General features: G+C 70.6%; 113 protein-coding genes (1 of these 113 running past the window's edge). 62 read left to right on the top strand and 51 right to left on the bottom strand.

Annotation, left to right across the window (positions count from 1 at the left end; all coding sequences use genetic code 11):
- The 4 genes in view from EL493_RS20530 to EL493_RS20515 are tightly spaced (at most 28 nt apart) and all read right to left on the bottom strand, a layout consistent with a single transcriptional unit that may run on beyond the window.
- On the bottom strand, positions 1–367 hold the 5' portion of the coding sequence (locus tag EL493_RS20530; protein ID WP_019047202.1) for a carboxymuconolactone decarboxylase family protein. Its footprint begins 20 nt before the window's first position; 367 of the gene's 387 nt are visible here — the first part of the coding sequence; its start codon is at positions 365–367; its stop codon lies beyond the left edge, outside the window.
- Positions 367–1,260: an NAD(P)-dependent oxidoreductase gene (locus tag EL493_RS20525; RefSeq protein ID WP_019047201.1), complete on the bottom strand. Its 894-nt coding sequence runs from the start codon at positions 1,258–1,260 to the stop codon at positions 367–369. Before EL493_RS20525 ends, EL493_RS20530 begins: the two co-directional genes overlap by 1 nt.
- Positions 1,257–2,006 carry an SDR family oxidoreductase gene (locus EL493_RS20520; protein WP_019047200.1) on the bottom strand — a complete coding sequence of 250 codons (750 nt, stop codon included), beginning with the start codon at positions 2,004–2,006 and terminating at the stop codon, positions 1,257–1,259. The genes EL493_RS20525 and EL493_RS20520 overlap by 4 nt, the downstream gene beginning before the upstream one ends.
- A 28-nt stretch (positions 2,007–2,034) precedes the next feature.
- On the bottom strand, positions 2,035–3,507 hold the full coding sequence (locus EL493_RS20515) for an aldehyde dehydrogenase (protein WP_022566858.1): 1,473 nt from the start codon (positions 3,505–3,507) through the stop codon (positions 2,035–2,037).
- Positions 3,508–3,660: 153 nt separating this feature from the next.
- Here EL493_RS20515 and EL493_RS20510 point away from each other — a divergent pair, with 153 nt between their 5' ends.
- On the top strand, positions 3,661–3,807 hold the full coding sequence (locus tag EL493_RS20510; RefSeq protein ID WP_019047198.1) for a hypothetical protein: 147 nt from the start codon (positions 3,661–3,663) through the stop codon (positions 3,805–3,807).
- 30 nt (positions 3,808–3,837) lie between these two features.
- Here EL493_RS20510 and EL493_RS20505 read toward each other — a convergent pair whose 3' ends face one another.
- Positions 3,838–4,854, bottom strand: a complete 1,017-nt coding sequence (locus EL493_RS20505) for a glutathione S-transferase family protein (protein WP_019047197.1) — start codon at positions 4,852–4,854, stop codon at positions 3,838–3,840.
- A gap of 109 nt (positions 4,855–4,963) precedes the next feature.
- Here EL493_RS20505 and EL493_RS20500 point away from each other — a divergent pair, with 109 nt between their 5' ends.
- Both EL493_RS20500 and katG read left to right on the top strand, forming a co-directional pair.
- Positions 4,964–5,443: a Fur family transcriptional regulator gene (locus tag EL493_RS20500; protein ID WP_019047196.1), complete on the top strand. Its 480-nt coding sequence runs from the start codon at positions 4,964–4,966 to the stop codon at positions 5,441–5,443.
- A complete protein-coding gene (gene katG, locus EL493_RS20495; protein ID WP_019047195.1) occupies positions 5,440–7,653 on the top strand; it encodes a catalase/peroxidase HPI in 2,214 nt (737 codons plus the stop codon). The genes EL493_RS20500 and katG overlap by 4 nt, the downstream gene beginning before the upstream one ends.
- A 45-nt stretch (positions 7,654–7,698) precedes the next feature.
- On the opposite strand, the gene EL493_RS20490 is transcribed toward katG, so the two are convergent.
- Together EL493_RS20490 and EL493_RS20485 are read right to left on the bottom strand one after the other, a co-directional pair.
- A complete protein-coding gene (locus EL493_RS20490) occupies positions 7,699–8,262 on the bottom strand; it encodes an HAD domain-containing protein (protein WP_022566859.1) in 564 nt (187 codons plus the stop codon).
- A gap of 103 nt (positions 8,263–8,365) precedes the next feature.
- Complete coding sequence (locus EL493_RS20485; RefSeq protein WP_019047193.1) at positions 8,366–8,734, bottom strand: VOC family protein; 369 nt, start codon at positions 8,732–8,734, stop codon at positions 8,366–8,368.
- Between the two features lie 62 nt (positions 8,735–8,796).
- Between EL493_RS20485 and EL493_RS20480 the strand changes: the two genes are divergently transcribed.
- Complete coding sequence (locus EL493_RS20480; protein ID WP_022566860.1) at positions 8,797–9,246, top strand: MarR family winged helix-turn-helix transcriptional regulator; 450 nt, start codon at positions 8,797–8,799, stop codon at positions 9,244–9,246.
- A 93-nt stretch (positions 9,247–9,339) separates the two neighbouring features.
- Complete coding sequence (locus EL493_RS33215; RefSeq protein WP_022566861.1) at positions 9,340–9,819, top strand: hypothetical protein; 480 nt, start codon at positions 9,340–9,342, stop codon at positions 9,817–9,819.
- A gap of 18 nt (positions 9,820–9,837) precedes the next feature.
- On the opposite strand, the gene EL493_RS20470 is transcribed toward EL493_RS33215, so the two are convergent.
- Entirely contained in the window at positions 9,838–10,767 is a 930-nt protein-coding gene (locus tag EL493_RS20470; protein ID WP_019047190.1) for a fatty acid desaturase, read from the bottom strand.
- A gap of 183 nt (positions 10,768–10,950) precedes the next feature.
- Here EL493_RS20470 and EL493_RS20465 point away from each other — a divergent pair, with 183 nt between their 5' ends.
- A complete protein-coding gene (locus EL493_RS20465; RefSeq protein ID WP_022566862.1) occupies positions 10,951–11,880 on the top strand; it encodes an alpha/beta fold hydrolase in 930 nt (309 codons plus the stop codon).
- Between the two features lie 9 nt (positions 11,881–11,889).
- On the opposite strand, the gene EL493_RS20460 is transcribed toward EL493_RS20465, so the two are convergent.
- Complete coding sequence (locus tag EL493_RS20460; RefSeq protein ID WP_232017244.1) at positions 11,890–12,678, bottom strand: GTP pyrophosphokinase; 789 nt, start codon at positions 12,676–12,678, stop codon at positions 11,890–11,892.
- Positions 12,679–12,893: 215 nt separating this feature from the next.
- Between EL493_RS20460 and EL493_RS20455 the strand changes: the two genes are divergently transcribed.
- Positions 12,894–13,439 carry a dihydrofolate reductase family protein gene (locus EL493_RS20455; RefSeq protein ID WP_019047187.1) on the top strand — a complete coding sequence of 182 codons (546 nt, stop codon included), beginning with the start codon at positions 12,894–12,896 and terminating at the stop codon, positions 13,437–13,439.
- Positions 13,440–13,463: 24 nt separating this feature from the next.
- Here EL493_RS20455 and EL493_RS20450 read toward each other — a convergent pair whose 3' ends face one another.
- Positions 13,464–14,132, bottom strand: coding sequence for a response regulator transcription factor (locus EL493_RS20450; protein ID WP_019047186.1), 669 nt, complete (start codon positions 14,130–14,132; stop codon positions 13,464–13,466).
- A complete protein-coding gene (locus EL493_RS20445) occupies positions 14,129–15,349 on the bottom strand; it encodes a sensor histidine kinase (protein WP_030202224.1) in 1,221 nt (406 codons plus the stop codon). Before EL493_RS20445 ends, EL493_RS20450 begins: the two co-directional genes overlap by 4 nt.
- 163 nt (positions 15,350–15,512) lie before the next feature.
- Here EL493_RS20445 and EL493_RS20440 point away from each other — a divergent pair, with 163 nt between their 5' ends.
- The 6 genes from EL493_RS20440 to EL493_RS20415 all read left to right on the top strand — a co-directional run bounded on the left by EL493_RS20440 (position 15,513) and on the right by EL493_RS20415 (position 21,542).
- Positions 15,513–15,911 carry a DUF6220 domain-containing protein gene (locus tag EL493_RS20440; protein ID WP_019047184.1) on the top strand — a complete coding sequence of 133 codons (399 nt, stop codon included), beginning with the start codon at positions 15,513–15,515 and terminating at the stop codon, positions 15,909–15,911.
- Positions 15,908–17,806: a multicopper oxidase family protein gene (locus tag EL493_RS20435; protein WP_019047183.1), complete on the top strand. Its 1,899-nt coding sequence runs from the start codon at positions 15,908–15,910 to the stop codon at positions 17,804–17,806. The genes EL493_RS20440 and EL493_RS20435 overlap by 4 nt, the downstream gene beginning before the upstream one ends.
- A 30-nt stretch (positions 17,807–17,836) precedes the next feature.
- The gene (locus EL493_RS20430) at positions 17,837–18,985 is read left to right on the top strand and encodes an alpha/beta fold hydrolase (RefSeq protein WP_019047182.1); all 1,149 of its coding nucleotides are present in this window, start codon (positions 17,837–17,839) and stop codon (positions 18,983–18,985) included.
- Between the two features lie 60 nt (positions 18,986–19,045).
- Positions 19,046–19,594 (top strand): GNAT family N-acetyltransferase, encoded by a 549-nt coding sequence (locus EL493_RS20425; protein ID WP_019047181.1) that lies wholly within the window; start codon positions 19,046–19,048, stop codon positions 19,592–19,594.
- A complete protein-coding gene (locus EL493_RS20420) occupies positions 19,591–20,205 on the top strand; it encodes a class I SAM-dependent methyltransferase (RefSeq protein WP_019047180.1) in 615 nt (204 codons plus the stop codon). Before EL493_RS20425 ends, EL493_RS20420 begins: the two co-directional genes overlap by 4 nt.
- Positions 20,206–20,339: 134 nt before the next feature.
- Positions 20,340–21,542 (top strand): glycoside hydrolase family 76 protein, encoded by a 1,203-nt coding sequence (locus EL493_RS20415; protein WP_019047179.1) that lies wholly within the window; start codon positions 20,340–20,342, stop codon positions 21,540–21,542.
- Between the two features lie 3 nt (positions 21,543–21,545).
- On the opposite strand, the gene EL493_RS20410 is transcribed toward EL493_RS20415, so the two are convergent.
- Positions 21,546–22,016, bottom strand: a complete 471-nt coding sequence (locus EL493_RS20410) for a hypothetical protein (RefSeq protein ID WP_019047178.1) — start codon at positions 22,014–22,016, stop codon at positions 21,546–21,548.
- A gap of 168 nt (positions 22,017–22,184) precedes the next feature.
- Between EL493_RS20410 and EL493_RS20405 the strand changes: the two genes are divergently transcribed.
- Positions 22,185–22,352, top strand: a complete 168-nt coding sequence (locus EL493_RS20405; protein WP_019047177.1) for a DUF4236 domain-containing protein — start codon at positions 22,185–22,187, stop codon at positions 22,350–22,352.
- 19 nt (positions 22,353–22,371) lie between these two features.
- Here the strand turns inward: EL493_RS20405 and EL493_RS20400 are convergent, their stop codons facing one another.
- Positions 22,372–23,085 (bottom strand): DUF6183 family protein, encoded by a 714-nt coding sequence (locus EL493_RS20400; protein WP_232017337.1) that lies wholly within the window; start codon positions 23,083–23,085, stop codon positions 22,372–22,374.
- A 102-nt stretch (positions 23,086–23,187) separates the two neighbouring features.
- On the opposite strand from EL493_RS20400, the gene EL493_RS33605 reads away from it, so the two are divergent.
- Positions 23,188–23,322, top strand: a complete 135-nt coding sequence (locus tag EL493_RS33605; RefSeq protein WP_267890424.1) for a hypothetical protein — start codon at positions 23,188–23,190, stop codon at positions 23,320–23,322.
- 211 nt (positions 23,323–23,533) lie between these two features.
- Here the strand turns inward: EL493_RS33605 and EL493_RS20395 are convergent, their stop codons facing one another.
- Positions 23,534–23,929, bottom strand: a complete 396-nt coding sequence (locus EL493_RS20395) for a hypothetical protein (RefSeq protein WP_019047174.1) — start codon at positions 23,927–23,929, stop codon at positions 23,534–23,536.
- Between the two features lie 57 nt (positions 23,930–23,986).
- On the opposite strand from EL493_RS20395, the gene EL493_RS20390 reads away from it, so the two are divergent.
- From EL493_RS20390 to EL493_RS20375, 4 genes are all read left to right on the top strand, one after another.
- Positions 23,987–24,460 (top strand): MarR family winged helix-turn-helix transcriptional regulator, encoded by a 474-nt coding sequence (locus tag EL493_RS20390; protein WP_022566865.1) that lies wholly within the window; start codon positions 23,987–23,989, stop codon positions 24,458–24,460.
- 39 nt (positions 24,461–24,499) lie between these two features.
- Positions 24,500–25,087 carry a hypothetical protein gene (locus EL493_RS20385; RefSeq protein WP_019047172.1) on the top strand — a complete coding sequence of 196 codons (588 nt, stop codon included), beginning with the start codon at positions 24,500–24,502 and terminating at the stop codon, positions 25,085–25,087.
- Positions 25,084–26,358, top strand: a complete 1,275-nt coding sequence (locus tag EL493_RS20380; RefSeq protein ID WP_019047171.1) for an MFS transporter — start codon at positions 25,084–25,086, stop codon at positions 26,356–26,358. The genes EL493_RS20385 and EL493_RS20380 overlap by 4 nt, the downstream gene beginning before the upstream one ends.
- Before the next feature lie 97 nt (positions 26,359–26,455).
- Positions 26,456–26,986 carry a VOC family protein gene (locus EL493_RS20375; protein ID WP_019047170.1) on the top strand — a complete coding sequence of 177 codons (531 nt, stop codon included), beginning with the start codon at positions 26,456–26,458 and terminating at the stop codon, positions 26,984–26,986.
- Positions 26,987–27,023: 37 nt separating this feature from the next.
- On the opposite strand, the gene EL493_RS20370 is transcribed toward EL493_RS20375, so the two are convergent.
- Positions 27,024–27,821 (bottom strand): SAM-dependent methyltransferase, encoded by a 798-nt coding sequence (locus EL493_RS20370; protein ID WP_019047169.1) that lies wholly within the window; start codon positions 27,819–27,821, stop codon positions 27,024–27,026.
- Between the two features lie 284 nt (positions 27,822–28,105).
- On the opposite strand from EL493_RS20370, the gene EL493_RS20365 reads away from it, so the two are divergent.
- Complete coding sequence (locus EL493_RS20365) at positions 28,106–29,185, top strand: MBL fold metallo-hydrolase (RefSeq protein WP_022566866.1); 1,080 nt, start codon at positions 28,106–28,108, stop codon at positions 29,183–29,185.
- Positions 29,186–29,565: 380 nt separating this feature from the next.
- On the opposite strand, the gene EL493_RS20360 is transcribed toward EL493_RS20365, so the two are convergent.
- The 3 genes from EL493_RS20360 to EL493_RS20350 form a co-directional block, all read right to left on the bottom strand.
- Positions 29,566–29,793 carry a hypothetical protein gene (locus EL493_RS20360; RefSeq protein WP_019047167.1) on the bottom strand — a complete coding sequence of 76 codons (228 nt, stop codon included), beginning with the start codon at positions 29,791–29,793 and terminating at the stop codon, positions 29,566–29,568.
- Positions 29,794–30,210: 417 nt separating this feature from the next.
- A complete protein-coding gene (locus EL493_RS20355) occupies positions 30,211–30,966 on the bottom strand; it encodes a class I SAM-dependent methyltransferase (protein ID WP_019047166.1) in 756 nt (251 codons plus the stop codon).
- Between the two features lie 157 nt (positions 30,967–31,123).
- A complete protein-coding gene (locus EL493_RS20350; protein WP_022566868.1) occupies positions 31,124–31,294 on the bottom strand; it encodes a hypothetical protein in 171 nt (56 codons plus the stop codon).
- 23 nt (positions 31,295–31,317) lie between these two features.
- Here EL493_RS20350 and EL493_RS20345 point away from each other — a divergent pair, with 23 nt between their 5' ends.
- Positions 31,318–31,620: a hypothetical protein gene (locus tag EL493_RS20345; RefSeq protein WP_019047165.1), complete on the top strand. Its 303-nt coding sequence runs from the start codon at positions 31,318–31,320 to the stop codon at positions 31,618–31,620.
- A 134-nt stretch (positions 31,621–31,754) separates the two neighbouring features.
- Here EL493_RS20345 and EL493_RS20340 read toward each other — a convergent pair whose 3' ends face one another.
- Positions 31,755–33,029, bottom strand: coding sequence for a metal-dependent hydrolase family protein (locus EL493_RS20340; protein ID WP_019047164.1), 1,275 nt, complete (start codon positions 33,027–33,029; stop codon positions 31,755–31,757).
- A gap of 205 nt (positions 33,030–33,234) precedes the next feature.
- Between EL493_RS20340 and EL493_RS20335 the strand changes: the two genes are divergently transcribed.
- Both EL493_RS20335 and EL493_RS20330 read left to right on the top strand, forming a co-directional pair.
- Positions 33,235–33,831 (top strand): TetR/AcrR family transcriptional regulator, encoded by a 597-nt coding sequence (locus EL493_RS20335; RefSeq protein ID WP_019047163.1) that lies wholly within the window; start codon positions 33,235–33,237, stop codon positions 33,829–33,831.
- Positions 33,828–35,375, top strand: coding sequence for an MFS transporter (locus tag EL493_RS20330; protein WP_019047162.1), 1,548 nt, complete (start codon positions 33,828–33,830; stop codon positions 35,373–35,375). Before EL493_RS20335 ends, EL493_RS20330 begins: the two co-directional genes overlap by 4 nt.
- 3 nt (positions 35,376–35,378) lie before the next feature.
- Here EL493_RS20330 and EL493_RS20325 read toward each other — a convergent pair whose 3' ends face one another.
- Positions 35,379–36,524 (bottom strand): AI-2E family transporter, encoded by a 1,146-nt coding sequence (locus EL493_RS20325; protein WP_022566869.1) that lies wholly within the window; start codon positions 36,522–36,524, stop codon positions 35,379–35,381.
- A 120-nt stretch (positions 36,525–36,644) separates the two neighbouring features.
- Between EL493_RS20325 and EL493_RS20320 the strand changes: the two genes are divergently transcribed.
- On the top strand, positions 36,645–37,295 hold the full coding sequence (locus EL493_RS20320) for a hypothetical protein (protein WP_019047160.1): 651 nt from the start codon (positions 36,645–36,647) through the stop codon (positions 37,293–37,295).
- Here EL493_RS20320 and EL493_RS20315 read toward each other — a convergent pair.
- On the bottom strand, positions 37,292–38,929 hold the full coding sequence (locus tag EL493_RS20315; RefSeq protein WP_019047159.1) for an FAD-dependent monooxygenase: 1,638 nt from the start codon (positions 38,927–38,929) through the stop codon (positions 37,292–37,294). The two genes, EL493_RS20320 and EL493_RS20315, sit on opposite strands and share 4 nt — an antisense overlap.
- Positions 38,930–39,071: 142 nt before the next feature.
- Between EL493_RS20315 and EL493_RS20310 the strand changes: the two genes are divergently transcribed.
- The gene (locus tag EL493_RS20310) at positions 39,072–40,694 is read left to right on the top strand and encodes an FAD-binding protein (RefSeq protein WP_051719497.1); all 1,623 of its coding nucleotides are present in this window, start codon (positions 39,072–39,074) and stop codon (positions 40,692–40,694) included.
- A 43-nt stretch (positions 40,695–40,737) separates the two neighbouring features.
- On the opposite strand, the gene EL493_RS20305 is transcribed toward EL493_RS20310, so the two are convergent.
- On the bottom strand, positions 40,738–42,282 hold the full coding sequence (locus tag EL493_RS20305; RefSeq protein ID WP_022566871.1) for an acyl-CoA carboxylase subunit beta: 1,545 nt from the start codon (positions 42,280–42,282) through the stop codon (positions 40,738–40,740).
- Positions 42,283–42,586: 304 nt separating this feature from the next.
- Here EL493_RS20305 and EL493_RS20300 point away from each other — a divergent pair, with 304 nt between their 5' ends.
- Positions 42,587–43,057: a DUF4383 domain-containing protein gene (locus EL493_RS20300; RefSeq protein ID WP_030202212.1), complete on the top strand. Its 471-nt coding sequence runs from the start codon at positions 42,587–42,589 to the stop codon at positions 43,055–43,057.
- A 199-nt stretch (positions 43,058–43,256) separates the two neighbouring features.
- Here EL493_RS20300 and EL493_RS20295 read toward each other — a convergent pair whose 3' ends face one another.
- Genes EL493_RS20295 through EL493_RS20255 form a run of 9 tightly spaced genes read right to left on the bottom strand, consistent with a single transcriptional unit; the run spans position 43,257 to position 54,941 of the window.
- Positions 43,257–43,925, bottom strand: coding sequence for a DNA alkylation repair protein (locus tag EL493_RS20295; protein ID WP_019047155.1), 669 nt, complete (start codon positions 43,923–43,925; stop codon positions 43,257–43,259).
- Between the two features lie 38 nt (positions 43,926–43,963).
- Positions 43,964–46,435: an aminopeptidase N gene (pepN, locus tag EL493_RS20290; protein ID WP_019047154.1), complete on the bottom strand. Its 2,472-nt coding sequence runs from the start codon at positions 46,433–46,435 to the stop codon at positions 43,964–43,966.
- Positions 46,436–46,470: 35 nt separating this feature from the next.
- Positions 46,471–48,246: a fatty acid--CoA ligase FadD11 gene (gene fadD11, locus EL493_RS20285; RefSeq protein WP_019047153.1), complete on the bottom strand. Its 1,776-nt coding sequence runs from the start codon at positions 48,244–48,246 to the stop codon at positions 46,471–46,473.
- Positions 48,243–49,193 carry an alpha/beta hydrolase gene (locus EL493_RS20280; RefSeq protein WP_019047152.1) on the bottom strand — a complete coding sequence of 317 codons (951 nt, stop codon included), beginning with the start codon at positions 49,191–49,193 and terminating at the stop codon, positions 48,243–48,245. Before EL493_RS20280 ends, fadD11 begins: the two co-directional genes overlap by 4 nt.
- On the bottom strand, positions 49,190–50,062 hold the full coding sequence (locus EL493_RS20275) for a short-chain dehydrogenase/reductase (RefSeq protein ID WP_019047151.1): 873 nt from the start codon (positions 50,060–50,062) through the stop codon (positions 49,190–49,192). Before EL493_RS20275 ends, EL493_RS20280 begins: the two co-directional genes overlap by 4 nt.
- Positions 50,062–51,519, bottom strand: a complete 1,458-nt coding sequence (locus EL493_RS20270) for a flavin-containing monooxygenase (protein ID WP_019047150.1) — start codon at positions 51,517–51,519, stop codon at positions 50,062–50,064. Before EL493_RS20270 ends, EL493_RS20275 begins: the two co-directional genes overlap by 1 nt.
- Before the next feature lie 3 nt (positions 51,520–51,522).
- Positions 51,523–53,010 (bottom strand): aldehyde dehydrogenase family protein, encoded by a 1,488-nt coding sequence (locus tag EL493_RS20265; protein WP_019047149.1) that lies wholly within the window; start codon positions 53,008–53,010, stop codon positions 51,523–51,525.
- Between the two features lie 21 nt (positions 53,011–53,031).
- Positions 53,032–54,063, bottom strand: a complete 1,032-nt coding sequence (locus EL493_RS20260) for a PDR/VanB family oxidoreductase (protein WP_019047148.1) — start codon at positions 54,061–54,063, stop codon at positions 53,032–53,034.
- The gene (locus tag EL493_RS20255; RefSeq protein WP_022566874.1) at positions 54,060–54,941 is read right to left on the bottom strand and encodes a metal-dependent hydrolase; all 882 of its coding nucleotides are present in this window, start codon (positions 54,939–54,941) and stop codon (positions 54,060–54,062) included. The genes EL493_RS20260 and EL493_RS20255 overlap by 4 nt, the downstream gene beginning before the upstream one ends.
- A 98-nt stretch (positions 54,942–55,039) precedes the next feature.
- Between EL493_RS20255 and EL493_RS20250 the strand changes: the two genes are divergently transcribed.
- Positions 55,040–55,648 carry a TetR/AcrR family transcriptional regulator gene (locus EL493_RS20250; protein ID WP_126405799.1) on the top strand — a complete coding sequence of 203 codons (609 nt, stop codon included), beginning with the start codon at positions 55,040–55,042 and terminating at the stop codon, positions 55,646–55,648.
- A 23-nt stretch (positions 55,649–55,671) separates the two neighbouring features.
- On the opposite strand, the gene EL493_RS20245 is transcribed toward EL493_RS20250, so the two are convergent.
- Positions 55,672–56,829, bottom strand: coding sequence for an acyl-CoA dehydrogenase family protein (locus tag EL493_RS20245; protein ID WP_019047145.1), 1,158 nt, complete (start codon positions 56,827–56,829; stop codon positions 55,672–55,674).
- A gap of 186 nt (positions 56,830–57,015) precedes the next feature.
- Between EL493_RS20245 and EL493_RS20240 the strand changes: the two genes are divergently transcribed.
- Genes EL493_RS20240 through EL493_RS20200 form a run of 9 tightly spaced genes read left to right on the top strand, consistent with a single transcriptional unit; the run spans position 57,016 to position 66,984 of the window.
- Complete coding sequence (locus tag EL493_RS20240) at positions 57,016–58,515, top strand: CoA-acylating methylmalonate-semialdehyde dehydrogenase (protein ID WP_019047144.1); 1,500 nt, start codon at positions 57,016–57,018, stop codon at positions 58,513–58,515.
- Positions 58,516–58,521: 6 nt separating this feature from the next.
- On the top strand, positions 58,522–59,661 hold the full coding sequence (locus tag EL493_RS20235; protein ID WP_019047143.1) for an acyl-CoA dehydrogenase family protein: 1,140 nt from the start codon (positions 58,522–58,524) through the stop codon (positions 59,659–59,661).
- Positions 59,658–60,728 (top strand): enoyl-CoA hydratase/isomerase family protein, encoded by a 1,071-nt coding sequence (locus tag EL493_RS20230; protein WP_019047142.1) that lies wholly within the window; start codon positions 59,658–59,660, stop codon positions 60,726–60,728. Before EL493_RS20235 ends, EL493_RS20230 begins: the two co-directional genes overlap by 4 nt.
- Entirely contained in the window at positions 60,725–61,618 is an 894-nt protein-coding gene (gene mmsB, locus EL493_RS20225; protein ID WP_019047141.1) for a 3-hydroxyisobutyrate dehydrogenase, read from the top strand. Before EL493_RS20230 ends, mmsB begins: the two co-directional genes overlap by 4 nt.
- Positions 61,615–62,391 carry an enoyl-CoA hydratase gene (locus EL493_RS20220; protein WP_019047140.1) on the top strand — a complete coding sequence of 259 codons (777 nt, stop codon included), beginning with the start codon at positions 61,615–61,617 and terminating at the stop codon, positions 62,389–62,391. The genes mmsB and EL493_RS20220 overlap by 4 nt, the downstream gene beginning before the upstream one ends.
- Positions 62,392–62,419: 28 nt before the next feature.
- Entirely contained in the window at positions 62,420–63,631 is a 1,212-nt protein-coding gene (locus EL493_RS20215; protein WP_019047139.1) for an acetyl-CoA C-acetyltransferase, read from the top strand.
- Positions 63,632–63,656: 25 nt separating this feature from the next.
- Positions 63,657–65,822, top strand: a complete 2,166-nt coding sequence (locus tag EL493_RS20210; protein ID WP_019047138.1) for a 3-hydroxyacyl-CoA dehydrogenase NAD-binding domain-containing protein — start codon at positions 63,657–63,659, stop codon at positions 65,820–65,822.
- Positions 65,823–65,826: 4 nt separating this feature from the next.
- Positions 65,827–66,459 (top strand): TetR/AcrR family transcriptional regulator, encoded by a 633-nt coding sequence (locus EL493_RS20205; protein ID WP_019047137.1) that lies wholly within the window; start codon positions 65,827–65,829, stop codon positions 66,457–66,459.
- Between the two features lie 27 nt (positions 66,460–66,486).
- The gene (locus EL493_RS20200) at positions 66,487–66,984 is read left to right on the top strand and encodes an SRPBCC family protein (RefSeq protein WP_019047136.1); all 498 of its coding nucleotides are present in this window, start codon (positions 66,487–66,489) and stop codon (positions 66,982–66,984) included.
- Between the two features lie 284 nt (positions 66,985–67,268).
- On the opposite strand, the gene EL493_RS20195 is transcribed toward EL493_RS20200, so the two are convergent.
- Together EL493_RS20195 and EL493_RS20190 are read right to left on the bottom strand one after the other, a co-directional pair.
- Entirely contained in the window at positions 67,269–67,799 is a 531-nt protein-coding gene (locus tag EL493_RS20195; RefSeq protein ID WP_019047135.1) for a DUF488 domain-containing protein, read from the bottom strand.
- A 10-nt stretch (positions 67,800–67,809) separates the two neighbouring features.
- Complete coding sequence (locus tag EL493_RS20190; RefSeq protein WP_030202207.1) at positions 67,810–68,568, bottom strand: uracil-DNA glycosylase; 759 nt, start codon at positions 68,566–68,568, stop codon at positions 67,810–67,812.
- Positions 68,569–68,647: 79 nt separating this feature from the next.
- Here EL493_RS20190 and EL493_RS20185 point away from each other — a divergent pair, with 79 nt between their 5' ends.
- Together EL493_RS20185 and car are read left to right on the top strand one after the other, a co-directional pair.
- Complete coding sequence (locus EL493_RS20185) at positions 68,648–70,177, top strand: carboxylesterase/lipase family protein (protein ID WP_019047133.1); 1,530 nt, start codon at positions 68,648–68,650, stop codon at positions 70,175–70,177.
- Entirely contained in the window at positions 70,174–73,656 is a 3,483-nt protein-coding gene (gene car / locus EL493_RS20180; RefSeq protein WP_019047132.1) for a carboxylic acid reductase, read from the top strand. The genes EL493_RS20185 and car overlap by 4 nt, the downstream gene beginning before the upstream one ends.
- A gap of 4 nt (positions 73,657–73,660) precedes the next feature.
- Here the strand turns inward: car and EL493_RS20175 are convergent, their stop codons facing one another.
- Together EL493_RS20175 and EL493_RS20170 are read right to left on the bottom strand one after the other, a co-directional pair.
- Positions 73,661–74,260, bottom strand: coding sequence for a TetR/AcrR family transcriptional regulator (locus EL493_RS20175; RefSeq protein ID WP_019047131.1), 600 nt, complete (start codon positions 74,258–74,260; stop codon positions 73,661–73,663).
- 46 nt (positions 74,261–74,306) lie between these two features.
- A complete protein-coding gene (locus EL493_RS20170) occupies positions 74,307–75,707 on the bottom strand; it encodes an NAD(P)/FAD-dependent oxidoreductase (protein WP_126405797.1) in 1,401 nt (466 codons plus the stop codon).
- A 200-nt stretch (positions 75,708–75,907) separates the two neighbouring features.
- Here EL493_RS20170 and EL493_RS20165 point away from each other — a divergent pair, with 200 nt between their 5' ends.
- Positions 75,908–76,546 carry a TetR/AcrR family transcriptional regulator gene (locus EL493_RS20165; protein WP_022566877.1) on the top strand — a complete coding sequence of 213 codons (639 nt, stop codon included), beginning with the start codon at positions 75,908–75,910 and terminating at the stop codon, positions 76,544–76,546.
- 13 nt (positions 76,547–76,559) lie between these two features.
- On the opposite strand, the gene EL493_RS20160 is transcribed toward EL493_RS20165, so the two are convergent.
- The gene (locus tag EL493_RS20160) at positions 76,560–77,483 is read right to left on the bottom strand and encodes an oxygenase MpaB family protein (protein WP_019047128.1); all 924 of its coding nucleotides are present in this window, start codon (positions 77,481–77,483) and stop codon (positions 76,560–76,562) included.
- Positions 77,484–77,598: 115 nt separating this feature from the next.
- Between EL493_RS20160 and EL493_RS20155 the strand changes: the two genes are divergently transcribed.
- Positions 77,599–78,276 carry a TetR/AcrR family transcriptional regulator gene (locus EL493_RS20155; RefSeq protein ID WP_019047127.1) on the top strand — a complete coding sequence of 226 codons (678 nt, stop codon included), beginning with the start codon at positions 77,599–77,601 and terminating at the stop codon, positions 78,274–78,276.
- Here the strand turns inward: EL493_RS20155 and EL493_RS20150 are convergent.
- Positions 78,273–78,872: a GDSL-type esterase/lipase family protein gene (locus tag EL493_RS20150; protein ID WP_019047126.1), complete on the bottom strand. Its 600-nt coding sequence runs from the start codon at positions 78,870–78,872 to the stop codon at positions 78,273–78,275. The two genes, EL493_RS20155 and EL493_RS20150, sit on opposite strands and share 4 nt — an antisense overlap.
- Before the next feature lie 36 nt (positions 78,873–78,908).
- The gene (locus EL493_RS20145) at positions 78,909–79,472 is read right to left on the bottom strand and encodes a TetR/AcrR family transcriptional regulator (RefSeq protein WP_019047125.1); all 564 of its coding nucleotides are present in this window, start codon (positions 79,470–79,472) and stop codon (positions 78,909–78,911) included.
- 92 nt (positions 79,473–79,564) lie between these two features.
- Here EL493_RS20145 and EL493_RS20140 point away from each other — a divergent pair, with 92 nt between their 5' ends.
- Genes EL493_RS20140 through EL493_RS20130 form a run of 3 tightly spaced genes read left to right on the top strand, consistent with a single transcriptional unit; the run spans position 79,565 to position 81,781 of the window.
- Positions 79,565–80,035, top strand: coding sequence for a DUF4334 domain-containing protein (locus EL493_RS20140; RefSeq protein ID WP_019047124.1), 471 nt, complete (start codon positions 79,565–79,567; stop codon positions 80,033–80,035).
- Positions 80,035–81,123: an NAD(P)-dependent alcohol dehydrogenase gene (locus EL493_RS20135; RefSeq protein ID WP_019047123.1), complete on the top strand. Its 1,089-nt coding sequence runs from the start codon at positions 80,035–80,037 to the stop codon at positions 81,121–81,123. The genes EL493_RS20140 and EL493_RS20135 overlap by 1 nt, the downstream gene beginning before the upstream one ends.
- A gap of 19 nt (positions 81,124–81,142) precedes the next feature.
- Positions 81,143–81,781 (top strand): TetR/AcrR family transcriptional regulator, encoded by a 639-nt coding sequence (locus tag EL493_RS20130; protein WP_019047122.1) that lies wholly within the window; start codon positions 81,143–81,145, stop codon positions 81,779–81,781.
- A gap of 6 nt (positions 81,782–81,787) precedes the next feature.
- Here the strand turns inward: EL493_RS20130 and EL493_RS20125 are convergent, their stop codons facing one another.
- The gene (locus tag EL493_RS20125; RefSeq protein WP_019047121.1) at positions 81,788–82,447 is read right to left on the bottom strand and encodes a TetR/AcrR family transcriptional regulator; all 660 of its coding nucleotides are present in this window, start codon (positions 82,445–82,447) and stop codon (positions 81,788–81,790) included.
- A gap of 154 nt (positions 82,448–82,601) precedes the next feature.
- On the opposite strand from EL493_RS20125, the gene EL493_RS20120 reads away from it, so the two are divergent.
- The 5 genes from EL493_RS20120 (at position 82,602) to EL493_RS20100 (ending at position 87,443) form a co-directional block, all read left to right on the top strand.
- Entirely contained in the window at positions 82,602–83,402 is an 801-nt protein-coding gene (locus tag EL493_RS20120; protein WP_019047120.1) for an alpha/beta fold hydrolase, read from the top strand.
- A complete protein-coding gene (locus EL493_RS20115) occupies positions 83,399–84,847 on the top strand; it encodes a flavin-containing monooxygenase (RefSeq protein ID WP_019047119.1) in 1,449 nt (482 codons plus the stop codon). Before EL493_RS20120 ends, EL493_RS20115 begins: the two co-directional genes overlap by 4 nt.
- Positions 84,844–86,508, top strand: a complete 1,665-nt coding sequence (locus tag EL493_RS20110) for a GMC oxidoreductase (RefSeq protein WP_019047118.1) — start codon at positions 84,844–84,846, stop codon at positions 86,506–86,508. The genes EL493_RS20115 and EL493_RS20110 overlap by 4 nt, the downstream gene beginning before the upstream one ends.
- 20 nt (positions 86,509–86,528) lie before the next feature.
- Entirely contained in the window at positions 86,529–87,062 is a 534-nt protein-coding gene (locus tag EL493_RS20105) for a DUF4334 domain-containing protein (protein ID WP_019047117.1), read from the top strand.
- Positions 87,063–87,140: 78 nt separating this feature from the next.
- Positions 87,141–87,443 (top strand): NfeD family protein, encoded by a 303-nt coding sequence (locus tag EL493_RS20100; protein WP_019047116.1) that lies wholly within the window; start codon positions 87,141–87,143, stop codon positions 87,441–87,443.
- 55 nt (positions 87,444–87,498) lie between these two features.
- Here the strand turns inward: EL493_RS20100 and EL493_RS20095 are convergent, their stop codons facing one another.
- Positions 87,499–88,146: a TetR/AcrR family transcriptional regulator gene (locus EL493_RS20095; protein ID WP_019047115.1), complete on the bottom strand. Its 648-nt coding sequence runs from the start codon at positions 88,144–88,146 to the stop codon at positions 87,499–87,501.
- 88 nt (positions 88,147–88,234) lie between these two features.
- Here EL493_RS20095 and EL493_RS20090 point away from each other — a divergent pair, with 88 nt between their 5' ends.
- From EL493_RS20090 to EL493_RS20080, 3 genes are all read left to right on the top strand, one after another.
- Positions 88,235–88,612 carry a nitroreductase family deazaflavin-dependent oxidoreductase gene (locus EL493_RS20090; RefSeq protein WP_019047114.1) on the top strand — a complete coding sequence of 126 codons (378 nt, stop codon included), beginning with the start codon at positions 88,235–88,237 and terminating at the stop codon, positions 88,610–88,612.
- Between the two features lie 37 nt (positions 88,613–88,649).
- Positions 88,650–88,853, top strand: a complete 204-nt coding sequence (locus tag EL493_RS20085) for a hypothetical protein (RefSeq protein ID WP_126405792.1) — start codon at positions 88,650–88,652, stop codon at positions 88,851–88,853.
- Between the two features lie 93 nt (positions 88,854–88,946).
- A complete protein-coding gene (locus tag EL493_RS20080) occupies positions 88,947–90,437 on the top strand; it encodes a hypothetical protein (protein ID WP_126405790.1) in 1,491 nt (496 codons plus the stop codon).
- Between the two features lie 85 nt (positions 90,438–90,522).
- Here EL493_RS20080 and EL493_RS20075 read toward each other — a convergent pair whose 3' ends face one another.
- Entirely contained in the window at positions 90,523–91,248 is a 726-nt protein-coding gene (locus EL493_RS20075) for an SIR2 family NAD-dependent protein deacylase (RefSeq protein ID WP_022566879.1), read from the bottom strand.
- Positions 91,249–91,365: 117 nt separating this feature from the next.
- Here EL493_RS20075 and EL493_RS20070 point away from each other — a divergent pair, with 117 nt between their 5' ends.
- On the top strand, positions 91,366–92,106 hold the full coding sequence (locus tag EL493_RS20070; protein WP_019047110.1) for an SCO6745 family protein: 741 nt from the start codon (positions 91,366–91,368) through the stop codon (positions 92,104–92,106).
- Here EL493_RS20070 and ppk2 read toward each other — a convergent pair.
- Positions 92,103–93,023, bottom strand: a complete 921-nt coding sequence (gene ppk2 / locus EL493_RS20065) for a polyphosphate kinase 2 (RefSeq protein WP_081723219.1) — start codon at positions 93,021–93,023, stop codon at positions 92,103–92,105. The genes EL493_RS20070 and ppk2 overlap by 4 nt on opposite strands.
- Positions 93,024–93,218: 195 nt before the next feature.
- Here ppk2 and EL493_RS20060 point away from each other — a divergent pair, with 195 nt between their 5' ends.
- Entirely contained in the window at positions 93,219–94,697 is a 1,479-nt protein-coding gene (locus tag EL493_RS20060) for a sugar porter family MFS transporter (protein WP_036835921.1), read from the top strand.
- 3 nt (positions 94,698–94,700) lie between these two features.
- Here EL493_RS20060 and EL493_RS20055 read toward each other — a convergent pair whose 3' ends face one another.
- Positions 94,701–95,645, bottom strand: a complete 945-nt coding sequence (locus EL493_RS20055) for an AraC family transcriptional regulator (RefSeq protein ID WP_022566881.1) — start codon at positions 95,643–95,645, stop codon at positions 94,701–94,703.
- Positions 95,646–95,954: 309 nt separating this feature from the next.
- Between EL493_RS20055 and EL493_RS20050 the strand changes: the two genes are divergently transcribed.
- From EL493_RS20050 to EL493_RS20035, 4 genes are all read left to right on the top strand, one after another.
- Positions 95,955–97,175, top strand: a complete 1,221-nt coding sequence (locus EL493_RS20050) for a hypothetical protein (protein ID WP_019047106.1) — start codon at positions 95,955–95,957, stop codon at positions 97,173–97,175.
- Between the two features lie 37 nt (positions 97,176–97,212).
- Complete coding sequence (locus EL493_RS20045; RefSeq protein WP_019047105.1) at positions 97,213–98,307, top strand: metallophosphoesterase; 1,095 nt, start codon at positions 97,213–97,215, stop codon at positions 98,305–98,307.
- A gap of 44 nt (positions 98,308–98,351) precedes the next feature.
- The gene (locus tag EL493_RS20040) at positions 98,352–98,963 is read left to right on the top strand and encodes a class I SAM-dependent methyltransferase (RefSeq protein ID WP_019047104.1); all 612 of its coding nucleotides are present in this window, start codon (positions 98,352–98,354) and stop codon (positions 98,961–98,963) included.
- A 65-nt stretch (positions 98,964–99,028) separates the two neighbouring features.
- Entirely contained in the window at positions 99,029–99,541 is a 513-nt protein-coding gene (locus EL493_RS20035; RefSeq protein ID WP_019047103.1) for an OsmC family protein, read from the top strand.
- Here EL493_RS20035 and EL493_RS20030 read toward each other — a convergent pair.
- The 5 genes from EL493_RS20030 to EL493_RS20010 are packed head-to-tail and all read right to left on the bottom strand — an operon-like array spanning position 99,445 to position 104,598.
- Positions 99,445–100,377 carry an STM4011 family radical SAM protein gene (locus EL493_RS20030; RefSeq protein WP_019047102.1) on the bottom strand — a complete coding sequence of 311 codons (933 nt, stop codon included), beginning with the start codon at positions 100,375–100,377 and terminating at the stop codon, positions 99,445–99,447. The two genes, EL493_RS20035 and EL493_RS20030, sit on opposite strands and share 97 nt — an antisense overlap.
- A 2-nt stretch (positions 100,378–100,379) precedes the next feature.
- The gene (locus EL493_RS20025; protein WP_019047101.1) at positions 100,380–101,717 is read right to left on the bottom strand and encodes an STM4012 family radical SAM protein; all 1,338 of its coding nucleotides are present in this window, start codon (positions 101,715–101,717) and stop codon (positions 100,380–100,382) included.
- On the bottom strand, positions 101,714–102,544 hold the full coding sequence (locus EL493_RS20020; protein ID WP_022566882.1) for an STM4013/SEN3800 family hydrolase: 831 nt from the start codon (positions 102,542–102,544) through the stop codon (positions 101,714–101,716). The genes EL493_RS20025 and EL493_RS20020 overlap by 4 nt, the downstream gene beginning before the upstream one ends.
- Complete coding sequence (locus EL493_RS20015) at positions 102,541–103,611, bottom strand: STM4014 family protein (protein ID WP_019047099.1); 1,071 nt, start codon at positions 103,609–103,611, stop codon at positions 102,541–102,543. The genes EL493_RS20020 and EL493_RS20015 overlap by 4 nt, the downstream gene beginning before the upstream one ends.
- Before the next feature lie 6 nt (positions 103,612–103,617).
- Entirely contained in the window at positions 103,618–104,598 is a 981-nt protein-coding gene (locus EL493_RS20010; RefSeq protein ID WP_019047098.1) for an STM4015 family protein, read from the bottom strand.
- 152 nt (positions 104,599–104,750) lie between these two features.
- On the opposite strand from EL493_RS20010, the gene EL493_RS20005 reads away from it, so the two are divergent.
- Together EL493_RS20005 and EL493_RS20000 are read left to right on the top strand one after the other, a co-directional pair.
- The gene (locus tag EL493_RS20005; protein WP_022566883.1) at positions 104,751–105,077 is read left to right on the top strand and encodes a hypothetical protein; all 327 of its coding nucleotides are present in this window, start codon (positions 104,751–104,753) and stop codon (positions 105,075–105,077) included.
- Positions 105,077–106,087: a DUF6745 domain-containing protein gene (locus EL493_RS20000; RefSeq protein WP_030202190.1), complete on the top strand. Its 1,011-nt coding sequence runs from the start codon at positions 105,077–105,079 to the stop codon at positions 106,085–106,087. Before EL493_RS20005 ends, EL493_RS20000 begins: the two co-directional genes overlap by 1 nt.
- Here EL493_RS20000 and EL493_RS19995 read toward each other — a convergent pair whose 3' ends face one another.
- Positions 106,088–106,942, bottom strand: a complete 855-nt coding sequence (locus tag EL493_RS19995) for an alpha/beta fold hydrolase (protein ID WP_019047095.1) — start codon at positions 106,940–106,942, stop codon at positions 106,088–106,090.
- A gap of 57 nt (positions 106,943–106,999) precedes the next feature.
- On the opposite strand from EL493_RS19995, the gene EL493_RS19990 reads away from it, so the two are divergent.
- A complete protein-coding gene (locus EL493_RS19990) occupies positions 107,000–107,605 on the top strand; it encodes a TetR/AcrR family transcriptional regulator (protein WP_019047094.1) in 606 nt (201 codons plus the stop codon).
- Here the strand turns inward: EL493_RS19990 and EL493_RS19985 are convergent.
- Complete coding sequence (locus tag EL493_RS19985) at positions 107,602–108,558, bottom strand: endonuclease/exonuclease/phosphatase family protein (protein WP_022566885.1); 957 nt, start codon at positions 108,556–108,558, stop codon at positions 107,602–107,604. The genes EL493_RS19990 and EL493_RS19985 overlap by 4 nt on opposite strands.
- A 194-nt stretch (positions 108,559–108,752) precedes the next feature.
- Here EL493_RS19985 and EL493_RS19980 point away from each other — a divergent pair, with 194 nt between their 5' ends.
- Both EL493_RS19980 and EL493_RS19975 read left to right on the top strand, forming a co-directional pair.
- Positions 108,753–110,066, top strand: coding sequence for a M20/M25/M40 family metallo-hydrolase (locus EL493_RS19980; protein WP_019047092.1), 1,314 nt, complete (start codon positions 108,753–108,755; stop codon positions 110,064–110,066).
- Between the two features lie 27 nt (positions 110,067–110,093).
- The gene (locus EL493_RS19975) at positions 110,094–110,621 is read left to right on the top strand and encodes a YbhB/YbcL family Raf kinase inhibitor-like protein (RefSeq protein ID WP_019047091.1); all 528 of its coding nucleotides are present in this window, start codon (positions 110,094–110,096) and stop codon (positions 110,619–110,621) included.
- Positions 110,622–110,661 lie beyond the last annotated feature (40 nt).

Raw genomic sequence — 110,661 nt, 5'->3', positions numbered from 1 at the left:
GCGGCCCGCCTTCCTCGCCGAGCCGCCGCACGACCGTGCCGATCGCGGTCTCGAGCCGGGTTCCGTTGGGCCAGCCCACGTAGTGGCACAGGAACAGCGCGATCTCGTGCAGCTGTTCCTCGGTGAACTCCTCGTTGTGCAGCGCGCCCTGGATCTGGATCTCGGCGGTCTCCATCCGGCCCTGCGCCGTGAGCGCGCCCAGCAGCAGCAGGCGCCGGTCCCGGTCGCTCAGACCAGGCCTGGACCAGATCTCGGCGAAGAGATGGTCGACGGTGGTGGCGAAGTGCGCGGAGTCGATCTCCGGCGGCTGCCAGCCGTAGACCTCTTTCATCCGGGCCAGGCCCCGGGCGCGGGCGTCGTCGGTCATCAGTGGCTCCTGTCGGTGTCGGCCGCGACGGTCACGGCGGCATGCGCGAGTCCCAGACCCGCGGCGAGATGTTCGGAACTGAGCTGGGCCAGGGGCAGATCCACCCCGAGCCGCTCGCCCAGGGCCAGCGCGAGCGCGAGATCCTTCTCGCCGAGGTCACGCACATGGGACATGATCGGCAGCCACGGATCGTCGAGCTCGAGTTGCGCGGTGCTCGCGCGCCAGAGGATGGCGCCCGGGCCGCCGGTGACGCCGTCGGAATGCCGGACCACCTCGCCCAGCCGCCGCAGATCCAGGCCCGCGCTCTCGGCCAGCCGCGCGGCCTCGGTCGCGGCGGTGAAGGCCACGAAATGCAACAGGTTGCGCGCCAGCTTCATTCGCGTGCCCGACCCCACCGGCCCGGCGTGCACCACCAGATCGGCCCAGCGGGCGAACGGCGCGCCGACGGCGGCGAAGGCGGTCTCGCTGCCACCGACCATGACGGCGAGGCGCCCCTGTTTCGCACCGGGCGCCCCGCCGCTGACCGGCGCGTCGACCAGATCGACACCGTGCGCGCGACATTCGGCCGCCAGCTCGACGGCGGTGCTGTCGGCGATGGTGGAGTGCACGGCGATCACCGTGCCCGGACGCGCGGTGCGCAGGATGCCGTCGGGGCCGGTGACGACCTCGCGCACCTGCACGTCGTCGAGGACGGTGATCGAGATGACCGTCGCCTCGGCCGCCACCGCCGCCGGGGTGGCGGCCACCGCGGCCCCGGCCTCGGCGAACGTCGCGGTGGCGGCGGGACGCGCGTCGCAGACCACCAGCCCGCCGGGCCAGTCGATCAGCCGCTCGGCCATCGGCGCGCCCATATTGCCCAGGCCGATGTAGCCCAGGCGGATCGGAGTGCTCATGACCGGAACACCTGCCCGCCGTCGATATTGAAGATCTGCCCGGTGACCCAGGCCGCCTCGTCGGACAGCAGGTACAGGCAGGCCCCGACGAGATCCTGCGGGGTGCCCATCCGCTTGAGCGGCAGCCGGTTCACCATGTCGGCGACGATGCTCGGCGGGGTGACCGACTTGGTGGCGTCGGTGTCGATCGGGCCGGGCGCGATGGCATTGATCCGGATGTTGGAGCCGCCGAGTTCGAAGGAGAGCTGCTGGGTCAGCCCGTTGATGCCGACCTTGGCCAGGCCGTAGAAGCCCGAGTACACCCAGGCCGCGGTGGAGGACTGATTGACGATGGAACCGCCGCTCTTGGCCATCACCGGCCACACCGCGCGGGTGACGTTGAGCGCGCCGTCGAGATTCACGCTCATGAAGTGCTTGTAGTAGTCCCACGGCACGGTGAGCAGCAGGTCCAGTTTCATGGTGCCGTAGATGGCGGCGTTGTTCACCAGATGGTCGATGCCGCCGAAGGTTTCGGTGGTGAAGGCGGCGAGCGCGAGGGCGGATTCGGGCTGGGCGACGTCGACCTCGTGGAAGACGGCGGTGCCGCCCGCCTCGGTGATCTCCTTCGCCACCGCGGTGCCGGCCTCGATATTGAGGTCGGCGACGACGACGCGCGCGCCCTCGGCGGCGAGCGCCTTGGCATAGGCGGCGCCGATGCCCTGGGCCGCGCCGGTGACGACGGCGGTGCGGTCGGTGAATCGGGTCATGTCGAGAACTCCTCGGAAATAGGGATGATCAGGCCGGGTAGGCGACGAGCTTGGTCTCGAGGTACTCCTCGAACCCGGCCACGCCCATCTCGCGGCCGATGCCGGACTGCTTGTAGCCGCCGAACGGAGCGTCGACCGAGTACCAGGTGCCGCCGTTGACCGACAGGGTGCCGGTGCGGATGCCGGAGACGACCTTGTCGACCCGGTCGGGATCGCTGCCCCAGACCGAGCCCGACAGCCCGTAGGGCGAGTTGTTGGCGACGCGGATGGCGTCGTCATCGTCGTCGTAGGGGAGCACCACCAGGACCGGCCCGAAGATCTCCTCCTGCGCGACCACCGAATCGGGGGACAGTCCGGTGATGAGGGTCGGTTCGACGAACCAGCCCGCCTCGCGCTCGGCGGGGCGACCGCCGCCGACGACGATGGTGCCGCCCTCGCTGCGGGCCAGGTCGAGGTAGCCCTCGACGCGCTCACGCTGGCGGGACGAGATCAGCGGTCCGCAGACGGTGCCCGCGTTGTCCGGATCGCCCGGCCGGATCCCGGCCAGTGCTCTGGCGGTGATCGCCACGGCCTCGTCGTACTTCGCTCGCGGTACGAGCAGGCGGGTGGAGAGCGCACAGCCCTGACCGGCGTGCACGCACACCGCGAACGCCGCCATTCCGCACGCCGTGCGCAGGTCGGCGTCGTCGAGCACCACGAACGCCGACTTGCCGCCGAGCTCGAGGAACACCTTCTTCACCGTGGCCGCCGCGGCGGCCATCACCGACTTGCCGGTGCGGGTGGAACCGGTGAACGACACCAGATCGACCCGCGGATCCTCGGTGAGCTGGGCGCCGAGCAGATGATCGGAGGAGGTCACCACATTGAGGACACCGGCCGGGATGTCGGTGTGCTCGGCGGCCAGAATACCGAAAGCCGCTGCACACCAAGGGGTATCGGGCGCCGGTTTGAGCACGACGGTGTTGCCCGCGGCCAGTGCCGGTCCGATCTTGGCCAGGTTGATCTGATGCGGGAAGTTCCACGGCGTGATCGCGCCGACCACGCCGACGGCTTCGCGCCGCAGCTGCCGGGCCGTGCGCATCCCGAGTGGTTCGGCGACGGGCAGGTCGGTTCGCCACGCGTAGCTCTCGGCCAGGTCGGCGAACCAGCCCAGATCGTGGACGGGGCCCTCCAGATGCGGGCCGGAGGTGAGCATGCGTGGCGCGCCCGCCTCGGCGATGGTGATCGCGCGCAACTGTTCGATGTGGTCGAGCGCGGCGTCGCGCAGCTGCCGGATACAGCGCGCCCGCAACGCCGGGTCCGTGGACCAGCCGGTCTCGTCGAAAGCCGTGCGCGCCGCGGCGATCGCCGCCGACATGTCGTCGGCGGTGGCATCGGCGGCGGCGCCGAGGCGCGCGCCGGTCGCCGGGTCGACCGTGTCGAACACGCCCGCGGACCCGGGGACCAGCTTTCCGTCGATGAGCAAGGGGGTGCCGTCACTGGGCCGCAAGTCGCTCGCCACCGTGTCTCCTTAGATGTCTGGACAGGTGTCTGGACTATATTTCACCGGTGTGCGGATCGGCAAGGCTCCGTTCCGGACAGGTGTCCATGGCGGCGGGGTAGGGTGGCCGGAGTCGATGTCGGCCGACCCGGCCGACGGGAGAGGACAGGCCTGATGAAGACCAAGTTGCGTTGCCCCTGTGGGGAATTGATCACCGGCACGGACGAGGACGACCTGGTGACCCGCACCCAGGCCCACCTCGCCGAGTTCCATCAGGGACACGACTACAGCCGCGACGAGATCCTGCTCTTCGCGTATTAGTCCTCGAACGGCAGCGAGGTGAGTCCCGGGTCAGCCGATCGGGGGGACCTGTTCGGCGGGCAGCGGGGGAGCGGGTGGGGTGCCGTCGCCGAACGGCCTGCCGCCCAGCTCTTCCCGGTGATGCGGAGTGAGCCAGTTCGACAGCTCGGGACCGGCCGGCACGATGCCGGTGGGATTGATGTCGCGGTGCACCACGTAGTAGTGCTCCTTGATCTGGCCGAAATCGATGGTGTCACCGAAGCCGGGGGTCTGGAACAGGTCGCGGGCGTAGGCCCACAGCACCGGCATCTCGCTGAGTTTGGCGCGGTTGCACTTGAAGTGACCGTGGTAGACCGGGTCGAACCGGGCCAGGGTGGTGAACAGGCGGACGTCGGCTTCGGTGATGGTGTCGCCGACGAGATAGCGCTGCGCCATCAGGCGCTCGGTGAGCCGGTCCAGCGCCGCGAACAGGCGGGTATAGGCGGCGTCGTAGGCGTCCTGGGCGCCGGCGAAACCGCAGCGGTAGACGCCGTTGTTGATGTCACGGAAGACTTCGCGGTTGACCTCGTCGATCTCCGCGCGCAGGTGCTCCGGATACAGCTGTGGGGCGCCGGGCCGGTGGTACGCGGTCCACTCGGTCGAGAAATCGAGGGTGATCTGCGCGTAGTCGTTGGTGACCACCTGTCCGGTCGGCACATCGACCACCGCGGGCACGGTGATGCCGCGCGGATATTCGGGATCGCGCGCCAGGTAGGCGTCCCGCAAGCGGTGGATGCCCAGGACCGGGTCCACCTCGCCGGGGTCGAGGTCGAAGGTCCAGCTGAGCTTGTCGTGCGTGGGCCCGCACAGCCCCAGCGACAGCACCGGCTCCAGCCCGAGCAGCCGCCGCACGATCAGCGTGCGGTTGGCCCACGGGCAGGCGCGGGCGGCGACGAGCCGGTAGCGATCGGGCTCGACGGGATAACCGTCACGCCCGTCGGCCGTGATCCGGGTGGTGATGTAGTTGGTGTCGCGGCGGAACTCGCCCGGCTCGACGTAACTGCCCGCACTCGACTCGGCTTCGCTCACTTGCCCAGTCTCGCAGATCCGCCGCGCGAATCCGGTCCGTGCGGCCGCGAATTTGCCCGTAGTCGCCCAAATGCTTGACTGATTCCAGAAACCGGAGAACACTGCGAGCGTGCCCACGGACACGGAATTCCAGCAGCTGCTGCGGGGAGTTTCGCTGCGCGTGACCGCCCCGCGAGTCGCGGTGCTGGCCGCCGTGCACGAGCACCCGCACGCCGATACCGATTCCATCATCCGTGCCGTGCGTTCCCGCCTGTCGGTGGTGTCGCACCAGGCCGTCTACGACTCGTTGCGCACGCTCACCGCCGCCGGCCTGCTCCGCTGCATCCAGCCGCGCGGCCTGGTGGCCCGCTACGAGTCGCGTGTCGGCGACAACCATCACCACCTGATCTGCCGGGCCTGCGGGGTGATCGCCGATGTCGACTGCGAGATCGGCGCCGCGCCCTGCCTGACGCCCGCCCAGGACCACGGCTTCGTCGTCGACGAGGCCGAGGTCGTCTATTGGGGCCTGTGCCCCGCCTGCGCCGCCACGCAGGTCACCGAATCCGATTCCACCCAGCCCGCCCGTTCCGTCCAGGAAGGAATATCGTGACCTCCGAGAGCCGCGACACCCACAGCACCAGCGAGAGCGAGAACCCGGCGATCCCGTCGCCGACCCCCGACACCGACCACCGGCCGCGCTCCAACAAGGACTGGTGGCCCGAGCAGATCGACGTCTCGGTCCTGCACGCGCACTCGTCCAAGTCCAACCCGCTCGGCGAAACCTTCGACTACGCCCAGGAATTCGCCACCCTCGACGTCGACGCGCTGAAAGCCGACGTCGCCGCGGTACTCACCGACTCGCAGGACTGGTGGCCGGCCGACTACGGCAACTACGGCGGCTTGTTCATCCGCATGAGCTGGCACGCCGCGGGCACCTACCGCATCGCCGACGGACGCGGTGGCGGCGGTCAGGGCGCGCAGCGCTTCGCCCCGCTCAACAGCTGGCCCGACAACGCCAACCTCGACAAGGCCCGCCGGCTGCTGTGGCCGGTGAAGCAGAAGTACGGTAACGCCATCTCCTGGGCCGACCTGCTGGTCTTCGCCGGGAACGTGGCCCTCGAGTCGATGGGCTTCCAGACCTTCGGGTTCGGCTTCGGCCGCCCGGACGTGTGGGAGCCGGAGGAGATCTTCTGGGGTCCGGAGGACACCTGGCTCGGCGACGAACGCTACAGCGGCGACCGCCAGCTGTCCGGCCCGCTGGGCGCGGTCCAGATGGGCCTGATCTACGTGAACCCGGAGGGCCCCAACGGCACTCCCGACCCGGTGGCCGCGGCCCGCGACATCCGCGAGACGTTCGGCCGCATGGCGATGAACGACGAGGAGACCGCCGCCCTGATCGTCGGCGGGCACAGCTTCGGCAAGACCCACGGCGCGGGCAACGCCGACCTGGTCGGCCCCGAGCCCGAGGCCGCCCCGCTCGAGCAGCAGGGTCTCGGCTGGAAGAGCGCCTACGGCACCGGCAAGGGCAAGGACGCCATCACCAGCGGCCTCGAGGTCGTCTGGACGGCCACCCCCACCCAGTGGAGCAACGGCTTCCTGCAGAACCTGTACGGCTTCGAGTGGGAGCTCACCAAGAGCCCCGCGGGCGCGTGGCAGTGGAAGCCGAAAGACGGTGCGGGCGAAGGCCTCATCCCCGATCCCTTCGGCGGGCCCGGCCGCACGCCGACCATGCTCACCACCGACCTGTCGCTGCGCGAGGACCCCATCTACGGCGAGATCACCCGCCGCTGGCTGGACCACCCCGAGGAACTGGCCGAGGCCTTCGCCAAGGCCTGGTACAAGCTGCTGCACCGCGACATGGGCCCGATCAGCCGCTACCTGGGTCCCTGGGTCCCCGAACCGCAGCTGTGGCAGGACCCGGTGCCCGCCGTCGACCACCCGCTGATCGACGACCAGGACATCGCCGCGCTGAAGAACACCGTCCTCGACTCGGGCCTGTCGGTCTCGCAGCTGGTGAAGACCGCGTGGGCCTCGGCGGCCAGCTTCCGCAGCACCGACAAGCGCGGCGGCGCCAACGGTGCCCGCATCCGGCTCGCGCCCCAGCGCGACTGGGAGATCAACGAGCCGGCCGAACTGGCCCAGGTGCTGCCGGTGCTCGAGCGGATCCAGTCCGACTTCAACGCCTCGGCCGCGGGCGGCAAGAAGGTGTCGCTGGCCGATGTGATCGTGCTGGCCGGCTCCGCCGCGATCGAGAAGGCCGCCGCGGACGCCGGTTACAAGGTCACGGTGCCCTTCGCGCCGGGCCGGACCGACGCCTCGCAGGAGAACACCGATGTGGAGTCGTTCGCGGTGCTCGAACCGCGCGCCGACGGTTTCCGCAACTACGTGCGTCCCGGTGAGAAGGCGCCGCTGGAGCGGCTGCTGCTGGACCGCGCCTACATGCTCGACGTCACCGCGCCGCAGCTGACGGTGCTGGTCGGCGGTCTGCGCGCGCTCGGCGCCAACTACGGCGGCAGCGCGCACGGCGTGTTCACCGACCGGCCGGGCGTGCTGACGAACGACTTCTTCGTCAATCTGCTCGACCAGAACACCGAGTGGAAGGCATCGGAGTCGGCGGAGAACGTCTTCGACGGCGTCGACCGCCGCACCGGCGAGCCGAAGTGGACGGCCACGGCCAACGACCTGCTCTTCGGGTCGCACTCGGTGCTGCGCGCGGTGGCAGAGGTCTACGGCCAGCGAGACGCCGGCGAGAAGTTCGTCAACGACTTCGTCGCCGCGTGGGTGAAGGTCGTCGACAACGACCGGTTCGACCTGCGCTGATCCCCGACGTGTCCCGGCCGGCCCGCCCGGCCGGGACACGGTCGATCACCCGTCGCCGGACTCGATGCGCCTGCGCTGCCGCGCCCACGCCGTGAGTGCGGCGAAATCGCTGTCCCGCAATCCTTTCGCCGGTTCCACGTGGTGCAGCAGGGCGGCCCCGCCGTGGTGTCGATGCACGAATCGGCGGTCGCCCAGGGTGATCTCGTCGTCGACCCACGCCCACGAGCGGCCCGCCGCGTGCCGCACCAGTTCCGCTGTCTTCCAGCATGTTCCGTCGGAGCTCTCGCGTCGGGTCGAGGTCCATTCCACGACCGGCAGCTCGGGAAGACCCAGTACGGGCCCGATGTGGGTGTTCGCGTCGTGTTCCCAGGTGGTGGCCCACCACAGGTCGAAATACTCGGCCAGGGCCAGCAGTGCGGGTCCATGGGCCGGATTCAGCCACACCCGCAGCGGACGGGTCCGGTGCGGGGGCGTGTCCCGGTGCTGCGCGAGCCATGACGGTGGCGTCATCCGATGGGTGTGGTACCCGGCCGGGCGCCGCTCCGGCTTCGCCGCGAACGGGTTGAGCGGGCCGTCGACATCGAGATAGAGCAGCGGTCTCGCGGGCATCGTTTCCTGTCGCGGGTCGTCGTCGACGGGCGTTCCGCCGCAGCCGAATCGAGCGGCCACCCGCCATTGTGCCGTGCTCACGCTCGTGTCCGAGATCGGTGCGTCACGCGCGGTCGTGGAGAGTGATCTCGTAGCCGTCCGGGTCGGCGAAAGTGAACGTCCGGCCGAAGGGACCGTCGATCGGCGCGGCGACGATGGGGTGACCGTCGGCGGCGAGCGCGTCGTGGATCGCCTGGACGTCGGTGGCGTGCAGCCAGATCGCGGCGCCGATGCCGGGCCGGGCGGCGGAGGCGAGATCGGTGCCGGGGACGAGGTCGCGCAGTGCGAACGCGATCGGTTTCGTCTCGAACACGACGGCGTGCGGCGGCCCGGCCTGCGCGCGGACCAGGCCGAGGTACCGCTCGTAGAACGCGCGCGAAGCGTCGAGGTCGCGCGTCTGAAGGGAAATGAAATCGGGTCCCGTGACGGGCATGATGAGGCTCCTTTTGGTGTGTCAGGTTTCTGACACGATCCACGGTATGTCAGAATACTGACATGAGTCAAGACGGTGCGAGCGTCGACCTCGAGACGTCGCTGGGCTACCTGCTGAAAGAGGCATCGAGCGCCCTACGCGTGGCGATGGAGGAGGTGCTGCGCCCACTCGGCATGAGCATCACGCACTACTCGTGCCTCGAACTGCTGTCCCAGCGACCGGGCCTGTCGAACTCCGAGCTCGCCCGCGGCGCGTTCGTCACCCGCCAGACGATGAACGTGCTGCTGCAGACCCTGGAGCGGGACGGCTACGTCACCAGGGCCGCCGCGCCACCCGTCGGCAAGGCCCTCCCCACCCAGCTCACCCCCAGCGGCCGCCGCAGCCTCGAGCAGGCCACCGCGGCGGTCCGCTCCGTCGAACTGCGCATGCTCTCCGGCCTGACCGAACCCGAACGATCGACCGCCTCCCACCTCCTGCGGACCATGATCGAGTCCCTGCGTGCCGGCGCCTAGCCGGCTCCGCGGCGAAAGCCCGGTGGTGGGATCTGTGACAGATGCGGTGTCGGGGGTATGCGCGTCCTATCCGACACGGTAGGAGGAGGCACGATGACGACTCGACGTAGGCGCGTGGCCGCGGTGGCGGCCCTGATCGGGCTGGCGGGCGCGGGGGCCACCGGCACCGCGGCGGCGGAACCGGCCGCGGTCACCATCAACGGGGACATGCAGGTCGCGAACATGAGCGTGCTGCATATCGAGGCCCAGGGACAGGGCGACGGGCCCGCCACCGGAACCTATACCGCAATGGGACGATTCGGGCAGATGCCGCTGCCGGTGAAGGTCACCGGCCCGGTCACGTGTCTGCGCGTGAACGGGAACACGGTGTCGCTGGTGTACCCGATCACCACCGCCGAACCCGTGATGGTCTTCGCCCCCGACGCGATGGCCATCCAGATCACCGTCACCAAGGGGGAGAACGGCGCGCCGAACATGATCGGGTACGGCACGCCGATGCCGACCGACATGCTGCGCGACTGTCAGCCCGGCCCCACGCCGCTGATGTTCGCCGGAACGATCGATATCACCTAGGTTCGCGACGCGGCCCGGTCAGCGGAGGCGGATCGGCCCGCGGAACTGCCGGGCCACCGCGGCGAACCAGTCGCGGTGGTACCGGCCGCCTTCGGCCAGGAAGCGTTCGCGCAGCTCGTACCAGCGCAGGCCGGGGTGCCGATGATGCACCTCGTGCAATGTGAAATTCAGTGCGAACATCTCCAGGGCGCGGGCCAGGCGCAGATTCATCGCGTCCCGTGGCGCGTCCAGCGCGGTGCCGTAGTGGTAGGCGTTGTCGGCCAGCGACACGATCAGCGCGCGGCCGCCGAGCGCGGCCAGCAGCATCCAGGCGTGCGCCCCGTAGGCGACGAACGCGGCCGCGTGGACGAAGACGATCGCGGCGGCATCGGTGCGGAACCGGCCGAGCACCGTGGGCTCGGCGACCCGGTCCAGCAGTAGCCCGCCGACCGAATCGGGCGCCTCCGCCCGACGGCCCAGCGCCCGGATGGCCCGTCCCGGCAACGGCGCGAGCAGCAGCGCGATCACCTCGAGCAGGTACAACCCGCCGAGCAGTGTCAGATAGAACCGTGGCGCGGCGGCGAGCCAGGTGGTCCGCGCCGGATCGTAGATCTCGGTGCGTTCGCGGACGCGGTTGTAGCGATGGTGCAGCAGATGCCCGGCTTTCAGCATCGCGAACGGTGATCCGTACAGCACCGCCAGCGCGCGGCCCGTGCGGTCGTTGCGCGTCCGGTCCCGCAGCAATGATCCGTGGATGGCCTCGTGGATCAGCGACCAGAACGGTGTGGTGGTCAGCGTCAGCGGCACCAGCAGCCAGCCCCAGGCGGGGTCGCGGGTGACCAGGAGCGGGACCACGAACAGCTGGCTCACCCCGACCGTCACCGCGAGCGCGACCAGACCGATGTTCAGCAGGTCGTCGCCGGTGGATCTCGGGGTGCGGGCGGGGCCCGGGATGCGGGTGTCGGTCATGGTGCAGCGTCGCTCCGGGTCGATCAGGCAACTCCGTGCCGATCGTGTCACCGCCGGGCGGCGGGCGCGGGTCCGCGAGGTGCCGTGGAGGTGGTTCTTCGGTGAACTGGGTCACCGGCCGTCACGTCGGGGGCAGGTGTCTCGTCTCCAGGGTGACGTCGCACCGAATCAGGAGGCCCAGAAGTGAGATCCCGTAGATTGTTCCGCCCCGCGCTCGTGCTCGCCGGCGTGTTGTTCGCCGCCCTGCCCGCGGTGACCGCACCCGTGGCACACGCGCAGGAGGGAGAGAACTCGGCGTACCTCGCGCGCGTCGAATCCCGCTATGCCGACACCGATCTGGCGCGGTTCCACTACACGCGAACCGGGTCGGGGTCGCCGATCGTGCTGATCGCCGGTGGAGGGCTGTGGGGGTACTCGTGGCGCGATGTCGTGCCGGAATTGGCCGCCGAGCACACGGTCTACGCCGTCGACCTGCCCAGCCAGGGGTTCACCGAACTGCGGCGCGACGGTTTCGCCTACGACCTGCCCGCGATGGCGGAGGCGATCGCCACCTTCCTCGACGCCGTCGACCTGCCACGGGCCTCGATCGTGGGCCACTCGTGGGGTGGGGCCTGGAGCCTGTCCTTCGCCGAGCAGTACCCGGACCGGGTCGACAAGCTCGCGCTGCTCGACGCCCCCGGCCTCGATGCCGAAAAGGCGCCGGTCACACCGCTGTTCACCACCCCGGTGCTCGGTGAGCTCACCACCGCCCTCACCGATCGCGCGTTCTACGCCGACAGCCTGCGCGGCACCTTCCACCATCGCGAGCTGGTCACCGACGCGGTGATCGACGAGTTCTACGGCCCCTTCGCCCGCCCGGCCAACCGCGCCGGTTTCCTGTCGCTGTGGCGCAACCTGGACTACCACAGCACCGACGCGGGCCTCGCCCGGATCACCGCGCCCACCTTGATCCTGTGGGGCGCCCAGGACACCTGGCTGCCGTCGTCCCAGGCCCACGAACTGGCCCGCCGCATCCCCGCCGCCGCGGCCACCGTCGTGCCGGACTGCGGCCACGCCCTCCACGAGGACTGCCCCGAACAGGTCAACCCGCTGCTGGCCGGCTTCCTGCGCTGATCGCCCGGGTCAGAGCGGGAGATCGCCCGGGCGCAGGTGGGTGGTGCCGTCGGTGGCGAGGTTGTTGTAGAGAACGCTGAAATCGATCGGGCCTGCCGTGGTCTTCTCGGCGGGGGTGCCGCGGTCTACCTGACGGTGCAGCGCTTCCATCTTCTCGTCGAGCTGGGTCGCGACCTCGGCGGCCTGGGCCAGGTCGCTGCGCAGGTTCGGGGGGACCTCGCCGCGGTACTTGTAGTAGATCTTGTGCTCGAGGCTGGCCCAGAAATCCATCGCGATGGTGCGGATCTGGATCTCCACCGGGATCCGCTCGGTGCGATCGGAACGGAACACCGGGATCGACACGATCAGGTGCAGGCTCTGGTAACCGTTGGGCTTGCGATAGGTGATGTAGTCGCGTTCCTCGAGGACGGTGATGTCCTCCTGCGAGGCGAGCATGTCCTTGATCGTGTCGATGTCGGAGATGAAGCTGCACACCACCCGCACGCCGGCGATGTCGAGCACGTTCTCCCGGATCGAGGTCAGGTTCATCGCGTAGTTCTTGCGCCGGACCTTCTCGAGCACACTCTCGGGCGACTTCAGCCGCGAGCGCACGTGCTCGATGGGGTTGTACTCGTGCGTGTTGTTGAAGTCCTCACGCAGGATGTTGATCTTGGTCGTGACCTCGTCGATCGCGAACTTGTAGCCGAGCATGAAGTCGACGAACTGCTTCCTGAGCAGCCGGAGGTCCTCGACATCGATCGGTTCCCCGTCGTCGGGCATGTCGATGTCGGTCGTCTCGTCCAGCTGCCAATGTCTCATCGAGTCCATTGTGCCTGCTCGCGCGCGGGCACTCCGCCCGGTGTGGTGCCCGGCACTCCGGCGGCGCCGGTTCCCGGCTCCCGTGTCCCGCGGTCGCGCGCGTCCCCCGGGAAGTTCCGGCTGTGTTTCGGCCAAGGCACCGTAAACAATCCGTAAGCCCGCCCGGGCACAGTTCTCTCATCGCTCGAACACACCGACCGGACCAGGAGAAGACCATGGGCAAGCTGATCGAATCCACCTTCGTCACCCTCGACGGCACCATCGACGCGCCGCACAAGTGGAGCGCGCCGTACTGGGACGACGAACACGCCGCCTACGCCTCAGAGCTGCTGTCCGGCGCCGACGCCCTGCTGCTCGGCCGCGAGACCTACGAGAGCTTCGCGCAGGTGTGGCCCACCCGTCCCGCCGGTGACCCCTACACCGACCGCATCAACGCCCTGCCGAAGTACGTCGCGTCGACCACCCTGGACCAGGCGGACCTGACCTGGAATGCCGAGCTGCTCGACGCCGACCCCGTCGAGTCGGTGCGCACCCTCAAGGCGAAGACGGAGGGCAATCTGCTGAAGTTCGGCACGGGCTCGTTCTCCCAGACCCTGCTGGACAACGGCGTGGTCGACGAGTACCACTTCTGGATCTTCCCCGTCATCGCCGGGCAGGGCGAGCGGCTCTTCGACGGCAGGACCGACACGACGCACCTGCGGCTGCTCGGCACCACCCGCTTCGCCTCCGGCATCGTGGTGCACCGCCTGGCGCCCCGCTGACGGCCCCCACCACCGGCGGCGCAACTATTCGTCGACGGTGGTGAGACCGGTCTGGTAGGCGATGACGACCAGCTGCGCCCGGTCCCGCGCGCCGAGCTTGCTCATCGCCCGCCCGACATGGGTGCGGGCGGTGGCCGGACTCAGGAACAGGGCGGCACCGATCTCGTCGTTGCTCATCCCGCGCCCGACCAGGCCCAGCACCTCCCGTTCGCGCTCGGTGAGCACCGACAGCCGCTCGGCCGCCGACTCGGCGATCCGGCGCCGGCCGGCGAACTGGCCGATGAGCCTGCGGGTGATGCGGGGCGCGAGCAGGGCGTCGCCGTCGGCGATCACCCGGATGGCGTGCAGCAGCTCGGCCGGTCCGGCGTCCTTGAGCAGGAATCCGCTCGCCCCGGCTGCCAAGGCGTCGAAGACGTTCTCGTCGGTGTCGTAGGTGGTCAGAATCAGGACCCTGACCTGCTCGAGGCCCGCGGTGCCCGCGATCCGGGCGGTGGCGCGGATGCCGTCCAGGCGCGGCATCCGGATATCCATCAGCACCACGTCGGGGCGGGAGGCGCGGGCGAGTTCGCAGGCTTCGATCCCGTCGGTGGCCTCGCCGACGACGCTGATGTCGTCCTCGAGGTCGAGCAGGACCTTGAATCCCGATCGCACCAGGCGTTCGTCGTCGGCGAGCAGCACTGTGATCGGTGTCACGCGAGCGCTCCGACCGGTTCCAGCGGCAGCTGGGCGAGCACCTCGAACCCGCCCTCCGGCCGCGGCGTCGCGGTGAGATCACCGCCGAGCAGCCGGCAGCGTTCACGCATGCCCGCGATGCCGCGCCCGGTGCCCGCCGCTTCCGGAACCCGGGTCGGCGCCGTGCCGTCACCGCCGTCGTCGCGGACGAGGATGCGCACCAGGTGATCACCCGGCGCTACCGACACGGTGACCGCGGTGGGACCGACATGACGGATGACGTTGGTGATCGACTCCTGCACGATCCGGTAGGCGGCCCCCTCGATCGCGCTCGGCAGCGGGGTGTCGCGACCGGGGAGTTCGGCGGTGATCCGCAGTCCCGCGTCCCTGGCCATACCGAGGACATCGTCGAGCTGGGCGAGGCCCGGGCTGGGTTCGCGGCGGTCGTCGCCCCGCAGCACGCCGAGGATCGCCCGCATCTCCCGCAGGGCACGAGAACTGGTCTGCTCGATGATGCGCAGCGTCTCGCGGGCCTGATCGGGGCGTTTGTCCAGGACGTGCGCGGTGACCCCGGCCTGCACGTTGATGATCGTGATGGCGTGGGCGACGGTGTCGTGCACCTCGCGCGCGATCCGCAGCCGTTCGGCGTCGACCCGGGCGCGGGCCTCCTCGTCGCGGAGCCGTTCGGCGGTCACGGCCCGCAGGTGGGCGTCGTCGGCGATGATCCGCCTGGACCGGACCGACATGCCCAGGGTGATGCTCAGGACGGTCGCCCCGATCCGGAAGAACACCCACCCGATGGCGGCGCTGGGCGTGACATCGGCCGCCGCGATCAGCCAGGCGAGTGCCAGCACCGCCGTCCCGGCACCCGCCACCACCACCGGACGGCGCCCGGTGCCGTGCGCGGCGAGCGTATAGGTGGCGACGAACAGGGCGAGGCAGGACAGCCGGTCGGGAAATCCGAGCCCGAAGTAGAGCACGGTGAGCGCCCCGGTGGCGACGAAGACCAGCACGGGGGCGCGGCGCCGGAACACCAGCAGCGCGCCGCCGAGCGCCAGCAGTACGTACGCGGTGTGGCCGTAATCGGTGATCGGTCGCGTCACCGGCTCCGCGCCCAGCGGGATGCCCGCGCTCTGCACCTGCACGCCGATGACGAACAGCGCCAGCACCAGGTCCGGAAACCAGGCAGGCCGCCGTGCCAGCCATGCGCGCACTCGTGGCTCCTCGGACCGTCCCATGCCGTGATCGTAAGGGAGAGAAGGTGCTTGCGCGTGCGCGCGGACGCGCGCCGGACTACCCGGCCCGACGTAGGACGCGCGGCCCCGGCTACGTCGATCCGCGTAGCAGGTCACCGCGGCTGCCGGACGCGGAGAACCCCTGTTCGGCGCGACGATTCGTGGCATGAAGAAACTCGTCACCGTCCTGGCCGCGGTGCTGACGGTCACCGTCGTCGTCCAGTTCTTCCTCGCCGCGATGGGCGCGTTCGACAGCGCGCCGGCCGAGGAGGCGTTCGCGCCGCACCGGGCGCTGGGGAACGTCATCCTGCTGCTCGCGCTGGTCGTCGCGCTCGTCGCGGCGGTGGCACGCATGCCCGCCCGCGTAGCGGGGACCGCGGGTCTGGTGGCCGCGCTGGTGTTGCTGCAGTCGGTGATCAAGGAAGTCGCCGGTGCGGTCGGAGACGACTCCGGTGCGCTGCTGTTCGGGGTGCACGGTGTGAACGGCATGCTCATCGTGGGAACGGTCGGCGCGCTCCTGCGGCAGGCGCGCGAACAGTCCGCGGCGCCGCGTCCGGTGTCATGAGTACCGCGGCGTGGGTCGTGCTCGACCACGCGGTGACCGTCGCGGGCGCCCTGGCGTGGTTCGGTGCCGCCGGTCTCGTGGCGCGGCGGTCCGCTCGGCTGATCGGCGCGCTGCTGAGTGTCGCTGTGGCGCTGACGATTGTCCGGGCGGTCCCGGTGGCGGTCCTGGCGGGCCGAGGATGGTGGTTCGTCCAGGAGAAGGTCTGGTTCGGGCTGCCGGTCACCGGCGTCGCCGCCGTGGTCGCGGTGGTGGTCGCGGGCCGCGGCGCGGGCCTGGCGCAGGCCGCGACGGTGACCGCCCTGTCGACCGCCGGGTACGCGGCGGTGGCGAGCTTCGTCCTGTCGTTCCTGATCGGCTACCCGCTGACCCCGGCGGCCGCGCTCGGCGCGCTCGCGGTGATCGGCACGGCCGCGCTGCTGACTCGGCGGGTCCTGACGGAACCCGTTGTCCCCGAGCGGGAGCCGGCCGACCGGCCGGAGACCGGCACCCGGCCTGACGGCATGCCCCGGCGACGAGCGCTCGGCCTGGCCGGCGCGGTCACCGTGCTGAGCGCCGCGGGCGGCGGCATCGGACTGTCGCTACGTCGCGACGCGACCGGAACCGAACAGGCCGGTGGGCCGGTGGTGTCGGTGCAGACACTGCGCGGGCCCGAGACACCCGCGGCCGGGGGAGTGACGCGCAGGCACGTCCGCACCGCACGCACGGCCACCGTGCGCGTGGGCGCGGACGATGTCGCGGCCTGGACCTTCGACGGGACGGTCCCCGGCCCGGCGATCGTGGCGCGGCAGGGTGACCTCGTCGAGGTCGAGCTGGTGAACCACGACATCGACGCGGGGGTGACGCTGCACTGGCACGGCTACGACGTGCCCTGCGCCGAGGACGGCGCCGCGGGGGTGACCCAGGACGCGGTGCCGGTCGGCGGCAGCCACGTCTACCGTTTCCGCGCCGACCAGGCCGGAACCTACTGGTACCACACCCATCACGCCTCCCACCCCGGTGTGCGACGCGGCCTCTACGGCCATCTGATCGTCACGCCGCGTGAGACACCGACGGGCACACGCGATCTGACGATGTCGGTGCACACCTTCGACGGGCACGCGCCGTTGCTCGACGGCGGTGGCGACCACGACGTGCCCGCGGGCACCGTGACGCGGCTGCGGCTGATCAACACCGATTCCGGCTCCCACCGATTCGCCCTCGCCGGCACCGACTTCCGCGTCGTGGCCGTCGACGGACGCGATCTCGACGGGCCCGCACCCGTCGGCCGCGTCCAGCTGCGCGTGCCCGCCGGCGGTCGCCACGACCTCGAGTTCACGATGCCCGCCGCCGGCGTGATCGTGCTGCTGAACGGCGACACCGCGGCGCGGCTCGGCCCCGAGAAGAGTCATCCGGCAGCTGGATCCGAAATCCGGAACTGGCCAGACCTCGACCTGCTGACCTACGGCGCCGCGCGACCCGTGCGGTTGCCCGCCCCCGATCGGCGGTTCACCCTGGTGCTCGATCGCGGGATCGCCCGGGTGAACGGGACACCGTCGTACGCGCACACCGTCAACGGGCGCGCCCACCCCGCCATCCCCGACCAGGTGGTGCGCGCGGGCGACATCGTCCACTGCACCGTGGTCAACCGCAGCCTCGACACCCACCCCTGGCACCTGCACGGCCATCCCGTCCTCATCCTGTCCCGCGACGGCAGGCCCGCACAGGGCAGCCCGCTGTGGGTCGACTCCCTCGACGTGCGGCCCGGCGAGGTCTGGGAGATCGCCTTCCGCGCCACCAACCCCGGCATCTGGATGAACCACTGCCACAACCTGCCCCACGCCGAGAAGGGAATGATGCTGCTCCTCCGCTACACCGGATTCGGCACACCCTTCGGCGGCGCCCACGCCCACCACTGACCTCGCCACCCGCCCCCGAAAGGAACCATCATGCGATACCTGGTCTCGGCCACACTGTTCGTCCTGCTCGCGGCCGCGTCGACCGGCTCGGCCACCGCCGCGCCGCCGGCCGGAGGCGGGGCGGGCGGCGTCGTCTCCTCCCGCGCGCTGACCGGCCCGGAGCTGATTCCCGGCGCCGCCACCGGATTCCGCGTCGTCTACCGGACCACCGGACAGAACGGCGAACCACAGGTCAGCGGTGCGAGTGTCTTCGTGCCCGCCGGGGAGCCACCGGCGGGCGGCAGGCCCGTGGTGTCGTGGGCGCACGGCACCAGCGGCATGACCGAGGGCTGCGCGCCCAATCTCACCGGCGGCATCGCCGACACCTTCGACGAGACCCCGCACCTGAGGGCCTATCTGGACCAGGGCTACGCGGTCGCCGCCACCGACTACATCGGCCTCGGCGGGCCGGGCACCTACGAATACCTCGCGTGGCGAGCGGCGGGTCACGCCGTGCTCGACGCCGTGCGCGCGGCAGGCGCCGTCGATCCGACCCTGTCCCGATCCTTCGTCGCCGCGGGTCATTCCATCGGCGGCCAGGCCGCGCTGGCCGCCGCGCACCTGTGGGCCGGCTACGCCGCCGAGCTCGACCTGCGCGGCACCCTCGCCTACGCCCCGACCAGCAATGTCGTCGAGGCGATCACCGCGCTGGGTCGGCCCGGCACCCCGGTCATGCCCGGCCTCGACGGCCTGCACGCCCGGCTGGTGATGATCCTGGCCGGACTCGACCACGCCCGGCCCGACGTGCACGTCACCGACTACCTGAGCGTGCACGGCCGGGAGATGCTCGCGGTCGCCCGAGCCGGCGAGCGGTGCCTCGGCGCCCTCGAAGAAGCTGTCGCGGGCCGTGCCGTCGGTGACCTGTTCACGCGGCCCCTCGCCGACCAGCCGCTGGCGGGGGCACTGTCGGACTACCTGACCGTCCCCACCACCGACCACCGGCGACCCGTCCTGCTGCTCCAGGGCGAAGCCGACACCGTGCAGCCCGCGCCGACCACGATCCTGCTCCAGCAGCAACTCGCACAGTCCGGAGCTGTCAGCAGACTGACCCTGTATCCCGGGGCCGACCACTTCAGCCTGCTGCTCGCCTCGGCGGCCGACGAGCGTGATTTCCTGACCCAGGTTCTCCCGGCACACTGAACGCGACGACCGGCCGAAAATCGATCGCTCGCGCGGACCGCCGGTGCCTAGGGTGAGGTCATGACCATCAGGACTGGAGTTCCCGACGACGCCGACGCGATCGCCGCACTGCACACCGCGAGCTGGCGCACCGCGTACCGGGGGCTCTTGCCCGCCGACTACCTGGCCGGGCCGGTCGCCGAGGACCACCGGGCCCGGTGGGCCGAACTGCTGGGACAGCCCACCGAGGGCTCGGTGATGTTCGTCGCCGACGGTGCCGACGGGCCCGACGGCTTCGTGTATCTGACACCCGCCGCGGACGGCCGGACCCTGCTGGACAACCTGCACGTCCGGCCCGACGGCAAACGCCGAGGACGCGGCACCGCGCTGTTGGGGCGGGCCCTCGAGTGGTCGCGGCAGCGGCGTCCGGGCCGGGACCTGTATCTCGAGGTGCTGGCGGGCAATACCGCCGCGATCGCGTTCTACGAGCGCAACGGCGGCCTGCGCACGCGGGCGAAGACCTCGGTATTCCCGCAGGGCTTCGAGGTGCCCGAGTTCGAATACGTCTGGCCCGGTTCGGTAGCCCTTACAGTCGGGGGAGTGTCCGGGAGCGACGAGGAGGAAGCATGAGCGAGCGCACGCCCAGCCGATGGGAGGAGCTCACCGCCGCCGACCCGGCGCATTCCACCTGGTACATCGAGCGATTCCGCACTCTGGCCGCGAGCGGGGAGGACATCGTCGGCGAGGCCCGGCTGGTGGACGCCATGCTCGGCCGCGGCAGCCGCGTCCTCGACGCCGGGTGCGGCGCGGGCCGGACCGCAGGCTACCTCTCCGCCGCCGGGCACACGGTCGTCGGTGTCGACGTCGACCCGGTACTGATCGAGGCGGCTCGCGCCGACTACCCGGGACCCACCTGGCTGGTCGGTGATCTCGCCGAACTGGATCTGCCCGCGCGCGGTGTCGACGCCGGCTTCGACGTCGTCGTGTGCGCGGGCAATGTGATGACCTTCCTGGCGCCGTCCACCCGGCGTGCGGTATTGACCGGATTCGCCCGCCACCTCGCCCCCGCCGGGCGCGCGATCATCGGCTTCGGCGCCGACCGCGGCTACGCGTTCCCGGAGTTCCTCGCCGACGCCGACGCCGCCGGTCTCCGCGTGGACCTGCTGCTGTCCACGTGGGACCTGCGTCCCTTCACCGAGGACGCGGACTTCCTGGTCGCGGTCTTCTCGCGCGCCGACTGAACCGATCGGCACCCAGGTTCCGTAACGTTCGCGTGGGCCACCGGAACTGTTCAAGTACCGGCCACCCCGGCACGAGGCGCCGTCGATACCGTTCCCGCTCCACGGTGTCGTCCAGAGAAGAGGAGCTCGCGCGGATGGATCGCCGGAATCGGGGGATCAGCCGACGGCGAGCACTGTTCGCGGGCGCGGCCGTCGGGCTCTCGGTGCTGGCACAACCCACCGACGCAGGCCTCATCACCCGCGCGGTCACCACCGGCCCCGCCCAGCCCGCGCAGCGCGCCGACCTGGCCGAACGGGCGATCGTCGAACGGCACCTGCGCACGCTGTGGGGACTGCCGCACCGACAGCTGGGCGCGCTGGTGTGGCCGGGCACGGTGGCGGAACAGTCGCTGACCCGCTGGTGCTACTGGTGGCAGGCGCATCTGCTCGACTGCGCGGTCGACGCCGCGGCCCGCGCGCCCACCGCCGAACGGATCGACCGGGTCGTCGCCATCGCCCGCGGCATCCGCACCCGCAACCTGACCGGCTGGACCAACCGGTACTACGACGACATGGCCTGGCTGGCGCTGACCCTCGAACGCGCCGACCGGCTGCTCGGCATCCGGTTCGGCACCGCGATCACCGACCTACGCGACGCCCTGCTCGAGGGCTGGAACCCGGACCTCGGCGCGGTGCCGTGGCGGTCCGGGGACAGCTACTACAACACCCCGGCCGTCGGTCCCACCGGCATCGCGCTGGCCCGGCTCGGCGACCTCACCCGGGCCGGACAGCTCGCCGAGTTCCTGCGCACCCGCCTGTACGATCCCGCGACCGGTCTCACCCTCGACGGCGTCCACGAACCCGACGGGCGAGTCGACCACACCGTGCACACCTACTGCCAGGGTCTGGCCATCGGATTGGAAACCGAATTGGCCCTGCGGACCGGCGAATCCACCCACCGCGACCGGGCGGCCGCCCTCATCGCCGCGGCCGAGGACCGGCTCACCAGCGACGGGGTGATCATCGCGGCCGCCGGTGACGATTCGGGGCTGTTCATGGGAATCCTCGCCCGCTACCTCGCCGAAGCGGCCCTCGCCCTGGGCGACGCCACCGCCGCGCGGATCGTGCGCACCTCCGCGCGCGCGGCCTGGGACCATCGGGCCGAAGTGGACGGGCTCCCGCTCTTCGGCGCCGACTGGACCCGCCCGGTCGCGGTCCGGGACTGCCCGGGCAATTTCCTGCTGTTCGCGAAGCCGTCCACCGCCGAGGCCGCGAACCTCGACCGCGATCTCTCGGTCCAGCTCAGCGGATGGCTGCTCCTGGAAGCCGACTACCGGCTCACCGCCGCGGGCTGGTGAGGCTCACGGCATCTCGACGGTCTCGGCGCGGGCGATCTCGGCGACGGCTCGCCCGATCGCGTCGGTGACGGGCACCCGGGTGCGGGTGGCGAGGTGGTCGATCAGCAGGATCGCGGCACCTTGCAGGCCGGTCGGCGGGTGGTGCGGATCGGACTCGTCGATTCCCAGCGCCCCGGTGAGCGCGCCGACCACGGCGGTCGCGTCGAGCCGCGTCTGCCAGGCGGCCGCCCCGCGCACCACGGCGTTCAGGACATCGCGCACATCGTCACCGGTCAGACCGTCCGGATGCGCGGTCTCCAGCAGTTCGCGCACCACGGCCGCCAGCACCGCGTCCACCTGGTCGGACGGCAACTGGGCGAGCTCGGCGACCGTCTCGTCGAAGACCGGTGCGTCGGTGGCGCGTGCGGCGGCGACCGCGGCCTCGACGGTGCTCGCGATCGCACGGGCCGGCGCGGGCCAGTCGGTCGGCCACATGGGACGGTCCTCCTCCGGATCGGTGCGGCGCCCCGCGCGGATCGCGCGACAGCAGCTGTCAGGGTAGCGAGCGGGTATGACAGGGCGATCGGCCCGGTCCCGGCGGCGCTGAAAGGCGTGCGGCCCAACCCGATCGGCTATCCTGGGGGCGATTCAGGGAGGCGCGCAATGCCCATCAGGTTCCGCCAGGTCAAGTCCATCGGCCCGCTCAAACTCAACTTCACCCAGTCCGGGCTGTCCTCCTGGAGCATCAAGATCGGCCCGTGGAGCTGGAACTCGCGGAGCCGGAAGAACAGCGTCGACCTGCCGGGTCCGCTGAGCTGGCGCCAGCGCTGAGCGCGGCGTCCGCCCTCGCCTAGTCGGTGTCGGTGACGGCGAGGACCGACAGTCCCGGTTCGGGCGTCAGGACGAGAATCGCGAAATCCCAGGCGATGTGCTCGAACCACGCGGTATCGGCCTCGAACAGGAACCAGTGCGAATCCTCGGCCCGTCGACGGATGTCGTCGACGGAGTCGAATTCCGTGGCGCCACACAACCCGCCGAGTGAACGCCAGGCGGCGAGACGGCCGTAGGCGCCGCCGGTGCCGGAGTTGTAGGCGCCGCCGTTGGCCGCGGCGGCGAACAGTCGCGACCACACCCGCCCGGGCGTCGACGGGGTGACGACGAGGTCGGTCGCCGACGGGTGGCGTGCGCGCAAACACTCGAGCGGCAGTGTCTCGAGCAGGACCGCGGCGGTCGCGGGATCCGGGAAACTGCTGAGTGCGAAGGTGCGGCACTCGGTTCGGCCGTTGGACTCTCGCCGCCAATTCTCGACCGCCTGCTCGATCTGTTCCACCACGGCGGGATGGGTGGTCTCGGTGGCGCGAGGAATGGCCAGCCGAGTGTGCCTGCGCAGCGCGGGGGTGTCGTCGATGGTGAACGGCAGGGCGACCGACGACCCGGTCTTGCCGTACCGGCGCAGGGCCAGGCTCTGCTCGAAGCCGGTGCGTTCCAGGGGCAATCCGCGCAGCGGATGCCGGGACCAGTGCGCGGAGGCCGCCCACCGCCGCAGGACCGCGTGATCGTCCAGCGGGACGTCGCGCAGGACGAGTTCGTGGAGCAGACAGGCCCGTAGCTCCTCCGCGATCGGGCCGGCCAGCCGGCTTGCGCGAAGGCGGTCACCACGTCCTCGATGTCCAGCGTCTCCGCGAGCCGGGCCGCGATGCGCCGGGCGCGACCGTGCGGCGGCCGAAGCGCGGCGATCACCCGCAACGCCGCGGGGATCCGGTCCGGCGCCGAAGCCGCGAGCAGGCAACGCAGGCTGTAGTCCGCGAGGTACTCACCGTTGTTCCCGGTCGGAACGACGGCTTGGGCGAGCGCCACCACGAACTCCAGATCGCCTACCGCGACCCGATCCTCGATCAGCGCGTTGGGTGCGCGAAAGTCCGTGAGCTGGGGGAGTTCCCGGACCAGCCGGTCGATCTCGGCATGCACGAGCCCAGCGTACGCAGCGCGCCGTCCGGGAACCCGCGGCCGAGCTAGGCTGCCGCCCGCCGGGTGGATCCGCGCAGCCCGAGCACGACCAGCCCGGCCAGCAGGACGACGGCGAGGGTGTCGAACACGGTGCTGAACAGCGGCGCGTCCGAACGGGTCACCGGATCCGTCAGGGTGAGTACCAGATTCGTGGACTTGGTGGTGATCGCGGCCAGCGCGACGGGCACCCGGGCCCAGGGCGCGAACGCGGCCCACACCAGCGCGGCGCCGAGCACCAGTTGCAGGACACCACGATGTCGCAGCAGGGCTGCCTCCATGGGAGTCAGCTGGGTGAGTCCGTAGTACTCCAGCGCCACCGGGGTGACCAGGGCGAGGACGGGAGTCATGGTGATCACGCCCAGGACGACCAGGGCGATCTTGATGACCTTCTCGGCGGGCACGGCAAGCTCCATTCATCAGCAGTGCTGACGATCAGCGTACGTGATTAGGATGGGTGGATGCGAGAGTCGAATCCGGTGGAGCGGATCACCCAGGCGCCCGCCTTCCTGTTGTTCCGTGTCGGTGACGCCGCGCGCGACGCGGTCGAACGGTCGCTGGAGCGGCACGGGCTGCGCGGCAAGGATTTCCGGGTCCTGGCCTACGCGGGCACCGGCACGTTCGCCCAGCAGGATCTGTGCCGCGAGACCGGGCTGGACCGGACGACCATGGTCGCGGTGATCGACCGGCTGGAGCGGCTCGGACTGGCCGTGCGCGAGCGTGGCACGGACCGGCGCCGGCAGGTGGTGGTCCCGACCGAGGCGGGACGACGGGTTCTCGGCACCGCGCTCACCGAACTCGAACAGGTGCAGGAGGAATTCCTCGCCGTCCTGACCCCGACCGCCCGGCGCGGGCTGCACTCGGCGCTGACCCGGTTGTTCGCCGTCCACGACCCGTCCTGCGCACCGGACGGTACCGACCCGGTCGACCGGTGACGGCGCGCGGATGTCGGCCGTCCCTTCTACACTCCCCGCGTGACGCTCACCCTCGCCGACCTCGTCGGCTACACCGATCGTGATCTGGACGCCGATCTCGCCCGCTGGTTCGGCGACGCGGAGCCTGTCGTCGTGCCCGCCGGGACACGGCCGGTGGCACCGTTTCTCGCCCGCCTCACCCCGGCCGACGCGACGGCACTGGCCGCGCTCGACCGGCGGGTCCGCTCCGGCACGCTGCCGCAGTTCCTCGACATCTTCGACTGGTCGTACGCCTTCGACTTCGCCGGCAACGACTGCGGCCTGCTGGACGCGGACTACACCACCGAACTGACCGACGAGGACGTGTTCACCATCGGCGCCGACGGCGGCGGCAACCTCTACACCGTCCTCACCAACGGGCAGGTCGCGGTGTGGTTCCACGAGGAGGAAGTACTCGAGGGCGGCACCCGCTTCGACAATCTCGATGTGTTCCTGTGGTCGTACGTTCGTTACGGGGCGGTGCGGGCGGGCAAGCTCGCGCTCGCCGACGTCGAAGCCGACTTCCGGGCGCTCGGTCAGGACGGTGCCCTCACGCCCGGCCTCGGGCTGCTCAGCGGCATGGCGTCCGCCGCGACAACCGGCCCGTGAGCGCCACCACCCGCCCGGCGGTGCTCACGGCGGGCACACTGGCCCTGTTGTCGTCGCTGTACTTCGCCCAGGGGCTGCCGTTCGGCTTCTTCACCCAGGCCCTGCCGGTGGTACTGCGCGAATCGGGGTACTCGCTGGTGGCGATCAGCGCCTCCGGGGTGCTGTTCCTGCCGTGGGCGCTGAAGTTCCTGTGGGCGCCGTATGTCGACCGGTACGGCACGCGCCGCACCTGGCTGCTGGTGCTGCAGCTGGCCGCGGCCGCGGTCGCCGCGGTCCTGGCCTGTCTCGACCTGTCGTCCTCGCTGCGCTGGCTGTTCGCCGGGATCGTGGTGGTGAACCTGCTCTCGGCGACCCAGGACGTGGCCACCGACGGACTCGCGGTCCGGCTGCTCGGCCCGCGGGAGCGGGGGCTGGGCAACGGGATTCAGGTCGGCGCGTATCGCATCGGCATGATCGTCGGTGGTGGCGTGCTGCTGTGGCTGTTCGCCGTCTCCGGCTGGCGGCTGCTGTTCCTGGCCATGGCGGCGCTGATCCTGCTGACCACGGTGCCCGTGTGGCTGCTGCGCGAACCGGTCGCCGACCGCCCGCCACGCCCGCATCCGCTGCGCATGCTCGGCGCCTGGTCGGTCCGGCTGCGACGGCCCGGCGTCCTGGCGTTCATCGTGTTGATCGGCGCGTTCAAGTTCGGTGACTCGATGGCGGCCGCGCTCACCGGCCCGTTCCTGTCCGACGCGGGCCTGGATCTGGGGCAGATCGCGCTGATCAAGGGCGTGCTGTCCTCGGCAGGGGCGCTGGTGGGCGCGGCCGCCGGTGGCTGGCTCGCCTACCGGTTCGGGCGCAGGCGCGCGCTGCTGATCGGCGGTGTCACCCAAACCGCGAGCATCGCCCTGTATCTGGTCGCGGCGCTCGGTCTCGGCGGGTTCGAGCTGCTGGTCGCGGCGAGCCTGGCCGAGCACGTCTTCGGCGGGGCCGCGACCGTCGCCGTCTTCGCGCTCATGATGGATGCCGCCGAATCCGAGCACGCGGGCAGCGATTACACCCTGCTGGCCTGTGCCATCGTCGTCGTCCAGGGCGTCGCCGGGATGGCCGCGGGGGTCGTCGGCGAGCTGGCCGGGTATCCGGCGCTGTTCGCCACCGGTTTCGTGCTCTCCGGACTCGGGTGCGCCGCATTGGTTCTCGGGCTCGGCAGGGGCCTGGGTCCGGCGAGTCTGCACGCCGACGCCGCCGATCGCGACACCGAGCCGGCCGACGGCGTGCACGTGGCGTCCTAGCACAGCGTCCCGCTCGGTGGTCACCGATGCTCCGCGCCCGTCGGGTCCGTGAGACCGTGACGGGTCGGGGTGTCGTCGAGCGAGGAGGTCGCCGCGGATGCGGGGCATCAATCACATCGTGCTGTTCGTCGCGGATCTGCCGCGCAGTATCGCCTTCTACGAGGACGTACTCGGATTCGAACGATTGGCGGAAGGCTTCCCCGGCGGGGCGTTCCTGCGGCACCCGGGCTCGGCCAACGACCACGACCTGGGCCTGTTCCAGGCGCGTACGCAGGCCGGGCCGTCCGGCTCGGTCGGGCTCTATCACGTGGCCTGGGAGGTCGACACCCTGTCCGAACTCGCCGCGGTGCGCGAGCGGCTGACGGCGGCGGGCGCGCTCACCGGCGCGAGCGATCACGGCTCCACCAAAGCCCTCTACGCCCGGGACCCCGACGGCATCGAGTTCGAGGTGTGCTGGCTGGTCCCCGACGAGCACGTCGTGGACGCGCTCGCGCCCGGCACCGCGCTCACCGGCCCACTGGACATCGCCGCCGAGGTCGCGCGCTACGGGGCGGACACCGCGGGGGGACCGCGCACGGATCCGCAGGTGTGGGTCCGTGTCGCGGCGCGCCGGGCGGGTCAGGCCTGAGCACCGGCAGGCCGAGACGGCCTGCCGGTGCCGGCGATCAGGGCTTGCGGGCCACGGCGCCGTACGCGGAGATCGGCTGTGCCGCGCCGACCTCGACTGCCTCGGTCCGCCACTGGGTGATGCTGGTGAAACCGGGCTCCACCAGCTCCAGCCCGTCGAACACGGCCCGGATCTGGGCCTGCGGCCGCGGAATGTACGGCGTACCACCGGTGCCGGTGTAGTTCTCGCACAGCGTGACGTAGGCCTGGCTGTCGTCGGTGCCGTCCCACATGATCAGGTAGCTGCCCGAGGGCACCTCGCCGATCACGGTCCGCACGATCCGCAGCAGGTCCTCGTAGGTCCGGGCATGCCCCAGCACGCCCATGAACATCACGGCGATCGGCTCGTTGAAGTTGAGCACGTTGCGGGCGTCGGCGACGATCCGCTCGGGCTCGTGGAAGTCGGCGTCGATGTAGGTGGTGACGCCCTCGGGGGTGGTGCTGGTCAGCAACGCGCGGGCATGGGTGAGTACCAGCGGGTCGTTGTCGACGTACACGATGCGCGCGTCGGGCGTGACACCCTGGGCGACCTCGTGGGTGTTCTGCATGGTCGGCAGCCCGGTGCCGATGTCGAGGAACTGGCGGATGCCGCGTTCGCGAGCCAGGTACCGCACCGCGCGGATGAGGAACTGCCGCGACTGCACGGCCATGGTCGCGATCTCGGGGTCGACGGCCAGGCCGGCGTCACCGGCGACCTTGTCGATCTCGTAGTGGTCCTTGCCGCCCATCCAGTAGTTCCAGATGCGGGCGGAATGGGGGATGTCTGTCCGGATCACCGGGGTGTGCACGTCGGCCACGGGCCTTGCTCCTCTGCAGAATCGACAGTAACGGCCACCGAGGCTGAAGCGGCCGTCAGCGGCACAACATCTGATCGGTTGCGACAGTACAAGATTCATCCGGTTCGGGGTTCCCTATCGCGGGGGTGCGCGGATCCTGCCAGGCCGGAGCCGCCACGAGCGGCCCAGCTACTCGATGGCAAAACGTATCGGATTCATGGATGAATCTGATTTACTGCTCGAATGATCCGATCCGACATCGGTGTGGACCGGACGAAAAATTGGCCAGGGCGGAGGAATATCCGGTGATCAGCAGAAGAACCGCGCTCGTCGCGGGATTGGGTGCGGGGGCTGTCGTCGCCGCCGGTGGCCGCGCGGGAGCCGGGCCCGCGGACGCCGCCCTGATCGCGGCCCGCAGCAGGTTCTTCGGCGCCGAGAACGTCGATCAGGCGAGTGGGGCGACCCGACCGGATCGGGTGATCGTGTCATGGTTCGGCTGCACCAGCTTCGCCGTCTCGCTCGGCGGTACGGTCGTGCTGCTCGATGCCTGGGTGCCGCGCGGTGCCAGCTCGGGATACGTCCCGACCTCGCGAGAGGAGGTCGCGGCCCTGCGCCCGGTCGCCATCCTCATCGGCCACGGCCATTTCGACCACGCCGCCGATGCGGGATTCCTCGCCCGGGAATCCGGGGCGATGGTCTACGGCACCGCCGAACATTGCCGAGCGATCCGCGCCCAGGCCGCCGGCAGCGAGATCGCCTGTGCCGAACTCGGTTCGGCGCAATCGCCGACCGGTGAGAGTTACGAGCGAACCCTCGACGGCACGGTATCGATGACCGTGGTGCGCCACCTGCATTCGACCATGACCGCACCCGATCGGAGCCAGGCCGGTTCCGCGCCGTTCTTCCCGATCCCGGACCTGTCCGGGATCGCGCAGCATCCGCCGACCCCGGCCGACCTGTGCGACACGGTCGCGCACCTCGGCGACGAGGAGGGCGGCAGCCTGCTGTACCAGCTGCGCATCCGCGATTTCGCCCTGACCTGGCACGACACCAGCGGTCCACTCGCCGACCGCGCACCGCACGTCCTCGAACACCTCGCCGCCCTGCCACCCACCGACCTGCACCTCGGCGCGATCCAGGGCTTCAACCAGCTCACCAACGGCCTCCGCGACCCGCGCACCTACGTCGAAGCCCTGCGCCCGCGGATCTTCGCACCGAGCCACCACGACAACTGGCTCCCGGTCCTCACCACGCCAGGCGACCGCTACACCGCCGCCCTCTCCGCCGAACTCGACCGCATCCCCGCCACCGCCCGCCCGGAACTGATCATGCTCCGCGACCCGGACAACTACCTGAACCCCGCCCGGCTCACCTTCCCGATCTGAGTCGCGGTGCGTCATGAAGTCGACTTCAATGAATGCACCGAAGGACTGCCCCAAACGTGCGGACCACTCAGCCGGGCCGCTGCTCGCCGTCCGCGACGAAGTCGGTGACCGTGGCGCCGGCTGCAACGGCCTGGATCGAGACGATGCCCTTCTTCGCCGCTTCTTGGACTCTAGGTCTGCGAAGCCGCGATGAGCTCGCCGTTGCCGGCCTCGACGCGCCCCCGCGAACCGACTCCTGTCACGCGACGTCGCGTGGAGTGCCGCCGCCACGCTTCGGTCGCGGGGGTGTCGTCGCCGGAGCGTGCGATACCTGCCCGGCGGCGTCGTTGGGAGTGCTGATCGGGCCGTGCGCGGTCGCGACTCCGCGCCGTGGCCGGTGATCAGAGGTCGGCGATGTAGCGGTGGTGCAGGCCTTCGGTCTCGCTCAGGGTTTCCGCGACAGCTCCCAGCCGCAGCTGGTTCTGTGGCGAGAGCCCGGCCGCGGTGACCAGCAGCGCGCGCAAGCGCCGATCGCGCAGGCGCACCACCAGGTGATCGTCGGCGGCGGGCAGCCCTGGCGCTGCCGCGGCGAACGGCACGGTGTTCGCGGTGCGGAACAGGTGCTCCATGAAGGTCTCCGAATCGGTAGCCGGGCCGGGGCGAAAGTCCGGATCGGCTGCCCCTCGTGATGAGCCGGGGATTCCCGTTCCTGCGTGCCTGAATCACCCCCGGGGCCGAAAATCTGGCGATGAACGCGGTGATCGATTGGGCCACAAGGTATTACGTGCTGCGCCTACGAGGGGCTGGGAACCAGGGTGGCCGGGCCTCGAGCCGGGCGGTGGATGAACTGAGTCGAGCCGCCGACTGCCGATTGTCGGAGTCGTGTTCAGTGCGATCTGCGGATTCGGCTGTGTGGCTGAACGGGACTATCGATCATCGGCGTGTCTGGTACTCGTCGGCAGTACCGTTAATTCAAGACCAGCGGCGTTGTAGGGCGTTCGGCGTGATCGATGTGCTGCTTCGTCGGTGGCGCGGGTCGCAATCGTTCAGTCTGTCTGCAGGACGAAAAACAGGAAACCCAAGAAGCTTTCGCCGATCACTTCACGGAACACCTCCGGAAACAGATCGCGGGCCGCAGGCGCCGGCGGCGGCTCGCTGATGACACTGATGCGAAAACCCGACGCGGTGAAAGCATCGGTCATCGCGTGCAGCGGCCGGTCCCAGAAACGCAACCGGGCGGACTGCCCGCCCATGGTCCACTCTTCGATCCGCTCGCGGGTCTGGAAGTAGTCGGTCTTCTCCCCAGCCGAGCGTTCGGTTAGCCAGATGGCGAAAGGATGCTCGACCGAGACGATGAGCCGACCGCCGGGCTCGAGGACGCGTCGCAACTCGGTCAGTGTCGGTCCCCAGTCTCGCAGGTAGTGCAGCACCAGGGATGCGACGACGTCGTCGCATGCGCCGTCGGGAAACGGAAGCGGATTCGCGAGGTCGGCGATTCGCAGGTCCGCGTTGGTGCCCAGTCGGCGTCGTGCTATCTCCAGCATTCCGGCACTCGCGTCGATGCCGGTCACCATGGCACCCCGATCGCGCAGTTCAGCGAAGAGAGCACCTGATCCGCACCCGGCGTCGAGGATCCGCCGCCCGCTCACGTCCCCGGCGAGATCCAGCACCGCGGGCCGCTCGTAGTAAGCGTTCAGCAGGCTGGTCTCGTTCTCCGCGGTATACCCCTCGGCAATGCTGTCGTAGTCGTACGCCTGGGCGGGATCGGCAGGAAGCGCGGTGCCTTCCGGAACGGGAGTCATGCGGCCCATCCTGGCACGCCCGCACATGCCTTCGATGTAATGCCTTGTCAGACAATCATTCTGACTACTCGACGATCGTCCACTATGGACTGGGCCCGCAGACCTGCCGGGCACCCGAGCCTGTGCTCGGCACCAATGCGGTGCCGAGACTGGGCCATCAGGTCCAGCTGACTGGCCCCGGATTCCCCGAGGTGGTCAGGCTGGAATGGCGCAGTTCGTGCAGGTCCCATCCGGTACCGGGCCTCTCGAGCGCGGTGGCGGCGTGCAGGTCACGGGCCTGGTCGTAGGACAGCAGGGCCAGCCCGGCGTCGGGGCAGCGGCGCACCATGACCGACGGCGCACTGCGGGTCCATGGGCGGATCGTCGCCTGGTCTGCTGACGATCGCGACAGTCGTTCTCGTCGAGATGGTGAACCGGCCGGGTGTACCGCGATGGAGCCCTGTTCTCTTGTACGGCAGCTTCATCGCGCCCGGCGCAGCGGCGGTCGCGCTGTCAGCGGCAGGTTTGCTCCCGGCCCAGCGGACGGGAGCCAGAACCTGGCTCTCCGCGACGGCGTTTCGGCTTTTGCTCGGCTTCGCGCGATCGGCGCGCTCGGCGCGCTCGGCGATCGTTCTCATGCTGTGGCGCAGGGCCGAAGTTCTGTCGTCGTTCTGACCGGAAGTCCCGGCGCCGCGGTATTGGGCTCACCACTGTCGGGCGAGATGGTGTGCCTGTTCTGCCAACGCGTCCGACTGCGGGCCGATGGCTGCTGCGGCGGAAACATGCGGGACTTCGGTCTGGCTACGTGCTCACCGCGGCCCTGTTGGGGCTGACGAATCGGGTTCGCTTTCGGGGCGCCGGTAGACGGTGCCCTCCTTCATGACGAAATCGACTCTGCCGGTGACCTGGATGTCGGTGAACGGGTCGCCCGGCATGGCGATGATGTCGGCGATCTTGCCGGCGGCGAGGACACCCAGGTCGTCGAGCTGGAGCAGGCGGGCGGCGACGCTGGTGGCGGCGCGCAGCGCGCGGACCGGGGTGATCCCGTTGGCGACCAGCTCCGGGAACTCCTTCCAGTTCTCGGCGTGCGGGAACATGCCCGCGTCGGTGCCGAAGGCGATCTCGACCGCGCTGTTCGCCACGTGCTCGGCGCCATCGAGGATCTGCTTCTGGTAGCGCTGGAACTTGCGGCGCTTGTAGACGGGTTTGCCCGCCCAGTAGGCGTCGTCGCCGGCGCGGCGAGCGTCGTCGAGCATCGTGAACTGGGTCGGGATGAGGAACACGCCCTTGTCCGCCATCATCGTCAGCGTGTCCTTGGTGGCGAGGTTGCCGTGGTCGATGCTGCGGACACCGGCGCGGACCGCGCGGCGCACCCCTTCGTCGCCGTAGCAGTGCGGGGTGGCCGGTCGGCCCAGGTCGCGGGCGGTGGCGACGAGGGTGTCCATCTCCTCCTGCGAATAGGTGGTGTCGGCCGGATCGTCGGAGGGGCTGGAGAAGCCGCCGGTGGCGCCGAACTTGATCCAGTCCGCGCCGCCGCGGATCTCCTGGCGCACCCGGGTGCGGATCTCGTCGGGGCCGTCGGCCGCGGCCAGTTCGAGCGGGGACGGTAGCTGCTGGAACTGGGGCGCGAGGGCGGAGCAGAAGTCGCCGTGCCCGCCGCGCGCGGAGATCATGTGCGGCGCCACGAGCATGCGGGGACCGGGCACGATGCCCGCGGCGATGGCATCGCGCAGATCGATCACACCGAAGAACGGGTCGGTGCTCATCAGATCACGCACCGTGGTGAACCCGTTGCGCAGCATGGTCCGCACGATCGGCAGGGACCGCAGCACATTGCCCGCCGGGGACAGGACCAGCGTGCTGACGAGGTCGGGGGTGATCGAGACGTGGGTGTGGCAGTCCATGAAGCCCGGGGTGACCGTGTGCCCGGACAGATCGATCACCTCGGTGTCCGGTGTGGGCGGGATCTGCTCGGCCACCCGGCTGATGCGGTCGCCGGACACCAGGATGTCGCGCACGCCGGCGGGGGTGTCGGCGAGGCCGTCCCAGACCGTCGCACCGGTGAGCAGGATCGTCGTCGCCATCGCAGCCTCTGTTCTCGTAACCGGTCGGAACGGGTCGAGTGATGCACCAGCTGGCCTGATTGAACCACGCGACCTGCGGGTTTCCACCGTCAACGCGCAGAAGAAGGGTGCGGTCGGGGGCACCCCGACCGCACCTGGCTAGCTTGTGTACAGATGTACATGTACATTTGTACACGAACTTGCCGCACCGATCCGGAGGACATCGATGAGTTCCGACACCCCCGCGAAAGCACCGGTCGCGCCGCGCCGGCGTGACCCCGAGGCCCGTCGCCGGGCGATCGTCGCGGCGGCGAGCGAACTGCTGGTGGAAGGGGGCGGCGACCTCACCCACCGCCGGGTCGCCGACCGCGCCGCCGTGCCGCTGGGCGCGACCACCTACTACTTCAGCTCGCTGGACGAACTGCGCGAGGAAGCGCTGGCGCTGCTCGGCCGCGAACTCGAGGACGCACTCGTCGAGTTCCGGCGTGATGTGACCGCGAGCGCGGGAAACCCGGTCCCCATCGCGGAATTCACGCACGCCTACCTGAGTGACCGGCACCGGGTCGGCGTCGACACCGCGCTCTACCTGGAAGCCCTGCGCCAGCCGCATCTGCGTGAACTGGCGGTGCGCTGGTTCGACGGCGTGGTCGAGACGCTGTCGGCGTGGACCGATCCCGCGTGCGCCCGCTCGGTGGCGGTGTACATGGACGGCGCGGCACTGCATGCCATGTTGCACGACGAGCCACTCGACCTCGACACCATCACCCGCGCGGTCGTCGCGCTGATGCCACCACGCGCGAGCACCACCGAGGAGAACGCATGAGCACCCTCCGCGACGAGGCGGTCCCCGCGTCCGCCGGGCTGAGCGCGCGGCGCCGCTGGTCGGCGCTGGCCGTGCTGTCGATGGCATTGACGGTGATCGCCGTCGACATGACGATCCTCAATGTCGCGCTGCCGCACATCGCCGCCGACCTGGCGCCGACCGCCACCCAGCAGCTGTGGATCGTCGACGTCTACTCCCTGATCCTGGCCGGGCTGCTCGTCCCGATGAGCGCACTGGCCGACCGCTTCGGGCGCAAACGCATGCTGCTCGCCGGATTCGCCGTCTTCGGCGGCGTCTCGCTGGCGGTGCTGCTCGTGCACACACCGGCCGCGCTCATCGCCCTGCGCGCGCTGCTCGGTGTCGGCGGCGCCATGGTGATGCCGACGACGCTGTCGATGCTGCGGGTGATCTTCACCGATCCGAAGGAACGCGCCACCGCCCTGGGGGTGTGGGCCGCGGTCTCCGCGGTCGGCATGGCGGTGGGGCCGGTCGTGGGCGGGCTGCTACTCGAACACATCTCGTGGCACTCGGCCTTCCTCGTCAACGTGCCGCTGATGGCGGTCGCGGTGGTGGCCGGGCTGCTGATCCTGCCGGAGTACCGCAGTCCCCACCCGCCGCCGTTCGATCTCGCCGCCACGCTCGCCTCGATCGTGGGCATGGTCGGCTTGGTCTGGTCGATCAAGCACTTCGCCGAGAAGGGCTTCGACGACCCCACGGCCTGGGCCGTGCTCGCCGCCGCCGGGCTGGTCCTGGCCTGGTTCGTCCGGCGCTGCCTGCGCAGCCCGGCGCCGATCCTGGATCTGGGGCTGTTCCGGCGCGCGCCGTTCACCGGCGGGATTCTCGCGGCGCTGGCGTCGATGTTCGCGATGGGCGCGCTGTTGCTGCTGGTCGCCCAGTGGTTGCAGCTGGTGCAGGGACGCTCGCCGTTGCAGGCCGGAGTCGCGTTGCTGCCCGCCGCGATCGCCATGATGGTGGTGTCGCCGGTGGCGCCCGCGCTGGCGCAGCGCCTCGGTGCGCGCAACGTGCTCGGCGGGGGATTGGCCGTCGCGGGGATCGGTTTCCTGATCATCGTCCTGGCGCCGGAACCGCTGTCGTATCCCTGGGTCGCGGTGGCTCTGGCGCTGCTCGGCGGCGGCGGCAGCTCACTGGCCGTCGGGTCGGCGATCATCATGGCGGGCACCCCGCAGGAGAAGGCGGGCAATGCCGCCGCCCTGGAGGAAACCTCCTACGAACTGGGCAGTGTGCTCGGCGTGGCCGTGCTGGGCAGTGTGGCTTCGGCGAGCTATGGCGCGCACCTGGCCGAGGGATCCGCGCTGACCGGGCTCGGAGCGGAACAGGCGCACGCGGCTCGCGAGTCGCTGGCCGGAGCGATGGAGATCGCCGCGCAGACCGGGTCGGCCGAGCTCGCCGCGCGGGCCGGGGACGCGTTCGTCGACTCGCTCACCCGGACCGGGCTGGTCGGGTTCGTCGTCATGCTCGTCGCGGCGACGGTGGCCACGGTGCTGATCCCGCGCGATCTGACGATCACCGGGCGCGAACACTGACCGTCAGTCCTCGGCGGGCGGGCTCGCGGTCCGGCTCCGGCGGGCGGTCGTCTGATCGATGCGCGGATCCTCGACCACCGCATAGTGTTTCAGGTATTGCGACAGGAACGCCTGCACGGTCGCGGTGGCCGGGATGGCCAGCAGCGCGCCGACCGGGCCGAGCAGCGCACCGCCGGCCAGCACCGCCAGCAGGGCGATCGCGGCGTTCACGTCGACGGTGCGCGCGGTGATCCGCGGTTGCAGGACGTAATCCTGGAACCACTGGTACACCACGGCGAACAGCAGAATCCACGCGGCGTCCATCGGATCGACCGTGAGCGCGACGAACACCGGCAGGATCGCCGCGAGATAGGTACCGAAGGTCGGGATGAACGACGCGATCACCCCGAACCACACACCCAGCGCGACCGGATTGGGCAGGCCGAGGATCGCCAGGAACACCCCGTGCACGACCGCGGAGACGATCGCCAGCAGCACCCGCGAGTACAGGTAGCCGCCGGTCTTGTCGATCGCCAGATCCCAGGCGTGCAGGAAGGTCTGCTGACGCGCCGGGGGCAGCAGTGTGCAGACGGTCCGGCGGACCTTCGGGCCGCCGACGGTGAGATAGATGCTGAAGATCGCGATGGACAGCACCTGCGCCAAGCCGCCGAGCACCGTCGTCGACACGCCCCACGCGCTGTCGGCGGCGGTGCGGGCGTAGCCCTCGATGAGACTGGACTCGCGCAGCAGCCGCTGGCTGAGGTCGTCCATGGTGAAGTGCTGTCCGAAGGTGCGATTCACCCGATCGATGCCCTCGTCGAGCAGGCGTGGGGTCTCGCGGGCGAGATTCGTGGTGGTCTCCACCAGCAGGGTCACCAGGGCGGCGAGGAACGCCAGCACACAGGCGAAGGTGCCGAGGAACACGAGCGCGACGGCCAGTCCGCGCGGCACCCGGCGGCGCACCAGCACCGCGACGGCGGGCTCCATCGCCAAGGCCACGAAGAACGACACCAGCAGGATGATCAGGATCCCGATCAGCCGGTGGAAGGCCCAGTCGGCGAGCAGGAACAGGCCGAAGAACACCAGGCCCAGCACCATGGCCTTGGGTAGCCACGGTGGCATCCGGGTCCGCGCGCCCGACGGTGGAGCCGTGTCGTTGGAGTCGTCCACGGATCCCAGTGTCGCCCCGGTACGGCCCGGAATCCGGTACCGACGCGGCCGAACACATCGCCCGGCTCACGCGTGGAACAGGGGGTGCGGGTGTCGGTGGGGGCTGTTACGTTGCGGCCCATGACAACCGACGTTCTGCACGGCGCCGCCCTGACCAGACGGGTCATCGACGCCGTGCGGCCGACACCCGACCGGCCGATGTACGAGCCGGTCGCCTGGGTCGGCCACGCCCCGTGGGTGGACGGCGCGGCGAGCCCGATGCCCCAGGATGTGCTGACCACCGCGGTCTTTCCGTCGGGGCGCCCGCTCTCGCCCGCACTCCGGGAATGGTTCGCCTTCGACACCTCGCTGTTCGCGCGGCACGGATGGTTCACCCCCGACGGCGCTTTCGCGCCGCGAAGCCTGGACCAGCTGGTGGCCGACGAGTTCGGCGCCCCGTGGGGCGAGGCCTTCGCGCCGCTGGCCGAGCGCTTCGCCGAATGCTTCCTGCTGCCGGGCGGTTCCGACTCGCGGCGGGTGCTGGCGGTGGGCGAACCGGACTCGGCGGGCGAATACCCGGTGCTGGCCCTCGATATCGACGACATGCCGTTCGTGGGACTGATGTACCCGGGGTTCGACGTCTACGTCGCGGAAGCGGCGGGACTGGTGCGGTGCGAGTTCGACACCTACACCGCCCTCGCCACGGACCCGGTCTACGGCCCACGCCTGCGCGAGCACGCCGCGCACCGGTTCGCGGGCGACCTGTGCGACGAGTATCCGTTCGGCGGCTAGCGGGTGCCCACCGGCTCGAGCGCGAAGGTCGCGGCGAGGTGGCGGGTGAGATCCTCGGATGACGCGGGCACCGCGGCGTAGCCCAGGTATCCGTCGGGCCGGACCACGAAGACGCTGCCGGGCACCGGCCGGTAGCGGCGGGTGAAATCGCCGTCCCGGTCCCGGATCACGGGCACGACGGCCGTGGCGAGTTCGGCATCGGGTGCGGTGACGAGGTACGCGTCGAGTCCGCCGTCCGTCGCGTCGCGGAGATCCTCGACCATGCCCTCGAAGTCGTCGACCGCGTCGGCGTCCCACGCACGGTCGGCATAGGCGAGCAGCGTGTGGTGGCGGCCGGGTAAGAGGGTGAACAGCCGGAAGGCGCCGGTGACGGCGTCGCGGGTCAGGCCGGTCGCGTCCGGCGCGCGGGATCCCGCGGCGGGGGAGGGCCAGTCGGCCGGCGACGCGGTCACCAGCGGACTGTCCCGGTAGTCGATGAGCAGCTGGGCTTCCCGCCGCATCACCTGGTCGCGATCGGTCTCGCCGGCGCCGATGCCCTGCTGGGCGTGGCGCACCGTGCGGTCGACGACCTCCTCACCGACCGGCCTGCGTTCGGCGTCATAGCTGGCGAGCAGCCCCGGCGCCCCGCCACCGGCGACGGCCAGCGCGAGCTTCCACGCCAGATTGTGGGCGTCCTGGATGCCGGTGTTCATGCCCTGCGCGCCGGTGGGCGGATGGATATGGGCCGCGTCGCCGGCGACGAAGACCCGGCCGCGCCCGTAGGAGTCGACGATGCGATGACTGATCCGGAAGGTCGACGACCAGCGCAGGTGCGAGGCCGTCACGGGTTCGGGCGACAACCGGTCCAGCACGGCCTGGATGTCGGCCAGATCCGGGCCGGGTCCCGCGCCGATGCCGTGCTCCACCGCCTCCGAGCCCGCGACGCCGACCTCGCGGTCGGTGGGCACCCGCATGGAGACGCGGTAGCGGTTGCGGCCGGGTAGCGGGATGCACACCAGGGCGTCGTCGGTGACCCCGTCGGTCTGGTGGATCGCGCGCACGCCGTAGCCACGCGGTTGCGACCAGTCCAGTTCCACATCGCCGAGCATGTACTGCTCCGGGAACGCCGCGCCCTCGAAAGTCAGGCCCAGCGCCTTGCGGACGGTGCTGTGGGCGCCGTCGCAGCCCACCAGGAACCGCGCGCGGACCGTGTGCTCGCCGTGGGCGTCGGACAGTACGGCCTCGACCCCGCTGCCGTCCTGGCTGAAGCCGACCAGTTCGACACCCCGCTCCACGCGGATTCCCGTGGCCGCCAAGCGCTCCCACAGGATCCGCTCGGTCGCGTACTGCGGAATGCCGACGAACCCGAACGGCACATCGGGCGGCAACGTCAGATCCGTCGTGCCCGTCTCGGTGCCGTTGGTGTAGAGGTACTGACCGCGCAGCTGGATTCCGGCGTCCAGGATCTCCCGCAGCACGCCCATCTGCTCGAAAACCTCCAGCGTCCGGGGCTGGATCCCGACCGCCTTGGCGTAGTGGGTCGGCGCGGGGAGCGCGTCCACCAGGCGGCAGCGCACGCCGTGTCGGACCAATTCGACAGCCGCCGCCGATCCCACCGGACCGGCGCCGACGATGAGAACCTCCGTGTCGATCACCAGGCATCACCTCGTGCTGGACGGCGTCAGGGTCGTTTGCTGATCGTACGCCGGGAGCCGCATCGCGACCATGGTCCGCGCCGGGCCGGTGATCCGCCGCCCACATTTCTAGAACACGTTATAGTCGCGGGAGGTGGACCCGATGTCGCGTCCACGCAGGAAGGTGGTCGAGGTGCGGGCCTGGGACAGTTCAGCCGATGTGGTGGTCGTGGGGTACGGGGGAGCGGGGGTCGCGGCGGCATTGGCCGCGCGCGAGGCCGGGGCCGAGGTGCTGGCGCTCGACCGGTACCTGGGTGGCGGCGCGACCGCGCTGTCGGGCGGCATCGTCTACGCGGGCGGCGGCACCGCGGTGCAGCGCGCGGCCGGTGTCGACGACGACGTCGAGAACATGCTGGCCTACCTCGAAGCCGAGGTCGGCGACGCGGTGAGCGCGGAAACCCTGCGCCGGTTCTGCACCGAATCCCCGGCCATGATCGACTGGCTGACCGATCACGGCGTGCCGTTCCAGGCCTCGCTGTGCCCGTACAAGACGTCGTATCCGACCGACGACTACTACCTGTACTACTCGGGCAGCGAGAACTCCGGTGGGTACCGGGATCTCGCGAAGCCACGCCAGCGCGGCCATCGCGCCCACGGGCCCGGTGTCTCGGGGAAGGCGCTGTTCGGTCCGCTGGCCGAGTCGGCCGCCGCCCGCGGCGTGCGGGTGCGGACCGGTACCCGGGTGACACGGCTCGTCGTCGAGGACGGGCGGGTGGCCGGTGTCGAGGCGGTCACCATCGATCACGCGCCCGCCGGGGTGCGGCGCCGGTTCGCCCGGCTCGCCAAGATCTCCGCGAAACCCGGTGTGTACCACCCCGGTCTGCGGCGTGCGGTGCAGAAGCTGCTGGATCGCATCGAACGCAATCACGGCCTGCCGGTGCGAATCCGGGCCGAGACCGGCGTGATCCTCACGACCGGCGGTTTCATCGCCAACGAACTGATGGTCGGCCTGCACGCCCCGGACTACCCCTGGGCGCAGGGGCTGCCGCTGGGCACCGCGGGCGACGACGGCAGCGGCATCATCCTGGCGCGGGAACTCGGCGCCGCCACCGGCAAGATGGACGCTCTTTCCACCTGGCGGTTCATCGCGCCGCCCAGCAGCATGTTCGGCGCGATCGCGGTGAACGAGCTGGGGCAGCGCATGATCGACGAATCCCGCTACGGCGCCGCGCTGGGCGCCGCCATCGCGACGGCACCGCACCATCGGGCCTGGCTGCTGGTCGACGCCGACCTGGAAGCCGAGGCCAGAGCCCAGCTGGGCCCGCAATCGGTGTGGTTCCAGCGCATGCAGACCGAACGGCTGCTGCGGATGGGGCGCACCGCGGGCCCGACCGTGGAGGCCGTCGCTGCCCGCGCCGGCATCGACGCGGCCGCCCTGCGCGCCACCGTCGACGAGCACAACCGAGCCATCGAGGACGGCCGTCCCGACCCCTTCGGCAAGCCCGCCGACATCCGCCGCCCGCTGCGGAAGGGACCGTTCGCGCTGCTCGACATCTCCTTCAGCGCGCGGCTGACCTACCCGATGCCCATGCTCACCCTCGGCGGCCTGCTGGTCGACGAGGACACCGGCGCCGTACGCACCGAGGACGGCGGCGTGATCCCCGGCCTGTTCGCCGCGGGCCGCACCGCGGTCGGGGTCTGCTCGAACTCCTACGTCAGCGGCCTGTCGCTGGCCGACTGCGTGTTCTCCGGCCGGCGCGCCGGAACCCACAGCGCCAAAGGCTGAACCGGCGCGGGCGGGCGCGTGATCCGCACCCGCCCGCGCACGATCACAGCGGCAGCAGGTGGTGCTTGCGCGGGTAGCGCACGACCTGCTTGTCGCGCAGCAGGTGCAGGGCCCGGCGGATCTCGAGGCGGGTCGACGACGGTTCGATGACCCGGTCGATGTAGCCGCGCTCGGCCGCGATCCACGGGGTGGCGATGGTCGCGTTGTAGAAGTCGATCATCTGCTGCCGGATCGCGCCGCGCTGCTCCTCGGGGGTGGCCTCGAGGACCTTGCGCTGGGTCAGGCCGACCGCGCTCTCCGCACCCATCACCGCGATGCGCGCGGTGGGCCAGGCCAGGTAGGCGTCGCAGCCCAGCGCCTTGGCGCCCATCACGGCCCAGCCGCCGCCGTAGGCCTTGCGGATCACCACGGTCACCTTGGGGACGGTGGCCTCCACGTAGGCGAACAGGAACCGGCCGCCGCGCTTGATCACGCCCGCCTTCTCCTGCTCGACGCCGGGCAGGAAGCCCGGAGTGTCCACGACCAGCACCAGCGGGATCTCGAAGGCGTTGCAGATGTGGATTAAGTGCGCGGCCTTGTCGCTGGCCTTGGCGTCCAGGGCGCCGGCCAGCACCGTCGGCTGGTTGGCGACCACGCCGACCGGCCTGCCGTCGACGCGGGCGAAGCCGGTGATCAGGTTCTCGGTGGCCGCGGCGCCGATCTCGTGGAACTCGCCGTCGTCGAAGATGCGCAGCAGCACGTCGTGCATGTCGTAGACCATGTTGTCCGAATCCGGGACCAGCTTGTCCAGCATCAGGTCGGACTCGGTGAGCTCCGGCTCCAGGCCGGGGTTCACGATCGGGGGCAGCTCGGTGGAGCTCGACGGCAGGTAGCTCAGGTAGTTGCGGACCCAGGCGAAGGCCGCCGGCTCGTCCTTGGCGACGTGGTGGATGTTGCCGTAGGCGGCCTGGTTGTAGACACCGCCCAGCTCCTCCATGTCGACCTTCTCACCGATCGCGTCCTCGATGATCTTGGGGCCGGTGACGAACATGTGCGCGCTCTCGGTGGCCACCACCACGTCGGTGCAGATCGGCTGGTACACCGCGCCCGCCGCGCAGTTGCCCAGGATCAGCGACACCATCGGCACCGCGCCCGAGAGCGGTTCCATCATGGTGGCCAGCTCGCCGTACCAGCGCAGCGAGGACACCGCCTCCTGCACGCGGGCGCCGCCCGAGTCGTTGATGCCGACCAGCGGGCAGCCCATCTTGCCCGCCAGGGCCATGATCGCGGCGACCTTGCGGCCGAACATCTCGCCGATGGTGCCGCCGTAGACCGTCTGGTCGTGCGAGAACACCGCCACCGGCCTGCCGTCGACCAGACCGTGTCCGGTGACGACGCCGTCGCCGTAGAGGGAGTTCTTGTCGGTGGGGTTGCGTACCAGGGCGCCGATCTCGACGAAGGTGCCCGGATCCATCAGCATGTTGATGCGGTCGCGGGCCGAGGGAATGCCCTTGCGTGCTCGCTTGGCGGCTCCCGCCTCTCCGGCCGGTTCCTGCGCGAGTACCAGTTTCTCTCGCAGGTCGGCAAGCTTTTCGGCAGTAGCACTCATCAATAACATCCAGTTTGTCGCAGTGGAACGCCGACACCGCGTCCGGTGGGCCGTAGCAACACTACCGCTGCCCCCGTCCCCCCGCCCTCACACGGGTTTGTGACCCCTCACCAACTCCCGCCCCGCCCATCGGAACCGGTGGTTGCCGTCCGGGTGACAGGCTCCGCGGCGCCTGTCGAGAGTGTCGAAACAGCCTGGTCGGGGCTGTTTGCCCGGGGCAGCATCGGGCATGTGCCGGTTGTCCGCGAAAACGGATGGTCGCCGGGGGTTCGGTGGCTGTCCCTGAGGGTGAGAGGACAGTGCCATGTCGACTCGTGTGACTGGTAGTGGAACCGCTCGGTCGCCGGTGCAGATCGGCGCCCTGGTGGTGGGATTTACATTTCTTCTGGTGGGTGTGCTCGGATTCATTCCCGGGATCACCACCGACTACAGCAGTCTGGAATGGGCGGGGCATCACTCGCAGGCGCAGCTGTTCGGGATCTTCACGGTGTCGGTGCTGCACAACATCGTGCATCTACTCTTCGGGTTCGCCGGAATCCTGGCCGCGGCCGCCGCGGCGTCCGCGCGGACGTTCCTGATCGGCGGTGGGCTGATCTATCTTGCGCTGTGGCTGTACGGGCTGTTCGTCGACGAGCACAGCGACGCCAACTTCGTCCCGCTCAACGATGCGGACAACTGGCTGCACCTCGGCCTCGGCCTGGGCATGATCGTGCTGGGACTGGCGCTGCCGCGCACCCTGCCGACGGAGCGGCCGATCACCGGAAGGACACAGTGATCGGTGCCCGCGCCTCCGCTCGCATCCCCTCTCACCTTCTCCGCCTTTCCCCGGTGTCGCGAACGCGGCACCGGGAGGGTCGTCGGTGGCCCGGGATCGGCCCGGCGTGGGGGACGTCGGTCGCGTACCCGGGATGACTCACCGCAAACCGGCACCGATGATCAGAGGTCGGGCGATCACCGCTCGACCGCTCGGCCGCCTAGCCCTGGCGGCGGACCATCTCCGCGATCCAGCTCGGCGCGAACGGCGACGTGCAGTTCGGCGGCGTCGGATAGTCCGCGAGCACCTGGAGCCGCTCGCCGATCTCGATCGCGCGGGCGCGCAGGCCGGGGTGGTGGATGCCGATGGTCGCCAGGCACTCGTTCATCGACCACTGCAGCCGGTCCGGCGCGTCCTTCATGTGCGCGTCGACCAGATCGAGCAACCCGGCCAGGTCCAGCCCGTCCGGGTTCTTCGCCACCCGGGCGCTGGTCAGTACCCAGCCCGCGCTCGCGACGACGGGGTCGTTGTCGGCGAACCAGGCCACGCGCAGCTCCTCGACGTGCGGGCTCTTCTTCACGACATAGCTGATCAGCCAGTCCTGGACTTTCGGCACCCTGGCATCGCGCAGCATGGCGTCCAGCTCGGCGGCGGTGTAGGCCTTGGGCTTGCCGATCAGGATCGCCACCAGGCGGGCGGCGGTGTCGCCGGTGGCCCAGAGCGCACCCGCCAGTTCGTGGTGGGTTTTCCGCCGCTTGGCCACTGCGCGCAGCTGGGTGAGGTTCACGGCGTGGTCGTCGCCGTGCCGCTCGTTCACCGCGCGGATCCTCGGATCCTCGAGGGCGGCCAGTTCAGCCAGAACCGCACGCACTGCGGCATCGGTCGCCATAGGGGTCTCCTGTCGTCCGCTGTCGAGGGTACGACCCGCTATCCGGCGCGCACGCGCAGGTCGCGGGCCAGATGGTCACGCTGTTCGAGTACCAGGCGGCGCAGTGCCCCCGGCGCGTCCGCGTTGTCGGCGAGCCAGGTGTCCACGGCATCGAGGGAATCGGCCGCGGGGAACAGCCCGAGCACCAGCCGCCGGGCGATCTCGATGCTGCGCTCGTCCCAGATCGTGCGCAGGTTCGCGAAATAGTCGGTGTCGTAGCGGGCGATCAGGTCGCGGCGGTGCCCGGCCCGGAAGCCGTCGACGACGGCGTCGAGGTGATCGTTGGTGAGCGTGGTGTCCCCGAGCGCGGCCGCCAGCGCGGCCGCCTTCACCTCGGGCTCCGGCCGCGCGGCCAGCGCGCGGCGGTGCGCCGTTCGCCCGGAGGCGGTGTCGTCGCCGGCGAGCTCGATATCGAGGTCGACAGCCGTGGCGGCGCCGGTCGCGGCGAGTGCGGTCCACAGGGCCCAGCGCAGATCGGGGTCGAGGGACAGCCCGTCGGGGGCCGCGATGTCGCCCGTGAGGATCCCCCTGATCTCACTGGCCCGGCTCCCGTCGATACCGGCCGCGGCGGCGGTCGCCCGCGCGAACGCCAGCTGGGTGCCCGACTTCGGTTCCGCCGAATGCAGAGTGGCCCAGCAGGATTCGAGCCAGTCACGCTGCCACCGCAGTCGGGCGTCCTCGGGCAGATAGTGGCCGATGGCGTAGGACGCGTTCGCAAGGACGGCCGCGAGCAGGGCCGTGTTCGATTCGGTGGGCGCGAAGTCCCGCGCCATCCGCAGGTAGCGGTCGACCGCGAGTTCACCGTCGCGGGTGGCGTTCCACAGTGCCGACCAGATGAGTCCGCGTGCCAGCGGGTCGGTGACCCGGTCCAGCGAGTGTTCCACCGTGGTCAGCGATTCGGCGTCCAGGCGGACCTTCGCGTAGGTGAGGTCGCCGTCGTTGAGCAGGCGCAGCGGCGCGGGCGCGAGGTCGACCGGTGTCCGGTCGGCGACGATATCGAGTTCCACCCGGTCCCGGCGGACCAGATCGCCCGCGGCGTCGAAGTCGTAGAGCCCCACGGCGAGCCGGTGCGGACGCGGATCGGTCTGCGTGATCGCGCCGTCGGCCAGGGTCAGCGTCGACATGCCGGAGGTCTGCAACCAGGACCGCGCCCACACCGTCAGATCGCGCCCGGAGGCGGCCGACAGCTCGGTGAGCAGATCGGCCAGCGTCGTGTTGCCGAACGCGTGGGTGCGGAAGTAGCGGCGCGCGCCGGTGAAGAACGCGTCCCGGCCGACGTAGGCGACCAGTTGCTTGAGCACGCTGGCGCCCTTGGCGTAGGTGATGCCGTCGAAGTTCAGTTTGGCGGCTTCCAGATCCGGGATGTCGGCGACGATCGGGTGCGTGGTCGGCAGCTGGTCCTGTGCGTACGCCCACGCCTTGCGGCGATTCGCGAACGCCACCCAGGCGTCGGTCCACTCGGTGGCCTCCGCGCTCGCCAGCGCGCCCATGAAATCGGCGAAGGACTCCTTGAGCCACAGGTCGTCCCACCACACCATGGTGACCAGGTCGCCGAACCACATGTGCGCCATCTCGTGCAGAATCGTGTTCGCGCGGCCCTCGTACTGCGCGGCGGTGGCCGCGCCGCGGAACACGTACGCCTCGGTGAAGGTGACCAGGCCGGGGTTCTCCATCGCGCCGAGGTTGTATTCCGGCACGAACACCTGGTCGTACTTGCCCCACGGGTACGGGTAGTCGAACTGTTCGGCGAAGAAGTCCATGCCCTGCTTCGTCACCTCGAGGATGGTGTCGGCGTCCAGGTGGCCGGCCAGCGACGCCCGGCAGAGCACGCCCAGGGGCACCGTGAGTTCGCCTCGGGTCCACGAGGATTCGACGCGGTGGTAGGGGCCCGCCGCCAGTGCGGTGATGTAGGTGGAGATCGGCAGCGTGGGGGAGAACGTGACGCGCGCGTGGTCCTCGTCGCGCTCGACCGCCTGGGCGGGCCGGTTGGACAGCACCTCCCAGCCCGCGGGCGCGGTCACCTCGAAGGTGAAGGGCGCCTTGAGATCCGGCTGTTCGAAGCAGGCGAAGACGCGGCGCGCGTCGGCGGGTTCGTACTGGGTGTACAGATAGGTCTGCCCGTCGACCGGGTCGAGGAATCGGTGCAGGCCCTCCCCGGACCGGCTGTAGACCGCGGTGGCCCGCACGGTCACCACATTGGTTTCGCGCAGGTCGGTGAGCGTCAGGCGGGCACCGTCGAAGTCGACGGGCACCTCGCGGCCGTTCACGGTGACCGACTCGACGGACCGGCCCAGGAAGTCGAGCCAGGTCCGGTCGCCGGTGGCGTCGAAGGTGACCGTCGTCGTGGTGGCGAAATCGTCTCGCTCCCGGTCCTCGGCGCCCGAGAGGTCGAGGTCGACGCGGTAGTCGCGGACGGTGACCGCCGCCGAGCGGGCGGCGGTCTCGGAGCGGGTGAGGTTCGCGGTAGTCACGCCACGATCCTGCCACTCCCGTCCGACACGGGCGGCTAGCTCGAACTCGCGTAGAGGTCCGCGATCTCGTCGGCGTACTTGTCGGCGATGACGCGGCGCTTCAGCTTGAGGGTGAGCGTGACCTCGTCGCCGCCCGCCTCCCAGAAGGTGGGCAGCACCCGGAACCGCTTGATCTGCTCGACCCGCGACAACTTCGTATTACCCTCCGCCACACCGGCTTCGATGGCCGCGAGCACGGTCGGGTCCACGGCGAGCGCGGCGGGTGAGGCGTCGGCCAGGCCGTGCGCGCGGGCGTAGGGTTCCACCGATTCGGCGTCGAGCACGATCAGCGCGGTGTTGTACGGCCTGCCGTCACCGATCACCGCCATGGCGCCGACCAGCGGCGTGGCCGCCTTGATCGCGTTCTCGATGTTGGTCGGCGACATGTTCTTGCCCGCCGCGTTGATGATCATCTCCTTCTTGCGGTCGACGACGGTGAGGAAGCCGTCGTCGTCGATCTCGACGATGTCACCGGTGTGCAGCCAGCCCTCGGCGTCGACCGCGTCGGCGGTCTGCTCCGGCAGGCCGCGGTATCCCTTCATCACCAGCGGGCCGCGCACATGCAGTTCGCCGTCGTCGGAGCGGCGGGCTTCCATGCCGGGCAGCAGCTTGCCGACCGCGCCGAGTTTGGCGTCGCGTGGATGGCTGACACTGCAGATGCACGCCAGTTCCGACATGCCCCAGATCTCGGCGATCGGGATGCCGAGACCGGCGAAGAAGCCCAGGGTCTGCGGCGGGATCGGCGCCGCGCCCGACAGCGCCCAGCGCACCCGGTCCAGGCCGAGGGCCGCGCGCAGCTTGCTCAGCACCAGCTCGTCGGCGCGCGCCCACTCCGCGGTCAGGTCGGCCGGGACGGGCTCGCCGGCCAGCTGGTGACGGCTGCGGGCCGCGGCCACCGACAGCGCCCACTCCATGGCGGCCCGGCGGGCGTCGTCGGGTTCGGCGCCGACCTTGAATTCGATGGCGGCCTTGAGCTTCTCCCACACCCGCGGCACCGCGCCCCACACGGTGGGCCGCAGATCGACCAGCGCGGCGGCGATCTGCTTGGCGTCGCCGACACTGGTTACCTGGGTGCCGAGCACCTCCTGCACGTACAGGGCCGTCAGCCGGTCGGCGATGTGGGCGGTGGGCATGAACGAGGTGATGGTGTCACCGAATTCGATGCCGAGCACCTCGGCGATCCCGGTCACCTGGAACAACAGCGCCGCGTGGGTGGTCTCCACGCCCTTCGGCGCGCCGGTGGTGCCGGAGGTGTAGATGAGGGTGGCCACGTCGTCGCCGCGCACCCCGCGCCAGGTGGAGTCGAAGTCGAAATCGTCGGCGGCCGCGGCGAACAGCTGCGCCACCGACAGCGTGCCCTCGGGGGCGTCGTCGACGCACACGATGTGGTCGAGGTCGATGCCCGCGGTGGCCAGCAGCTCGGCATACTGCGGTTCGCAGATCACCACCCGCGCACCGGCATTGCCGAGCACGTAGGCCAGCTGCTCGGGCGGGAGGGTGTTGTACACCGAGAACGAGGTGGCGCCCAGGTGCTGGGCGCCGACCTCGAGCGGATAGAACTCCACCCGGTTGCTCATCATCAGGGCCACGGTGTCGCCGTGACGCACCCCGAGCCCGGCCAGTCCGGCCGCGACCGCACGCACCTGGGTGGCGTATTCGCGCCAGGTGAGCGTGACGGTGTCACCGGGCGTACGCAGGGCGACGGCGTCGGGGTCGATCGCGGCGGTCCGCTGGAACGCGGCGGGCAGGGTGTCGACGGGGGCGATGCTCATGAGGCGGAGACTTTCTGGTTCACGACCGCCGGGGCGGTGCGGAGATGATCGGCGACGAACCGGGCGGCCGCCCGGTAGGCCGTCCGGGATTCCGGAACGACGGAGGGCAGGGTCTGGAAGGCGTGCATCTGATCCGGCCACACCCGCAACTCACACGGTGCGCCGGTGGCCAGCCAGGTGTGCGCGAGCTGTTCGGCGTCGGCACGGAAGTACTCGGTGGCACCGGTGTGGACGAGCAGCGGCGGCAGGCGCATGCCGTCCAGCGGCCGCAGCGCGAACGGCGCGTCGGTGAAGTGCGCGATGGCTCGGCGGGCGACCTGTTCGGAGAGCAGACCGTCGCGGTGCGCGCCGGGATGCCCCGCGGCCAGCGCGAGACGCAGATCGGCCATGGGGGAGAACAGGACCAGCGCGCCCGGCTGCGGTCCTCCCGCCGCCGCGTTCTCGATCGCCAGGTGCGCCGCGAGGAAACCGCCCGCGGAATCACCGGCGACGACGATGCGGCCCGGCGGATAGCCCAGCGACGTCAGCCACCGGAACGCCGCGGCCACGTCACACGGGGCCGCGGGGAAGGGGTGCTCCGGCGCGAGGCGATAGTCGAGGGTGAACACGGGAAGCTGTGTCGCCGTGGACAATCGGGATGCCACGCCGCGGTACCCGAACGCTGAACCGGCCACGAAGCCGCCGCCGTGGACGTACAGCACCGCCGCGTCGGCGCGCTCCGCCCGCGGGCCACGCACCCACTCACCGCGTACCCCGGCCTCGGCGACGGCCTCGGTGGTCGTGCCGCGCAGCGGCGGAGCGCCCGCGCGCAGCACCTGCTCGATGAGCAGCCGCGACGGCGGCAGCGTGTAGGCGTTCACCGGTGCCAGCGCCGCGAGCCTGCCCGCGGTGAGCGCCGAGAGCTGACGCACGGCGCGGGCCCGCAGGGACCCGCGTTCCCCGGTCACCGTCGTCGCTCGATCGCGCGGACCAGCTCGTGCACCGTCGCGTCGGCGGCGAGCTTGCCGTCGAGCACCACGTTCACCGCGCCGCGCAGCAGGGCGTAGGGCTCCCACCCGCTCGGCGCGATGGTGCGCGGTGCGCGCCGGGCGATGCCGTCGGCGATGGTGCGCGCCGCGTGCTCGGCGCTGATCCGGACGTTCAGCGGCCACGGCAGCAGACCGTCGAGTTCGCGGCCGAGGTCGTCGGCGTCGAGCATGTCGTGGGTCATGGCGGTCTCGACGATGCCGAAGTAGGCCACCCCGGCGCTGGCCCCGCTCGCGGCGAGCTCCACTCGCAGTGCCCGGCCCAGCTGCTCGACCGCCGCCTTGCTCACCATGTACGGCGACCCGCCCATGCCCGGTGCGAACGCCGCGCACGACGACACCACCACCACATGCCCGCGCGTGCGCACGACGTGGTCCAGGGCGGGATGGACGGTGTTGAACACCCCGGTCAGATTGATGCTCAGCACCCGGTCGAAATCGGCCGGATCCATCGTCCGGACGGTCGCGGGCACCGGGGTGACGCCCGCGTTGGCCACGACCACATCGAGGCGGCCGAACCGCCCCACCACCTCGTCGATCGCGGCGCGCATCCCCGCCCGGTCGGCGACATCGGCGCCCAGGGCGTGCGCGCGGGGCCGCAGCGGCTCGGCGGCGCGCTCGGCCGCGGCCTCGTCGATGTCGACGACCGCGACGATCGCGCCGCGCGCGTGCAGGATCTCGACCAGTTCGCGGCCGATGCCCTGGCCGGCGCCGGTGACCAGGACGACCTTGTCGGTGACGTCGTAGGCGGGCGCGAACCAGTGGACCGGGTTGAGCGTGGGCAGCCCCATCATGCCGACACCTCGTAGGACTCGATGTCGAAACGCCGGGTGCGACGGCGGTATTCGAAACTCCAGCTCGGATACAGGCCGGCGTTCGCGCCGTCGGCGGTGGTGTAGTAGCTCTCGCAGCCGCCGGTGAGCCATACCGTGTCCGCGCTGCGGGTGCGCATCTCGGCGAGGAAGTCGTCCTGCACCTGCGCGCGCACTTCCACCCGTCGCGTGCCCGTGGCCCGCAGGGTGCGCAGGGCGTCGACGATGTAGGCGATCTGGGATTCGATCATGTACACCGCCGACTGATTGCCCACCGCGCCGAACGGCCCGAGGGTGCAGAAGAAGTTCGGGAATCCGGCCATCGTGGCGCCCAGGTAGGTCTGCGGGCGCTTCGCGTACAGGTCGCCGATCGAGTGACCGTCGCGGCCGACGATGCGATCGAACACGGCGGGCGTGGTGGTGAAACCGGTGCCGTAGATGATCGTGTCGACGGGGATCTCCTGCCCGGCGCGGGTGACGATGGAGTTCGCCCGCACCTCGGCGATGCCGTCGGTGACGACCTCGACATTGTCCTGGTCCAGCGCGGGCAGGTACGCGTCGGAGAAGATGGCGCGCTTGCAGCCGATCATGTAGTCCGGTGTCACCTTGGCGCGCAGGCGCGGGTCCCGGATCTGGCGGCGCAACTGCATCCGGCCGAGGAATTCGTACGGGTGACGGAACCGGTTGTCGACGAACCCGACCAGCCCGAAGCCCTCGATCAGCGTGTACCAGGTGCCACGCACCGCCTTCTGCGCGAGCGGCAGCTGCCGCAGCAGCAGCCGTTCCAGCCCGAGCGTGGGGCGGTCCATTCGCGGCACGATCCACGGCGCGGACCGCTGGAACACCGTCAGCGCCGCCACCTTCGGCTGGATCTCGGGCACGAACTGCACCGCCGAGGCGCCGGTGCCGATGACCGCGACCCGCTCGCCGGTCAGATCGTGGTCGTGGTCCCAGTGCAGCGAGTGGAACGCGGTGCCCTCGAACGATTCCAGGCCGGGCAGCGACGGGTACTTCGCCTCGGCGAAGATGCCCGCGGCCGAGAGGAAGTAGTCGGCGGTGAGCTCGCCGCGCGAGGTCTCGATCCGCCACACCGACCCGTCCTCGTCCCAGCGGGCCGCGAGCAGTTCGGTACCCAGCCGCACGTGCCGCAGCACATCGAAGCGCTGCGCGACCGAACGCAGGTACGCCAGGATCTCGGACTGCTTGCCGTAGGTGCGCGACCAGGACGGGTTGGGGGCGAAGGAATAGCTGTAGAGCTGCGACGGCACATCGCAGGCGCAGCCCGGGTAGGTGTTGGCCTGCCAGGTGCCGCCGATGTCGTCGGCGCGCTCGAGCACGACGATGTCGTCGAAGCCGGCCTCGCGCAGTTTGATCGTCAGCCCGATACCGCCGAAACCGGCGCCGAGCACGACGATGTGCCTGTGTTCTGTGGGCATGGGTCAGCCGATCCTTCCGTGCAGCACCGAGACGAGGCGGTCGACGACGGTGTCGACCGCGGTGCCGCGGGTGAATGTCGTGAGCGCCAGCGGCGACGGGAAACGTTGCCGCGTGGTCGCTTTCGCGTAGGTGAACTCGCGCAGCCCGTCCGGGCCGTGCACCCGGCCGAAGCCCGCGGAGCGCACGCCGCCCAGCGGCAGCGCCGGGATGGTGGCGTGGGCGACGTAGGCGTTGATCGAGGTACCGCCGGCCTCGATGCGGTCGGCGATGGCGTCGCCGTGCCTGCGGGCGAAGACGGTGGCGCCGAGTCCGTACTCGGCGGCGTTGACCCGCTCGACCGCCTCGTCCATCGACGCCACCCGGGTGACGGTCAGGGTGGGTCCGAAGGTCTCCTCGGTGATCGCGAGCGCGTCCTCCGGCACGTCGACCAGGATCGTCGGCTGCACGAACTGTCCCTCGACGGCATCGATCCCGCCCAGCAGCGCGCGACCGCCGCGTGCCACGGCGTCGGTCAGATGGCGCCGGATCACGTCGAGCTGCTTCGGCATGGTGATCGGGCCGATCTTCGCCGCCCCGGTGCCCGCGCGCACGCCCTCGGCCCGCGACAGCAGTTCGGTGAGGAACGCGTCGTAGACCTCGGTGTGCACGTAGACCCGTTCCACGCCCAGGCAGGTCTGCCCGGCGTTGGCCATCCCGCCCCACAGCGCCGCGTCGGCGGCGGCACCGAGGTCGGCGTCGGCGTCGACCACCAGCGCGTCCTTGCCGCCGCATTCCATGAGCACCGGGGTGAGCCGCTCCGCGCAGGCCGCCATCACCCGCTTGCCGGTCTCGGTGGACCCGGTGAACCCGATCTTGCCGACCTTGCTGCGGCACAGCGCGGCCCCGGTGGCACCGTCACCGGTGACGACCTCGAACGCGCCCGACTCGGGGACGGCGCGCGCGAACGCCGCGGCCAGCCACCGGCCGACCCCGGGGGTGTACTCGCTCGGCTTGAACACCACCGTGTTCCCCGCGGCCAGCGCGAAGGAGATCGAGCCGAGCGGGGTGAACACGGGATAGTTCCACGGGCCGATCACCCCGACGACGCCGAACGGGCGGTACTCGACGCGGCACGCGTGATTGAGGGTGAGCAGACTCGGCGTCACCGAACGGGAACCGAGCACCTCCTCGGCATGGTGGGCCGCCCAGCGCAGGTGTTCCAGCGCCATCACGATCTCGAGTGCCGCGTCGGGGACCGGCTTGCCCATCTCGAGGTGGATGAGCCGGGCGAGTTCGGCACGGCCACGGGTGATCTCGGCACGCCAGCGATCCAGGTGCCGGGCGCGTCCGGCGAAACCGGCGGCCCGCCAATGCGCCGCCGCCGCAGCAGCCCGCTCGACCGCCGCGTCGACGGCGGCGGCGTCGTGGATCGGGTAGGTGCCGACGACCGCGCCGGTCGCCGGGTTGTGCACGTCGAAGGTGGCGGAACGGTCGGAGAGCAGGGAAGTCATGGGGGACCAGGCCTTTCGCGGTCAGAGGTCCAGCGTGAGCGCGTCGCCGGCGGACCGTGACACACAGGTCAGGAGGTGATCGGCGCGCTCGGTCGCGGTGAGCAGCCGGTCGCGGTGCTCGACCTCGCCGCCGAGGACGCGGGTCTTGCAGGTGCCGCAGAAGCCCTGCCTGCACGAGTAGACGACGTCGGGGCGCACCCGCCGGATCGCGTCGAGCGCGGTCTCGGCACTGCCGACGCGCACCGTGCGCCCGGTGCGGGCCAGGGTGAGGTCGAATTCGCGTCCGTCGGTGACCGGGCGCGCCGAGAACAGTTCGGTGTGCAGGGACGCGGTCGGGTTGAGCGTGAACAGGGTGCGCTGGGCGAGGTCGAGCACCGGGGGCGGGCCGCAGACGTAGACGGCGGCGCCGGGCGCCGCGGTGGCGAGTACGGCGGGGATGTCGGGTGTGCCGGTCTCGTCGTCGGGCAGTATCTCGGTGTTCGCCGGGACCTCGCCGAGAAACGGCATGGTGTCGCGGGAGCGGCCCAGATACACCAGCCTGCCGCGCTCGCCCGCCGCCCGCGCCATCGGCAGGATCGGCGTGATGCCGATGCCGGCGGCGACGAACAGGTAGGACGGCGCGGACGCGACGAAGGGGAACGCATTGCGCGGGCCACGGATCCGCAGCGCATCGCCTGCCCGCAGCGTGTGCATCTCGCGGGAACCGCCGTCGCCGTCGTCGAGGCGGCGGACCGCGATCCGGTAGCCGGACCGGTCGCCTGGATCGCCGCACAGCGAGTATTGGCGCTGCCGCCCCGAGGGCAGGAACACGTCGAGGTGCGAGCCGGGGCGCCACGCGGGCAGTAGTCCGCCGCCGGGGCGGGTCAGCGACAGGCTCACCACGTCGGCGGTCTCGGCCCGGACCGATCCGACGACGACGTCGAGGTCGAAACCGGTGTGCCGCACCGGGTGTGGCGGCGAGATCGCGGGCCGGGTGAACACCTTCTTGTAGACGTCGACCGCCGCGCCGAGCGCCCGCAGGCCCGGCGTCGCCACCTGGGCGGGGGCGCTCACGCGCGGGCCGCCGGGGAGTGCGCCAGGTAGCGCAGGGCATTGTCCATCGACCCCAGCTGGGACGGATGGAATCCCGGCCGCAGATAGCGCGGCATCTCGGTGACGAAGGTGGTGAAGCTGGGAATCACCCCGCGCGCGGTGGCGCTGACGAACTGCCTCGCCCACGACCGGCCCTTGTCGGTGCTGGGGTCCTTGCGATACAGGTACGCCGTCGAGATCACGAACAGCGGCAGCAGCGTTCCGCTGGCGAGCAGGCCGGTGCGCACCCGCCGGGCGTAGCCGCCGTCGACATGCATGTAGGCGTCGAAGACCACGCTGCGGTGCTCGACCTCCTCGGCCCCGTGCCAGCGCACCAGATCCAGCATCGTGGGGTCCATGCCGAGCTCGGCGAGAATCTCGGACTCGAGCAGCCACTCGCCGATCACGGCGGTGAAATGCTCCATCCCCGCGAACAGCCCGAGCCGTTCCTTCAGCCACTGCTCCTTGGCGCGCCCGGTCAGCCCTTGATCGCCGAGCACCCGGTCGACCAGCCAGGCCACCTTCGCCACGTAGGAGTCCACGTCGAGCCCGATCGACTGCAGATGCCTGCGGGCGCCTTCGTGACTGCTGGCGTGCATGGACTCCTGGCCGATGAAGCCGGTGACCTCCTCCCGCAGCCGCTCGTCGTCGATATAGGGCAGCGCCTCGGCGAGGCAGTCGGCCATCGCCCGTTCCCCTTCGGGCAGGACCAGGTGCATCACATTGGTGACATGCGTGGCCAGCACCTCCCCGGGGATGTAGTGCATGGGCACCGACGAGAAGTCGAAATGCACATCCCGGGCCTGAATCGCGTGCGCCTCTTCCTGATAGGAGCGCGCCGTTGCACTGTTATCAGCCATGCCTTGACCGTACAGTGCAACAAAAAGTATCGCAATGTTGCACGGAAGGTTGTTCCGCGGTGGTGATCGGTGATCGGTCGGCCTGCTACCGTCGAGTCGTGCTTTCCACCGCCGCGACCTCGGGAGATTCACCCACCGACTCGGTCGAAGAACGGATCCTCGACGCCGCTCTCATTCAGTTCCAGCAGGTCGGCGTGCGGAAGACGACGATCGAGGACATCGCCCGCGCGGCCGACGTCGACCGGGCGACCGTCTACCGCCGCATCGGTTCGCGCGACGACGTGGTGCGCGCGGCCTTCGAGCGCGAGGTCCGGCGGCTGCTCGAGGATCTGCGGGAGATCCCGGCCCGCCACGACCGCTTCGACGACATCGTCGTGGAGGTGTTCAGCACCGTGATCACCCGCTGGCGGGCCCACCCGCTGGTGGAGCGGCTGCTCACCCTCGAGGCCGACCGGCTGCTGCCCCAGCTCACCGTGGACGGCGCGTCGTTCTTCCTGCTCTCGGTGGCGGCCTCGACCGAGATCGTCGCGAAGGTGCTGGAGGACAACCGTTTTCCGGAGATCCCGGATCTCACCGCGCGCGTCGAGGTCGTCTGCCGGGTGGTGCACTCGCTGATCCTGCAGCCGGTCGGCACCGTCGACACCGGCTCACCGGACGCGCTGGCGGCCTATGCCCGCGCCTACATCGTCCCGATTCTCACCCGGTGACTCCGTAGGCGCGGACGGCTCCCTCAGAGGAAGCGGGCGATGAGGTCCTTCATGACCTCGTTGGCGCCGGCGTAGATGCGCGAGATGCGCCCGTCGGCCCACATGCGCGCGATCGGGTACTCCTCCATGTAGCCGTAGCCGCCGTGCAGCTGGACGCACCGGTCGATCACCTGAGACTGCTGATCGGTGGTCCAGTACTTGACCATGGCCGCGGTCTTCACATCCAGCTGCCCGCGCAGGTGCTTGTCGACGGCGGAGTCGACGAAGGTGCGTACCACCTCGGCGATGGTCGCGCAGTCGGCCAGCTCGAAACGGGTGTTCTGCATGGCGAACAGCGGCTTGCCGAAAGCGTTGCGCTGCTTGACGTATGCCAGCGTCTCGGCCACGGCGGCCTCGATCGCCGCGGCGGCCGCCACGCCGCAGATCAGCCGCTCCTGGGGCAGCTGCTGCATCAGCTGGATGAAGCCCTCGCCCTCGGCGCCGAGCAGGTTGGCCTGCGGGACCCGCAACCCGTCGAAGAACAGCTCGGTGGTGTCCTGGCCCTTCTGGCCGACCTTCTTGAGCAGCCTGCCGCGCTCGAAGCCGGGGGTGTCGTCGGCGACCTCGGCGACCACCAGCGACACGCCCTTGGCGCCCTGGGTCGGGTCGGTCTTCACCGCGATGATCAGCAGGTCGCAGTTGCGGCCGTTGGAGATGAAGGTCTTGGCGCCGGTGATCAGGTAGTCGTCGCCGTCCTTGACCGCCTTGGTGGCGATGTTCTGCAGGTCGGAGCCGGTGCCGGGCTCGGTCATCGCGATGGCGCCGATCCACTCGCCGGAGGCGAGCTTGGGCAGCCAGCGCTTCTTGTTCTCCTCCGAGGCGTAAGCCAGGATGTAGTGCGGCACGATCCCGGTGTGCACGCCGAGCTGCATCGAGGAGTCGCCGCCCTTGACCTGCTCGGTGAACAGCACCGCCTCGTGCGCGAAAGTGCCACCGCCGCCGCCGTATTCCTCGGGAATCGACATGCACAGCAGGCCGAGCTCGCCGGCCTGCCGGTAGACCTCCCGGCTGGGGAACCCCTGCGCGGCGAACTCCTCGCGATGCGGCGCGACGGTGTTCGTGAAGAAGGTGCGGGCCAGTTCGGCCAGGCCCTGCAGCTCCGACTCGGCGTCGGTGCCGCGGTCGGTATCGGCGGTGCTCATCGGGGTCCTTTCCCAGTGATCGATGTCCTGCGCACCAGAGTGGACACCCTGTTGGCATTCTGTCAATAGTCGGATCAGCCATTGACAAACCGCCAATAGCGATGCCATGGTACAAAGTGCTTGGACATCCAACTATTGGATCCCCTGCAACTGCGCACTGCGCATCGACCCACGACAAGGACTGGCATGGTTCGCGAACTCACCCACTTCATCGCCGGGCAGCACACCTCCGGAACCTCCGGCCGGTTCGGCGACGTCTTCGACCCGAACACCGGCCAGGTGCAGGCCCGCGTGCCGCTGGCCACCGCGGCCGAGGTCGAGGCGGTCATCGCCGACGCGGCCGCCGCGCAGCAGGTGTGGGCGGCGTTCAACCCGCAGAAGCGGGCCAGGGTGCTGATGAAGTTCCTGACGCTGGTCAACGACGAGATCGACAGCCTGGCCGCCCTGCTGTCCTCCGAACACGGCAAGACCATCGCCGACGCCAAGGGCGACATCCAGCGCGGCCTCGAGGTCATCGAGTTCGCGGTCGGTATCCCGCACCTGCTCAAGGGTGAGTACAGCGAGAGCGCGGGCACCGGCATCGACGTGTACTCGATGCGGCAGCCGCTGGGTGTGGTCGCGGGCATCACCCCGTTCAACTTCCCGGCGATGATCCCGCTGTGGAAGGCCGGACCGGCGCTGGCCTGCGGTAACGCGTTCGTGCTCAAGCCGTCCGAGCGTGACCCGTCGGTGCCGCTGCGGCTGGCCGAGCTGTTCCTCGAGGCGGGTCTGCCGCCGGGGGTGTTCAACGTGGTCAACGGCGACAAGGAAGCCGTCGACACCATCCTGCGCGACCCGCGGATCAAGGCGGTCGGCTTCGTCGGCTCGACCCCGATCGCGCAGTACATCTACGAGACCGCGACCGCCAACGGCAAGCGCGCCCAGTGCTTCGGCGGCGCGAAGAACCACGCGATCGTCATGCCCGACGCCGACCTCGACGATGTCGCCGACCAGCTCATCGGCGCCGGGTACGGCTCGGCGGGTGAGCGGTGCATGGCGATCTCGGTGGCCGTGCCGGTGGGGGAGGAGACCGCCGATCGGCTGGTCGCCAAGCTGACCGAGCGGGTGCACAAGCTCAATGTCGGCCGCTCCGACGATCCGGGCGCCGACTTCGGCCCGCTGGTCGGCGCCGACGGCGTGGCCCGGGTGAACAACTACGTCCAGATCGGCATCGACGAGGGCGCCGAGCTGGTCGTCGACGGTCGTGGTCTGGTGGTCGAGGGTGCCGAGGACGGCTACTTCGTCGGCGCCACCCTGTTCGACCGTGTCACCGCCGACATGCGCATCTACCAGGAGGAGATCTTCGGCCCGGTGGTCACCGTCGTGCGCGCCGGTGACTACGAGGAGGCGCTGCGCCTGGCCGACGAGCACGAGTACGGCAACGGTGTCGCCATCTTCACCCGCGACGGCGACACCGCCCGCGACTTCGCCGCCCGCGTGCAGGTCGGCATGGTCGGCATCAATGTGCCGATCCCGGTGCCGATCGCCTACTACACCTTCGGCGGCTGGAAGCGCTCGGGCTTCGGCGACCTGAACCAGCACGGCCCGGACTCGATCCGCTTCTACACCAAGACCAAGACGGTCACCCAGCGCTGGCCCGCGGGACTGAAGGAGTCCAACGCCTTCGTCATCCCGACGATGGACTGAGCGGCGATGTTCACTCTCACCGACGACGAACGCGCGATCGCCGAGACCGCGCGCCAGTTCGCCGACGAGTTCCTCGCGCCGAACGCGCTGGACTGGGACGAGCGCAAGCACTTCCCGGTCGACGTGTTGCGCAAGGCGGGCCCGATCGGGCTCGGCGGCATCTACGTGCGTGAGGACACCGGCGGCTCCGCGCTGCGCAGGCTCGACGCCGTCCGGATCTTCGAGGAACTCGCCACGGGCTGCCCCGCGGTGGCGGCCTACATCTCGATCCACAACATGGCGACCTGGATGATCGACGCCTACGGCACCGAACAGCAGCGCCACCGCTGGGTACCGGGCATGGCCGCGATGGAGCTGCTGGGCAGCTACGCCCTGACCGAGCCCGGGGTGGGGTCCGACGCGGCGGCCTTGAGCACCAAGGCCGTTCGCGACGGCGACGACTACATCCTCAACGGCGCCAAGCAGTTCATCTCCGGCGCGGGCGCCAACGACGTGTACGTGATGATGGTGCGCACCGGCGGCGACGGCCCGCGCGGGATCTCGGCGCTGATCGTGCCCGCCGACACGCCCGGTCTGACCGTGGGCCCGAACGAACGCAAGATGGGCTGGAACGCGCAGCCGACGCGTCAGGTCGTCCTCGAGGACGCGCGGGTGCCGGTGGCCAATCGGCTGGGCGCCGAAGGCGACGGTTTCGCGATCGCCATGAACGGCCTCAACGGCGGCAGGCTCAATATCGGCGCCTGCTCGATCGGCGGCGCGCAGGCCGCGCTGGACAAGGCCGTGCTGTATCTGGCCGAACGGCACGCCTTCGGCAAGCCGCTGGCGCACAACCAGGCCCTGCAGTTCGATCTCGCCGACATGCGGACCGAGCTGGAGGCGGCGCGGACGCTGCTGTGGCGGGCCGCCGCCGCGCTCGACGCCGACGCGCCCGACAAGGTCGAGCTGTGCGCGATGGCCAAGCGGTTCGCCACCGACATCGGTTTCGAGGTGGCCAACAAGGCGTTACAGCTGCACGGCGGATACGGCTACCTGCACGAATACGGCCTGGAGAAGATCGTGCGCGACCTGCGCGTGCACCAGATCCTCGAGGGCACCAACGAGATCATGCGGGTGGTCGTGGCCCGCACGCTGACAGGAGCGGCATGACCGACGAACCCGAAGTGCTGATCACCGTCGCCGACGGACTCGGGCTGATCACCCTGAACCGGCCCAAGGCCATCAACGCCCTCAACCACCCGATGACGCTGGCGATCACCGACGCGCTGCGATCCTGGGCCGACGACGACGCGGTGCGCGCGGTCGTCGTCACCGGCGCCGGGGAGCGCGGGCTGTGCGCGGGCGGCGACATCGTCGCCATCCACACCGACGCGAAAAGCGGCCGGGCGGGCGCCGATTCGCCGACCGGGCGCTTCTGGCGCGACGAATACGTGCTCAACGCCCTGATCGGCGGCTACGCCAAGCCGTATGTGGTGATCATGGACGGCATCGTGATGGGCGGCGGTGTCGGCCTGTCCGGGCACGGCAGCCATCGCATCGTCACCGAACGCTCCCGCATCGGCATGCCCGAGGTCGGCATCGGCTTCGTGCCCGACGTCGGTGGCACCTTCCTGCTGTCGCGGGCGCCGGGCGAGATCGGCACGCATGTCGCGCTGACCACCGCCCGGATGAGCGCCGGCGACGCGATCGCCGCCGGTTTCGCCGACCACTACGTGCCCTCGGCGGCGATCCCGGATCTCGTGGACGCGTTGCGCACCACCGAGGTCGACGCCGCGATCGCGCGCGTCGCCCAACCGGCGCCGGCCTCGGATCTGCTCGCCCAGCAGTCCTGGATCGATGCGTGCTACCGCGCCGAGACCGTCGAGGAGATCGTGTCCCGTCTCCAGACCGCCGACTCGCCCGAGGCGACCAAGGCGGTCGACGAGCTGCTGGCGAAATCGCCGGTCGCGCTGAAGGTCACGTTGCGCTCGCTGCGGGCGGCGCGGGAACTGACGAGCCTGGAAGCGGCCCTGGAGCAGGAATACCGGGTCTCGATCGCCGCGCTCGGTTCGCACGACCTGGTCGAGGGCATCCGCGCCCAGGTCATCGACAAGGACCGCACCCCGCACTGGCAGCCCCCGACCCTCGGCGACGTCACCGACGCGCAGGTGGCCGCCTATTTCGCCGCACTGGGGGACAACGAACTCGACCTGACGACACAGGAGACACCGCGATGACCAAGATCGGTTTCCTCGGCCTCGGCCACATGGGCGCGCCGATGGCCGCCAACCTGGTGCGCGCCGGCCACGACGTGATCGCCTACGATCCGGTCCCCGCCGCCCGGGCCAAGGCCCTGAACGACGGCGCGACCGTGGTGGAGACCGCCGCCGCGGCCGCCACCGACCGCGACGTGGTGATCACCATGCTGCCCAACGGCAAGCTGGTGCTCGACGTCTACGCCGAACTGCTGCCCGCCGCGACCCCCGGCACCCTGTTCATCGACTGTTCCACCATCGATGTCGCCGACGCGAAAGCCGCGGCGGAGCTGGCGGTCGCGGCCGGGCACCGCCCGCTCGACGCCCCGGTCTCCGGCGGCGTCGCCGGTGCCACCGCGGGCACCCTCACCTTCATGGTGGGCGGCGCTGCCGCCGACTTCGCCGACGCGGGGGAGGTGCTCGGGGTGATGGGCGGCAAGGTCGTGCACTGCGGCGACGCCGGGGTCGGGCAGGCCGCCAAGATCTGCAACAACATGCTGCTCGGCATCTCCATGATCGGGCTGTCCGAGGCGCTGGTGCTCGGCGAGCGCCTGGGCCTGAGCCACCAGTCGTTCTTCGACGTGGTGTCCACCGCGTCGGGCCAGAGCTGGGCGTTGACCAGCTACTGCCCCGTCCCGGGACCGGTGCCCGCCAGCCCGGCCAACAACGACTACCAGCCCGGTTTCGCCACCGCGCTGATGTCGAAGGACCTCACCCTGGCCGCGAACGCGTTGCGCGCCAACGGCATCGACGGACAGCTCGGTGAGCTCGCCGCCGCCATCTACGAGCGGTTCAACCAGACCGGCGCGGGCCGGGACTTCTCCGCGATCGTCACCGACATCCGCGACCGTTCCGGGGAGGCGGAGGCGTGAGCGACTACGAGACCATCCTGCTCGAGCGCAAGAACCGCGTCGGCTGGATCACCCTGAACCGGCCCAGGGCGCTCAACGCGCTCAACACCCGGGTGCTCGACGACATCGTCGCGGCCCTGGCCGAGCTCGAGCGCGACGACGAGGTCGGCGCGGTGGTGATCACCGGCTCCGCCAAGGCCTTCGCCGCGGGCGCCGACATCAAGGAGATGCAGCCCAAGTCCTACATGGACATGTTCATGGACGACTTCTTCGCCCGCTGGGACCGGCTGGCCAACTTCCGCAAGCCGACTATCGCCGCGGTCGCGGGTTACGCCCTCGGCGGCGGCTGCGAGCTGGCGATGCTGTGCGACATCCTGATCGCCGCCGACACCGCCCAGTTCGGTCAGCCCGAGATCAAACTCGGCGTGATCCCCGGCATCGGCGGCTCGCAGCGGCTCACCCGCGCGATCGGCAAGGCCAAGGCGATGGACCTGGTGCTGACCGGCCGGAACATGGGCGCCGAGGAGGCCGAACGCGCCGGGCTGGTCTCGCGCATCGTGCCCGCCGACGATCTGCTGGACGTGGCCGCCGAGGTCGCCGAGACCATCGCGGCCAAGTCGCTGCCGGTGACGATGATCGCCAAGGAGGCGGTGAACCGCTCCTTCGAGACCACCCTCGCCGAGGGAATCCGCTTCGAACGGCGGGTCTTCCACTCGCTGTTCGCGATCGAGGACCAGAAGGAAGGCATGAACGCCTTCGTCGACAAGCGGACCGCACACTTCACCCACCGCTGACCCCGTCCCACGACCTTTTCGAGGAACCATGACCGAGGCCTATATCTACGATGCGATCCGCACCCCGCGCGGACGCGGCAAGAAGAACGGCGCCCTGCACGGCGTCAAGCCGCTCGACCTGGTGGTCGGGCTCATCGAGGAACTGAAGGTCCGCCACCCCGGCCTCGATCCGGCCGTCATCGACGACATCGTCCTCGGCGTGGTCTCCCCGGTCGGCGATCAGGGCGCCGACATCGCCAAGACCGCCGCGCTGGCCGCCGGCCTGCCCGACACGGTGGCCGGCGTCCAGCTCAACCGGTTCTGCGGGTCGGGTCTGGAGGCGGTCAACACCGCCGCGCAGAAGGTGCGCTCCGGCTGGGAACAGCTGGTGATCGCCGGTGGCGTGGAATCGATGTCGCGCGTCCCGCTGGGCTCCGACGGTGGCGCCTGGGCCATGGACCCGGTGACCAACTACGACACCTACTTCGTGCCGCAGGGCATCGGCGCCGACCTGATCGCCACCATCGAAGGCTTCAGCCGCGAGGACGTCGACGCGTTCGCGGTGCGCTCGCAGGAGAAGGCCGCCGCGGCCTGGTCCGGCGGCTACTTCGCGAAATCCGTTGTCCCGGTGAAGGACATCAACGGTGCGGTGCTGCTCGACCACGACGAGTTCATGCGCCCCGGCACCACCGTGGAGAGCCTGGCCGAGCTCGCCCCGTCCTTCGCGGCGATGGGGGAGATGGGCGGCTTCGACGCCGTCGCCATGCAGCGCTACCACCACGTGGAGAAGATCGACCACGTCCATCACGCGGGCAACTCCTCCGGCATCGTCGACGGCTCGGCACTGGTACTGATCGGCAGCGAAACCGCAGGCGCCGCGGCCGGTCTGACCCCGCGCGCCCGGATCGTCGCCGCCGCGGTGAGCGGCGCGGACTCGACCATCATGCTGACCGGTCCGGTGCCCGCCACCGAGAAGGTGCTGGCGCTGGCCGGGCTCACCGTCGACGACATCGACCTGTTCGAACTGAACGAGGCCTTCGCCTCGGTGGTGCTGAACTTCCAGAAGAAGCTCGGCGTCCCCGACGAGAAGATCAATGTCAACGGCGGCGCCATCGCCATGGGTCACCCGCTGGGGGCCACCGGCGCCATGATCACCGGAACCATGGTCGACGAGCTCGAGCGCCGGGGCGCGCGGCGCGCGCTGATCACGCTGTGCATCGGCGGCGGCATGGGCATCGCCACCATCATCGAGCGCGTCTGAGCGCCGCGGAGACAGAGGAAAGACCATGACCGACAGCATGATTGCCTGGGATCTCGGCGCCGACCGGGTGCTCGTCCTCACCATCGACGACCCGAGCCAGTCGACCAACACCATGACCGAGGCGTTCGCGCGCGACCTCACCGCCACCGTCGACCGGCTCGAGGCCGAGAAGGACACCTACGACGGTGTCATCCTCACCTCGGGCAAGGACACGTTCTTCGCCGGTGGTGACCTGAACCTGCTGATGAACGCGACGCCGGAGACCGCGCCGCAGATCGCCCTGGGCTTGGACACCTACAAGGCCGCGTTCCGCCGCCTCGAGCAGCTTGGTAAGCCGGTGGTCGCCGCGATCAACGGCACCGCGCTCGGCGGCGGCTTCGAGGTCGCCTTGGCCACTCACCACCGCATCGCGCTCGACGCCAAGGGCAGCCTGCTCGGCCTGCCCGAGGTCACCTTCGGCCTGCTGCCCGGCGCCGGTGGTGTCACCCGCACCGTGCGACTGCTCGGCATCACCAACGCGGTGCTCAACGTCGTCGGCCAGGGCCAGCGGATGAAGCCTGCCAAAGCCCTACAGGTCGGGATCATCCACGAGGTCGCCGCGACGCGCGAGGAGATGTTCGACAAGGCGCGGGCCTGGATCGCGGCCAACCCGGAGGCGGCGCAGCCCTGGGATACGAAGGGCTACAAGATCCCCGGCGGCACCCCGTCGAGTCCGGCCGTGGCCGCCAATCTGCCCGCGTTCCCCGCGAACGTCCGCAAGCAGCTCAAGGGAGCTCCGATGCCGGCGCCGATCGCGGTGCTGGCGACGGCGGTCGAGGGCGCGCAGGTCGACATCGACACCGCCTTCGCCATCGAGACGCGCTACTGCACCAAGCTGATCTGCGGCCAGGTCTCGACCAACATGATCAAGTCGCTGTTCTTCGATCTCGGCACCATCAACAAGGGCGGCAGCCGCCCCGAAGGCTTCCCCGTGCGCACGCCGGAGAAGGTCCTCGTGCTCGGCGCGGGCATGATGGGCGCGGGCATCGCCTATGTGCAGGCCCGCGCCGGCATGCGGGTCGTCCTGAAGGACGTCACGATCGAGGCGGCCGAGCGCGGCAAGGACTACTCGCGCAAGCTGCTCGACAAGGCGCTGCGCAAGGGCACGATCACCCAGGACAAATACGACGAGATCCTGGGCCGCATCCACCCGACCGCCGATCCGGCCGATGCCGCGGGCTGTGACTTCGTCGTCGAGGCGGTGTTCGAGGATCCGGGCCTGAAGAAGAAGGTGTTCGGCGAGATCGAGGCGCTGGTGAACCCGGATGCGCTGCTCGGCTCCAACACCTCGACCCTGCCGATCACCGACCTGGCCACCGGGGTGCAGCGGCCGCAGGATTTCATCGGCCTGCACTTCTTCTCGCCGGTGGACAAGATGCCCCTGGTGGAGATCATCGTCGGCGAGCAGACCAGCGACGAGGCCATCGCCCGCGCCATCGACTACACCCTGGCCATCAAGAAGACCCCGATCGTGGTGAACGACAGCCGAGGGTTCTTCACCAGCCGCGTGATCGGCCAGTTCATGGACGAGGCCATCGCGCTGGTCGCCGAGGGCGTGCACCCCGCGTCGGTGGAGCAGGCCGCCACCCAGGCCGGCTACCCGGTGGGCGCGCTGGCGCTGGCCGACGAGATCAATATGAAGCTTGCCCAGAAGATCCGGCGCAGCCTGAAGGAGAACCTGCTCGCCGAAGGTAAGCGCTGGACCGAGTCCAAGGCGTACCCGCTCGTCGACGCCATGGTCGACGAGTTCGACCGGCCCGGCCGGCTCGAGGGCCGTGGCTTCTACGAGTACGACGCCGACGGCAAGAAGCTGGGCCTGTGGCCCGAGCTGGTGGCGAAGTACACCCGCGACGACCACGGCATCCCGTTCGCCGACATGCAGGAGCGGATGCTGTTCGCCGAATCGCTCGACACCGTCCGGTGTTTCGACGAGGGCGTGCTGCGCACCGTGGCCGACGCGAACATCGGGTCGATCTTCGGCATCGGGTTCCCCGCGTGGACGGGCGGCGTGGTCCAGTACATCGAGCAGTACGACGGCGGCCTGGCCGGATTCGTGGCGCGCGCCGACGAGCTGCGCGCCGCCTACGGAGACCGGTTCGAGGTCCCGGCGTCGTTGCGGGCCAAGGCCGCCGCCGGGGAAACGCTGAGCTGACACCATGACGACGGACACGACCGTCTCGGCGCGCGGCGTGCGAGGCGACGGCAGGCGTGCGCACCGCAGGCACGCTGTCGTCGTCGCCGCGCGGGACGTGTTCGTCGCCAGCGGGTACCACGGCGCGCGGATGGCCGAGATCAGCGCCCGCGCCGGCATCAGCAAACCCGTGCTGTACGACCATTTCACCAACAAGCTGGACCTGTATCTGGCCGTGCTGCAGCAGTATCTGGACCGGATGGTCGACGGTGTCCGGACTGCCGTCGCCGCGGACGCGCCGCCGCGCGAGCGGCTGCGCGGTGCCGTGTCGGTGTACTTCGACTTCGTGGACGACGATCCCGGCGGGCACGTGCTGGTCTTCGAATCGCCGGTCCCCAGCGAGCCCAGCGTCGACTGGCGGGTCCGCAGTGCCCTGCGCGCGTGCGCCGATCTCGTCGCCACGGAACTGCGCGCGGCGGGCGTGGCCGACCTCGCCGCCGCGACCTACGCCTGGAGCCTGGTCGGCACCAGTCACCTGGCCGCCCGCCATTGGCTCGACGGCGGACGGCCGATCCCCAAGCACGACGCCGTCGAGGTGACGGCCGCCCTGTGCTGGAACGGCCTGTCCGGCTGGGAAAGCCGTCCGGGCCACCGGTAATCGCTTCATCCTCAGAGAGAGAATTCGATGTCACCGTCCTTCGCCCTGCTCGAATCCGACGACGCCTTCCTCGCCACGGCACCGAATCGCTATGTCCACGTGGTGGATATCGCCGCGCCACCGGCCGCGGTGTGGGCCGCGCTGACCGCTGACGACGCCCTGGTGTCGTGGTCGTCGGCGGTGACCGGGATGCGGTGGCTCTCGCCGCGCCCGCACGGCGTGGGCGCCACCCGGGTGGTCACCCTCGCGGGCGTGGCCGCGCTGACCGAACGTTTCTATCGCTGGGACGAACAGCGCCGCATGACCTTCACCGTCGACGCCGCCTCGATTCCCGGACTGCGCCGGTTCGCCGAGGACCTCGCCCTCGCCGAAACCGCCTCGGGCACCCGGCTCACCTGGACGTTCGCCGTCGAGGGCGGGCCCGCGCTACGACCGGTCCTCAGCCTGGCCGGCCCGGTGACCAAGCGTCTCACGGCGTCGATCGCACAGGGGATCACGAAGTCCGCGGGAGTTCGGGTGTCCTGAGCGCGGGCGTCGCGGGGGAGCGGGGCGTCGCGCCATTGCGTGCACACCATGCAATGGCGCACCGCCTGCCGGGGTAGGGGAGTGCGCTGGGCGCGCGGGGCAAGGGTTCTCGAAGGGGAGGTCCAGTCGCCTCATCTCGATAAGCATGGCGGAAGGAAGAGTTCGGGAGAGACTGGCAAGAGTCATCAATAACATGTGCGTACGTAGATATGCGCATCTATCGATGTAATCTCCCTACATATCTATGATGGCCCTCACCGCAAAGTCACCATCAAAAGAACAGCTCAGGAGAACGGGGGGTCGGCCGGGTAGGTGATGGTCATTCCCTCGACGTGGGCGAACTTCGTGAGCTGGTGATCCGGGGCACGGGTGGGGGACATGATGTCGCGGACGCGGATGCCCCGGATCAGGAGTGCGTCGCCGACCAGGGAACGGTGGCAGCGCCAGGGGACGGCTTCGGCGCACATGACAGCGGTGGGTGCCGTGCGGGCCAGGTCGACGAGTTCGTCGATGCCCGCGGTGAACTCGGGTGTCTGCATGTAGTCGGCGTAGGCGCGGAAGGAGGCGTTGCGCCAGCCGCTGTCGAGGTCGGTGCGGTTGCCGTGCCGGAGGCCGCCGAGTGCGGCGAGGTAGATGTAGCGGATGCCCGCCGCGTCCAGGGTGGCGGGGAGCTGCTCGCGGCCGAACTGCGGATTGTGCCGGGAGCGCGGCACCGTCCTGATGTCGGCGAGCTGGGTGATGCCGTACGTCTGGAGCAGGTCCACGAATTCGTTCGCGGTCCTGGTGGAGTGGCCGATCGTGTACACCGTCAGCACGGGCCGAATCCTAGGTGGGCGTGCGCGCGGATCCGGCGATCGTCTGCGCGGTGCGGAAGACGTCTTCGAGCATGGCCGGGGTGAGTCGGCCGGTGAAGGTGTTGTGCGGGCTCACGTGGTAGCAGCCCAGGACGGTGATGGACCGGCCGTCGGGATGGGAGAGCGCCACCTGCGCACCGTGTCCGAAGCGGGGCCGGGGGCGGGGGATCTGCCAGCCGCCGGCGGTGAGGACGGTGAACAGCGCCTGCCAGCCGAAGCCGCCGAGCACCACGATCACCCGCACCGTCGGCGCCATGAGTTCGAGTTCCCGGCTCAGGTACGGCGCGCAGCGATGCCGTTCCTCGCTGGTCGGCTTGTTCTCCGGGGGCGCGCAGTGCACGGGCGCGGTGAGCCGGATGTCGCGGAGTTCGATGCCGTCGTCCCTGCTGACGGGGTGTGCGCCGGTCGCGAGGCCGACGGCGTGCAGAGCCGCGAACAGGACGTCGCCGCTGCGGTCGCCGGTGAACATGCGGCCGGTGCGATTGCCGCCGTTGGCGGCGGGCGCGAGGCCGACGACGAGGATCTCGGCGTCGTCGGGACCGAAGCCGGGCACCGGGCGGCCCCAGTATTCCTCGTGCCGGTAGGCCGGGCGTTTGACCCGGGCGACTTCCTCGCGCCAGGCCACGAGCCGCGGGCAGGCGCGGCAGGTGGAGATCAACGCGTCGAGAGCGGGCACGCTGGTGGCGTCGGGCGCCGCGAGCGGGGCGGTCTCCGGGTCGTCGCCGGCCATCGGGCCAGTCTAGTCGGCGTGGACCGTTAGACGACCGAACTTCCTGCGCGGTACCGCTGGTACCACGTACTGTGAGGCCATGGTGTCCACCGAGATCGTGACCGCCGACGGAGTCGTGCGCGGTCGTGCGGGCCGTCGAGTTCTGAGCTGGCGCGGAATCCCCTACGCGGCCCCGCCCGTCGGAGAACTGCGGTTCCGCGCTCCCCAGCCCGTACAACCGTGGACGGGGGTGCGGGCGGCGACCGAGTTCGGCAAAGCCGCCGTCCAGAACCCCAGTGGTTCGCGGACCGGCGCGCGGACGTGGCAGCCCACCGGCGAGGACTGCCTGACCCTCAACGTGACCGCTCCCGCGACGCCGTCGACGGGACCGCGCCCGGTGATGGTGTTCATCCACGGCGGCGGCTACCTGATCGGCGCGGCGAGCATGTACTCGGGCGCGCGGCTGGCGGTGCGCGGTGACGTGATCGTGGTGTCGATGACGTACCGGCTCGGAACCCTCGGCTATGTCGACTTCAGCGAATTCTCCACGCCCGACCGGCCTTTCGAAGCCAATCTCGGCCTGCGTGATCAGGTCGCGGCGCTGGAGTGGGTGCGGCGCAATATCGCCGCGTTCGGCGGCGATCCCGACAATGTGACCGTCTTCGGCGAGTCGGCCGGGGCGCACGCGGTGATCACGCTGCTCGCGACTCCCGCGGCTCGCGGCCTGTTCCACCGGGCGATCGCGCAGAGTGCCCCCGCCGACTGGACCGCGAGCCGCGCGGAGTCCCGCCGGTTCGCCCGTGCCTGCCTGGACCGGCTCGGCGCCGATCCCGCCGACGCGGTGCGGGTGCTGACCACGACGCCGGCGGGTGAACTGGGCCGGGCGGGTGATCGCGCGCTGGCCCGATCGTTGCGTGACCTGCCGGGAAGCTTCCCGTACACGCCGGTGGTGGACGGTGATTTCCTGCCGGAGGCGCCGCTGGACGCGATCGCCGCGGGCCGGGCGCATCCGGTGCCGCTGATCATCGGCACCAACCGCGACGAGGCGACGCTGTTCCAGCGCTTCGCCAAGGCCGTCCCGCACACCCCCGCGCAGCTGGCGACCGCTTTCGGCCGGTGTGAGCCGGGTGCCGAGCAGCGGGTGATCCGCAGCTATCCGGGCTATCCGGCGGCGCGGACCGCGGTGCGGATTGGCGGTGACTTCATGTTCTGGCGGCCGACGCTGGCGGTGCTGGAGGGGCACAGCCGGTACGCGCCGACCTACGCGTACCGGTTCGACTACGCGCCCCGTGCGGTGCGGCTGGCCGGGTTCGGCGCGACGCACGCGCTGGAGCTCGTCCCGGTGTTCGGCTGGGTCGACACCCCGGTGGGGCGGGCGATGACGGCGGCGGGCGGGCGGCGTTCCTTCCGCTACGTGCAGGATCAGATGCAGGACAACTGGCTGGCTTTCGCCCGGACCGGGGAGCCGCTGCCGATGTGGTCGCCGTATACCGCGGAGCGGCGGGCGACCTGCATCATCGATCATCCGACGCGCATGCTGATCGATCCCGACCCGCTGCAACGGGAGGCGTGGCAGGGTGTGCGGATCGCCTCGGTCGGTGACGTGCTCGACGGGCTGAACGAGGCATGACGGTCGAGGTGGACGCGGATCGGCTGGCCGACCGCATCCGGGCGCTGTACGCGCAGGACGCGCAGATCCGGGCGGCGACGCCGATCCCGGAGGCGCACGCGAGGGTGACGACGCCGGGAACGCCGTTGGCGCGGATCGTCTCGACGGTGATGACCGCGTACGCGGACCGGCCCGCGCTCGGTGTGCGCCGGACGGAGCTGGTCGTCGAGGCGGGCCGGGCGACGCGGCGGTTGCTGCCGGAGTTCGAGCTGCTGACCTACGGCGAGGTGTGGGAGCGGGCTCGGGCGCTGGCCGCGAGCTGGTATGCCGAGGGGCTGGCGGCGGGGGAGTTCGTCGCCACGCTCGGGTTCACGGGCGCGGACTACACGGTGCTCGATCTGGCGACGATCCATCTCGGCGCGGTCGCGGTGCCGTTGCAGGCGGGGGCGAGCGCGACGCAGCTGCGGTCGATTCTGGACGAGACGGCGCCGCGGGTGCTGGCGGTGGATACCGCGAACCTGGCTGTCGCGCTGGATGTGGTGCTGGCCGGGGCGGCGCCGCGGGCGCTGGTGGTGTTCGATCATCATGCCGACGACGACAACGATCGGGAGGTGCTGGCAGCGGCGCGGGCCCGGTTGCGCGCGGCGAATTCGCCGATCGTACTGAGCACGGTGGCGGAGGTGATCGATCGCGGCAGGCTCGCCGACCCGGCTCCGTTGGTGGTGCCCGCGCCGCAGGACGATCCCCTCGCCATGCTGATCTACACCTCCGGCAGCACCGGCACGCCCAAGGGCGCGATGTACACCGACCGTCTGGTGGCGGCGGGGTGGCAGCCGGCGCGGCCGGTCGCGGTGCTCAATGTCAACTTTCTGCCGATGAGCCATATCGCGGCGCGGCTGACGCTCAACGGGGTGCTGGCGCGGGGCGGTACCGCCTATTTCACGGCGGCCGCGGACATGTCGACGCTGTTCGAGGACATCGCGCTGGTGCGGCCGACGGAGATCTTCCTGGTGCCGCGGGTGTGCGACATGCTCCTGCACCGGTTCCGGCGTGAGGTCGATCGTCGTGCGGACGCTGGTGTGGATCCGGAGGTGCTCGCCGAGGAGGTGCGGGGCGAGTTGCGGGAGCGGGTGCTGGGTGGACGGTTGCTGACGGTGCTGTGCGGAAGCGCGCCGATCGCGCCGGAGCTGCGTCGTTTCGTCGAGTCGGTGCTGCGGTTGCGGTTGCACGACGGGTACGGGTCGACCGAGACCGGGGGTGGGGTCATCTTCGATACGAAGGTGATGCGGCCGCCGGTGCTGGACTACAAGCTCGTGGATGTGCCGGAGCTGGGCTATTTCTCGACGGACAAGCCGTATCCGCGCGGTGAGTTGCTGCTGAAGACCACGACGATGATCTCGGGGTACTACCGGCGTCCGGAGGTGACGGCGCAGGTGTTCGACGAGGACGGTTTCTGCCGCACCGGTGACGTGGTGGCCGAGCTGGGGCCGGATCGGGTCGCCTATGTCGACCGGCGCAACAATGTGCTGAAGCTGTCGCAGGGTGAGTTCGTGACGGTGTCGCGGCTGGAGGCGGTGTTCGCCGGCGCCGATCTGGTGCGTCAGATCTATGTGTACGGCAGCAGCGAGCGGGCGTATCTGCTGGCGGTGATCGTGCCGACCGAGGCTGCGCTGGCGGGCCCGGCGGCGTCGTTGCGGGCGGAGCTGGGTGCCTCGTTGCAGCGTGCGGCAGTGGCGGCGGAGCTGGAGCCGTACGAGATCCCGCGGGATTTCCTGATCGAGTCCGTGCCGTTCTCGGTGGACAACGGCTTGTTGTCCGGGGTGTCGAAGTTGTTGCGGCCCGCGCTGAAACAGCGCTACGGGGCGCGGTTGGACGCCCTCTACGACGAGGTGGTGCGTGAGCAGGAGGCGGAGCTCGAGCGGTTGCGCCGGGAAGCGCCCATGTTGCCGGTGGACGAGGTGGTGGCTCGGGCGGCGCTCGCGGTGCTGGGGTGTGCGGCGGCGGATCTGCGGCCGTCGGCGCGGTTCGGTGAGCTGGGTGGGGATTCGCTGGCGGCGCTGACGTATTCGACGTTGCTGCGGGATCTGCTCGGTGTGGAGGTGCCGGTGAATGTGCTGCTGGGGCCCGACAGCGATCTGGCCGGGATCGCGGGTTACGTTCGGCGGGAGCGGGAGCCGGGGGCGCGGCGTGTCGATGTCGAGACGGTGCACGGGGTGGGCGCCACCGAGATCCGGGCGTCGGAGCTGACCTTGGCGAAGTTCCTGGATCCGGCGCTGCTGGACGCGGCGGTGGGGCTGGAGCCCGCGGCGGATCCGGCGCGGACGGTGCTGATCACGGGTGCGAACGGCTATCTCGGCCGGTTTCTGCTGCTGGCCTGGCTGGAGCGGTTGGCGCCGGTGGGTGGACGGGTGATCTGTGTGGTGCGGGGTGCGGACGTGACGGCGGCGCGGGCGCGGCTGGACGCGGTGTTCGACACCGATCCGTCGCTGCGCGCGCATGTCGAGGCGCTGTCCGGGGCGCTGGAGGTGGTTGCCGGTGACATCGGGGAACCGCGTTTCGGTGTGGACGACGCGACCTGGCGGCGGCTGGCGGGCGAGGTCGATCTGATCGTGCATTCGGCGGCACTGGTGAATCATGTGCTGCCCTATGCCCAGCTGTTCGGGCCCAATGTGGTCGGTACGGCCGAGGTGATCCGGTTGGCGCTGACCGGTCGGCGCACGCCGGTGAGCTATCTGTCGACGGTGGCGGTGGCCGCGCAGGGGGAGTCGTTCGCCGAGGACGGTGATGTGCGGACGATGAGTCCGGTGCGCCGCCTGGACGGCTCCTATGCCAATGGTTACGGCAACAGCAAGTGGGCGGGGGAGGTGTTGCTGCGGGAGGCGTCGGACCGGTTCGGGTTGCCGGTGGCGGTGTTCCGGTCGGACATGATCCTGGCGCACAGCGAGTATCCCGGGCAGGTGAACGTGCCCGATGTGTTCACCCGGCTGCTGCTGAGTCTGCTGGTCACCGGGATCGCGCCGAAGTCGTTCTACCGCACCGATTCCCAGGGGCGGCGGCAGCGCGCGCACTATGACGGGCTGCCCGCCGATTTCGTCGCGGCGGCGGTGACCGCGCTCGGTGCGGCGGCGACCACCGGGTACCGGACCTTCGATGTGGTGAATCCGCACGACGACGGGATTTCGCTGGATGTGTTCGTGGACTGGCTGATCGAGGCCGGTCATCGGATCGACCGGATCGACGATTTCGCCACGTGGTCGGCGCGTTTCGAGGCGGCGTTGCGCGCGTTGCCCGAGGAGCGGCGCAAACATACGGTGCTGCCGCTGATGCACGCGTATCGGCGGCCGGGTGTGCCGGTGGCGGGTTCGGCGTTGCCCGCCGACGGTTTCCGCGCGGCGGTGCGGGCGGCGGGGGTGGGAGCCGACGCCGATATTCCGCATCTGGGTCCGGAGCTGATGCGCAAGTACGTGGGTGATCTCGGGGCGCTGGGGCTGCTCGGGTAAGGGGTCAGGCGGGGGCGAAGGCGCGCAGGACCGCCTCGACGAGGGCGTCGGCGAAGTCGTCGTCGAGGGGGCCGCTGCGTTGCAGCCAGCGGTGGGTCAGTGGGCCGTAGAGCAGGTCGACGACCAGGTCGAGGTCGGCGTCGGCGCGCAGTTGGCCTGCCTGTTGGGCGCTGCGCAGGCGGCGCTTCTTGGCCTCGCGCAGGGGCAGTTCCATGCGTTCGCGGTAGGTCTCGGCGAGGGCGGCGTCGTTGACGATCTCGGTGGTCAGGGCGCGGATCGGGCCCGCGAAGGCGGGGTCGGCGAATTCGGTGGCGGTGGCGCGCAGGACGGTGCGCAGGTCGGTGGTGATGTCGCCGGTGTCGGGCAGTTCGATGCCGCCGTGGTCGGGGTGTTCGCTGGCGGCGAGCAGGGCGTCGAAGACGACGGCGCCTTTGGACGGCCACCACCGGTAGATGGTCTGCTTGCCGACGCCGGCGCGGGCGGCGATCGCCTCGATGGTGAGTTTGGCGTAGTCGGTCTCGCCGATGAGTTCGCGGGTGGCGGTGAGGATCGCGACGCGGGACCGTTCGCTGCGGCGGGTGCCGTCGGGGGTGGTGCGTGCCATGGGACGAGTCTAGCGAACTGGAACGGCACGTCTCGTCTTGACGGCGTCAGTGCGTGACGGCGTCGACCGGGACGGTGGCCGGCATGGGAAGCGGGCCGGTGGTCCGGCCGTTGAGGACGGTCCGGTTGGTGACGGCGTTGCGGGTGGCGCCGCGGATCTCGTGCACGAGGTCGGCGAGTACGGCGGGTGTGTCGGCGGGATGGTGGCGCAGTGCGCCGGCGACCAGGCCGACGGCGAGTCCGGGGGTGTGCAGGTCGGCGGGGTGATGGGTGCGGGAGAAGATGCCGGTGGTGATGCGGGCCAGTTCGGGGTCGCCGGTGGCGCGCCGGTACAGCTCGATCTCCAAGGGGCGCATGGCTTCTCCGCGCGCCAGGCGGTTGGTCCAGTGGAAGATGGCGCGGCATTCGACGACGCGCCGGTGTTCCCACTCCCGCAGGGCGCGATCGAGGGCGGCGGGGTCGTCGAGGCAGGCGGCGATCGTCTCGCCGAGTAGTCGGCCGTAGTGCAGGGCGTCGCGGATGCCCTGGGCGGTGACGGGGTCCTTGAAATGTCCGGCGTCGCCGGGCAGTGCCCAGCCGGGTCCGGCCGAGCGGCGGAAATAGGAGGCGATGCCGGTCGCGGCGCGGACCCGGCCGACGCGTTCGCAGCCCGCCAGCCGGGTGGACAGCGCGGGAATCCGCTGGAGTGCTTCGGTGTAGCGGCGCTCGGCCGCGCCGAGCCCGGAACGCCCCGGCGCCGCGGGCGGCTGGACGAGGCTCAGGATCAGGTTGTCGTCACAGGGGAACGCGGTGCCCAGGTCGGGGCCGTGGCGCCATTGCGCGGCGGTGTCGCGGGGGTGCTCGCCATTGTCGCGCCAGTAGGCGAAATAGCAGTCGCGCCCGCTGGGCACGGTGAGGAACGGCTGGTCGGCGCCGACCGCGCGGGCCACCGTGCTGCGGCGGCCGTCCGCGCCGACGACCACGCGCGCCCTGATCTCGGCGACGGTGCCCGTGCGGTCGGTGTAGCGCACGCCGGCGCAGCGGTCGCCGTCCCAGAGGACCGCGATCACCCGGCAGCGCTGGCGGATCTCGGCGCCCGCGGCGATCGCGGTGCGGACGAGGGCGTCGTCGAGTCCGGTGCGGCGGACACACAGGGCGTAGTCGATGCCGTCGACGGTGGGGAAGGTCGAGCCGATTCCGTAGCCGGCGCCTTCGGCGTAAGCGCGGGTCAGCCGGGGCGCGCCGAGCTGTTCGACGGCCTCCAGCGCGCCCAGGCGCCGGAGTTCGGCCACGCCCGCGGGCCAGAGCAGGTGGGTGGAGAGGGTGTCGGAGGGGAACGCGGCGGCGTCGAGGACGACGACTGTGCGGCCGGCTCGCGCCGCCGTCACCGCGGTCGCCGAGCCGGCGCAGCGGGCGCCGACGATGACGACGTCGGCCGACTCGGCCGAGGTGAGGGGGGATTCGAGCATGGGTACCGCCTCGGTCATCGAGTCTCGGACAGTGTGTCCGAGAAGATGATCCGGTGGGTGGTCGGCACTGTCAACCGCACGGGCGGGGGGTGTCGGTGCGGGCGGCTGCGCGGTTGCCGGTCCCGGACGGGCGGACGGGGGCACAATGGGCGGATGGTCGACGCATGTGTGCTCGCGGCCGCCCGGTCGAGGGGGTGCCGATGCCGTCGCTGACCCGTGTCCCGCGTTCGGCGCGGACCCCGCCCGAGGACCGTCGTGCCGAGTTCGAGCGGCGGGTGCTGCACGCGGTGGAGGAGCTGCTGTCGCAGGGCACGCCGTTCACCGAGCTGGCGGTGCAGCGCATCGCGGCGGCCTCGGGAGCGGCGAGGTCCACCTTCTACCGGTATTTCCCGGACAAGAGCAGTCTGCTGATCCGGTTGGGGGAGCTGGCGACCGCCGAGCTGTTCGCCGCGGCCGAACGCTGGTGGAGTGCCGAGCGCACCGATCGTCAGGCCGGGGTGGTACAGGCGGCGGCCGCGATGATCGAGGGTGTGCGGGCGCATCGGTTCCTGCTGGTGGCGTTGAGCGAGGTCGCCGCCTACGACCGGGAGGTGGGTGCGTATTGGCGGGCCAGGGTCGCGGCGTTCACCGAGGTCGTGACGGCGCGGCTGGCGGCCGAGCGGGCGGCGGGAAGTGTTGCGCCGCAGCTCGATCCGCGGTCGACCGCGGTGATTCTGACCGCGATGGTGGAGCGGACGACGGCGTACGCGGTGGCGGGGGAGACCGGGATCGATGACGCGGACCTGGCCGAGGGCCTGGGCCGCGCCATCTGGCTGGTCGTCTACGGCGACGCGCCGTGATCCGGGCTCGCCGTCAGCGGCGGGCGTGTTCGGGGGCGAAGGAGGTGAGTCCCACGTCCCGGTAGCGGTCCACCAGCTTGCGGTATTTGCGCCGGTTGCGGGCCATCGGCGAGTCGGTGACGGCGGCGGGCAGCCGGTCGAACGTCACCCGCAGGATCGCGGTGACGGCGTCGAATTCGCGGTCGTGGCGGCGGGTCCAGGTGTAGGGCATGCGGGCGCGCACGGCGGGGTGCATGATGCCGATGCCGAGCACGAGCACCAGGTGGCTGATCAGGGGTGAGCCCAGGCGCCACATCGGTCCGGCCACGGCGGGCAGGAAGTGCGGCAGCGGGGAGTGGCGGACCGAGTCGACCGCGGCGGTCAGTGCCGGTGTCACGTGGAGTTCTTCGGTGGCCATGCGTTCGTAGTGGGCGACCAGTGCGGGGTAGTCCGCGATCGGCGCCGAGTTGCCGGGCAGGTGCAGGCCGCGGGTCTTGTGCCGGTAGTGGTCCCAGATGGCCTGGTTCTCGGCGGGCGTGGGTTCGGTGCCGGTGAGGGCGACGTAAGCGCCGCGCTGGACGAAGAACGTGGAGTACAGGATCCAGTTCCAGGCCTGCGGGTTGAGCGCGGAGTAGCGCTGTCCGTCGGGTCCGATGCCTTTGACGTCGCGGTGCAGCAGCATCAGGCGTTCGGCTTCGGTGGCGGCGTCGGGTTCTTCGCCGTGGTAGATGAGCTGGTCGGCGGCGGCGGTGCGCAGGGCGCGTTCCCACGGCTGGTTGCGCGAGCGGCCGGTGGCTTCCAGGGCGGCGGAGACCGGCGGGAGCATGGGCTGGTCGAACAGGCCCACCGCGAACAGGCCGAACAGGACCGATCCGCCGACGCGTTCGAAGCGGGCGACCGCGTCGGAAACGTGTTCGGTAGTGGGGATTTCCGTGGTGTGGAGCACGGGGCAGGTCATCGGGAACTCCTTTGTTCCAGCGTGCAGGCGTCGCACCGGGTCGTCGTCGAGCGATATTCTGGTGTCGTGCGACTCCAGAATATCGTGTGGTGTCAGAGTGCACCAGAATGAAGTGATGGTCAAGACGACGGGTGAGCCCGGCGAGAACCCCGCCACGCCACGGGCCTACGCGGGCGTGGCCGCCGAGGAGCGCCGCGCCCGCCGGCGCGGCGCCCTGTTCGAGGCGGCGCTGGACCTGCTGGCCGAGGGCGGCGCGCCGGCGGTCACCAAGCGGGCGGTCTGCGCGCGGGCCCGGCTCAACGATCGCTACTTCTACGAGCAGTTCGCCGACCGCGACGCCCTGCTCTCGGAACTGCTCGACGAGCTCACCACCGAGGGCATCGCGGCGGTCATCACCGCGACCAGGGCCGCCGAACCCGACCTGCACAGCCAGGTGCGGGCCGCCGCCGACGCCGCGCTCGGATTCCTGATCGCCGACCCGCGCAGGCACGCGGTGCTGCTCAATGCGCACAGCACCGAGGCGCTGCAGGCGGCGCGGCTGTCGACCCAGCACGCCATCGCCGCCTCGGTGGCCTCGGTGGGCCAGGAGATCCTGCCGGAATCGCCGACCGACGCGCGGGATCTGTCCATGGCCGCCTATGTCGTGGTGAGTGGGACTCTCGAGCTGGTGGCGGCCTGGATGCGCGGGGAATTCGACACCACCCGTGAGCATCTCACCGACATCATCGCCGGGCAGCTGCTGCAGATCCGCAACCCCGACATCGCGCGCCTGGCACCGGGCGAGCGGACCTAGCGGCCGATCCAGTCCCGCCAGCCGTGCGCGAGCACGAGCTCGGCCAGGCGCTGGTAGCCGCCCGCCTCGGGGTGGGCGCCGTCGCCGGCCAGGGCCTCGGCACGCCAGCTCGGGTCGGTCGACAGTGCCGTGGTCACCGGGACGAACGGGACCGATCGCGCCTGACACAGCGCCGCCAGCCGCTGTGCGAGTGCGGTGGTCCGGTCCAGGTGCGGTGCGCCCGCGTCGACGACGGGCGGCGGGCCCACGACGAGCACCGCGATGTCGCGGCGGCTCGCCTGGTCCAGGATCGAGGTCAGGTTGGCGATGGTGCGGTCGGGGTCCACGCGCACCACGCCGTCCTCCTCGACGGCGTCGTTGCTGCCGAACGACAGCACCAGCCGGTGGTCGGCCCCGGTCATGGTGCGCGGCTCGATCTCGTTCCAGCAGCGGCGCTGTACGTCGTCGGAGGTGTTGCGGCGGATGCCGAGGTTGAACGCGGTGATCGACGGACCGGAGGCGGCCAGTACCCGCCCGGGCCAGCCGCGGTACTCGGGGTCGCCGATGCCCTGGACGAAGGAGTCGCCGAGGAAGAAGATTCGCAGATCTGCACTCACGCCCGCGACATTACGAGGTCGGTCCGGGCGTGATCGTCACGGTGCGGCGATGCGGGCGGCGGCGAAAACGGTGGCGGCGCGGCGTTTCGCGAGCTGTTCGGTGTCGCCGCGTTCGGCCGCGAACCGGGCCTGCATGGCATTGGTGCGGGTCAGGTCCGAGAGCATGCGCAGGAGCATGACGGGCGGTACGGCGGTGGTGAGCAGCCCTTCGCGCTGACCGCGGCGCAGTTCGGTGAGTTTGGCGTCGATGGTGCGGCGCAGGACCGGGCCGATGTGGTCGCCCTCGGGTTCGAGGTCGGCCCAGGCCTGCAGGCGGGCATTGTCGGGGTGGGCGACGAAGTGGTCGAACAGGCGGCCGACGTAGCCGGGGACGTCGTCGGCGCGCAGCGCGGTCTCGGCGGCGGTTTCGCTGGTCCAGCGCTCGGTCACGGCCACGTAGAGCTCGAATTTGCCCGGAAAGTAGGCGTAGAGGCGGTCTTTGCTGGCGTTGGCCGCGGCCGCGATCCGGTTGATCCGGGCGCCCGCGATGCCGAACTCGGAGAATTCCGCCTTCGCCGCGGCCAGGATCCGTTCCCTGGTCGCCTCACCTGCCGCACGCATGGCCGCATGGTACCCCTTGCCGAACCAACTGGTTCGGAACTATCGTCCGTTCCAGAACCAAGCGGTTCTGGATTCGGCGAGACGAGGACACGATGGGCGCGGACAAGCCACGCTGGCAGCAACTGCGGGAACAGACCGACGGTGTCGCCACCGCCGAACTCGACGATCTGTGGACCCGGCTACGCCCGGCGCGCGCCGAGGACATCCTGGGGCAGTGGCGCGGTGACGCGTTCCAGACCGGGCACCCGCTGTGCCGGGCACTGCCGGCGAGCCGCTGGTACGGCAAGACCTTCCATGCCGTGGACGACGCGAAACCGCTGATCTGCCGCGCCGAGGACGGCACCCTGTTCTCGAATGTCGAACTGGGACAGGGTGAGGCGACGCTGTGGAACATCGAGTTCCGCGGCGAGGTCACCGCGACCATGGTCTACGACGGCCGCGCGGTGTTCGACCACTTCAAATGGCTCGACGACAACACCCTGATGGGCATCATGAACGGGCGCGCCGAGCTGGTGCTCTCGCGCGGCGAGCACTTCTACTTCCTGCTGGAACGGGTGTCCTGATGCGCACCACGGCGGTCCTGTCCCGCGATCCGGCGGCGGGTTTCTCGGTCGAACCGGTCGAGATCGATGAACCGCGCGGCGGGGAGATCCTGGTGCGCGTCGCCGCGGCCGGGGTCTGCCACACCGACCTGGTGAGCAGGCGCGCGGGGGCGGCCGACCGGCCGATCCTGCTCGGGCACGAGGGCGCCGGTGTCGTGGCAGCGGTCGGGCCCGGTGTGACGTCGGTGCGCCCGGGTGATCACGTGGTGCTCACCTTCCGGCACTGCGGCGCGTGCCCGGCTTGCGCGGACGGGCGCCCGGCCTACTGCCGCCGGTCGGTGGCGCTCAACCAATTCGGGCGCCGCGCCCATGTGGGGGCCCGCGTGTCGAGCGCGGGCACGCCGGTGCTGGACGGGTTCTTCGGCCAGTCGAGTTTCGCCGGGTACGCGCTGAGCACCGAGGACAACACCGTCGTGGTGGACCCGGCGATCGACGCGGCGCTGGCGGCGCCGTTCGGCTGTGGCTTCCAGACCGGGGCCGGTGCGGTGCTCAACGTTCTGCGGCCCACCGCAGGGGCTTGGCTGGCGGTCTACGGCGCGGGCGCGGTCGGCATGGCCGCGCTGCTGGCGGCGCGCACCGTCGACGGTGTGCGGGTGGCGGTCGTGGAAACCTCGGCCACGCGCCGCGAACTCGCGCTCGACCTGGGCGCCGAAGCCGCCTTCGATCCCGCCGACGGACCCACCGCGGCGCGGCTGCTCGAGCTCACCGGTGACGGGGTGGCCCACGCCGTCGACACCACGGGGGTGCCCGCGGTGCTCGGTGACGCGGTCGCGGCGCTGGCCACCGGCGCCACCGTGGTCGCGGTGGGTCTGGGCGCGGGTACCCCGCCGGTCGACCTCGCCGACCTGGTCTTGCGCGGCAAGACGATTCGCGGTTGTCTCGAAGGTGACAGCGTGCCCGCGGAGTTCATTCCGCGCCTGCTCGATCTGCACGCGCAAGGCCGGTTCCCGGTGGAGCGGCTCGTCGGGCGGTATCCGCATACCGAGATCGAGGCCGCGCTGGCCGATCAGCGGGCGGGCCGGGTGGTGAAACCGGTGCTGACATGGTGACCGAACGGGGATGTGACGCATGACGATCCTGGACAGCGACCTCATGATGCCCGAGGCCGACCTCGCGCCGATGGCGCCGAGTGCCCTCGCCGCCCGCGCCGAGCGGATGCTCGTGGTGCTCAACGCCGCGCGCGAGGCGTTCGTGGCGCACGGCTATCACGGCGCGAGCATGGACCAGATCGGGTTGCGCGCCGGCATGAGCAAACCGGTGCTCTACACCCTCTACGCCAACAAGCTGGATCTGTATCTGGCTGTCCTGCAACATCATCTGGACCGGATGGTCGGTGGGGTGCGGGCGGCGCTGGAGGGGGCGACCGGTCAGGAGGACAAGGTCCGGCGCGCGGTCGGAGCGTATTTCGACTTCGTCGACGAGGACCCCGACGGGCATGTGCTGGTGTTCGAGTCACCGGTGCCGAGCGAACCCAGCGTGCGCTGGCGGGCCCGGCACGCCTTCGGCAAGTTCGCGGCGCTGATCAGCGCGGAGCTGCGGGCGGCGGGCATGGACGACGCGCGCGCGTTCACCTGCGCCTTCGGCGTGGTGGGGGCCAGTCATCTCGCGGCGCGGCAGTGGCTGGACGCGGGCCGCCCGATTCCCAAGCGCGAGGTCGTGGCGACCACGGTCGCGCTGTGCTGGCACGGGCTGTCCGGGATCGGCTGAGCCGGTTCAGCCGACGACGGCGGGCAGGGGACTGCCGTCGAGGAGCTGCTCGCCGGGCAGGCGGCCGACCAGGACGGCGAGGGCGCGTTTCCAGCGGCGCACCACGGCTTCGCGTTCGCCGGTGACGCCGGTGAGCATGGCCGTCATCGACAGGCCGGTCAGCAGGTCGATGGTGAATTCGACGAGGACCTCGGCGCGGGGGTCGGAGGCGTACGGTTCGCCGAGGACCGCCAGGTAGAGCGCGCGCATCTCGGCGAAGACGCGGCGTTCCTCCTCGACGAGGCGTTCGCGGAGTTCGGCGTCGGTGCGCGCGGCCACCCACAGGTCCAGCGCGGTGAAGAAGTCGGGGCTGTTCAGGTCGCGCCAGGCCAGGTCGACGACGGCTTGGAGCCGGTCGTGGCCCGGTGGCAGCAGTTCGGCTTCGCGCCGGAACTGCTCGAGGCGCCGGTCGACGACCGCGGTGGTGGCCGCGATGAGCAGTTCGGAGCGGGTGGGGAAGTGGTGCTGCACGGTGCCTCTGGCCAGGCCGGCGCGTTCCTGGACGGCGCTGACGGTGGTGGCCGCGTAGCCGCGTTCGAGCAGGCATTCGGCCGTGCAGGCGAGGATGAGCGCGCGGGTGGAGGCCCGGCGTTCGGCCTGGGTGCGGCGCGGTGGTTGCACAGTCACCCGAGAAATCGTACGCCGTGACGGTATCAATCGGCGAGTGCGCCATGAATTGCCCTGCGATTGCCTATTGACGCAGTGGCAATGAGCTGGTGCAATCAAGAAACCGTACGCAGTAACTGTTTCTTACGAATGTTCTCACGACTGAAGGGCTGCGATGACGCAGATCTCTCATGTCCGCCGGGGTGCCGGCTCGCCGATCGTGCTCGTGCACGGCCTCGGCAGTCGCTGGCAGATCTTCGCGCCGATCATCGACCTGCTGGCCACACAGTACGAGGTGATCGCCGTCGACCTGCCCGGATTCGGCGCATCCCCGGCGCAACCCGGGTTACGGCCCGGCCCCCGCGGCTACGCCGACTGGCTCACCGGCTGGCTGGAGACCAACGACATCCAGGCCCCGCACGTCGTCGGCAGCTCCATGGGCGGCGGCATCGCGCTCGAGCTCGGCCGCACCGGCGTGGCGAGCGCGGTGACCGCGTTCTCACCGGTCGGCTTCTACGGGCAACCCGGGCTGCGCTGGGTCCAGGGCTCGCTGACCGCGATGCGCGCGGTCGCCCGGGTCGCCGGCCCGGCCCTGGACCGCGCGGTCGAGCACCCCGCGGGACGGACCGCGCTGCTGTCGGTCATGTTCGGCAAGCCCGCGCAGGTCACCCCGCAGGCCGCGCGCGTCGACCTGGCCGGACTGGCCGGAGCCACCAGCTTCGCCGACGCCCGCGACGACTTCGCCACCTACGTCCTGGCCCCCGGCGACGACCCGGGCGCACTGCCGCGGATCCCGGTGACCGTGGCCTGGGGCACCCGCGACCTGGTGCTGACCCACCGAACCCAGAGCGCGCGAGCCCGCGCGGTCCTGCCGTTCGCCCACCACCTCGACCTGCCCGGCTGCGGGCACCTCCCGTTCAGCGACGCCCCGGACCTGTGCGTGCGGACCATCCTCGACACCCGGAGAGTTTCATGACACCTTCGATCGCGGTCATCGGCAGTGGTTTCGGCGGTCTGGCCGCCGTGATCGCCTTGAAGAAGCGCGGATTCGACGACATCGTCGTGTTCGAGAAGGCCGACGACGTCGGCGGGGTGTGGCGGGAGAACACCTACCCCGGCGCCGCCTGCGACGTGCCCTCGCCGTTCTACTCCTACTCCTTCGAACCCAATCCGCGCTGGCCACACCGGTTCTCGCGGCAGCCGGTGATCCTGGACTACATCCGCCACGTCGCCGACAAATACGACGTGCGCAGGCACATCCGCTTCGGCACCGAGGTCACCGGCGCGGCGTTCGACGACACCACCGGCAGGTGGACCGTGCGCCTGGACTCGGGAGAGTCCGTGCAGGTCGACGTGCTCGTACCCGCGGTCGGCCAGCTGTCGCGGCCCGCCCTGCCCGACATCGAGGGCCGCGACAGCTTCGCCGGGCCCTGCTTCCATTCCGCGCAGTGGAACCACGACATCGACCTGACCGGCAAACGCGTCGCGGTCATCGGCACCGGGGCCAGCGCGGTCCAGTTCGTGCCCGAGATCCAGCCCGTGGTCGGGTCGATGACGGTGTTCCAGCGTTCGGCGCCCTACATCGTGCCCCGCCCGGACCGGGAATTCGGGCCGCTGCACCACAAGGCGTTCGAGAAGCTGCCGGTGACCGAACTGGCCGAGCGCGGCACCTGGTACGGCGTGGTCGAAGGCCTCAGCCTGGCCTGGGTCTACGCCAAACCGCTGGCCGCCGCGATCAAGGCGGTCGCCAAGCGGCACATGCGCAAACAGACCGCGGCCAAGCCGGGCCTGTTCGAGCAGGTGTGGCCGGACTATCCGATCGGCTGCAAGCGAATGCTGTTCTCCGACAACTACCTGCCCGCCTTGGCCGCCCCGAACGTCGAGGTGAGCACCGACAAGATCACCGAGATCACCCCGGCCGGGGTGCGGACCGCCGACGGGCGCGACCACGAGGTCGACGTGATCATCTGGGGTACCGGCTTCAAGACCACCGAGTTCCTGGCCCCGATGGACATCACCGGCGCCGCGGGCCTGCCCCTCACCCAGGAGTGGCGCGCGGGCGCGCACGCCTACTACGGCATCACGGTCCCGGGATTCCCGAACCTGTGCATCATGTACGGCCCCAACACCAACACCGGTGGCGGTTCGATCATCTACTTCCTCGAGGCGCAGGCCGATTACATCGCCGACTACGTCGCCCACCTCGCGGCCACGGGCGTCCCGATGGCGGTGCGGCCGGAGGTGGAACAGGCCTACGACACCCGCATCCAGGGCGAGCTGGCCGGCAGCGTGTGGAGCCGGTGCTCGTCGTGGTACCGGCAGGCCGACGGCCGCATCACCACCAACTGGCCGCTGCTGGGCATCCAATACAAGAAACAGGCGCGATTCGACGCCGCCGACTACGAGGTGATCTCCGCATGAGCGACTACGACTACGACGTGATCGTCATCGGCTCCGGGTTCGGTGGCAGCGTCACCGCGCTGCGCCTGACCGAGAAGGGCTACCGTGTGGGCGTCCTCGAATCCGGCAGGCGCTGGAATGTCGAGGACTACCCGAAGACCAACTGGAACATCCGCAAATCGATCTGGGCGCCGCGGCTGGGCCTGACCGGCCCGCAGCGGATCAGCGCGCTGGGCAAATGCCTGGTGTTCTCCGGCTCCGGTGTCGGCGGCGGCTCGCTGATCTACGGCAACACCCTCTACGAACCGCTGCCGGAGTTCTACACCGACCGTGCCTGGGCCCACATCACCGACTGGCGCGACGAACTCGCCCCCTACTACGACCAGGCCAAACGCATGCTGGGCGTGGTGGAGAACCCGCGACTGGGCCCCAAGGACGAGGTGCTGCTGCAGGTGGCGCGGGATCTGAAGGTGGCCGACACCTTCCACCGCACCCATGTCGGGGTGTTCTTCAACGAGGGCAGCGAGGGCGTCACCGTCGACGACCCCTACTTCGGTGGCGCCGGTCCACGTCGCGCCGGCTGCATCCACTGCTCGGAGTGCTTCACCGGCTGCAAGCACAACGCCAAGAACACCACCACGCTGAACTATCTGCACCTGGCCGAAAGCAAAGGCGCTCAGGTGCATCCGCTGACCACGGTCACCTCGGTGGAACCCGACGGGGGCGGCGGCTACCTGGTCCACACCCGGCAGTCCGACCATCCGCTGCGCAAACGCGCCCGCACCTTCACCGCCGAACAGGTGGTGTTCGCCGCGGCCGCGCTGGGCACCCAGAAGCTGCTGCACACCCTGCGTGGGGACGGCACCCTGCCGAACCTGTCGCCCCGGGTGGGGGAGCTGACCCGCAGCAACTCCGAGGCCATCGTCGGCGTGGTGAGCAAGTCGCGCACCGACTTCGCCCAGGGCGTGGCCATCACCTCTTCGATCCATCCCGAACCGCAGACCCACGTGGAGGTGTGTAGCTACGGCAAGGGCCAGAACGCGTTGTTCGTGCAGACCGTGCCGATGGTCGACGGCGGCGCCTTCCGGTTCCTGCGGCTGCTGCTGACGATCCTGCTGCATCCGCTGCTGTTCCTGCGGTCGCAGAACGCGCACCGCGCGTCCGAACGCGCGGTGATCCTGCTGATCATGCAGTCGCTGGACAACTCGCTGACCTCCTACCTCAAGGGACGCAGGCTGGTCACCAAACAGGGCACGGGCGAACCGAATCCGGAATGGATTCCGCTGGCCCACGATGTCGCGCGCCGCTTCGCCGGGCACTCCGACGGCGACACCGGCAATATCGCCACCGACATCTTCAACATCCCCGCCACCGCGCACTACATCGGCGGCTGCACCATCGGCGACTCCGGCGACACCGGTGTGATCGACCCCTACCAGCGGATCTACGGTCACCCCGGCCTGCACATCGCCGACGGCAGCGCCATCACCGCCAACCTCGGCGTCAACCCGTCGCTGACCATCACCGCCCAGGCCGAGCGCGCCATGGCGTTCTGGCCCAACAAGGGCGAGGCCGATCCGCGGCCGCCGCTGGGCTCGGCCTACGAGCGGGTCAGCCCCGTCGCGCCGGCCAGTCCCGCCGTCCCCGCCACCGCGCCCGGCGCGCTGCGCCTGCCCGCATGACCGCATCCGGAAAGGACCTGATGACCCCCACCGACCAGCTCGCCGCCCTCGGACCCGCGTGCGGCAGGCAGGACGCACTGGACCTGTTCGACAGCTTGGCGCCGGTGTCGCCGGACGAGCTCTCCGGCCGCTGGCACGGGCGCGAGCTCGCCACCGGACACGGCCTCGACGGACTGCTCGAGGCGTCGGGCTGGTACGGCAAACAGTTCGACGGACCCGACAGCGTGCATCCGCTGCTGTTCTGCGATCCGGCCGGGCAGATCTTCGCCGTCGACCCGAAGCGGGTGCCGCTCGGCATCGCCGACAAGGTGCCGCCGGGGCTGGTGGCCCGCGGGCGCGGGCTGCTCGGGGTGGCCAAGCCGATGCTGCGCACCCGCAAGTACCGGGCACGGTTGCGGCCGGTCGAACACCGCGGGGTGATGACGGCGGCGATGATCTACGACCATCTGCCGATCGTCGACGTGTTCCGGCGCGTCGACGCCGACACCGTGCTCGGCGTGATGGATTTCCGTGACCTGCCCGACCCCTATTTCTTCGTGCTCGCCCGCGACTGAGCGGACAGGGGGTGGTGGTTCGCCGCGATGAGGGGTAATCCTGAGATATGGAACCGCTCGTCGAAAGGACGGCAGGCGATGGCCACACACAGTGATCCGCACGTACACAGGTTCCCTGATACCGAACGCACGACCCGCGCCCACGCGGGAGAGTCCATTCTGGATTCCCTCAACTGGCCGGGACTGTTCCTGATCGGAGTCGGCGTCGTCTTCCTCGCCGCGACCCTCACGGCCGCGGGTTACGGGTTCGCCGGTTGGGCGGTGGTCGCAGGGGTGATCTGCGGTGTCTGCCTGCTGTCGGGAACGGCGATCGTGCTCGCCGAACATCGCCGGATCAAGATCGGCGAGGGACTGCACCTCAGTGATCCGGGCGGTCACTGAGGTGACCGGATAGTCCGGCTCCGGACGGCGGGCCCGCCCGGTGATGGCCGCTGCGCTAGGCGCGTCGGCCGTCGAGGGCGTCCAGAATGAGATCCAGGCCGTAGCCGAATTCGGCGCGATGGTCGTAGCCGGGGCGCAGGGCGTGGTCGACGATCAGCTCGGTGAGATAGGGCAGTTCGCCGGTGGGCAGCTCGGCCAGGATGTCGCCGGCGACCTGTTCGACCTCGGCGGGGGTGGTCACCGGCAGGTTCGCCTCCTGCAGGACATAGCCGCCGATGTAGCTGTCGATCAGCGAGACCGCGTGCGCGGCCATCGGCAGCGAGAAGCCCGCGCGGCGCAGGACGCCCAGCACGGCGTCGTGGTGGCGCAGGGTGGCGGGGCCGGGGTGGCGGCGTGAGTCCATCAGGCCCAGCGCCCAGCTGTGCCGGGCCAGCACCGTGTGGGCCGAGCGCGCCCTGAACCGGATCGCGTCGCGCCAGTCGGGGCAGTCGGGCGGGGGGAGTTCGATGGCGGCGAAGACCGCGTCGACCACGCCGTCGAGGATGGCGTCCTTGTTCGGCACGTGATGGTAGAGCGACATCGCCTCCACGCCCAGCTCCTGCGCGACCCGGCGCATGGTGATGGCGTCGGCGCCGCCGCGGTCGGCGACGCGGACGGCGGCGTCGAGGACACGCGCACGGCTCAGGGGCGGTCGGGTGGTCACGGCAGCTCCGGGATCGAGGTCGGGTGTTGACAACCTTACATGCGTAAGCCAGCCTTACAGGTGTAAGAGTCGAGCGAAGGAGGCCCCGATGCCGATGCCACGGTGGTGGGGACACATCAACAAGCGGGTGTTCAACCCGCGCGCGATCCGGGGCGGGAAATGGCCGGTGCTCACCCACGTCGGCCGCCGCTCCGGCACGACCTACCAAACGCCGCTGGACGCCTATCCGGTCGAGGGCGGCTACCTGTTCGTGCTCGTCTACGGCGCGCGCTGCGACTGGGCGCGCAATGTCCTGGCCACGGGCCGCGCCCGGCTCCGCGTGGACGGGACGGACCTGGAACTCACCGCGCCGCGGATCGTCGACGAGGCCGAGGCGTTCCGGGTGCTGGCCGACGAGGTGAGCAGGCCGCCGAAGCTGCTGCGGATCACCGAGTTCCTGCGCATGGACCTGGCCGTGAACCGCTGACCTGCCCGGCGCCCGCACCGCCCGTATGATCGCCGCCATGAGCGGTCAGCCGAGCACCACCCGGATCCTGGGCCTCCTCGGTGGCGTCGCGGTCATCCTGCTCCTGACCAACTGGAGCCCGATGCGCGCCGTCGCCTACGCGGTGATCTGGTCCGTCGCGGCGGTGGTGCTCGTCCTGCGCGACCGCCGCCGGTCCACGGACGCCGTTGCGCCGGAACAGGACCCGGCACCCGGCCCGTAGTAATCCCCGGAGCCGTCCACGCAATCGTGTGGACTCGGTGAACCGGCTTCCCTAGGATCGTCGGATCGTGTCCGGGCAGTGGGGGTAGTCGTCGTGTCAGCCGTACTCAGGGGTTCGAGCTGGGTTCTGTCGTTCGTTCCGTTGCTCTCGCTCGGGCTGCTGACCTGGCCGCTGTTCGCGGTGCTGGCGATCACGACACGCTCGCGGCCACTGGCCGGCGCCGCCCTCGGGTATCTCGCCGTGTTCTGCCTGGAAATCTGGGCGATCGGGCCGGACCACGGCTGGGCGTTCGACCTCTGCTGGCTGGTGCTCATGCTCGGCGGCACCGTGCACGCGGTCACGGTGCGGCGCCGATGGTTTCGCCGGGCCTGGGTGGTCGACGAGCCGAGGGCGGCGGGGGAGCCGGAGGTGGTGCCCGCCTCGACCGAGCGGGTGGAGTACGCGCTGGTCGGGACCGCGCCGGAACCGGCGGGCGAGCCGGTCCAGCGGCTGCTCGACGAGATCGACGCCCTTGTCGACGAGAGTCTGCGCGACGGTGAGCCCGCCGCCGGCCACTACTTCGGCGACCCGGACTATCCGGACTGCCCCAACCCCTATTGCGACGAGTCCTGGCACGGTCTGGCCATCACCGAACGCATGTCGCAGATGCGCGCCTACGGCGAAGTCGACCTCGACTACGACTACCACGTCGACGACAGCCCGGTGCTGTGCCCGGGATCGACCTTCGACGGTGGCTGGGAACCGGTGCAGGCCGAGGCGATCGCGGCCTGGTGGGACGCCGAACGCCCGGTCGCGCCGATCTCCGCGCCCCCACCGGACCCACAGCCCGACCCGCTCGCCGAGGCCAGGGAGCGGGCGGGCCGACTCTGGGCGGCCGTCGCGCGGCCGGCGGTGCTGATCGTGGTGAGCAGCTGGCTGCTCACCCTGGCGTCGATGTTCCTGACGGCAGCGCACTGGCGCTGGCCGGCCGTCGGCGTCGGTGTCGTGGCGCCGATGTGGCTGGGCTGGCTGTACGGCCGCCGCGATCACCTGTTTCCCGCCGGGTACCTGCGTGCCAGGTTGCGGGCACGACCGGCCGCGCTCGTCGCCGTCTTCGGCATGGTGTGCGCGGGCTGGCTGCCGCTGCACTGGGCCCGGAATCCGCCCGTCGAGGCCGCCACCGGCTACCGGGTCCTGCTCGTCGCGTGCGCGCTGGCCTGTGTCGGTCACGCGGTCGTGCAGATCGCCCGGGTGCGGCCGGTCGCGGGCGAATCACCGGACGAAGCCGCCGAACTCGATGCGATGGAGCACGGCGAGAGCCTGTTCCTGCGTGGTTTCGGCTGGATGCTGTTCGGGCTGCCCGTCACCCTGCTGTTCGGCTGGATCCTGGGCTACTGGGCGTATCAGCCGCGCGCGATGTGGGTCGCGGTCGCCCTGCTGACCATCCTCATCCTGACCTTCTTCGCCGAAGCGCTCACGGTGAAGATCTGGACCGGCGCCCGCGACGACGGCGACCTGCCGATGATCACCTTCTTCACCGTCGCCGTCACCGCCCTGCTGATCTGGTCGGTCCTGCGTATCGAATCGGCCGCCTTCGCCCCCTGATTCAGGCGGCGCCGTGAGAGAACAGATCACCCAGGCCACAGGGCGGCCGGCGGTGCTCGCGCACGCCGGTCGCGGCGCGGTGAACTCAGGCCAGGCTCGCCAGCAGTGCGGGCAGGGCGGTGCCGATGGGTTCGCGGATCACCTCGTCGGCGAGGTCGTCGTAGGGGGTGGGTTCGCCGTTGACGATGATCAGGCGGGCGCCGTGTTCGGCGGCCACGCCGGCCAGCGACGCGGCGGGCTGGACCTGCAGGCTCGTGCCGACCGCGACGAACACGGTGCAGGCCTGCGCGATCGTCAGCGCCTGGCTCAGCACCTCGGCGTCGAGTGCCTGGCCGAACATGACGGTGGCGGTCTTGAGGATGCCGCCGCAGCGCAGGCAGGCCGGATCGTCCTCGCCCGCCGCGATCCGCTCCAGCGCGGCCTCGGTGGTGCTGCGGTCCGCGCACGCGGTGCACACCACCGTCCGGGCATTGCCGTGCAGTTCGAGCACCTTGCGTTCGGGCAGGCCCGCGGCCTGATGCAGGCCGTCGACGTTCTGGGTGATGACCCGGACCGCGGCGCCGCGCGTGGCCAGGTCGGTGACGGCCCGGTGGGCGGCGTTGGGCTGGGCCAGCCAGGCCGGGTGTTCGCCGCGCAGCAGCCACGATCGGCGGCGGATGTCGGGGTCGTTCATGTAGTAGTCGTAGGTGACCAGTTTCTGGGCGTCGGGATCGCGCTGCCACAGGCCGGCGGGGCCGCGGTAGTCGGGAATCCCGCTGTCGGTGGAGATCCCGGCGCCGGACAGGATCGCCACGAGAGGTCGGCTGGTCATGGCGTTCAGCCTAGGTGGGTGCCCGGCGACCGGCGACGGAAATTGTGCGCGGGGGGTGCCCAATCTGACTATTGCGCGCTAAAGTCTGCTTCGATGCGTAACAGCGAAAGGTGTGACATGACGTCGACAGCGGTCAAGCAGCAGGTCCTCGAACTCGGTGGGGCATTCATGATCTCGCGTGAGGTCAGGGATTTCGGCGCGGCGGTGGGGGTCCCCGGCTTCCACGGCACCTACACCCGGGGCCGCGGCGGCGTGCTCGGTGACGTCGACGCCGACGTGGTCTCGGCCGCCTTCGGCTTCTTCGAACCCGGCTGCGTGCGCGCCGCCTGGGAATCGGTGCCGCTGCCCGCCGCCGACGCGGCCACCGCCTACCTCGCCGCCTGTCACGATTTCGGACGGCGCAAACTGGCCCGCTTCGACGACGCCGACCGCCTGGCGCACCTGCTCGGCCGTGTCGTCGCGGCGGCGCCCTCGGCGGGACTGCCGCTGTTCGCCGGCTGGCGGGCCATGCCGGTGCCCACCGACGACGGCCGCGCCGCGGCCATCCAGCTCACCCACGTCCTGCGTGAACTGCGTGGCGGCCTGCACTTCATCGCCGTCACCGCCCACGGGCTCACCCCGCTGCAAGCGATCCTGATCGCCGGCTCGCCGATGTCGGACGGGCCCACCCACGCGCGCATGCTCGGCTGGTCCGAACCGTTCGAGGAGGTCACCGACGGGATGCGGGCCCGCTGGGACGCCGCCGAAGTGCTGACCGACGAGCTGATCACCCCCTGCTTCGAGGTCCTCGACTCCGCCGAACGGGACGAACTGTCGATCCTGCTGGCCGCCGCGCACACCGCGGCACTGACCCGCTAGGACCCGAGGACGTCGCGCCCGCGGCCCACCACCAACGGGTCCGCGGGGCCGACGATCTCCTCGTCCTTGTTCTCGTAGTCGAAGCGGTCGAGCACGTAGCGCATCGCGTTGAGCCGCGCCCGCTTCTTGTCGTTGCTCTTGACCACGATCCACGGCGCGTAGTCGGTGTCGGTGTGCTCGAAGTTCTCCTCCTTGGCCGCGGTGTAGCGGTCCCACTTGTCCAGCGAGGCCAGATCCATCGGCGACAGCTTCCACTGCCGCACCGGGTCGACCTGGCGGATCGCGAAGCGGGTGCGCTGTTCGAGCGGCGACACCGAGAACCAGAACTTCACCAGGTCGATGCCGTCGTCGACGAGCATCCGCTCGAACAACGGTGCCTGGGTGAGGAACCGGCGATGCTGCTCGGGCGTGCAGAACCCCATCACCCGCTCCACTCCGGCCCGGTTGTACCAGGACCGGTCGAACAGCACGATCTCCCCGGCCGCGGGAAGATGCTCGACATAACGCTGGAAGTACCACTGGGTCGACTCCCGCGCCGAGGGCTTCTCCAGCGCGACTACCCGCGCCCCACGGGGATTGAGGTGCTCCATGAACCGTTTGATGGTGCCGCCCTTGCCCGCCGCGTCGCGCCCTTCGAACACGACCACGATGCGGCGCCCGGTGGCCTTGGTCCAGTTCTGCAGCTTGAGCAGTTCGATCTGCAGCAGCCGTTTGTCCAGCTCGTACTCGGCGCGCGAGAGCCGCTCGTCGTAGGGATAGCCCTCGCGCCAGGTGTCCACGACCAGCCCGCCGGGCGCGGTCAGCAAGACCGGATCGTCGTCGTCGCTGTCGTCGACGGTGAACGCGGCCATCTCGGTGAGATCCACGGCGGTCGCGAGGTCGGCGACCTCGCTCAGATCACGGCGTAGCGAACGCATCTCGACATCGGTCACCCCGCCGACGCTAACCGTCCACCGTGACCCGCAGATGAACATCCGGTGCGGGCCCGGTCTTTCGTGACACGTCGCGTGCGTGTCCCCGGCGACTTCGCGGCGCCGCTCGGGGCATACTGCGACCTGACCGACTGTGATCTGCGTGGACGTGGGCCGCGCACGCGGGAGAGGACCAAGGCGATGTCCGACGGAGGTTCGGTGACCGGCCAGTCCGCCGCTCCCGACGAGGAAGGCGCAGGCGGCAACCACATCGTGCGGATCGCGTCGGTGGCCGCGCTGGGTGGATTGCTGTTCGGTTTCGACAGCGCGGTCATCAACGGCGCGGTCGCCGCGATCCAGGACGAATTCGGTGTCGACGACGCGGTACTCGGCTTCGCCGTGGCCTCGGCGCTGCTCGGTGCCGCCGCGGGCGCCATGACGGCGGGCCGTATCGCCGACCGGATCGGCAGGCTCAAGGTGATGAAGATCGCCGCCGTGCTGTTCTTCGTCAGCGCCATCGTCACCGCGTTCGCCCCCAACGTGTGGATCCTGGTGATCGGGCGCATCATCGGCGGGCTCGGCGTCGGCGTCGCCTCCGTCATCGCCCCGGCCTACATCGCCGAGACCTCCCCGGCGCGGATCCGCGGCAGACTCGGGTCCCTGCAGCAGCTGGCGATCGTCCTCGGTATCTTCCTGGCGCTGCTCGTCGACTACGTGCTGGCCGAGATCGCCGGCGGGGCCGGGCAGACGCTGTGGTTCGGGCTCGAGGCGTGGCGCTGGATGTTCCTGTCGATGATGGTGCCCGCGGTCGTGTACGGCGTGCTGGCCTCCACGATTCCGGAATCGCCGCGCTACCTGGTGGCCACCCAGCAGATCCCCGAGGCCCGCAAGGTGCTGACCCTGCTGTTCGGCGAGAAGAACCTGGAACTGACCATCGGCCGCATCGAGGACAGCCTCAAGGGTGACGTGCAGCCGTCATGGAAGGATCTGCGCAGGCCCACGGGCGGGATCTACCCGATCGTCTGGATCGGGTTGCTGCTGTCGGTGTTCCAGCAGGCGGTGGGCATCAACGTGATCTTCTACTACTCCAACATCCTGTGGGAGGCCGTCGGTTTCGAGGAATCGCAGTCGTTCCAGATCAGCGTGTTCACCTCGGTGGTCAATATCGCCACCACCATCGTCGCGATCCTGCTCATCGACCGGATCGGGCGCAGGCCGCTGCTGCTGATCGGCTCGGTCGGCATGACGATCACCCTGGCCACGATGGCGGTGTGCTTCGGCACCGCCGATCAGGTCCCGAACGCCGACGGCACCCTCGAACCGCAGCTCAGCGGGGCCAGCGGCCCCATCGCGCTGGTCGCCGCCAACCTGTTCGTGGTGTTCTTCGGGATGAGCTGGGGCCCGGTGGTGTGGGTGCTGCTGGGCGAGATGTTCCCGAACCGGATCCGCGGCGCGGCGCTGTCGCTGGCCGCGGCGGGGCAGTGGGCGGCCAACTGGGCGATCACCGTCAGCTTCCCGAGCGTGAAGAGTTTCTCCCTCGGCTTCGGCTACGGGATGTACGCCGCGTTCGCGCTGCTGTCGCTGCTGTTCGTGGCCCGGTTCGTGCCCGAGACCAAGGGCAAGTCGCTCGAAGACATGGACGCCGCGACCGGCGTGGGGCGGCCCGCGTCGGCGGTGTGACCGTTACGGGCGCACCATCTGCCGGTAGTCGGCCGGTGTCGCGCCGACCGACTCCCGGAACGCGCGATGGAACCCGGACTCGCTGCCGAACCCGCAGGCGGCCGCGATCGCGCCCATCGACTGATACCGCTCGCGCTGCAGCAGTTTCTTGGCCCGCTCGATCCGGATCACCCGGATGTGCTGGGCGATGCCGCCGCCACCGACGATCCGGTACAGCGTGCGCCGCGACACTCCGCACGCCGAGGCGACCATGTCGGCGCTGAGCTCGGGGTCGCAGGCATGGTCCCGCAGGAAGTCGAACACCCGCTGACGCAGCACCGCGGTGGTCTCCGCCGGTTCGGAGCGGCGTCGCGCCGCGGTCGCCACGGCGGCGCCGAACAGTCCCATCGCGTGCGGAATCAGCGGTGCCGCCTGGGTGGGATCGGTGGAGACGAGGTCGAACAGCGCGGTGAAGCAGGCGTTCACCACCGGGGCGACGGTGCCGGCGCCATAGGTCTGTGCTGTCAGCGAGCGGGTGTCGGCCACCGAAACGCTGCGGGCGGGTACCTGCACCACCAGTTCTTCGAAGGTGTCGGTCCAGGTGGCGGTGTAGGGGCGGGTGCTGTCGAGGAAGACCAGGCTGCCCGGGCGCGCGTCGGCGGTGCGGCCGTCCTGTTCGAGGACGGCGTGCCCGCCGAGGGTGATCACGCCGAGCACGCACTGTTCGGTGTCGTCTCGCAAATCCACGGCACGTCGGCGCGCGCACTGGGCATCGGCGCGCACCCGCGACAAGCCGACCGAGTTCTCCAGGGTGGCGTATTCGATACGGGCGGCGAAATCGGGCGTGGGCATGGGGTCGACCTGCATCCGGAAGTACATCGCGCACACGCTGTCGCGCCAATAGTCGAAAGCCTCTCGTGTCGAGACACTCTCGGTGCTCAGCACGAGGGGGGACAACCGGGTGGCCATCGGCCCAGTATCCATCGGGCAACTGATCTTGTCGCGCGTTCGTGGTCAGAACCACGAACGGGTGCCGAAGGCATGTCCGGCGCCCGCGCGCGGGCCCTGTCCGGCGGGGCGTGACCGGGCTCGGCAACCTCTCGGCGAACACCATTGTTCGATGAATGGCGAGGAGCTGAACGTATGTCCAAATTGGTCGGGCGTTCACTCGGACGGCACCGTTTCGGAAACTCCGCCGCCTTGGCTTCGAGGGCAGACGTTCCTTAGTTCGCCACCCGGTGCCGCCGGGCGGCCGTCGCCCGCCGGAGATCGCCCCGCATGCCCCTGTCTCGCCCGACCGCCTCCTGTCTCGGCCCCCTCACCGCGCTCACCCTGGCCGCCGGAGCCCTGCTCACCCCCACGACCGCGCATGCCGAGGTCGCGCCGACACTCGCCGCGATCCCGATCGGCGACGCGGCGCCCCTCTGCACACCGGGCGCACCGACGTTCGACGACGTGGTGACCGCGGCGGCGTCGGTGCTGCGCGGTGTGGTCGGGCCCGACCGGCTGGCGGGCTACGACCGTCAGGTCGCCGAGGTCAGGACTGCGCTCGCCACGGCGCGCGTGCACCGCGACGGCCTGCCCATGCGCCCCGACCGGGTCGGGACCCGGCCCGCCGAACTCGACGACCCGATCGTCACCTATCTGGTCAACGGGCTGGACGCGGTCCGCACCGGCCGCATCGACCAGACGATGTCGGTCGCGCAGCTCACCGTCGAGGACGCGATCGAGGTGTTCATCCTCGCCACCGGCATCGTCAAGATCCCGGCCAAGCTCGCCGCGGGCATGGTGCCCACCGTCGGCATCTTCCTGAAGCCCGTGGTGGGCGCGGCGTTCACCGGCACCAAGGCGCTGGCGCGGGCGGTGCAGGCGTCGCTGGTGGCCGGTTGTGTCGCGCCGAGCGCCTACCCGCCGCTGGAGCTGGACGCCACCGCCACCGAACGCGTCGACGTGCCGCGCCCCGTCGAGGACCTGGCCGCGCTGGTGATGACCGCCGACGGCAGCTGCACCCCGATCGCCGATCTCACCCTGGCCGCCGTCGTCGAACGATCCCGTGCCTACCTGAACAGCGGTGCGGTACCCGTGGATTCGGCGGCGATGAACCAGGCCGCCGACGACCTGCAGGTCTTCCTCGCAGGCAACCGCGTGGCCGAGGTGATGCTGATGCGCCGCTCCGACGAGCTCGGGCCGCTGGTCGAGGCGCTCGACCAGGGCCCGCTGACCTTCCTGGCCAACCTCGGCGCCGACCTCGCCGCAGGCACCGCCCTCGACACCGCGCCGCTGGCCCAGGTGCGGGTGGAGAACGCCTTCGACCTGGCGACACTGACGCTCGACATCACCAGCCTGCTGTTCTCGGCGGGCACCTCGATCGACGGATACGCCGGGGTGGCCGACGCGGTGCTCACGCCGCTGTCGATCGTGCAGAAGCTGGCCTTCGCCCCGACCGACTACGGCGCACCGATCGTGCGCGGCGTCATCCAGTCGATGTGCGCGGTGTAAGTTTCCACCGATCCCAGACCAGAAGGTGAGTATCCCCGTGTCGCACTCCACCACAGGTTCGGCCCCGGCGGGCATCGGCCGCCGGGAAGTACTGGCCGGCGCGGCCGGTGTCGTCGCCGGTGTCACCCTCGTCGGGCTGACACCGGCCGCGGCCGTGCCCGCCGAGGTGGCGAAGTTCGCCCCGACCGGCACCGGGCGCGGCGCCCGGATCCTGATCATCGGCGACGCGGGCACCGGCACCCGCACCCAGTGGGCCGTCGCCGACGCGGCCAGGGCCTTCCATGCCCGCGAACCGTTCACCATGGCGGTCGGGCTCGGCGACAACATCTACGAATCGGGCCCGAACGGACCCGACGACGCCCAGTTCGCCACGAAGTTCGAAGATCCCAACGCGGGGCTGGACTTTCCGTGGGCCATGGCACTGGGCAACCACGACACCTCCGGAGTGTTCCCCGGCGACGGTGGCTGGCTGCTGCGCGGCAACCACGAAGTCGAGTACCACGCCCGGTCGCGGCGCTGGTGGATGCCCAGCCGCTACTACTCGGTGCGCGTGCCCGAGGACAACCCGGTGGTGGAGTTCTTCGTCCTGGACGTGAACCCGCTGGCCGCCTACATCCCGCCGCTGCTCGACCCGTACTGGTCGGTGGACGGGCAGTACATGAACGAGCAGCGCGCCTGGCTCGACCAGGGTCTGGCCGAGTCGACGGCGCCGTGGAAGATCGCCTGCACCCATCACCCCTACCTGAGCAACGGCCCGCACGGCGACGCGGGCAACTACGAGGGCCTGCCGATCGAGCCGATCAACGGCGTGCACGCCAAGCGGTTCTTCGAAGACCATGTGCTGGGCAAGGTCTCGTTCCTGCTCTCGGGCCACGACCACACCCTGCAGGTACTCGAACCCACCACGGCCTGCAAGGGCACCCGCCAGATCGTCTCGGGCGCGGCGGGCAAGACCGCGAGCGGCCACACCGCGCCCGCCTCGGAAGCGGCGCATCCCGCCCTGTTCGACACCCAGCACGAACTGGGCTTCATGGTCATGGATCTCACGCCGGAGACGGTGAATCTGCGGGTGGTGACGGTGGATCCGGCCTCGGGCACGGGCACCCAGGTGTTCGACCGCCGCCTGGCCTGAGCAACCTGGGCGCCATCTGCCGCCGAGTGGAGGATGATCGGGGCATGGGCTTCTACAACGACCGGATCCTGCCGCACATCGTCGACGTGGTGTGCGGAGTGGCCGCCAACGACTCGCTGCGGCAGCGGACCTGCGCGGGCCTGCACGGCGAGGTGCTGGAGGTCGGGTTCGGGTCGGGGAACAACGTCGGGTTCTATCCGGCGGCGGTCGAGCGGGTCGCGGGGGTGGAACCGGCCGATGTCGCGTGGAAGATCGCCGCGAAACGGGTGGCGGGCAGCGAGGTGCCGATCGAGCGCGCCGGGCTGGACGGGCAGTCGCTGCCGTTCCCGGACGCCACCTTCGACACGGCCCTGTCGACGTTCACCCTGTGCACCATCCCCGACGTGGACGCGGCCCTGGCCGAGATCCGGCGGGTCCTCAAACCCGGCGGCACCCTCCACTTCGTCGAACACGGGCTCGCCCCCGACGCCGCGGTGCGGACCTGGCAGCACCGGCTCAACCCGATCCAGCAGCGGATCGCGGGCGGCTGCAACCTCGACCGCGACATCCCCGGCCTGATCACCGGCGCCGGCTTCGAGACCGTCGAACTCGACCGCTTCTACCAGCCCGGCGCCCCGAAGGCGTTCGCGGCGCTCTCGCTCGGGGTCGCGCGCTGACACCGGTTGGAATCACGCCGAGCGCAGGGGTGGGCGCGCGGCGAACCCGGCGTTAGCGTCCGGACATGACCAGCCAGCTCACCACGTTGACCGAGATCACCGAAGCCACCGCCACGGCCGTGGCCGCCGATTCCGCCAACGCGCACTTCGTGTTCCGTGCCGCCGCCACCCCCGACGGCACGGTCGGCAGCGTCGTCACCGCGCGCACGCACACCGTGCGCGTCGACGAGCCCGCCGCGCTCGGCGGCGCCGACACCGCGGCCAACCCGGTCGAGGTGTATCTGGCGGCGCTGCTGTCCTGCCAGGTCGTCACCTACCGGTTCTGGGCCCAGCGGCTCGGCATCACCGTCGACGACCTGACGATCACCGCCGAAGGCGATCTGGACGTGCGCGGCTTCTTCGGCCTCGACGACACCGTGCGCCCCGGATTCCAGGCCGTCCGGGTGCGCGTGCGGGTGCGCGGACCCGAATCCGCCGAGCGCTACGCCGAACTGCAGCAGGCCGTCGACGCGCACTGCCCGGTACTCGACCTGACCACCGGCGTCACCCCGGTGACCACCACGCTCGACGTCGGCTGAACCGGAATCCGTTCCAGGACTCCACCGGCGAACACGTCGTACAGCGGCAGCGTCTCCAGATGGACATAGCCGATGTGGCAGTCGCACACCGCCAGCGGACACGGGCGCGGTGCCAGCGCGGACCGGTAGGAGCCGTCGTAGAGGTTGCCCAGCGGCGTCCGCACGAAATGGCAGCGGCGCACCGTGCCGTCACCGTCGACCGAGATCACCGAGTCGCCGGTGCGGCACGGCGCGCCCGCCGAGCGGTGCGGGTGCCTGCTGAACGGGAACAGCGCGTCGATGGCGGTCCAGTCGGCGGCGTCGGCGTCGGTGTAGGTGTGGCCCTCGGCGGCGTTGACCCACAGGTAGACGTGATCGGGCAGGTCGGCACGCAACCTGCGGGCGTGCTCGAGATGCTCGGGCAGCCCGACGACGCCCACGCTGAACCGGATTCCGGCCGCGGCCAGCCGTTCGGTCTTGTCCAGGAACCGCCGGTACGGGGTCTGACCAGGGTGGTAGGTGCACCACAGAGCCAGCGTGTCGGGATCGGCGTCGCCGGTCCAGTCGATGCGGCCGCTGAGGTTGGTCTGGATGGCGACCCGCCGCACGTGCGGGCGATGCGACAACTCGATCAGCGCGGTGCGATACCAGGATCGGACCAGGCCCTCGCCCCACGGGGTGAACAGGATCGAGAGCCGATCCTCGGTCTGCGCGTGCGCCCAGCCGGTGAACCGGTGCAGGGCGGCGCGGTCGGCGCGCAGCTGGGTGGTGCTGTCGCGGCGTTTGGCGAACGGGCAGTACGGGCAGTCGTAGTCGCACGAGGCCAGCGGGCCGCGGTAGAGGACGGTCAGATCCACGGTCAGCGCGGTTCGTAGGCGGCCATGGCGGCGCGCACGGCGGGGGAGAAGAAGCCGGGGCCGATCGCGTCGGAGTAGGCCAGCCCCTCGGCCGACAGGCGCAGCGATTCCGGGCCGGTGTCGGCGAGCCAGCCCCGTCCGGCCAGCGTGTGCAGCTCGGCGCCGAAATCGTCCCACGGGTCGGTGCCGAAGCGCGCGCGGTAGTCGGCGACCGGCAGGCCCTCCGCTTGCAGCAGCGACTGGAGCAGGTGGCGGCGGGCGGCTTCGTCGGCGTCGACGACGCGGCCGTGCAGGGCCGAACCGAAATCGGTGGTCGCGACGTAGGTGTCGATGATGCCGCGCACTTCCCGCATGTCGACCGCGTAGTCGAAGGAGTAGTGCAGCGACCTGGTGTAGGAGCGTGCGCCGCAGCCGAGGCCGATCATGCCGTCGGTCTGGCAGGCGTAGTCGTCGGCGCCCTGCGGTGGCGCGTCGACGCGGCGGAACATGCGCATCGACACCTGCCGATAGCCGTGCGCGAGCAGATGATCGCGGCCCTGCCGGTACCGCGCGAGCCGGTCGCGGTCCCAATCCTGTTCGGCGACCGCGGGATCGGCGTGCCGGGCCAGACCCGTCAGCGGGCGCACGTACAGCGGGTAGAGGTAGACCTCCTCGGGCCGCCACGCCAGTGTCGCGTCGAGCGAGACCTGCCAGCTCGCGGCGGTCTGCCCGTCGATGCCGTAGATGAGGTCGATATTGAGCACGGGGATGCCCGCCGCACGGATGCGGCCCAGCGCGGCCTCCACCTCGGCGCGCCGTTGCGGCCGCACCGCCGCCCTGGCCTCGGCGTCGACGAAACTCTGCACGCCCAGGCTCAATCGGGTCGTGCCGCGCTCGGCCAGCACGGCGAGCCGGTCGGTGGTGGCGGTGGCCGGGGACGCCTCCACCGACAGCGGGATGACGCGCAGCTCGGCGCCCATGATCTGCTCGGCGATATCGCAGAGGCGGGTCAGTTCGGCCGGGTCGAGGAAGGTCGGCGTGCCACCGCCGAACGCCGCGGTGGCGAACCGGGGCCGTTCGCTGTCGCCGAGGCTGTCGCGCACGGCGCGGGCCTGGCGGGCCAGGGCGTCGAGGTAGCGGCCGGTGAGCCCGTCCGGCGCGCCGACCCGGGTGAACAGATTGCAGAAACCGCAGCGCACCTCGCAGAACGGGATGTGCAGATACAGCGACAGCGCCGACCGCGGCTCTCCCGCCCACACCTGCGACAACGGCGGCCGATGCGGCAGCGGACGGTAGGCGGTCTTGTGCGGGTAGGCGTAGACGTAGTTCTGGTACGGCCGCGGTAGCGCGGTGTCGATCATGCGGTGGACTCCAGGAAGAAATGGCTGTAGGGCACCGTCCACACCGATTCGTGGCCGAGGCGGTGCCCGGTGAAACCGTCGTCGCCGTAGGCGGTGCCGTGATCGGAGCACACGATCGCGAAGCACCGGCGCCGCGACCGCATCGTGTCGAACAGCGCGCCGATGTGGGCGTCGATGTACTCGAGGGCGGCGGCGTGGGTGGTGCGGCTGTCCCCGGACGCGCGGGTCGCGCCCGGCAGGTGGAACCAGTTGGGCTGATGCAGCGCCGAGGCGTTGAGGAACAGGAAGACCCGCTGCTCGGCCGGCATCGCGGCGACTACGCGCCGCGCGCACGCCACCTGCTCCTCGAACGACGTCGGTGAGGCCACCGAGAATTCCGGCGCCCAATGACTTTCGGCGAACAATCCCGGCAGCACGCTGCCGAGCGCGCCCTGCTTGTTGAAGAAGCCGACACCGCCGATACAGACGGTGTGGTAGCCGCGGGCGGCGAGCGCGGTCACCAGGTCGGGCTCGTCGAAGACGAAGGTGCCGTCGGCGGTGGTCTCGCTGCCGGCGAAGCGCGCCGCGAACAGGCGCGGATGCGGGCCCGGGGTGGCCGGAGTCGGCAGGAACCCGGCGAACATCGCGTGATGCGAGGCGTAGGTGAAACTTCCCGGCGCATGGCGCTTCTCCCACCGCGCGCCCGGCAGATACCGCGACAGGGTGGGCAGCCTGCCCGCCGCGGCCAATTCGGTCGCGACGTCGTAGCGCAGGGTGTCCAGGGTGAGCAGCAGCAGGTCGTCGCGGCCGACGACCTCGGTCATGTCGGGACGGGGGAGCGCGGTCATCGCGTGGCTCCGATCAGGTCGCGGGCCACGGCGCTGAGCTGGGCGCTGTAGGTGTCCATGCCCTCGGCGGGTGTTCCGGGCAGGCCGGTGAGGCCGGGGAGCAGATCGCCGAACGCGTTGACCTCGCCGACGGTGAATCGCCGCCAGTCCGTGCCCGGCAGCAGGTCGACCCCGACACACAGGGTCCCGGGGAAGCACGCGGCAGCCTGTTCACACACGGCCATCGCGTCGTCCCAGTGCGTGCCGATGTCGGAGCGCACGGCGTCGAGGTCCCCGCGCGCTCCGCCCAGATGCAGATTCGTCATCGGGCCCGTGCTGGTGCGGACGACGGCATGGGTGGCGCGGCCCGCGACGACGACGATCCGCAGGTCGGCGGTGCGCCCACCGGTGGTGGCCTTGGGAATCCAGCGTTCGACGTGCAGGCCGTCGGGGGCGAGCCGGTCGACGATCGCCGCGATCTCGCGTTCGTCGCGGTATCGGCGTACGCGCAGCGAGTTGTGCAAGACGCCGTCGGAACCCGCCTCGACCGAGGTGGTGGCCTGCCAGCGCCCCGACGTGGTCGACTCGATCGCCAGCACGCCCGACGCGGACGAACCATGCGCGAGTTTCACGAACACCCGCGCCATTCCCGCCGCCCGCATCTGCGCGCGTACATCCGCCCAGCCGCGCAGCGGGCCGGTGACCGGCGACGGCGGTACCGGCACCCCGGCCGCGCTCAGCCGGGCGTGACAGCGGCGTTTGTCGAACAGCACCGCCAGCTCGGCCGGGTCGTCGACGCGTCGGCCGCCGCGCAGCGAGCCCACCGCCGCGAGGAAGGCGCGGTACCAGCGCGCCGACCCCTCTACTCGCGTCGGATCGTGCATGCCACGCAACATGGCATCGACTGCATGATTTTCCCCGGGTGAGTCCAGGCGGACGATCTCGTCGTCGGCGAAGTCGTGCCCGCCGTCGGCCAGGACCGTGCCCCACTCGACGACGCGTGGGCCGGGGAGACCGGCGGCGCGGACCGCGTCGGTGAACAGCCGGACCCGCCGGTTCTCGGCATTGCCGACCACCACCCAGCGCACGTCAGCTCACTCGCCGACCGCGACGAAACGCCACACCGAACCGTCGTCGTCCTCGTCGGACTCGGCGTCGTCGGTGTCCAGGTTCAGCGCCACCCCGGCCGGGGTGAGACTGTCCGCCAGGCGGGCGCCGATCGCCTTGCTCACGTAGTTGTGGTGCAGATCCAGCGATTTCAGATGGGTCAGCGGCTGGCCGCCGAGCAAGGCCGCGGCACCGTCGTCGGTGAGCACCCCCATCGACAGGTCCAGTTCCTCGAGCCGGGCCACCACCGGTGCGGCCGCGATCGCGGCGCAGACCGCGTCCTGGATCTCGCTGTTGCGCAACGCCAGCCGCGTCAAGCTGGGCAGCCGGTCGCCGGACAGGATCGGGGCGAGGTCGTCGACATCGCTGTCGCCGCCGTATTCGGAGGTACCGAGCCACAGTTCGAGATCGCGCAGCGCGGGCAGGTCGCTGGCCGCGACACCACGCACGACCGCCACCGGCAGACCGCCCGCCTGGACCTTGAGCTTCCGCAGGTTCTCGTGCCGGACCGCGGCGAACTCGAGCTGTTCGCCGCCACGTACGCCGAGTTCCTCGAGCTGCGGGAACGCGTCGAGCAGCCGGGTCACCTCGCCCTGGTTGATCCAGGAGATCTCGCATTCCTCGCCGATGATGTCACCGACGAACAGCGCCCGCAGAGCGGGCAAGCGGTCACGGGCGTCGATGATCGCGTCGATCACGTCGTCGGGCCGGTTGTCGTAGGCGTCGGCCCAGGATCCGACGATGATCGCGCGCACCCCGGCGGGGTCGACGGTCTCGAGGAACCGGGAGAACGCCTCCGGCCAGGTCTCCTCGGCGTCATAGGGTTCCACGCCGATCCGCCACGCCACCGCGTCGGCGGCGGGCAGCAGGCGTACCGCGGTGGCCTGGGCTTCGGCGTCCTTCTCCTGATCCGGGAACGGATAGGCGGGCAGTCCGCCCCACCCGCGCAGATGTTCTCCGATGGACATGTGTTCCCGCCCCTTCCGGCATGGCGACCCCGTGTGACAGCAGCGTTTCTACCAAGCCGCACCGACAATCCGCACGCCGGGCCGAGTTGTCGGCCCCTGGCGCTACCGTCCTCGCCACGGCAGCGGTCGCGGGCCGTGACGGGAGGAAAATCATGTATCGACAAGGCGATGTGCTGATCGTGCCGCTGGCCGAGGCGGCGGTGCCCGACAGCGCGGCGGCCGCGCACGGCGAGCGGCGCGACGGGCGGGGCAGGCTGGTGCTGGCACTGGGCGAGGTCACCGGACACGCCCACGCCGTGGCCGCACCCGGCCGATTGATCAGGGAGGCGGGCGCTTTCGGTCCGATGCTGCTGCACCTGCCCGAGGGCGGCCGGGTGGTGCACGAGGAGCACGCCCCCATCGTGCTGCCCAAGGGGTGGTTCCGGGTGGTGCGGCAACGCGAATACGTGCCCGGCTCGGTGCGGGTGGTGGCCGACTGATGACTACGACACCCTTGGACGACTGGCGCGCGATCGCCGCCGCCACCGGACCCGGTGACCGCGCCCGCGCCGAAGCCGGTGTGCGGCTCGCCTATACGCGTGCCGGGCTGCCCGAACCGGAGCGGATCCTGTGGACCGATTCCCCGTCGGCGGCGGTGCGGTTGCTGAGCTCCGGCATCGAGACCGGCGCACCCGTGCGCGAAACGATCCGCAGCGGACCCTGGGCGGCCGAACGCGCTCGCCTGCATACCGAGCTCGGCGCGCACGGCTACAGCGCGCATTGGCGGGCCACCGGCGCGGACCTGTGGGAGGTCACCGGCTCGGTCGTCGACCGGATTCGGGCCGGCGTGCTCGAGGCGGCGGGCGGTGATCGCGCACAGGAGCGGCGGATCCGGGTGTTGCTGCTCGACGCCGTCCTCGGCCAGCACGAGGCGGCGTGGCTCAGCGCCTACGACACCGCCGCGGGCAGCACGCTCGCCGGGGTGGCCGCGGTCGCCAGGGAGGCGGGCTGGTGGTGGCCCTACGAGCGCGTGGCCGTGCTGTCGGAACGTCCGCTCGAACTGCACCGCGACGAGGCGGGCCGGCTCGACCGCGGTGACGGGCACGCGCTGGCCTACCGCGACGGATTCGCGCTCCACGCCTGGCGCGGCATGCCGGTCCCCGCCGAATTCCTCGACAGCCTGCGGTCTTTGACGCCGCAGCGGATCCGCGACGAGGAGAACGCCGAACTGCGCCGGGTCATGCTCGAGCACTACGGCTACGACCGCTACCTCACCGAATCCGGCGCCCGCCCGATCCATCGCGACAAGACCGGCGTGCTCTGGCGGATCGAACTGGTCGGCGACGAGGATGTCGTCATGGTCGAGGTGGTCAACTCGACACCGGAACCGGACGGCACCCACCGCGTGTACTGGCTGCGGGTCCCGCCGACGACCCGCACGGCCCGCGAAGGCGTCGCGTGGACGTTCGGCCTGGGCGCCGACGTCTACGAACCACTGCAGCAGACCTGATCAGCGGTCCGCCGGTCGTGCCGCCGTCGTGGTGAGGAACTCGGTGACCGCCGCGGCGACCGCCGCCGGCTGGTCGAGCATCGACAGCACATAGGCGTCGTCGATCTCGACCAGCCGCGCCCGGGGGATGAGCTCGGCCAGGCGGCGGCCGTGCGCGCGCGGCATCACCTTGCCCGCCGACGACCACAGGATCAGCGCCTCGCCCGGGAACTCGCGCAGCGCTTCGGTATCGGCCACCAGGGCCCGCTTGTCGAACCCGGCCCGCATGTAGGCGAGCACGTCGGCGCGGACACCGGGATCACGCAGACCGGGTTCGGTCCAGCCGTGCACGAGGTCGTCGGGGATCGGGAACTTCGCCATCCAGCCGAACAGCAGTGGGTTGGCGCGCAGCCACCGCACCCGCAGCTGACGCAGGGCCAGGGTGACCCCGCCGGGCAGGACGGAGGCCAGGACGGCGGTCTTGCCGGGCAGGCCCGGTGGGAAGTTGTCGAAGGCCTCGCTCGGGAACACGATCAGCCGCCCGACCCGCTCGTCGCGTCCGTAGGCGGTGAGGAACAGCCCGCCACCCCAGTCGGAGTGCACCAGGGTCACGTCGTGCAGGTCGAGTGCGGCGAGGAAGTCGGCGATGAGCTGATTGAGCCCGCGCAGGCTCAGGTCGGTGCCCGGTCGCAGTGGTTCGGGATGCGCGCCCAGCGGCAGGTCCGGCAGCACGTAGCGGAACCCGGCGGGCAGCAGATCGAGCACGGAATCCCACACCGTGTGGTTCATCAGCAGCCCGTGCAGCAGCACAACCGGTGGGCCGTCGCCGCGTTCGTGGTAGTGGACGCGGCCCGCGGGCAGTTCGACGGTCGGCATGAGAACCTCCAGACGGTTAGAGCGAACGCTCTAGTGCATTTGCTCTAGTCTGGAACGGTGAGCGAGAAGATGTCAACGGCCACGCGGGATCGCCTGGTCGTCGCGGTGGCCGAACTGCTGCGCACCCAGGGCTACAGCGCTATCACCGTCAAACAGATCACCGCGGCCGCCGCCGCGCCGATGGGCTCGCTCTACCACCACTTCCCGCACGGCAAGGTGCAGATCGCGGCCGAGGCACTACGCACGTCCGGCGCGGCGTACATCCAGCTGCTCCCGCTGCTCATGGACCCGCACGACGACCTGCGCACCGCCGTGCCCGCCGCCTTCGCCGACGCCGCCCGCACCCTCGAGGAGTCCGGCTGGATGAACATGTGCCCGGTCGGCACGGTCGCCGGCGAGATCGCCGACAGCGAACCCGCCCTGCGCGCGGTGGCCGCCGAGGTGGTGGCCGACTGGATCGACCAGGGCACCGCCTATTTCGAGCGCCGCGGACTGGGCACCGCCGACGCCCGCGATCTCGTCGTCGGCCTGCTGTGCGCGCTGGAGGGCGCGTTCGTGCTGGGCCGCACGCTGCGTTCGGCCGAACCGCTGCACGCGGCGGGCCGTGCGGTCGGCGCGCGCATCGACGCGCTGCTGGCCGGCGCCCCCTCGCAGGCGGGTTAGCGGCCGTCGAGCACGATCTCGGCCACCAGCGCCCGGTGGTCGGCGCCGGGAAGGTCGACAGTGCCGACCGCGGTGGCCGTCGCACCGGCCAGCAGGATGTGGTCGATGCCGACCAGCGGGGGCAGCCGCTTGTCGGTCGGATACGTCACCAGATGACCGGCCCCGGCCTGCGCGGCGGCGTCGGCGAAGCGGCCCGAGGCCAGGCCCCGGAAGCGGGCGTGGTCGTAGGTGGCGTTGAAGTCGCCGCCCACGATCACCGGACGATCGGCGGGTGCCCGGCCCAGCACCTCGCCCAGGCGCGACAGCTCCTCGGCCCACACCCCGGTGTCGTAGACCGGCGGCACCGGGTGCACGGCATAGATCGAGACCGGCCCGACCTCGGGGACGGTGGCCGTCGCCGAGATCTGGTTCAGCACGTAGCCGTCGTATTCGACGGTGTCCGACAGCGGAAACCGGCTCCAGATCCCGGTGCCGCTCGCGGTCTGCCCGGGCGCGAGGTAGCGGTGCGGCAGCAGCTCGTCCAGCCCCGCGCGTTCGAGATCGGCCACGGCGGTGCGGGTCAGTTCGTTGACGGTCAGCACCGCGACCTCACGGGCCCGGACCTGCTCGACGAGCGCGGCCGGATCGGCGCCGTCGAAGAGCAGATTGGCCTGCATCACCGTGATCGGCACCCCGGGGCCGGGTTCGTCGGCCAGATACAGCGGCACCTGCGTAGCCACGCCGACCGCGAGGACCAGCACCGCGACTCCGGTGCCCACCCACTGGCGGGCCGCCGCGAACCCGACCGCCCCGACGAGCGCGCCGCCCATGAGATAGGGCGCCCCCGACGCGGCGAGCACCACCGGCTCGAGTACCGGCCCGCCGAAGAGGTGCAGCGCCACTCCCGCGGCGCCGGCCGCCGTCGCGGCACCCGCCAGCAGCAGCGTCCCGACCCGTACGACCTGCGCTCTCACCGCACCAGCCAAACACGGCACGCCGTCCACGCGCGAATCGTCCGGAATTCGGCTCAGCCCGAGCCGTAGTCGCCACCAGCGGCGGAATACGCGGGAGCCAGGGGAGATGACGCGGGGTGGGTCGCCGGGGTGGTAGGAAAGGGGACGTGTCGGCATCTGGCGAGAGTTCTGGTTCGAACGGACGGTCCCGCGCGGTGGACGAGGTGGTGGAGCTGGTCAGTGCGCTGATCCGGTTCGACACCTCCAACACCGGCGAACTGGCGACCACCAAGGGCGAACGCGAGTGCGCCGAATGGGTGGCCGCGCAACTGCGGGAGGTCGGCTACGAGACCGAGTACGTCGAGTCCGGCGCGCCCGGCCGCGGCAACGTCTTCGCGCGGCTGAAGGGCGCCGACTCCGGGCGCGGCGCGCTGATGATCCACGGCCACCTCGACGTCGTGCCCGCCGAGGCCGCCGACTGGAGTGTGCACCCGTTCTCCGGCGCGGTCCGCGACGGCTACGTCTGGGGACGCGGCGCGATCGACATGAAGGACATGGTCGGCATGACGCTGGCCCTGGCCCGCCAGTTCAAGGCCGAGGGCACCGTCCCGCCCCGCGACCTGGTGTTCGCGTTCCTGGCCGACGAGGAGAACGGCGGCCGCTGGGGCTCGCAGTGGCTCGTCGACAACCGGCCCGACCTGTTCGACGGCGTCACCGAGGCGGTCGGTGAGGTCGGCGGGTTCTCGCTGACCGTGCCCCGCCCCGACGGCACCGAACGCAGGCTCTATTTGGTCGAGACCGCCGAGAAGGGGCTGGGCTGGATGCGGTTGCGGGCCAAGGCCCGCGCCGGGCACGGCTCGTTCCTGCACGACGACAACGCCGTCACCATCCTGGCCGAGGCCGTCGCCCGGCTGGGCAGGCACACTTTCCCGGTGGTGCTGTCGGACTCGGTCGCCGAATTCCTCGCCGCTGTCAGCGAGGAGAGCGGGCTGCAGTTCGACCCCGAAGGCCCCGACATCGAAGGCCAGCTCGCCAAACTGGGCACCATCTCCCGCATCATCGGCGCCACCCTGCGCGACACCGCCAACCCGACGATGCTGCAGGCCGGTTACAAGGCCAACGTGATTCCGCAGACCGCCGAGGCCGTGGTCGACTGCCGGGTGGTACCGGGCAGGCAGGCCGCGTTCGAACGCGAGGTCGACGAGCTGATCGGCCCCGACGTCGAGCGCGAGTGGATCACCAAGCTCGACTCCTACGAGACCACCTTCGACGGTCACCTCGTCGACGCGATGAACGACGCGGTGCTCGCCCACGACGCCAACGGGCGCACCGTGCCCTACATGCTCTCCGGCGGCACCGACGCGAAAGCGTTCGCGCGCCTGGGCATCCGCTGTTTCGGCTTCGCGCCACTGCAGCTGCCGCCGGAGCTGGACTTCACCGCCCTGTTCCACGGGGTGGACGAACGGGTGCCGGTGCAGTCACTGGAATTCGGCACCCGGGTACTGGAACACTTCCTCCTGCACAGCTGAGCCTCGACGCCACGAATCGGAGAACCCATGAGCTACAACCCGTATGACGCACTCCCGCAGGTTCCGTCGTTCACCGTCACCTCCGCCGACATCACCGACGGTCAGCCGTTGGCCAACGACCAGGTCTCCGGGGTGTTCGGCTCGGGCGGCAAGGACATCTCGCCGCAGCTGAGCTGGTCCGGCTTCCCGGAGGGCACCCAGAGCTTCGCGGTCACCGTGTTCGACCCGGACGCGCCGACCGCCTCGGGCTTCTGGCACTGGGCCGTGGCCAACATCCCGGCCTCGGTCACCTCCCTCGACACCGGCGCGGGCTCCGAAGGCGGCACCCTGCCCGCCGGCGCGGTGAGCCTGCGCAACGACGGCGGCTTCCCCGGCTTCGTCGGCGCCTCCCCGCCGAAAGGCCATGGCCCGCACCGCTACTTCGTGGTGGTGCACGCCGTCGACGTGCCCGAACTGGAGGTCGGACCGGACGCGACACCGGCCTACCTGGGCTTCAACCTGTTCTTCCACTCGCTGGGCCGGGCCACGCTGATCGGCACCTACGAGCAGAACTGAGCCGGACACGACGGTGGCCCCGGGAGTCGAACTCCCGGGG

The organism is Nocardia asteroides (assembly GCF_900637185.1).
In the GTDB taxonomy this organism is placed as follows: domain Bacteria; phylum Actinomycetota; class Actinomycetes; order Mycobacteriales; family Mycobacteriaceae; genus Nocardia; species Nocardia asteroides.
This window is presented reverse-complemented; position numbering and strand designations above follow the sequence as displayed.

Excerpts from the sequence above, each read along its gene's own strand:
- EL493_RS20415 (WP_019047179.1), top strand. The coding sequence starts at position 20,340 with ATGGATCGCCGGAATCGGGGGATCAGCCGACGGCGAGCACTGTTCGCG.
- EL493_RS20300 (WP_030202212.1), top strand. The coding sequence starts at position 42,587 with ATGTCGACTCGTGTGACTGGTAGTGGAACCGCTCGGTCGCCGGTGCAG.
- EL493_RS33605 (WP_267890424.1), top strand. The coding sequence starts at position 23,188 with ATGTCCAGCGTCTCCGCGAGCCGGGCCGCGATGCGCCGGGCGCGACCG.
- EL493_RS20090 (WP_019047114.1), top strand. The coding sequence starts at position 88,235 with ATGCCGATGCCACGGTGGTGGGGACACATCAACAAGCGGGTGTTCAAC.
- EL493_RS20010 (WP_019047098.1), bottom strand. The coding sequence starts at position 104,598 with ATGTCCATCGGAGAACATCTGCGCGGGTGGGGCGGACTGCCCGCCTAT.
- EL493_RS20270 (WP_019047150.1), bottom strand. The coding sequence starts at position 51,519 with ATGCCCACAGAACACAGGCACATCGTCGTGCTCGGCGCCGGTTTCGGC.
- EL493_RS20440 (WP_019047184.1), top strand. The coding sequence starts at position 15,513 with ATGAAGAAACTCGTCACCGTCCTGGCCGCGGTGCTGACGGTCACCGTC.
- EL493_RS20140 (WP_019047124.1), top strand. The coding sequence starts at position 79,565 with ATGGGCGCGGACAAGCCACGCTGGCAGCAACTGCGGGAACAGACCGAC.
- EL493_RS20355 (WP_019047166.1), bottom strand. The coding sequence starts at position 30,966 with ATGACTCCCGTTCCGGAAGGCACCGCGCTTCCTGCCGATCCCGCCCAG.
- car (WP_019047132.1), top strand. The coding sequence starts at position 70,174 with ATGACGGTCGAGGTGGACGCGGATCGGCTGGCCGACCGCATCCGGGCG.
- EL493_RS20455 (WP_019047187.1), top strand. The coding sequence starts at position 12,894 with ATGGGCAAGCTGATCGAATCCACCTTCGTCACCCTCGACGGCACCATC.
- EL493_RS20245 (WP_019047145.1), bottom strand. The coding sequence starts at position 56,829 with ATGAGCACCGCCGATACCGACCGCGGCACCGACGCCGAGTCGGAGCTG.
- EL493_RS20480 (WP_022566860.1), top strand. The coding sequence starts at position 8,797 with ATGAGTCAAGACGGTGCGAGCGTCGACCTCGAGACGTCGCTGGGCTAC.
- EL493_RS20330 (WP_019047162.1), top strand. The coding sequence starts at position 33,828 with ATGAGCACCCTCCGCGACGAGGCGGTCCCCGCGTCCGCCGGGCTGAGC.
- EL493_RS20445 (WP_030202224.1), bottom strand. The coding sequence starts at position 15,349 with ATGGGACGGTCCGAGGAGCCACGAGTGCGCGCATGGCTGGCACGGCGG.
- EL493_RS20525 (WP_019047201.1), bottom strand. The coding sequence starts at position 1,260 with ATGAGCACTCCGATCCGCCTGGGCTACATCGGCCTGGGCAATATGGGC.
- EL493_RS20185 (WP_019047133.1), top strand. The coding sequence starts at position 68,648 with ATGGTGTCCACCGAGATCGTGACCGCCGACGGAGTCGTGCGCGGTCGT.
- EL493_RS20110 (WP_019047118.1), top strand. The coding sequence starts at position 84,844 with ATGAGCGACTACGACTACGACGTGATCGTCATCGGCTCCGGGTTCGGT.
- EL493_RS20425 (WP_019047181.1), top strand. The coding sequence starts at position 19,046 with ATGACCATCAGGACTGGAGTTCCCGACGACGCCGACGCGATCGCCGCA.
- EL493_RS20020 (WP_022566882.1), bottom strand. The coding sequence starts at position 102,544 with ATGACCGCGCTCCCCCGTCCCGACATGACCGAGGTCGTCGGCCGCGAC.
- EL493_RS20255 (WP_022566874.1), bottom strand. The coding sequence starts at position 54,941 with ATGGCTGATAACAGTGCAACGGCGCGCTCCTATCAGGAAGAGGCGCAC.
- EL493_RS20360 (WP_019047167.1), bottom strand. The coding sequence starts at position 29,793 with ATGGAGCACCTGTTCCGCACCGCGAACACCGTGCCGTTCGCCGCGGCA.
- EL493_RS20130 (WP_019047122.1), top strand. The coding sequence starts at position 81,143 with ATGACGATCCTGGACAGCGACCTCATGATGCCCGAGGCCGACCTCGCG.
- EL493_RS20120 (WP_019047120.1), top strand. The coding sequence starts at position 82,602 with ATGACGCAGATCTCTCATGTCCGCCGGGGTGCCGGCTCGCCGATCGTG.
- EL493_RS20160 (WP_019047128.1), bottom strand. The coding sequence starts at position 77,483 with ATGACCTGCCCCGTGCTCCACACCACGGAAATCCCCACTACCGAACAC.
- EL493_RS20305 (WP_022566871.1), bottom strand. The coding sequence starts at position 42,282 with ATGAGTGCTACTGCCGAAAAGCTTGCCGACCTGCGAGAGAAACTGGTA.
- EL493_RS20435 (WP_019047183.1), top strand. The coding sequence starts at position 15,908 with ATGAGTACCGCGGCGTGGGTCGTGCTCGACCACGCGGTGACCGTCGCG.
- fadD11 (WP_019047153.1), bottom strand. The coding sequence starts at position 48,246 with ATGAGCATCGCCCCCGTCGACACCCTGCCCGCCGCGTTCCAGCGGACC.
- EL493_RS20510 (WP_019047198.1), top strand. The coding sequence starts at position 3,661 with ATGAAGACCAAGTTGCGTTGCCCCTGTGGGGAATTGATCACCGGCACG.
- EL493_RS20490 (WP_022566859.1), bottom strand. The coding sequence starts at position 8,262 with ATGCCCGCGAGACCGCTGCTCTATCTCGATGTCGACGGCCCGCTCAAC.
- EL493_RS20155 (WP_019047127.1), top strand. The coding sequence starts at position 77,599 with ATGGTCAAGACGACGGGTGAGCCCGGCGAGAACCCCGCCACGCCACGG.
- EL493_RS20115 (WP_019047119.1), top strand. The coding sequence starts at position 83,399 with ATGACACCTTCGATCGCGGTCATCGGCAGTGGTTTCGGCGGTCTGGCC.
- EL493_RS20165 (WP_022566877.1), top strand. The coding sequence starts at position 75,908 with ATGCCGTCGCTGACCCGTGTCCCGCGTTCGGCGCGGACCCCGCCCGAG.
- EL493_RS20190 (WP_030202207.1), bottom strand. The coding sequence starts at position 68,568 with ATGGCCGGCGACGACCCGGAGACCGCCCCGCTCGCGGCGCCCGACGCC.
- EL493_RS20430 (WP_019047182.1), top strand. The coding sequence starts at position 17,837 with ATGCGATACCTGGTCTCGGCCACACTGTTCGTCCTGCTCGCGGCCGCG.
- EL493_RS20050 (WP_019047106.1), top strand. The coding sequence starts at position 95,955 with ATGCCCCTGTCTCGCCCGACCGCCTCCTGTCTCGGCCCCCTCACCGCG.
- EL493_RS19995 (WP_019047095.1), bottom strand. The coding sequence starts at position 106,942 with ATGCCGACCGTCGAACTGCCCGCGGGCCGCGTCCACTACCACGAACGC.
- EL493_RS20040 (WP_019047104.1), top strand. The coding sequence starts at position 98,352 with ATGGGCTTCTACAACGACCGGATCCTGCCGCACATCGTCGACGTGGTG.
- EL493_RS20215 (WP_019047139.1), top strand. The coding sequence starts at position 62,420 with ATGACCGAGGCCTATATCTACGATGCGATCCGCACCCCGCGCGGACGC.
- ppk2 (WP_081723219.1), bottom strand. The coding sequence starts at position 93,023 with ATGCGTTCGCTACGCCGTGATCTGAGCGAGGTCGCCGACCTCGCGACC.
- EL493_RS20055 (WP_022566881.1), bottom strand. The coding sequence starts at position 95,645 with ATGGCCACCCGGTTGTCCCCCCTCGTGCTGAGCACCGAGAGTGTCTCG.
- EL493_RS20335 (WP_019047163.1), top strand. The coding sequence starts at position 33,235 with ATGAGTTCCGACACCCCCGCGAAAGCACCGGTCGCGCCGCGCCGGCGT.
- EL493_RS20520 (WP_019047200.1), bottom strand. The coding sequence starts at position 2,006 with ATGACCCGATTCACCGACCGCACCGCCGTCGTCACCGGCGCGGCCCAG.
- EL493_RS20105 (WP_019047117.1), top strand. The coding sequence starts at position 86,529 with ATGACCCCCACCGACCAGCTCGCCGCCCTCGGACCCGCGTGCGGCAGG.
- EL493_RS20025 (WP_019047101.1), bottom strand. The coding sequence starts at position 101,717 with ATGATCGACACCGCGCTACCGCGGCCGTACCAGAACTACGTCTACGCC.
- EL493_RS20485 (WP_019047193.1), bottom strand. The coding sequence starts at position 8,734 with ATGCCCGTCACGGGACCCGATTTCATTTCCCTTCAGACGCGCGACCTC.
- EL493_RS20350 (WP_022566868.1), bottom strand. The coding sequence starts at position 31,294 with ATGGTGCGCCGCTGCCCCGACGCCGGGCTGGCCCTGCTGTCCTACGAC.
- EL493_RS20310 (WP_051719497.1), top strand. The coding sequence starts at position 39,072 with ATGTCGCGTCCACGCAGGAAGGTGGTCGAGGTGCGGGCCTGGGACAGT.
- EL493_RS20240 (WP_019047144.1), top strand. The coding sequence starts at position 57,016 with ATGGTTCGCGAACTCACCCACTTCATCGCCGGGCAGCACACCTCCGGA.
- EL493_RS20135 (WP_019047123.1), top strand. The coding sequence starts at position 80,035 with ATGCGCACCACGGCGGTCCTGTCCCGCGATCCGGCGGCGGGTTTCTCG.
- EL493_RS20405 (WP_019047177.1), top strand. The coding sequence starts at position 22,185 with ATGCCCATCAGGTTCCGCCAGGTCAAGTCCATCGGCCCGCTCAAACTC.
- EL493_RS20420 (WP_019047180.1), top strand. The coding sequence starts at position 19,591 with ATGAGCGAGCGCACGCCCAGCCGATGGGAGGAGCTCACCGCCGCCGAC.
- EL493_RS20070 (WP_019047110.1), top strand. The coding sequence starts at position 91,366 with ATGACGTCGACAGCGGTCAAGCAGCAGGTCCTCGAACTCGGTGGGGCA.
- EL493_RS20170 (WP_126405797.1), bottom strand. The coding sequence starts at position 75,707 with ATGCTCGAATCCCCCCTCACCTCGGCCGAGTCGGCCGACGTCGTCATC.
- EL493_RS20060 (WP_036835921.1), top strand. The coding sequence starts at position 93,219 with ATGTCCGACGGAGGTTCGGTGACCGGCCAGTCCGCCGCTCCCGACGAG.
- EL493_RS20210 (WP_019047138.1), top strand. The coding sequence starts at position 63,657 with ATGACCGACAGCATGATTGCCTGGGATCTCGGCGCCGACCGGGTGCTC.
- EL493_RS20275 (WP_019047151.1), bottom strand. The coding sequence starts at position 50,062 with ATGGGGCTGCCCACGCTCAACCCGGTCCACTGGTTCGCGCCCGCCTAC.
- EL493_RS20100 (WP_019047116.1), top strand. The coding sequence starts at position 87,141 with ATGGCCACACACAGTGATCCGCACGTACACAGGTTCCCTGATACCGAA.
- EL493_RS33215 (WP_022566861.1), top strand. The coding sequence starts at position 9,340 with ATGACGACTCGACGTAGGCGCGTGGCCGCGGTGGCGGCCCTGATCGGG.
- EL493_RS20035 (WP_019047103.1), top strand. The coding sequence starts at position 99,029 with ATGACCAGCCAGCTCACCACGTTGACCGAGATCACCGAAGCCACCGCC.
- mmsB (WP_019047141.1), top strand. The coding sequence starts at position 60,725 with ATGACCAAGATCGGTTTCCTCGGCCTCGGCCACATGGGCGCGCCGATG.
- EL493_RS20345 (WP_019047165.1), top strand. The coding sequence starts at position 31,318 with ATGGGCGGATCGTCGCCTGGTCTGCTGACGATCGCGACAGTCGTTCTC.
- EL493_RS20075 (WP_022566879.1), bottom strand. The coding sequence starts at position 91,248 with ATGACCAGCCGACCTCTCGTGGCGATCCTGTCCGGCGCCGGGATCTCC.
- EL493_RS20205 (WP_019047137.1), top strand. The coding sequence starts at position 65,827 with ATGACGACGGACACGACCGTCTCGGCGCGCGGCGTGCGAGGCGACGGC.
- EL493_RS20265 (WP_019047149.1), bottom strand. The coding sequence starts at position 53,010 with ATGACTTCCCTGCTCTCCGACCGTTCCGCCACCTTCGACGTGCACAAC.
- EL493_RS20340 (WP_019047164.1), bottom strand. The coding sequence starts at position 33,029 with ATGGCGACGACGATCCTGCTCACCGGTGCGACGGTCTGGGACGGCCTC.
- EL493_RS20470 (WP_019047190.1), bottom strand. The coding sequence starts at position 10,767 with ATGACCGACACCCGCATCCCGGGCCCCGCCCGCACCCCGAGATCCACC.
- EL493_RS20375 (WP_019047170.1), top strand. The coding sequence starts at position 26,456 with ATGCGGGGCATCAATCACATCGTGCTGTTCGTCGCGGATCTGCCGCGC.
- EL493_RS20320 (WP_019047160.1), top strand. The coding sequence starts at position 36,645 with ATGACAACCGACGTTCTGCACGGCGCCGCCCTGACCAGACGGGTCATC.
- EL493_RS20200 (WP_019047136.1), top strand. The coding sequence starts at position 66,487 with ATGTCACCGTCCTTCGCCCTGCTCGAATCCGACGACGCCTTCCTCGCC.
- EL493_RS20390 (WP_022566865.1), top strand. The coding sequence starts at position 23,987 with ATGCGAGAGTCGAATCCGGTGGAGCGGATCACCCAGGCGCCCGCCTTC.
- EL493_RS20145 (WP_019047125.1), bottom strand. The coding sequence starts at position 79,472 with ATGCGTGCGGCAGGTGAGGCGACCAGGGAACGGATCCTGGCCGCGGCG.
- EL493_RS20085 (WP_126405792.1), top strand. The coding sequence starts at position 88,650 with ATGAGCGGTCAGCCGAGCACCACCCGGATCCTGGGCCTCCTCGGTGGC.
- EL493_RS19975 (WP_019047091.1), top strand. The coding sequence starts at position 110,094 with ATGAGCTACAACCCGTATGACGCACTCCCGCAGGTTCCGTCGTTCACC.
- EL493_RS20295 (WP_019047155.1), bottom strand. The coding sequence starts at position 43,925 with ATGGCGACCGATGCCGCAGTGCGTGCGGTTCTGGCTGAACTGGCCGCC.
- EL493_RS20410 (WP_019047178.1), bottom strand. The coding sequence starts at position 22,016 with ATGTGGCCGACCGACTGGCCCGCGCCGGCCCGTGCGATCGCGAGCACC.
- EL493_RS20005 (WP_022566883.1), top strand. The coding sequence starts at position 104,751 with ATGTATCGACAAGGCGATGTGCTGATCGTGCCGCTGGCCGAGGCGGCG.
- EL493_RS20460 (WP_232017244.1), bottom strand. The coding sequence starts at position 12,678 with ATGAGACATTGGCAGCTGGACGAGACGACCGACATCGACATGCCCGAC.
- EL493_RS20235 (WP_019047143.1), top strand. The coding sequence starts at position 58,522 with ATGTTCACTCTCACCGACGACGAACGCGCGATCGCCGAGACCGCGCGC.
- EL493_RS20000 (WP_030202190.1), top strand. The coding sequence starts at position 105,077 with ATGACTACGACACCCTTGGACGACTGGCGCGCGATCGCCGCCGCCACC.
- EL493_RS20175 (WP_019047131.1), bottom strand. The coding sequence starts at position 74,260 with ATGGCACGCACCACCCCCGACGGCACCCGCCGCAGCGAACGGTCCCGC.
- EL493_RS20230 (WP_019047142.1), top strand. The coding sequence starts at position 59,658 with ATGACCGACGAACCCGAAGTGCTGATCACCGTCGCCGACGGACTCGGG.